The sequence below is a fragment of the Streptomyces sp. NPDC001450 genome, assembly GCF_053597295.1.
Genome location: NZ_JBSFHY010000031.1, coordinates 1 through 113,432 on the forward strand (window position 1 = coordinate 1; position 113,432 = coordinate 113,432).

Annotated in this window: 108 protein-coding genes and 3 pseudogenes (1 of these 111 running past the window's edge); 77 read left to right on the plus strand and 34 right to left on the minus strand. The window is 71.4% G+C overall.

Translation table 11 applies throughout. The features are described from left to right. Positions 1-205, minus strand: a pseudogene (locus tag ACWC5O_RS29460) (hypothetical protein); the annotation flags it as partial. Between the two features lie 46 nt (positions 206-251). Between ACWC5O_RS29460 and ACWC5O_RS29465 the strand changes: the two are divergent. Next, entirely contained in the window at positions 252-833 is a 582-nt protein-coding gene (locus tag ACWC5O_RS29465; RefSeq protein ID WP_450584370.1) for a hypothetical protein, read from the plus strand. Position 834: 1 nt separating this feature from the next. Here the strand turns inward: ACWC5O_RS29465 and ACWC5O_RS29470 are convergent, their stop codons facing one another. Beyond that, complete coding sequence (locus ACWC5O_RS29470; RefSeq protein WP_450584368.1) at positions 835-1,137, minus strand: ferredoxin; 303 nt, start codon at positions 1,135-1,137, stop codon at positions 835-837. 518 nt (positions 1,138-1,655) lie between these two features. Between ACWC5O_RS29470 and arc the strand changes: the two genes are divergently transcribed. The 6 genes from arc (at position 1,656) to prcA (ending at position 7,845) form a co-directional block, all read left to right on the plus strand. Beyond that, entirely contained in the window at positions 1,656-3,422 is a 1,767-nt protein-coding gene (gene arc, locus ACWC5O_RS29475; RefSeq protein ID WP_450584366.1) for a proteasome ATPase, read from the plus strand. A 232-nt stretch (positions 3,423-3,654) separates the two neighbouring features. Further along, positions 3,655-5,166 carry a depupylase/deamidase Dop gene (dop, locus tag ACWC5O_RS29480; RefSeq protein WP_450584364.1) on the plus strand — a complete coding sequence of 504 codons (1,512 nt, stop codon included), beginning with the start codon at positions 3,655-3,657 and terminating at the stop codon, positions 5,164-5,166. A 198-nt stretch (positions 5,167-5,364) separates the two neighbouring features. Beyond that, positions 5,365-5,583, plus strand: a complete 219-nt coding sequence (locus ACWC5O_RS29485; RefSeq protein ID WP_030608326.1) for a ubiquitin-like protein Pup — start codon at positions 5,365-5,367, stop codon at positions 5,581-5,583. A gap of 45 nt (positions 5,584-5,628) precedes the next feature. Beyond that, on the plus strand, positions 5,629-6,222 hold the full coding sequence (locus ACWC5O_RS29490; protein WP_450584362.1) for an endonuclease VII domain-containing protein: 594 nt from the start codon (positions 5,629-5,631) through the stop codon (positions 6,220-6,222). Next, entirely contained in the window at positions 6,174-7,019 is an 846-nt protein-coding gene (gene prcB / locus ACWC5O_RS29495; RefSeq protein WP_450584360.1) for a proteasome subunit beta, read from the plus strand. The genes ACWC5O_RS29490 and prcB overlap by 49 nt, the downstream gene beginning before the upstream one ends. A gap of 61 nt (positions 7,020-7,080) precedes the next feature. Continuing rightward, positions 7,081-7,845 carry a proteasome subunit alpha gene (prcA, locus tag ACWC5O_RS29500; protein ID WP_450584358.1) on the plus strand — a complete coding sequence of 255 codons (765 nt, stop codon included), beginning with the start codon at positions 7,081-7,083 and terminating at the stop codon, positions 7,843-7,845. 59 nt (positions 7,846-7,904) lie between these two features. On the opposite strand, the gene ACWC5O_RS29505 is transcribed toward prcA, so the two are convergent. Continuing rightward, complete coding sequence (locus ACWC5O_RS29505; protein ID WP_450584356.1) at positions 7,905-8,921, minus strand: LacI family DNA-binding transcriptional regulator; 1,017 nt, start codon at positions 8,919-8,921, stop codon at positions 7,905-7,907. 90 nt (positions 8,922-9,011) lie between these two features. On the opposite strand from ACWC5O_RS29505, the gene ACWC5O_RS29510 reads away from it, so the two are divergent. The 11 genes from ACWC5O_RS29510 to ACWC5O_RS29560 all read left to right on the plus strand — a co-directional run bounded on the left by ACWC5O_RS29510 (position 9,012) and on the right by ACWC5O_RS29560 (position 20,479). Further along, positions 9,012-10,271, plus strand: coding sequence for an MFS transporter (locus tag ACWC5O_RS29510; protein WP_450584354.1), 1,260 nt, complete (start codon positions 9,012-9,014; stop codon positions 10,269-10,271). A 9-nt stretch (positions 10,272-10,280) separates the two neighbouring features. Next, positions 10,281-11,642: a Pup--protein ligase gene (gene pafA / locus ACWC5O_RS29515; RefSeq protein WP_450584352.1), complete on the plus strand. Its 1,362-nt coding sequence runs from the start codon at positions 10,281-10,283 to the stop codon at positions 11,640-11,642. Positions 11,643-11,785: 143 nt separating this feature from the next. Continuing rightward, positions 11,786-12,787 (plus strand): FKBP-type peptidyl-prolyl cis-trans isomerase, encoded by a 1,002-nt coding sequence (locus tag ACWC5O_RS29520; protein ID WP_450584350.1) that lies wholly within the window; start codon positions 11,786-11,788, stop codon positions 12,785-12,787. Between the two features lie 95 nt (positions 12,788-12,882). Next, positions 12,883-13,254 (plus strand): FKBP-type peptidyl-prolyl cis-trans isomerase, encoded by a 372-nt coding sequence (locus tag ACWC5O_RS29525; protein WP_403951367.1) that lies wholly within the window; start codon positions 12,883-12,885, stop codon positions 13,252-13,254. 146 nt (positions 13,255-13,400) lie between these two features. Continuing rightward, positions 13,401-14,450: a helix-turn-helix transcriptional regulator gene (locus ACWC5O_RS29530; RefSeq protein ID WP_450584347.1), complete on the plus strand. Its 1,050-nt coding sequence runs from the start codon at positions 13,401-13,403 to the stop codon at positions 14,448-14,450. Positions 14,451-14,469: 19 nt separating this feature from the next. Then, positions 14,470-15,522, plus strand: a complete 1,053-nt coding sequence (locus ACWC5O_RS29535; RefSeq protein ID WP_450584345.1) for a helix-turn-helix transcriptional regulator — start codon at positions 14,470-14,472, stop codon at positions 15,520-15,522. A gap of 29 nt (positions 15,523-15,551) precedes the next feature. Then, positions 15,552-15,812 (plus strand): hypothetical protein, encoded by a 261-nt coding sequence (locus ACWC5O_RS29540; RefSeq protein WP_450584343.1) that lies wholly within the window; start codon positions 15,552-15,554, stop codon positions 15,810-15,812. Between the two features lie 20 nt (positions 15,813-15,832). Further along, positions 15,833-16,027, plus strand: coding sequence for a hypothetical protein (locus tag ACWC5O_RS29545; protein WP_094216835.1), 195 nt, complete (start codon positions 15,833-15,835; stop codon positions 16,025-16,027). Positions 16,028-16,264: 237 nt separating this feature from the next. Then, a complete protein-coding gene (gene tatA, locus ACWC5O_RS29550; protein ID WP_450584341.1) occupies positions 16,265-16,549 on the plus strand; it encodes a Sec-independent protein translocase subunit TatA in 285 nt (94 codons plus the stop codon). Between the two features lie 48 nt (positions 16,550-16,597). After that, complete coding sequence (gene tatC, locus ACWC5O_RS29555; RefSeq protein ID WP_450584339.1) at positions 16,598-17,542, plus strand: twin-arginine translocase subunit TatC; 945 nt, start codon at positions 16,598-16,600, stop codon at positions 17,540-17,542. Between the two features lie 84 nt (positions 17,543-17,626). Continuing rightward, positions 17,627-20,479, plus strand: a complete 2,853-nt coding sequence (locus ACWC5O_RS29560) for a DEAD/DEAH box helicase (protein WP_450584337.1) — start codon at positions 17,627-17,629, stop codon at positions 20,477-20,479. Positions 20,480-20,499: 20 nt separating this feature from the next. On the opposite strand, the pseudogene atzF reads toward ACWC5O_RS29560, so the two are convergent. Next, positions 20,500-21,768, minus strand: a pseudogene (gene atzF / locus ACWC5O_RS29565) (allophanate hydrolase); the annotation flags it as partial. 374 nt (positions 21,769-22,142) lie between these two features. Here atzF and ACWC5O_RS29570 point away from each other — a divergent pair. From ACWC5O_RS29570 to ACWC5O_RS29590, 5 genes are read left to right on the plus strand one after another with little or no spacing between them, the layout of a single operon-like run. Then, entirely contained in the window at positions 22,143-23,807 is a 1,665-nt protein-coding gene (locus ACWC5O_RS29570) for a sensor histidine kinase (protein WP_450584335.1), read from the plus strand. Then, complete coding sequence (locus ACWC5O_RS29575; protein WP_145882813.1) at positions 23,804-24,208, plus strand: roadblock/LC7 domain-containing protein; 405 nt, start codon at positions 23,804-23,806, stop codon at positions 24,206-24,208. The genes ACWC5O_RS29570 and ACWC5O_RS29575 overlap by 4 nt, the downstream gene beginning before the upstream one ends. After that, a complete protein-coding gene (locus ACWC5O_RS29580) occupies positions 24,205-24,618 on the plus strand; it encodes a DUF742 domain-containing protein (protein WP_450584332.1) in 414 nt (137 codons plus the stop codon). Before ACWC5O_RS29575 ends, ACWC5O_RS29580 begins: the two co-directional genes overlap by 4 nt. Continuing rightward, entirely contained in the window at positions 24,599-25,219 is a 621-nt protein-coding gene (locus ACWC5O_RS29585) for a GTP-binding protein (RefSeq protein WP_450584330.1), read from the plus strand. Before ACWC5O_RS29580 ends, ACWC5O_RS29585 begins: the two co-directional genes overlap by 20 nt. A 40-nt stretch (positions 25,220-25,259) precedes the next feature. After that, positions 25,260-26,744: a cytochrome P450 gene (locus tag ACWC5O_RS29590; RefSeq protein WP_450584328.1), complete on the plus strand. Its 1,485-nt coding sequence runs from the start codon at positions 25,260-25,262 to the stop codon at positions 26,742-26,744. A gap of 15 nt (positions 26,745-26,759) precedes the next feature. On the opposite strand, the gene ACWC5O_RS29595 is transcribed toward ACWC5O_RS29590, so the two are convergent. The 3 genes from ACWC5O_RS29595 to ACWC5O_RS29605 all read right to left on the minus strand — a co-directional run bounded on the left by ACWC5O_RS29595 (position 26,760) and on the right by ACWC5O_RS29605 (position 29,673). After that, complete coding sequence (locus ACWC5O_RS29595; RefSeq protein WP_450584326.1) at positions 26,760-27,713, minus strand: pseudouridine synthase; 954 nt, start codon at positions 27,711-27,713, stop codon at positions 26,760-26,762. Between the two features lie 78 nt (positions 27,714-27,791). Then, on the minus strand, positions 27,792-28,640 hold the full coding sequence (locus ACWC5O_RS29600) for a siderophore-interacting protein (RefSeq protein WP_450584324.1): 849 nt from the start codon (positions 28,638-28,640) through the stop codon (positions 27,792-27,794). A gap of 112 nt (positions 28,641-28,752) precedes the next feature. Beyond that, positions 28,753-29,673 carry a 5'-3' exonuclease gene (locus tag ACWC5O_RS29605; protein WP_450584322.1) on the minus strand — a complete coding sequence of 307 codons (921 nt, stop codon included), beginning with the start codon at positions 29,671-29,673 and terminating at the stop codon, positions 28,753-28,755. Between the two features lie 373 nt (positions 29,674-30,046). Here ACWC5O_RS29605 and ACWC5O_RS29610 point away from each other — a divergent pair, with 373 nt between their 5' ends. Both ACWC5O_RS29610 and ACWC5O_RS29615 read left to right on the plus strand, forming a co-directional pair. Further along, positions 30,047-30,619 carry a helix-turn-helix domain-containing protein gene (locus ACWC5O_RS29610; protein WP_450584320.1) on the plus strand — a complete coding sequence of 191 codons (573 nt, stop codon included), beginning with the start codon at positions 30,047-30,049 and terminating at the stop codon, positions 30,617-30,619. Further along, positions 30,619-31,335, plus strand: a complete 717-nt coding sequence (locus tag ACWC5O_RS29615) for a helical backbone metal receptor (protein ID WP_450584318.1) — start codon at positions 30,619-30,621, stop codon at positions 31,333-31,335. Before ACWC5O_RS29610 ends, ACWC5O_RS29615 begins: the two co-directional genes overlap by 1 nt. On the opposite strand, the gene ACWC5O_RS29620 is transcribed toward ACWC5O_RS29615, so the two are convergent. Further along, positions 31,247-32,395 carry a TDT family transporter gene (locus ACWC5O_RS29620; protein WP_450584644.1) on the minus strand — a complete coding sequence of 383 codons (1,149 nt, stop codon included), beginning with the start codon at positions 32,393-32,395 and terminating at the stop codon, positions 31,247-31,249. The genes ACWC5O_RS29615 and ACWC5O_RS29620 overlap by 89 nt on opposite strands. Positions 32,396-32,465: 70 nt before the next feature. On the opposite strand from ACWC5O_RS29620, the gene ACWC5O_RS29625 reads away from it, so the two are divergent. Further along, positions 32,466-33,395 carry a LysR family transcriptional regulator gene (locus ACWC5O_RS29625; RefSeq protein WP_450584316.1) on the plus strand — a complete coding sequence of 310 codons (930 nt, stop codon included), beginning with the start codon at positions 32,466-32,468 and terminating at the stop codon, positions 33,393-33,395. A 2-nt stretch (positions 33,396-33,397) separates the two neighbouring features. On the opposite strand, the gene ACWC5O_RS29630 is transcribed toward ACWC5O_RS29625, so the two are convergent. Both ACWC5O_RS29630 and ACWC5O_RS29635 read right to left on the minus strand, forming a co-directional pair. Further along, positions 33,398-34,084 (minus strand): gamma-glutamyl-gamma-aminobutyrate hydrolase family protein, encoded by a 687-nt coding sequence (locus ACWC5O_RS29630; RefSeq protein ID WP_450584314.1) that lies wholly within the window; start codon positions 34,082-34,084, stop codon positions 33,398-33,400. A gap of 53 nt (positions 34,085-34,137) precedes the next feature. After that, on the minus strand, positions 34,138-34,890 hold the full coding sequence (locus ACWC5O_RS29635; RefSeq protein ID WP_450584313.1) for a FadR/GntR family transcriptional regulator: 753 nt from the start codon (positions 34,888-34,890) through the stop codon (positions 34,138-34,140). A gap of 95 nt (positions 34,891-34,985) precedes the next feature. On the opposite strand from ACWC5O_RS29635, the gene ACWC5O_RS29640 reads away from it, so the two are divergent. From ACWC5O_RS29640 to ACWC5O_RS29655, 4 genes are read left to right on the plus strand one after another with little or no spacing between them, the layout of a single operon-like run. After that, a complete protein-coding gene (locus ACWC5O_RS29640; protein ID WP_450584311.1) occupies positions 34,986-36,350 on the plus strand; it encodes a glutamine synthetase family protein in 1,365 nt (454 codons plus the stop codon). 11 nt (positions 36,351-36,361) lie between these two features. Next, positions 36,362-37,735, plus strand: coding sequence for an aldehyde dehydrogenase family protein (locus ACWC5O_RS29645; RefSeq protein ID WP_450584309.1), 1,374 nt, complete (start codon positions 36,362-36,364; stop codon positions 37,733-37,735). Further along, positions 37,732-38,514, plus strand: a complete 783-nt coding sequence (locus ACWC5O_RS29650; RefSeq protein WP_450584308.1) for a 3-oxoacyl-ACP reductase — start codon at positions 37,732-37,734, stop codon at positions 38,512-38,514. The genes ACWC5O_RS29645 and ACWC5O_RS29650 overlap by 4 nt, the downstream gene beginning before the upstream one ends. A 25-nt stretch (positions 38,515-38,539) precedes the next feature. After that, positions 38,540-39,772 carry a haloacid dehalogenase-like hydrolase gene (locus tag ACWC5O_RS29655; protein WP_450584306.1) on the plus strand — a complete coding sequence of 411 codons (1,233 nt, stop codon included), beginning with the start codon at positions 38,540-38,542 and terminating at the stop codon, positions 39,770-39,772. Positions 39,773-39,779: 7 nt separating this feature from the next. Here ACWC5O_RS29655 and ACWC5O_RS29660 read toward each other — a convergent pair whose 3' ends face one another. Continuing rightward, positions 39,780-40,982 carry an amino acid deaminase/aldolase gene (locus ACWC5O_RS29660; protein ID WP_450584304.1) on the minus strand — a complete coding sequence of 401 codons (1,203 nt, stop codon included), beginning with the start codon at positions 40,980-40,982 and terminating at the stop codon, positions 39,780-39,782. 1,536 nt (positions 40,983-42,518) lie between these two features. Here ACWC5O_RS29660 and ACWC5O_RS29665 point away from each other — a divergent pair. Next, entirely contained in the window at positions 42,519-43,331 is an 813-nt protein-coding gene (locus ACWC5O_RS29665; RefSeq protein WP_450584303.1) for a hypothetical protein, read from the plus strand. Next, positions 43,328-44,515 (plus strand): type VII secretion-associated serine protease mycosin, encoded by a 1,188-nt coding sequence (gene mycP / locus ACWC5O_RS29670; protein ID WP_450584301.1) that lies wholly within the window; start codon positions 43,328-43,330, stop codon positions 44,513-44,515. The genes ACWC5O_RS29665 and mycP overlap by 4 nt, the downstream gene beginning before the upstream one ends. On the opposite strand, the gene ACWC5O_RS29675 is transcribed toward mycP, so the two are convergent. Next, a complete protein-coding gene (locus ACWC5O_RS29675; protein WP_450584299.1) occupies positions 44,512-45,468 on the minus strand; it encodes a serine hydrolase in 957 nt (318 codons plus the stop codon). The two genes, mycP and ACWC5O_RS29675, sit on opposite strands and share 4 nt — an antisense overlap. A 150-nt stretch (positions 45,469-45,618) precedes the next feature. Between ACWC5O_RS29675 and ACWC5O_RS29680 the strand changes: the two genes are divergently transcribed. Continuing rightward, positions 45,619-46,350: an SseB family protein gene (locus ACWC5O_RS29680; protein ID WP_450584297.1), complete on the plus strand. Its 732-nt coding sequence runs from the start codon at positions 45,619-45,621 to the stop codon at positions 46,348-46,350. A 52-nt stretch (positions 46,351-46,402) separates the two neighbouring features. Here ACWC5O_RS29680 and ACWC5O_RS29685 read toward each other — a convergent pair whose 3' ends face one another. Next, on the minus strand, positions 46,403-46,759 hold the full coding sequence (locus tag ACWC5O_RS29685; RefSeq protein WP_116152135.1) for a DUF1844 domain-containing protein: 357 nt from the start codon (positions 46,757-46,759) through the stop codon (positions 46,403-46,405). Positions 46,760-47,119: 360 nt separating this feature from the next. Here ACWC5O_RS29685 and infC point away from each other — a divergent pair, with 360 nt between their 5' ends. The 10 genes from infC (at position 47,120) to ACWC5O_RS29735 (ending at position 57,931) form a co-directional block, all read left to right on the plus strand. Next, positions 47,120-47,791 (plus strand): translation initiation factor IF-3, encoded by a 672-nt coding sequence (infC, locus tag ACWC5O_RS29690; RefSeq protein ID WP_450584295.1) that lies wholly within the window; start codon positions 47,120-47,122, stop codon positions 47,789-47,791. A gap of 111 nt (positions 47,792-47,902) precedes the next feature. Next, positions 47,903-48,097 (plus strand): 50S ribosomal protein L35, encoded by a 195-nt coding sequence (rpmI, locus tag ACWC5O_RS29695; protein WP_004933563.1) that lies wholly within the window; start codon positions 47,903-47,905, stop codon positions 48,095-48,097. Positions 48,098-48,195: 98 nt separating this feature from the next. Further along, complete coding sequence (gene rplT, locus ACWC5O_RS29700; protein WP_055492778.1) at positions 48,196-48,579, plus strand: 50S ribosomal protein L20; 384 nt, start codon at positions 48,196-48,198, stop codon at positions 48,577-48,579. Positions 48,580-48,672: 93 nt separating this feature from the next. Next, the gene (locus ACWC5O_RS29705; protein ID WP_450584293.1) at positions 48,673-49,533 is read left to right on the plus strand and encodes a TrmH family RNA methyltransferase; all 861 of its coding nucleotides are present in this window, start codon (positions 48,673-48,675) and stop codon (positions 49,531-49,533) included. 50 nt (positions 49,534-49,583) lie between these two features. Next, positions 49,584-50,723, plus strand: a complete 1,140-nt coding sequence (locus tag ACWC5O_RS29710) for an ATP-binding protein (protein ID WP_450584291.1) — start codon at positions 49,584-49,586, stop codon at positions 50,721-50,723. Between the two features lie 128 nt (positions 50,724-50,851). Continuing rightward, positions 50,852-51,973, plus strand: a complete 1,122-nt coding sequence (gene pheS / locus ACWC5O_RS29715) for a phenylalanine--tRNA ligase subunit alpha (protein WP_450584289.1) — start codon at positions 50,852-50,854, stop codon at positions 51,971-51,973. Beyond that, a complete protein-coding gene (gene pheT, locus ACWC5O_RS29720) occupies positions 51,973-54,486 on the plus strand; it encodes a phenylalanine--tRNA ligase subunit beta (protein WP_450584288.1) in 2,514 nt (837 codons plus the stop codon). The genes pheS and pheT overlap by 1 nt, the downstream gene beginning before the upstream one ends. Before the next feature lie 277 nt (positions 54,487-54,763). Then, positions 54,764-55,807 carry a PP2C family protein-serine/threonine phosphatase gene (locus ACWC5O_RS29725; RefSeq protein ID WP_450584286.1) on the plus strand — a complete coding sequence of 348 codons (1,044 nt, stop codon included), beginning with the start codon at positions 54,764-54,766 and terminating at the stop codon, positions 55,805-55,807. A gap of 166 nt (positions 55,808-55,973) precedes the next feature. Continuing rightward, the gene (locus ACWC5O_RS29730; protein WP_450584285.1) at positions 55,974-57,314 is read left to right on the plus strand and encodes a transcriptional regulator; all 1,341 of its coding nucleotides are present in this window, start codon (positions 55,974-55,976) and stop codon (positions 57,312-57,314) included. A gap of 80 nt (positions 57,315-57,394) precedes the next feature. Continuing rightward, positions 57,395-57,931, plus strand: a complete 537-nt coding sequence (locus ACWC5O_RS29735; RefSeq protein WP_450584283.1) for an NUDIX hydrolase — start codon at positions 57,395-57,397, stop codon at positions 57,929-57,931. Here the strand turns inward: ACWC5O_RS29735 and ACWC5O_RS29740 are convergent. Beyond that, positions 57,928-58,185, minus strand: coding sequence for a hypothetical protein (locus tag ACWC5O_RS29740; protein WP_450584281.1), 258 nt, complete (start codon positions 58,183-58,185; stop codon positions 57,928-57,930). The two genes, ACWC5O_RS29735 and ACWC5O_RS29740, sit on opposite strands and share 4 nt — an antisense overlap. Positions 58,186-58,378: 193 nt before the next feature. Beyond that, positions 58,379-59,254 carry a 3-hydroxybutyryl-CoA dehydrogenase gene (locus tag ACWC5O_RS29745; protein ID WP_450584280.1) on the minus strand — a complete coding sequence of 292 codons (876 nt, stop codon included), beginning with the start codon at positions 59,252-59,254 and terminating at the stop codon, positions 58,379-58,381. Between the two features lie 165 nt (positions 59,255-59,419). Here ACWC5O_RS29745 and ACWC5O_RS29750 point away from each other — a divergent pair, with 165 nt between their 5' ends. Then, positions 59,420-60,664 carry a glycoside hydrolase family 10 protein gene (locus tag ACWC5O_RS29750; RefSeq protein WP_450584278.1) on the plus strand — a complete coding sequence of 415 codons (1,245 nt, stop codon included), beginning with the start codon at positions 59,420-59,422 and terminating at the stop codon, positions 60,662-60,664. Position 60,665: 1 nt separating this feature from the next. Here the strand turns inward: ACWC5O_RS29750 and ACWC5O_RS29755 are convergent, their stop codons facing one another. Both ACWC5O_RS29755 and ACWC5O_RS29760 read right to left on the minus strand, forming a co-directional pair. Further along, positions 60,666-60,863, minus strand: a complete 198-nt coding sequence (locus tag ACWC5O_RS29755; protein ID WP_386574758.1) for a DUF1918 domain-containing protein — start codon at positions 60,861-60,863, stop codon at positions 60,666-60,668. Between the two features lie 16 nt (positions 60,864-60,879). Further along, positions 60,880-61,791, minus strand: coding sequence for a DMT family transporter (locus ACWC5O_RS29760; RefSeq protein ID WP_450584276.1), 912 nt, complete (start codon positions 61,789-61,791; stop codon positions 60,880-60,882). Between ACWC5O_RS29760 and ACWC5O_RS29765 the strand changes: the two genes are divergently transcribed. From ACWC5O_RS29765 to ACWC5O_RS29775, 3 genes are all read left to right on the plus strand, one after another. Continuing rightward, positions 61,790-63,253, plus strand: coding sequence for an aminotransferase-like domain-containing protein (locus ACWC5O_RS29765; RefSeq protein ID WP_450584275.1), 1,464 nt, complete (start codon positions 61,790-61,792; stop codon positions 63,251-63,253). The two genes, ACWC5O_RS29760 and ACWC5O_RS29765, sit on opposite strands and share 2 nt — an antisense overlap. Positions 63,254-63,334: 81 nt before the next feature. After that, the gene (locus ACWC5O_RS29770; RefSeq protein ID WP_450584273.1) at positions 63,335-63,583 is read left to right on the plus strand and encodes a GNAT family N-acetyltransferase; all 249 of its coding nucleotides are present in this window, start codon (positions 63,335-63,337) and stop codon (positions 63,581-63,583) included. A 73-nt stretch (positions 63,584-63,656) separates the two neighbouring features. Beyond that, a complete protein-coding gene (locus ACWC5O_RS29775; protein ID WP_450584271.1) occupies positions 63,657-64,250 on the plus strand; it encodes a histidine phosphatase family protein in 594 nt (197 codons plus the stop codon). Here the strand turns inward: ACWC5O_RS29775 and ACWC5O_RS29780 are convergent. Further along, positions 64,232-64,675: a DUF6314 family protein gene (locus ACWC5O_RS29780; protein WP_450584643.1), complete on the minus strand. Its 444-nt coding sequence runs from the start codon at positions 64,673-64,675 to the stop codon at positions 64,232-64,234. The two genes, ACWC5O_RS29775 and ACWC5O_RS29780, sit on opposite strands and share 19 nt — an antisense overlap. Positions 64,676-64,789: 114 nt before the next feature. On the opposite strand from ACWC5O_RS29780, the gene ACWC5O_RS29785 reads away from it, so the two are divergent. Further along, the gene (locus tag ACWC5O_RS29785; protein WP_450584269.1) at positions 64,790-67,276 is read left to right on the plus strand and encodes an alpha-L-arabinofuranosidase C-terminal domain-containing protein; all 2,487 of its coding nucleotides are present in this window, start codon (positions 64,790-64,792) and stop codon (positions 67,274-67,276) included. On the opposite strand, the gene ACWC5O_RS29790 is transcribed toward ACWC5O_RS29785, so the two are convergent. After that, entirely contained in the window at positions 67,263-67,703 is a 441-nt protein-coding gene (locus tag ACWC5O_RS29790; protein ID WP_450584267.1) for a carboxymuconolactone decarboxylase family protein, read from the minus strand. The genes ACWC5O_RS29785 and ACWC5O_RS29790 overlap by 14 nt on opposite strands. Next, positions 67,700-68,125, minus strand: a complete 426-nt coding sequence (locus ACWC5O_RS29795; protein ID WP_450584266.1) for a MerR family transcriptional regulator — start codon at positions 68,123-68,125, stop codon at positions 67,700-67,702. The genes ACWC5O_RS29790 and ACWC5O_RS29795 overlap by 4 nt, the downstream gene beginning before the upstream one ends. 281 nt (positions 68,126-68,406) lie before the next feature. Between ACWC5O_RS29795 and ACWC5O_RS29800 the strand changes: the two genes are divergently transcribed. The 10 genes from ACWC5O_RS29800 (at position 68,407) to ACWC5O_RS29845 (ending at position 78,670) form a co-directional block, all read left to right on the plus strand. Then, the gene (locus tag ACWC5O_RS29800) at positions 68,407-70,968 is read left to right on the plus strand and encodes a YfhO family protein (protein WP_450584264.1); all 2,562 of its coding nucleotides are present in this window, start codon (positions 68,407-68,409) and stop codon (positions 70,966-70,968) included. Positions 70,969-70,989: 21 nt separating this feature from the next. Continuing rightward, the gene (locus tag ACWC5O_RS29805; RefSeq protein WP_450584263.1) at positions 70,990-71,940 is read left to right on the plus strand and encodes a glycosyltransferase family 2 protein; all 951 of its coding nucleotides are present in this window, start codon (positions 70,990-70,992) and stop codon (positions 71,938-71,940) included. Continuing rightward, the gene (locus tag ACWC5O_RS29810) at positions 71,937-72,308 is read left to right on the plus strand and encodes a GtrA family protein (RefSeq protein WP_450584261.1); all 372 of its coding nucleotides are present in this window, start codon (positions 71,937-71,939) and stop codon (positions 72,306-72,308) included. The genes ACWC5O_RS29805 and ACWC5O_RS29810 overlap by 4 nt, the downstream gene beginning before the upstream one ends. Positions 72,309-72,353: 45 nt before the next feature. Further along, entirely contained in the window at positions 72,354-73,382 is a 1,029-nt protein-coding gene (gene argC / locus ACWC5O_RS29815; RefSeq protein WP_450584260.1) for an N-acetyl-gamma-glutamyl-phosphate reductase, read from the plus strand. After that, the gene (gene argJ, locus ACWC5O_RS29820; RefSeq protein ID WP_450584258.1) at positions 73,379-74,530 is read left to right on the plus strand and encodes a bifunctional glutamate N-acetyltransferase/amino-acid acetyltransferase ArgJ; all 1,152 of its coding nucleotides are present in this window, start codon (positions 73,379-73,381) and stop codon (positions 74,528-74,530) included. Before argC ends, argJ begins: the two co-directional genes overlap by 4 nt. After that, positions 74,527-75,441, plus strand: a complete 915-nt coding sequence (gene argB / locus ACWC5O_RS29825) for an acetylglutamate kinase (protein WP_450584256.1) — start codon at positions 74,527-74,529, stop codon at positions 75,439-75,441. Before argJ ends, argB begins: the two co-directional genes overlap by 4 nt. Then, positions 75,438-76,667 (plus strand): acetylornithine transaminase, encoded by a 1,230-nt coding sequence (locus ACWC5O_RS29830; protein WP_450584254.1) that lies wholly within the window; start codon positions 75,438-75,440, stop codon positions 76,665-76,667. The genes argB and ACWC5O_RS29830 overlap by 4 nt, the downstream gene beginning before the upstream one ends. A gap of 7 nt (positions 76,668-76,674) precedes the next feature. Next, entirely contained in the window at positions 76,675-77,220 is a 546-nt protein-coding gene (locus ACWC5O_RS29835; RefSeq protein WP_393475942.1) for an arginine repressor, read from the plus strand. A gap of 96 nt (positions 77,221-77,316) precedes the next feature. Next, positions 77,317-77,904: an RNA polymerase sigma factor gene (locus tag ACWC5O_RS29840; protein WP_094216895.1), complete on the plus strand. Its 588-nt coding sequence runs from the start codon at positions 77,317-77,319 to the stop codon at positions 77,902-77,904. Further along, positions 77,894-78,670: a hypothetical protein gene (locus ACWC5O_RS29845; RefSeq protein WP_450584252.1), complete on the plus strand. Its 777-nt coding sequence runs from the start codon at positions 77,894-77,896 to the stop codon at positions 78,668-78,670. Before ACWC5O_RS29840 ends, ACWC5O_RS29845 begins: the two co-directional genes overlap by 11 nt. Before the next feature lie 22 nt (positions 78,671-78,692). Here the strand turns inward: ACWC5O_RS29845 and ACWC5O_RS29850 are convergent, their stop codons facing one another. The 8 genes from ACWC5O_RS29850 to ACWC5O_RS29885 all read right to left on the minus strand — a co-directional run bounded on the left by ACWC5O_RS29850 (position 78,693) and on the right by ACWC5O_RS29885 (position 86,656). Then, positions 78,693-79,562 carry a serine/threonine-protein kinase gene (locus ACWC5O_RS29850; protein WP_450584251.1) on the minus strand — a complete coding sequence of 290 codons (870 nt, stop codon included), beginning with the start codon at positions 79,560-79,562 and terminating at the stop codon, positions 78,693-78,695. Next, a complete protein-coding gene (locus ACWC5O_RS29855; protein ID WP_450584249.1) occupies positions 79,559-81,379 on the minus strand; it encodes an ABC transporter ATP-binding protein in 1,821 nt (606 codons plus the stop codon). Before ACWC5O_RS29855 ends, ACWC5O_RS29850 begins: the two co-directional genes overlap by 4 nt. Before the next feature lie 74 nt (positions 81,380-81,453). Continuing rightward, a complete protein-coding gene (locus ACWC5O_RS29860; RefSeq protein ID WP_450584248.1) occupies positions 81,454-81,624 on the minus strand; it encodes a hypothetical protein in 171 nt (56 codons plus the stop codon). Between the two features lie 115 nt (positions 81,625-81,739). Beyond that, a complete protein-coding gene (locus ACWC5O_RS29865) occupies positions 81,740-82,480 on the minus strand; it encodes an FAD:protein FMN transferase (RefSeq protein ID WP_450584246.1) in 741 nt (246 codons plus the stop codon). Between the two features lie 55 nt (positions 82,481-82,535). Further along, positions 82,536-83,369 carry an FMN-binding protein gene (locus tag ACWC5O_RS29870; protein WP_450781105.1) on the minus strand — a complete coding sequence of 278 codons (834 nt, stop codon included), beginning with the start codon at positions 83,367-83,369 and terminating at the stop codon, positions 82,536-82,538. A 17-nt stretch (positions 83,370-83,386) separates the two neighbouring features. Next, positions 83,387-84,769, minus strand: a complete 1,383-nt coding sequence (locus tag ACWC5O_RS29875) for a ferredoxin reductase family protein (protein ID WP_450584241.1) — start codon at positions 84,767-84,769, stop codon at positions 83,387-83,389. 59 nt (positions 84,770-84,828) lie between these two features. After that, complete coding sequence (locus ACWC5O_RS29880) at positions 84,829-85,287, minus strand: FMN-binding protein (protein WP_450584239.1); 459 nt, start codon at positions 85,285-85,287, stop codon at positions 84,829-84,831. 16 nt (positions 85,288-85,303) lie between these two features. Beyond that, positions 85,304-86,656, minus strand: coding sequence for a ferredoxin reductase family protein (locus ACWC5O_RS29885; protein ID WP_450584237.1), 1,353 nt, complete (start codon positions 86,654-86,656; stop codon positions 85,304-85,306). Positions 86,657-86,811: 155 nt separating this feature from the next. Here ACWC5O_RS29885 and ACWC5O_RS29890 point away from each other — a divergent pair, with 155 nt between their 5' ends. After that, complete coding sequence (locus ACWC5O_RS29890) at positions 86,812-87,552, plus strand: response regulator transcription factor (RefSeq protein WP_450584235.1); 741 nt, start codon at positions 86,812-86,814, stop codon at positions 87,550-87,552. Then, complete coding sequence (locus ACWC5O_RS29895) at positions 87,549-89,030, plus strand: sensor histidine kinase (RefSeq protein ID WP_450584233.1); 1,482 nt, start codon at positions 87,549-87,551, stop codon at positions 89,028-89,030. The genes ACWC5O_RS29890 and ACWC5O_RS29895 overlap by 4 nt, the downstream gene beginning before the upstream one ends. Here ACWC5O_RS29895 and ACWC5O_RS29900 read toward each other — a convergent pair. The 3 genes from ACWC5O_RS29900 to ACWC5O_RS29910 form a co-directional block, all read right to left on the minus strand. After that, positions 89,017-89,715, minus strand: coding sequence for a L,D-transpeptidase family protein (locus tag ACWC5O_RS29900; protein WP_450584232.1), 699 nt, complete (start codon positions 89,713-89,715; stop codon positions 89,017-89,019). The two genes, ACWC5O_RS29895 and ACWC5O_RS29900, sit on opposite strands and share 14 nt — an antisense overlap. Positions 89,716-89,718: 3 nt before the next feature. After that, entirely contained in the window at positions 89,719-90,306 is a 588-nt protein-coding gene (locus ACWC5O_RS29905; RefSeq protein ID WP_450584230.1) for a pyridoxamine 5'-phosphate oxidase family protein, read from the minus strand. Between the two features lie 137 nt (positions 90,307-90,443). Beyond that, a complete protein-coding gene (locus ACWC5O_RS29910) occupies positions 90,444-91,304 on the minus strand; it encodes a hypothetical protein (RefSeq protein WP_450584228.1) in 861 nt (286 codons plus the stop codon). Positions 91,305-91,472: 168 nt separating this feature from the next. Here ACWC5O_RS29910 and ACWC5O_RS29915 point away from each other — a divergent pair, with 168 nt between their 5' ends. The 6 genes from ACWC5O_RS29915 (at position 91,473) to ACWC5O_RS29940 (ending at position 98,396) form a co-directional block, all read left to right on the plus strand. Then, the gene (locus tag ACWC5O_RS29915; RefSeq protein WP_450584226.1) at positions 91,473-92,675 is read left to right on the plus strand and encodes an argininosuccinate synthase; all 1,203 of its coding nucleotides are present in this window, start codon (positions 91,473-91,475) and stop codon (positions 92,673-92,675) included. A gap of 57 nt (positions 92,676-92,732) precedes the next feature. Beyond that, the gene (argH, locus tag ACWC5O_RS29920; RefSeq protein ID WP_450584224.1) at positions 92,733-94,163 is read left to right on the plus strand and encodes an argininosuccinate lyase; all 1,431 of its coding nucleotides are present in this window, start codon (positions 92,733-92,735) and stop codon (positions 94,161-94,163) included. 195 nt (positions 94,164-94,358) lie between these two features. Next, the gene (locus ACWC5O_RS29925; RefSeq protein WP_450584222.1) at positions 94,359-95,177 is read left to right on the plus strand and encodes an alpha/beta fold hydrolase; all 819 of its coding nucleotides are present in this window, start codon (positions 94,359-94,361) and stop codon (positions 95,175-95,177) included. Between the two features lie 91 nt (positions 95,178-95,268). Then, entirely contained in the window at positions 95,269-96,240 is a 972-nt protein-coding gene (locus ACWC5O_RS29930) for an aldo/keto reductase (RefSeq protein ID WP_450584220.1), read from the plus strand. A gap of 84 nt (positions 96,241-96,324) precedes the next feature. Further along, positions 96,325-96,876 carry a TetR/AcrR family transcriptional regulator gene (locus ACWC5O_RS29935; RefSeq protein WP_450584218.1) on the plus strand — a complete coding sequence of 184 codons (552 nt, stop codon included), beginning with the start codon at positions 96,325-96,327 and terminating at the stop codon, positions 96,874-96,876. Further along, positions 96,873-98,396 (plus strand): MFS transporter, encoded by a 1,524-nt coding sequence (locus ACWC5O_RS29940; RefSeq protein ID WP_450584216.1) that lies wholly within the window; start codon positions 96,873-96,875, stop codon positions 98,394-98,396. The genes ACWC5O_RS29935 and ACWC5O_RS29940 overlap by 4 nt, the downstream gene beginning before the upstream one ends. Positions 98,397-98,504: 108 nt before the next feature. On the opposite strand, the gene ACWC5O_RS29945 is transcribed toward ACWC5O_RS29940, so the two are convergent. Further along, positions 98,505-99,176: a lysophospholipid acyltransferase family protein gene (locus tag ACWC5O_RS29945; RefSeq protein ID WP_450584215.1), complete on the minus strand. Its 672-nt coding sequence runs from the start codon at positions 99,174-99,176 to the stop codon at positions 98,505-98,507. Positions 99,177-99,521: 345 nt separating this feature from the next. Here ACWC5O_RS29945 and ACWC5O_RS29950 point away from each other — a divergent pair, with 345 nt between their 5' ends. From ACWC5O_RS29950 to ACWC5O_RS29960, 3 genes are all read left to right on the plus strand, one after another. After that, entirely contained in the window at positions 99,522-100,697 is a 1,176-nt protein-coding gene (locus ACWC5O_RS29950) for a glycerophosphodiester phosphodiesterase (protein ID WP_450584213.1), read from the plus strand. Between the two features lie 102 nt (positions 100,698-100,799). Next, positions 100,800-101,306, plus strand: a complete 507-nt coding sequence (locus ACWC5O_RS29955) for an RNA polymerase sigma factor (RefSeq protein WP_450584212.1) — start codon at positions 100,800-100,802, stop codon at positions 101,304-101,306. Between the two features lie 45 nt (positions 101,307-101,351). Then, complete coding sequence (locus ACWC5O_RS29960; protein ID WP_450584210.1) at positions 101,352-101,849, plus strand: GNAT family N-acetyltransferase; 498 nt, start codon at positions 101,352-101,354, stop codon at positions 101,847-101,849. Positions 101,850-101,940: 91 nt separating this feature from the next. Here ACWC5O_RS29960 and ACWC5O_RS29965 read toward each other — a convergent pair whose 3' ends face one another. After that, positions 101,941-102,366 carry a hypothetical protein gene (locus ACWC5O_RS29965; RefSeq protein WP_450584208.1) on the minus strand — a complete coding sequence of 142 codons (426 nt, stop codon included), beginning with the start codon at positions 102,364-102,366 and terminating at the stop codon, positions 101,941-101,943. 1 nt (position 102,367) lies between these two features. Further along, positions 102,368-102,727, minus strand: a complete 360-nt coding sequence (locus tag ACWC5O_RS29970; RefSeq protein ID WP_450584206.1) for a hypothetical protein — start codon at positions 102,725-102,727, stop codon at positions 102,368-102,370. Positions 102,728-102,783: 56 nt separating this feature from the next. On the opposite strand from ACWC5O_RS29970, the pseudogene ACWC5O_RS29975 reads away from it, so the two are divergent. The 8 genes and pseudogenes from ACWC5O_RS29975 to cobA all read left to right on the plus strand — a co-directional run. Continuing rightward, a pseudogene (locus tag ACWC5O_RS29975) lies at positions 102,784-103,296 on the plus strand (HAD-IA family hydrolase); the annotation flags it as partial. A 329-nt stretch (positions 103,297-103,625) separates the two neighbouring features. Next, complete coding sequence (locus ACWC5O_RS29980; protein ID WP_450584203.1) at positions 103,626-104,726, plus strand: methionine ABC transporter ATP-binding protein; 1,101 nt, start codon at positions 103,626-103,628, stop codon at positions 104,724-104,726. Between the two features lie 20 nt (positions 104,727-104,746). Further along, entirely contained in the window at positions 104,747-105,469 is a 723-nt protein-coding gene (locus tag ACWC5O_RS29985; protein ID WP_450584641.1) for a methionine ABC transporter permease, read from the plus strand. A 66-nt stretch (positions 105,470-105,535) separates the two neighbouring features. Continuing rightward, entirely contained in the window at positions 105,536-106,369 is an 834-nt protein-coding gene (locus ACWC5O_RS29990; RefSeq protein WP_450584201.1) for a MetQ/NlpA family ABC transporter substrate-binding protein, read from the plus strand. A gap of 180 nt (positions 106,370-106,549) precedes the next feature. After that, positions 106,550-107,188, plus strand: coding sequence for a GNAT family N-acetyltransferase (locus ACWC5O_RS29995; protein WP_450584200.1), 639 nt, complete (start codon positions 106,550-106,552; stop codon positions 107,186-107,188). A 137-nt stretch (positions 107,189-107,325) separates the two neighbouring features. Continuing rightward, on the plus strand, positions 107,326-108,552 hold the full coding sequence (gene cbiE / locus ACWC5O_RS30000; protein WP_450584198.1) for a precorrin-6y C5,15-methyltransferase (decarboxylating) subunit CbiE: 1,227 nt from the start codon (positions 107,326-107,328) through the stop codon (positions 108,550-108,552). 393 nt (positions 108,553-108,945) lie between these two features. Then, entirely contained in the window at positions 108,946-112,863 is a 3,918-nt protein-coding gene (cobT, locus tag ACWC5O_RS30005) for a nicotinate-nucleotide--dimethylbenzimidazole phosphoribosyltransferase (protein ID WP_450584196.1), read from the plus strand. Between the two features lie 262 nt (positions 112,864-113,125). Then, positions 113,126-113,432: the beginning of a uroporphyrinogen-III C-methyltransferase gene (cobA, locus tag ACWC5O_RS30010; protein ID WP_450584195.1), read on the plus strand. The gene runs 926 nt beyond the window's last position; only the first 307 of its 1,233 coding nucleotides appear in the window; the start codon lies at positions 113,126-113,128; the stop codon falls past the right edge of the window.

The following is a 113,432-nucleotide window of genomic DNA, read 5'->3' on the forward strand; positions in this document are numbered from 1 at the left end:
AGGCGACGAAGGAGACGCCCCGCACGGCGTGCACCTTGCGCACACCTCGCTCCTCGCCTCCCGCCGATCCGGGGAACTCGGGCACGGCGCCCGTCCGTTGACACGGCACCAGGATGTGTACGGCCCCGCGCGCGCGTGTGCTCTTCGCCAGCGGAAATCCCGTACCGACCCCGCCGTTCCCCCGCACTGTGACGTGTGGCACCATGCAGGCCACCCCCCCACCGGCACAGCCCTCACAGGAGACACTCCTAGTGCAGCAATCCGCCGTTCCGGAGCTCGCCCACACGCACGCCCAGCCCATCCACTGGGTCGCCACGGCCACCGCGGTCGCCGGAGTGATCGCCCTGTCCTCCGTCGTGCAGCCCGGTTCGGCCACGGCCGCCCAGCCGGCCCCCGGCACCGAGGCCAAGTCCGCCCCCGCCGCCGTCGCGCCGCCCAGCACGACGGGCGTGGACTTCCCCCTCGAGTGCGGACCGGTGAAGGCGGTGGTGGTGAAACAGGCCTCCGGCGACCTGGACGGGGACGGGAGGCCGGAAACCGTCGCGGTCGTGCACTGCGACGCCCCCATGGGCACCCCGCCCGACGGCGTCTACGTCCTCACCCGGGGCACGGACGGCGGCAAGGCCCGCGTGGTCGCCACGCTCGTCGACCCCAAGGACCGCCTCACCGTCACCGACTTCGCCCTGCGCGCGCGTGCCGTCAACGCCACCCTGCTCGGCTACTCCTCGTCCGACGTGCCCAGTTGCTGCCCCGACACGAGGACCCCGGCCAAGTGGCGGTGGAACGGCACCGCGTTCCTCCGCTCCACCCCGGCCGCGGCCCACAGCGTCTGACTCACTCCGCGTCGGGCCCGTACACCTCGACCTTGTCCGAAACCCGGCGTACGTGGATGCACTCGCCGGGGCACTCCTTCGCCGAGTCCACCACGTCCGTGAGCAGCGGCAGCGGCACCGGGGCCGTGGCCCCCTCGTGCAGGAGCAGCTCGTCGTCCGCGCCCTTCACATAGGCCAGCCCGTCGATGTCCAGCTCGAACACCTCGGGGGCGTACTGGGCGCAGATCCCGTCGCCGGTACACAGGTCCTGGTCGATCCAGACCTCCAGCGCCTCGCCGCCCGGGGCCTCCTGCTGCACGGTCATCTCTCCTGCCGTCGGTTCGCCGGACGGTGCCCGAGGCGCGAAGGCCAGCCGGGTCCGCTCCAGCGGCTGTTGAACACCTCGACCCTACCTCCGCGCGCTTTCCGGCCGTCTTCGACGGGGTCCGGGGTTTCCTCCAGGGCCCCCTCGGGTACGACCGCCCGACCGGGGAAGGAAGCCCCGGCAGCCCGGGGAGCACTTCAGGCCACCCCGGCGGTGACACCGACCGTCCGAACCGTCGCTCTGTGTGATGATCGCAGGAGCGTCCGCAGACCTGCCCGCGTACCGGACGACCGGCCCGGAACGGACAACTCCAGCCACTCCTGAAGGGTTTTGACCGTCCCCGACAAGGAACAACCCGCTTCTGAATCACGTTGAGTGGGTATTCCCTCCGTGCGAGAGGGAGCGCACCGGGTGACCGACGACACACCTTGACAGTCATTGTGATCTAGGGGTTTCAATCGACACCCACCCAGGTAGGGTCTGGAAGCGTCCAGCTCCCCTTGGAGGAGGTGAGGACCGTGGCAGCCCACGACGACGACATGAACCGCGGCATCCGCCCGGGACGAGGGTCCGACGACCCGGCCGGGCAGATCGCCTACCTTGAGCAGGAGATCGCCGTCCTGCGACGCAAGCTCGCCGACTCTCCGCGACACACGAGGATTCTCGAAGAGCGGATCGTCGAGCTGCAGACGAACCTGGCCGGCGTGTCCGCCCAGAACGAGCGACTCGCCAACACGCTCCGCGAGGCCCGAGACCAGATCGTGGCCCTCAAGGAAGAGGTCGACAGGCTCGCGCAGCCGCCGGCCGGCTTCGGCGTCTTCCTGCAGGCGAACGAGGACGGCACGGCCGACATCTTCACCGGGGGCCGCAAGCTCCGGGTGAACGTCAGCCCGAGCGTCGACCTCGACGACCTCAGGCGCGGCCAGGAAGTCATGCTCAACGAGGCGCTCAACGTGGTCGAGGCCATGGAGTACGAGCGCGTCGGGGACATCGTCACCCTCAAGGAGATCCTTGAGGACGGCGAGCGCGCCCTGGTGCTCGGGCACACCGACGAGGAACGGGTGGTACGGCTCGCCGAGCCGCTGCTGGACGTCACCATCCGTCCCGGCGACGCCCTCCTGCTCGAACCCCGCTCCGGCTACGTCTACGAGGTCGTGCCCAAGAGCGAGGTCGAGGAACTCGTCCTCGAAGAGGTCCCCGACATCGGCTACGAGCAGATCGGCGGCCTGGGCAACCAGATCGAGGCGATCCGCGACGCGGTCGAGCTGCCGTACCTCTACCCGGACCTGTTCAAGGAGCACGAGCTGCGGCCGCCGAAGGGAGTCCTGCTCTACGGGCCTCCCGGCTGCGGCAAGACGCTGATCGCCAAGGCCGTGGCCAACTCGCTGGCCAAGAAGGTCGCCGAGGTGACCGGCCAGGCCGCCGGCAAGAGCTTCTTCCTCAACATCAAGGGCCCCGAACTGCTCAACAAGTACGTCGGCGAGACCGAGCGGCAGATCCGCCTGGTCTTCCAGCGTGCGCGTGAGAAGGCCAGCGAGGGCACCCCCGTGATCGTCTTCTTCGACGAGATGGAGTCCCTCTTCCGCACCCGTGGCTCCGGTGTCAGCTCGGACGTGGAGAACACCATCGTCCCCCAGCTGCTCGCCGAGATCGACGGCGTGGAGGGCCTGCAGAACGTGGTCGTGATCGGCGCCTCCAACCGTGAGGACATGATCGACCCCGCCATCCTGCGCCCCGGCCGGCTCGACGTGAAGATCAAGATCGAGCGTCCGGACGCCGAGGCGGCGAAGGACATCTTCGGCAAGTACCTCACCGAGCGGCTCCCGCTGCACGCCGACGACCTCGGCGAGCACGGCGGCAGCAAGGAGACGACCGTCCAGAGCATGATCCAGACGGCGGTCGAGCACATGTATGCCGAATCCGAGGAGAACCGCTTCCTGGAGGTCACCTACGCCAATGGCGACAAGGAAGTCCTCTACTTCAAGGACTTCAATTCCGGCGCCATGATCGAGAACATCGTGGGCCGCGCCAAGAAGATGGCGATCAAGGACTTCCTGGAGAAGAACCAGAAGGGTCTTCGCGTCTCCCACCTGCTCCAGGCCTGTGTGGACGAGTTCAAGGAGAACGAGGACCTGCCCAACACCACCAACCCGGACGACTGGGCCCGGATCTCCGGAAAGAAGGGCGAGCGGATCGTATACATCCGTACGCTCATCACCGGAAAGCAAGGTGCGGACACCGGCCGCTCCATCGACACGGTGGCGAATACCGGTCAGTACCTGTAAAGACAGGGCGGCTGCGGGTGCCCTCGCCGGGTACCCGCAGCCGACTGTTTTTCAGGCCACGACCGGAGCAGGCAATGACGCAAATGATCTCCCCACCAGCGCAAAGGCGTTCTAGGCTCTTTCCTACCGCCGAGTCGCGCAGTGCGGGGACGGGCACCGCACACGCACCGGAGCTCCAGCGGTACTTGAGCGGCGCCCACGACCGAGGGTGCCGCCGGGCAAGGAGGGCCGCATGACCGTACGGCGAGTAATGGGCATCGAGACGGAGTACGGGATCTCCGTCCCCGGCCACCCGAACGCCAATGCCATGCTCACCTCGTCCCAGATCGTCAACGCCTACGCGGCGGCGATGCACCGGGCCCGCCGGGCCCGGTGGGACTTCGAGGAGGAGAATCCGCTGCGGGACGCGCGAGGCTTCGACCTCGCCCGGGAGGCCGCCGACGCCAGCCAGCTCACCGACGAGGACATCGGCCTCGCCAACGTGATCCTCACCAACGGTGCGCGCCTGTACGTGGACCATGCCCACCCCGAGTACAGCGCCCCCGAGGTGACCAACCCCCGTGACGCCGTCCTCTGGGACAAGGCCGGCGAGCGGATCATGGCCGAGGCCGCCGAGCGTGCCGCCCAGCTCCCCGGCGCCCAGCCCATCCACCTCTACAAGAACAACACCGACAACAAGGGCGCCTCCTACGGCACGCACGAGAACTACCTGATGAAGCGGGAGACACCCTTCTCCGACATCGTCCGCCACCTCACACCCTTCTTCGTCTCCCGCCAGGTCTTCGCCGGAGCGGGCCGCGTCGGCATCGGTCAGGACGGGCACGAGCACGGTTTCCAGCTCAGTCAGCGTGCGGACTACTTCGAGGTCGAGGTGGGTCTCGAGACCACCCTCAAGCGGCCGATCATCAACACCCGCGACGAGCCCCACGCGGACGCGGAGAAGTACCGCCGCCTGCACGTGATCATCGGCGACGCCAACCTCTCCGAGATCTCCACCTACCTCAAGCTGGGCACGACCGCCCTGGTCCTGTCCATGATCGAGGACGGTTTCATCGCGGTCGACCTCGCCGTGGACCAGCCCGTCCGCACGCTCCACCAGATCTCCCACGACCCCTCCCTCAAGCGCCTGGTCACGCTCCGCAGCGGCCGGACACTCACCGCGGTCCAGTTGCAGATGGAGTACTTCGAGCTGTCCCGCAAGTACGTGGAGGAGCGCTTCGGGGCGGACGCCGACGAGCAGACCAAGGACGTGCTCTCCCGCTGGGAGGACACGCTCAACCGGCTGGAGAACGATCCGATGAGCCTGGCCGGCGAGCTGGACTGGGTCGCCAAGCGGGAGCTGATGGAGGGCTACCGCCGCCGTGACGGCCTCGACTGGGACGCCGCCCGGCTGCACCTGGTCGACCTGCAGTACGCCGACGTACGCGCCGAGAAGGGCCTCTACAACCGTCTGGTGGCCCGCGGGCGCATGAAGCGACTGCTGGACGAGTCCGAGGTCGACAGGGCTCGCACCAAGCCGCCGGAGGACACGCGCGCGTACTTCCGCGGCCGCTGCCTGGAGCAGTACGCGGACGACGTGGCCGCGGCGAGCTGGGACTCGGTGATTTTCGACCTCCCCGGCCGGGACTCGTTGCAGCGCGTTCCAACCCTGGAACCGCTACGCGGAACGCGAAATCACGTCAAGGAACTGCTGGACCGCTGCCGCACGGCGGAAGACCTGGTCAGGGTCCTGTCAGGCAGCTGAGCGCGCTCAGCGGGCGCTCGTACCGGCCCGGGCGGACAGGGTGGAAATCCCACCGCCAGGGAATCATCGAGATGGTCCCCGTACGTTGTCGAAACTGCGGGGCCGATGTCGGACCCGGCTTGTAGGGTCTGATCATCACCGATCGGCAGGAATGCCGACCCGTCGACCATGTCGGGCGAACTGAGCGGGGTGAGGGTTATGGCAACCAAGGACACCGGCGGCGGCCAGCAGAAGGCAACGCGCTCCACCGAAGAGGTCGAGGAGCAGGCGCAGGACGCGCAGGCTTCCGAGGACCTCAAGGAGCGGCACGAGAAGCTGAGCGATGACGTGGACTCCGTCCTGGACGAGATCGACGATGTCCTCGAGGAGAATGCAGAGGATTTCGTACGCTCATTCGTTCAGAAGGGTGGCCAGTAGGCCACTTTACCTTCGAATCTAAGGTTCGGGGCCTCGGGGGTGTGAGTGAGCGAGGAGCAAGGGGTGAAGCGTTGCTCGCGGTGCAAGGAGGTCAGGCCGCGAGCAGCCTTCGCTAGTAACAAGGCGGCCCGCGACGGACTGCAGGCCTACTGCCGGGAGTGCTGGGCGTCGTACCACCAGGCCCGGCAACTGGCCAAGGGGAAGAACGTCCGTCCACGAGTGGAGACACCGGAAGGGCACAAGTTCTGCCGCAGCTGTGGTGAGACCAAGCCGCACGACGAGTGGCATCGCAATGCGACAGCTTCCGACGGTCTCTCCACGAGCTGTAAGGCGTGCCGGGCGACCAAGGGGCGAGCGGGCCACCTGAAGCGCCAGTACGGCATCACCGAAGCCGAGCGCGACGAGTTGATCGCCTCCCAAGGAGGCGTCTGCTGCATATGTCTTGCGGCCCCGGCCGCACATGTGGATCACTGCCATGAGACGGGTAGGGTCCGTGGCGTACTGTGCTTCAGCTGCAACGCTGCGCTGGGGCAGTTCAAGGATCAGCCCGAGGCCATAAGGCGGGCTGCTGCATACGTGGAAGGAAACGCGTGGAAGCCAACACTCGTAGCACCGGGCGTCTGCCAGCTGCCTTCCTGACGCCTGGGTCCTCTTCGTTCATGGACTTCCTGTCGGAGCACCAGCCGGAGATGCTGCCCGGCAAGCGGCAGCTGCCGCCCACCCAGGGGGTGATCGAGGCGCCGCACGGCACGACCATCGTGGCCGCCACGTTCCCCGGCGGTGTGGTGCTGGCCGGTGACCGCCGCGCCACCATGGGCAACGTCATCGCCCAGCGGGACATCGAGAAGGTGTTCCCGGCGGACGAGTACTCGGCCGTCGGTATCGCCGGCACCGCCGGTCTCGCCGTCGAGATGGTCAAGCTCTTCCAGCTCGAGCTGGAGCACTTCGAGAAGGTCGAGGGCGCCCAGCTGTCGCTGGAGGGCAAGGCGAACCGGCTGTCGACCATGATCCGTTCCAACCTCGGCATGGCCATGCAGGGCCTGGCCGTGGTGCCCCTGTTCGCCGGGTTCGACCTGGACCGGGAGAGGGGGCGCATCTTCTCCTACGACGTCACGGGCGGCCGCTCCGAGGAGCACAACTTCGCCGCGACGGGCTCCGGCTCGATCTTCGCGCGGGGTGCCATGAAGAAGCTGTTCCGGGACGACCTGACCGAGGAACAGGCCACGACCCTGGTGGTCCAGGCCCTGTACGACGCGGCAGACGACGACTCGGCGACCGGTGGTCCCGATGTCGCCCGCCGGATCTACCCGATCATCACCGTGATCACCGAGGACGGCTTCCGCCGGCTCTCCGCGGACGAGTCCTCCGAGCTCTCCCGCGCGGTGCTCCAGCGCCGCCTGGAGGAGCCCGACGGCCCCAAGGCCGCCCTGCTCTGAGCGCGGGCCCGGTTCTTATCAAGGTGATCCAGTGACCATGACAGAAAGGGACGGATAACCGGTGTCGACGCCGTTCTATGTCTCACCCCAGCAGGCCATGGCCGACCGGGCGGAGTACGCCCGCAAGGGCATCGCCCGCGGTCGCAGCCTGGTCGTGCTGCAGTACGCCGACGGCATCGTCTTCGTCGGCGAGAACCCGTCCCGCGCGCTGCACAAGTTCAGCGAGATCTACGACCGGATCGGCTTCGCGGCCGCCGGCAAGTACAACGAGTACGAGAACCTCCGCATCGGTGGCGTCCGCTACGCCGACCTGCGCGGTTACACCTACGACCGGGATGACGTGACCGCCCGCGGTCTCGCCAACGTCTACGCCCAGACCCTGGGCACGATCTTCTCCAGCGCCGCCGAGAAGCCGTACGAGGTGGAACTGGTCGTCGCCGAGGTCGGGGCCACCCCCGAGGGCGACCAGATCTACCGGCTGCCGCACGACGGCTCGATCGTCGACGAGCACGGCTCGGTCGCGGTCGGCGGCAACGCGGAGCTGATCAGCAACTACCTGGACCAGCGCCACCAGGACGGCATGAGCCTGGCCGAGGCGCTGAAGCTGGCCGTGCAGGCCCTGTCCCGCGAGTCGAACGGCACCCAGCGGGAGATCCCCGCCGAGCGCCTGGAGGTCGCGGTGCTGGACCGCACCCGCCCGCAGACCCGCAAGTTCAAGCGCATCGTCGGCCGCCAGCTCGCCCGCCTCCTGGAGGAGAACGGCGCGGCCACCGAGGCGGAGAGCTCCGAGGAGGAGAGCTCCGAGGGGGAGAGCTCCGAGGAGTAGTCCCGTCCGTACCCCGCCCCGTGTGCCCCGACCGGTTCTCCGGCCGGGGCACACGGCGCTCAGGAGGCGCGAGGCGGTGCCGTGGACCCCCGTACGACCAGTTCCACCGGAATGTCCCCACGCTCGGGCTCCCGGCCCTCCAGGACCGCCAGCAGGGCCTCCATGCCGCGTTCCCCGAACAGCTCGGCGTCCAGCCGTACCGTCGTCAGCTCGGGGTCGAGGGCCGTGGCCAGGGCCAGGTCGTCCAGGCCGGTCACCGAGACGTCGTCCGGCACGCGCAGGCCCAGGCGGCGCAGGGCCTTGTAGGCGCCGGCGGCCAGCTTGTCGTCGTCGCAGACCACCGCCGTCGGCCGGGGGCCGGGCGCGCTGAACGCGGCCTCGGTGGCGGCCAGGGCGCCCTCGATGGAGATCGGTGCGGGGGCCGTGCGGATCTCCGTCCCCGGTACCGCGGCCAGGCGCGCCGCCAGCTCCCGCGCGCGCATCTCGAACGTCCAGGAGGGCACGTCGGCGGCCAGGTGCAGGACGCGGCGGTGGCCGAGGCGCAGCAGGTGCCCGGCGACCTGCCGGACGCCGTCGGCGATGTCCAGGTTCACCGTCGCCGCGCCCAGGCTGCCCTCGGGGTCGCTGTCGAGCATGACCAGCGGCAGCTGGTCGCCGCGGATCGCGGTGAGGGCGTCGGCGGCCATCGAGGAGGCGATGACGCCGTCCAGGGCGGCCTGCGCGGAGGCGAAGGGGTCGCGGGCCGGGCCGATGCCCTCGGGGGAGGGGTACAGCACGACGCCGAAGCCGTGCCGGGCGGCCACCCGCGCCGCGCCCGTGTAGACACCGGCGAAGAACTCGGTGGTCAGGGCCGGCACCACCAGCAGGACCGTGCGGGTACGGCCGAGGCGCAGGTTGCGGGCGGCCAGGTTGGGCCGGTAGCCCAGCTCGCGCGCGGCCTCCCGGACCCGCTCGGCGGTGGCCTCCGAGACCCGGCCGCGCCACTTGTCGCCCAGCACGAGCGAGACGGCCGCCTGGGAGACCCCGGCCGCCTGTGCGACGTCACGGCTGGTCGGGCGCGTACTGCTGCGTGCCACGGCGGGGGCCTGCTCCTTCATGTGGACGTGTGAACAGCGCACATGGTACGTATGAGTGGGGACGTTATACGTAACACTTGGAGGCGGGACATGGCCGCGGGATACCTGGAGATCCTCAGGGCGAGACACGCGGCCCGTCTGCTGACCGGCACCCTGGTGGGCCGGCTGCCCAACGCGACCGCCGCGATCGCCCTGGTGCTGTTCGTCCGCGCCGAGGGCGGCACGTACAGCCTGGCGGGCGCCCTCGCGGCCGTGTACGGCGTCGCCAACGCGGTGGGCCAGCCGGTGCTGGGCCGCCTCGTGGACCTGTACGGCCAGCCGCGCGTCCAGCTGCCCGCCGCAGTCCTCTCCGCCCTCGCCATGACGGCCTTCGCCTTCTCGGGTACCGACCCGCTGCCTTTCGCCTACGCCGCCGTCGCGGCCGCAGGCCTCTTCACCCCGCCCCTGGAGGGCGGCCTGCGCGCCCTGTGGCCCTCCGTGCTGCCCCGCGAGGAGCAGGTGCACACCGCGTACGCCATGGACGCCGTCGCGCAGGAAGTCATGTTCACCGTCGGCCCGTTGCTGGTGACGCTGTGCGCGGCGCTGTGGTCGGAGCGTGCGGCCCTGCTGGTGCTCAACGCCGTCGGCGTCCTCGGCGCCCTCTCGGTGGTCGTCTCGCCGCCCTCGCGCGCGTGGCGGTCGGCCCCGCGCGAGGCGCACTGGCTCGGCGCCCTGCGCTCGCCCGGCCTGCTCGTGCTGCTCGGCGCCTTGCTGTTCGTCGGCATCGCGCTCGGCTCCATCACCGTGGCCTCGGTGCCGTACGCCGACGACCACGGCGGCGACGCCGTCTACGGCTGGCTGATGGCCGCGCTCGGCCTCGGGGCCCTCGTCGGCGGCACGGTCTACGGCGCGCGCCGGTGGAGCGGCCCGCCCGAGCGGCGACTGCGGATCCTGGTGGCGCTTCTGGCGGTGTGTTACCTGCCGCTGCTGCTGATGCCGGGCGCGGTCGCCATGGTGCTGCTCACCGTGGTCTCCGGAGTGTTCCTCGCCCCCTGTATCGCCTGTGCGTTCATCATCGTCGACCGGCACGCGCCGAGCGGAACCGTCACCGAGGCGTTCTCCTGGCTTGTGACGACGTTCACCGTGGGTGCCTCGGTGGGAACGGGGCTGGCGGGCCCGGTGGTCCAGGCCGGTGGCGCGCTGTGGGGATTCGCGCTCCCGGGCGTCGCGGGGGCCGCGTCCCTGCTGGTCCTGCTCGCCACCGGACGGGTCCTCGCAGCTCCCGCGCGGAGCGGGGTTGTTGCGGCTTCATCGGAAAATGATCCAAATCGTGCTGCCGAACCCCGTTTCAGCTCAGGGGATCGGGCGTAATGTTCAGTCATGGACCGCCGCATTTTCGGGCTGGAGAACGAGTACGGCGTCACGTGCACGTTCAGGGGACAGCGGCGCCTGTCTCCTGACGAGGTGGCGCGGTACCTCTTCCGCCGTGTCGTGTCATGGGGCCGCAGCAGCAATGTCTTTCTGCGAAACGGCGCCCGGCTCTATCTCGACGTGGGGTCACATCCGGAATACGCGACACCCGAATGTGACAACGTGATCGAACTGGTCACCCACGACAAGGCCGGCGAGCGCATTCTCGAAGGACTCCTGGTGGACGCGGAACGACGCCTGCACGAGGAGGGAATCGCGGGCGACGTCTACCTCTTCAAGAACAACACCGATTCGGCGGGCAACTCCTACGGCTGCCACGAGAACTATCTGGTGGCACGGCACGGGGAGTTCTCCCGGCTCGCGGACATCCTCATCCCCTTCCTGGTGACCAGGCAGCTGCTGTGCGGTGCGGGCAAGGTCCTGCAGACCCCGCGTGGCGCCGTCTACTGCGTCAGCCAGCGCGCTGAGCACATCTGGGAGGGCGTCTCCTCGGCGACGACCCGCTCCCGGCCCATCATCAACACCCGCGACGAACCGCACGCGGACGCCGAGCGCTACCGCCGCCTGCACGTCATCGTGGGCGACTCGAACATGTCCGAGACGACCATGCTGCTCAAGGTCGGCGCCACCGACCTGGTGCTGCGCATGATCGAGGCGGGCACCGTGATGCGCGACCTCACCCTGGAGAACCCGATCCGGGCGATCCGCGAGGTCAGCCACGACATCACCGGCCGGCGCAAGGTGCGCCTGGCCAGCGGCCGGGAGGCCTCCGCGCTGGAGGTGCAGCGCGAGTACTTCGACAAGGCCGTGGACTTCTGCGACCGCCGCGGCATCCGCACCGGCACCGTGGCGCAGGTCCTGGAGCTGTGGGGCCGCACGCTCGACGCGATCGAGAGCGAGGAACTCGACCGCATCGGCACCGAGATCGACTGGGTCATGAAGTACAAGCTCATCGAGCGGTACCGGGCCAAGCACAACATGACCATGTCGCACCCGCGGGTCGCGCAGATAGACCTCGCCTACCACGACATCCACCGCCGTCGTGGTCTGTACTACCTGCTGGAGAAGAGGGGCCAAGCCGCCAGGATCTGCAACGACTTGAAGATCTTCGAGGGCAAGTCGGTTCCCCCGCAGACCACTCGGGCGCGGCTGCGCGGCGACTTCATCCGCAGGGCACAGGAGCAGCGCCGGGACTTCACGGTCGACTGGGTGCACCTGAAGCTCAACGACCAGGCACAGCGCACCGTGTTGTGCAAGGACCCGTTCCGTTCGGTGGACGACCGGGTGGAGAAGCTCATCGCCGGAATGTGACAAAGGTAAGCGAGTCAAGCGTTTCCGCACCGAGTTGCCGGAACGCCACACGGGCGTCGTACGTTTCCCGTACGGCGCCCGTCTCGCGTCGTAGAGTTGCGCGCACGCCAATCCACAAGATCGACCGATTACGAGGCATCTCCGTGCGCCGACGCTCCCTCCTCCTCGCCGCTGTACCCGCAGGACTGGTCACGCTCGCCGCGTGCGGCGACGACAGCTCCGACTCCAGCAAGGCCAGTGCGTCACCGTCGCCCTCGGCGTCCACGCCCCCGCCCAAGATCGTGGAGGGGCCGCTGCCGGGGATCACGGCGGGCACGAAGTTCGGCGAGAAGCCCACCGTCGCCAAGGGGCAGGGCGAGCCCTCGAAGGACCTCGCGGTCAAGACGGTCATCGCGGGCAACGGCCGCACGGTCGCGGAGAACGACTTCATCCAGGCGAACTACCTGGGCCAGATCTGGAGCACTGCCAAGGTCTTCGACAACTCCTACGACCGCAACCGCCCGCTGGTCATCCAGCTCGCCAAGGGCAGCATCATCGACGGCTGGCGGTACGCGATCGCGGGCAAGAAGGCGGGCAGCCGGATCGAGCTCGCCGTCCCGCCGGAGCTGGGCTACGGCAAGTCGGGCAACCCGCAGGCGGGCATCAAGGGCACCGACACCCTGGTCTTCGTCATCGACCTGATCGACTCCTTCAACTCCAAGAGCTCCGCCAAGGGCAAGCCGGTCCCGCAGACCGACGCGGCCCTGCCCAAGGTCGGCACCAACACCGACGGCAAGGCGCCCGAGATCACCGTCCCGAAGTCCGAGCCGCCGAAGAAGCTGGTGTCGGCCTACGTCCTGGAGGGCGACGGCGAAGAGCTCAAGGCGAACCAGGCGATCGTGTGCCAGTTCAAGGCCGTGGTCTGGGACAGCGGCAAGACGTTCCAGCAGACGTACGGCTCCGGGCGGCTCGCCCAGTTCTCGCTGGAGCAGATGCAGCAGGCCGTCAAGGGCCTGGCCCAGGGCCTGACCGGCAAGAAGGTGGGCAGCAGGGTCCTCGTCGTCGTTCCGCCGGAGCTGGGCTACGGCGACAACCCGCCGAGCGGCGGTGCCGTCAAGAAGGGCTCCACGCTGGTGTTCTCGGTGGACATCCTGGCCGCGTTGTAACCGGTGCCGCGCCGTGGTGGCGATGGCGGGCGACAGACCAGCGGAGATGAAAGACTGTCCGTGTTTCGTGTCGTACACAAGCAGGAGCTTTTGACGTGAGCATCGACAAGCCCGAGATCGACTTCCCGGGCGGCGAGCCCCCGGCGGACCTCGAGATCAAGGACATCTGGGAGGGTGACGGCGCCGTTGCGGAGGCGGGCCAGACCGTCACCGTCCACTACGTGGGTGTTGCCTTCAGCACGGGCGAGGAGTTCGACGCCAGCTGGAACCGCGGCACGCCGTTCCGCTTCCCGCTGGGTGGCGGCCGGGTCATCAAGGGCTGGGACCTCGGCGTGCAGGGCATGAAGGTCGGCGGCCGCCGTCAGCTGACCATCCCGGCGCACCTCGCCTACGGCAACCAGAGTCCGACCCCGGCGATCAAGCCCGGCGAGACGCTGATCTTCGTGGTGGACCTGATCGCGGTCTGATCGTCGTACGGCCTGTTTTCGGGGTCCGACCGGACCCGATCGGCTGGGGTCCATGCCTGTCCGGGCATGGGCCCTCGGCTTTGCCAGGCCACTGGGGAGCGGTACGGTCAACGTCCGTAAGCACCACAGGAAGGCGAAAGGCGTCGATGGCCATTGCCAAGGCGGAGCGGCTGATGAACCTCGCGCTGTGTCTGCTCGGGACACGGCGGCCGCTCAGCAAGCGAGAGCTTCGCGATTCCATCGAGGCGTACGTGGAGGCCGCCAGGCCGGAGAAGAGCGCGGCCGCCAGGCCGGAGAAGAGCGCGGCCGCCAGGCCGGAGAAGAGCGCGGCCGTCAGGCCGGAAAAGGGCGCAGCCGGCTCGGACGACTCCTTCAACCGGATGTTCGAGCGGGACAAGGACGACCTGCGCGAGCTGGGCCTGGTCATCGAGACCGTCGAGAACCTCGACGGAGAGGTCGGTTACCTCGCCCGCCGTGACAGCAACCGCCTGCCCCCGATCACCCTGGACGCCGAGGAGGCCGCCGCCCTCGGCCTCGCCGCCAAGGTCTGGCAGCAGGCCCGTCTGGCCGGAGCGGCCAGCGGCGCCCTGCAGAAGCTGCGTGCGGCGGGGTTGCCCGAGGACGTCGACCCGTACGAGGTCCATGGCGCCCTGGAGCCGCGCATCCCGGTGCACGAGGCCGCGTTCGAGCCGCTGATGCTGGCCTGCCGCGACCGCCGCCCGGTCGTCTTCGACTACCGCAAGGCCTCCGCCGCCCACCCCGAGCCCCGCAATGTCGAGCCGTGGGCGCTGGAGTGCTGGCGCGGCCACTGGTACCTGGCCGGCTGGGACCGTGACCGGGGCGCCGAGCGCGTCTTCCGGCTCTCCCGGATCACCGGCCGGGTGCGCTCGCGCGGCACCGGCTTCACCGCGCCGGTTCCGGATGTGGTCACCGTGCGCGAGACCGTCGCGGGCTGGGCGGGCGAGATCGCCGACCGTTCGGCGCTGATCAGGTTGCGTTCCGGGGCCGGTTACCCCCTTCGGGCGAAAGCCACCGAGGTCAGGGAACTCGGCGAGGGCTGGGACGAGTTGGAGATTCCGTACGGGCACGGCCTGGACGCCTGGCTGGTGGAGTTCGGGCCGGACGTGGTCGTCGTGGAGCCGGCCGAGTTGCGGGCCGACGTGGTGGACCGGCTGCGTGCCGTGGCCAAGGGCTGAGGGGGAGCGGAGCAGAACCATGGCAGGCAAACCGGTCAGGCCCGTGAACGCCATCGACCAGACCCGGCGGATGCTGTCCCTGGTCACCTACCTCAGGGAGCGCCCCGGCGCCCGGATCGCGGACGTCGCGCGCGCCTTCGGCATCACCGAGGACGAGCTGGTCTCCGACCTCGATCTGCTGCCCATGTGCGGCACCAGCTTCCGCGGCGGCGACCTGCTGGACATCGACACCGACGGCGAGCGCATCTGGTGGCACAACCCGGCCGCGCTCGGCGAGGAGGCGGCCGAGCCGCTGCGGCTCGCCGCCGACGAGGCCACGGCCCTGCTGGTGGCCGCCCGCGCGGTGTCGACCCTGCCCGGCCTGCGAGAGGGCGACCGTCAGGCCCTGCTGCGGGCGACGGCCAAGGTGGAGGCGGCGGCCGGTGAGGTCGCCGGCGCCAGCTCCCGTCTGTCGGTGACCTTCGAGTCCGAGGGCGGTGTCTTCGCCGACGTCGACCGGGCGATCTCGGAGCGCCGCAGGCTGTGGATCCGCTACTACTCACCCGCCCGTGACGAGGTCACCGAACGCGAGATCGATCCCATCCGCCTGGTCAGCGTCGGCCACACCTATGTGGAGGCCTGGTGCCGCCGCTCCGAGGCCCGGCGCACCTTCCGGCTCGACCGGGTCGCCGAGATCAGGGTCCTGGACGAGCCCTCCGCGCCGCCGGAGATCGAGTTGCGGGACCTCTCCGAGGCCCTGGTGCAGCCGGCCGCCGAGGACCCGGAGGTCGTGATCGAGGTCGGCCCCGGCGGCCGCTGGGTGGCCGAGTACTACCCGCACGACAGCGCCGATGAGCTTCCCGACGGCGGGCTGCGTATCACTCTGCGCACCCCCGATCCGGCCTCCCTGCGCAGGCTGGCCCTGCGCCTGGGCCGCGACGGCAGGATCGTCTCGCCGCCCGAGCTGGCCGACAGCGCCCGCAGGGCGGCCCGCGAGGCCCTGGCGGCGTACGACACACCGCCGACGGCGGCGCACGGTGTTCACGACGGTGGGATCGACGGGCAGGACGACAGGCAGGAGCGAGGGCTTTGAACGAGTCTCCGGGGTCCGGTGCTGGGGAAATGACGGTGGCGGCCGCTTTCGCCGGGATGAAGAGAGTGGTCCCCGTGGTGTTCAAGGCCGGCTGCCCGGACTGCCGGGGCCGCTTCGAGCTCGCCGCGAGCTCCCTGCGCCTGGCCATCGGCGCCACGAGCCGGACGACGTTCTACTCCTTCACCTGCCCCGACTGCGGCTCCTCGGTGCGCAAGCCGGCCGGGGAACGCATCGTCGAGCTGCTCACCGGCGGCGGCGTCAGGACCCTGCGGCTGCACTCCACGGTGTAGGACCGTCTAGGCTCGACGTCATGTTCTGGCCGATGTTCGCGGTTGCCGTGGGTTTCCTGGGTCTCGCCGTCCTGGGGGTGCTCGCCGTCCGGGTCTTCCTGGAGGCACGGCGCCTCGGGGAGCAGGTCTCGGCCTCCGCGCGCCGTATCAACAGGGCGGCCGAGGACCTGGAGCGGGCGGCGGTCAGCGCGGCCCGCGCCGTGGACACGCTGTGAGACTCGTCGGTGGCGCGCTTTGGGCCACTTCGCCCTGTCGCCTCGCCGGTCGGGCCAGGTACGCTGCTGATCGCGGCCCGGAGAACGAGGCGCGGTCCGCAGAGAGCGGGAGTACGCACGGGGATTGTTCTACGTTCACCCCCGGGCGTTACGATCGCTGCCAGCACGCTGGTCGGACACTTGTCCGACCGGTCGGAAATGCCCTGCCGCCCCGCCTCAGTGAGAAGGTGAAGAGTCATGTTCCGCAACGCACTTGAGCCGTGGCACCTGGTGCTCCTGATTCTGGTGATCGTCCTTGTGTTCGGCTCCAAGAAACTTCCGGACATGGCGCGCTCGCTCGGCAAGTCCGCGCGCATCCTGAAGAGCGAGGCCAAGGCGATGAAGGACGAAGGCAAGCAGCCCGCCCCCTCCGCCCAGCCCGCCGAGGAGCAGACCCCCGCTCAGCGCACGATCCAGGCCGCGCCCGGCGACGTGACCAGCTCCCGCCCGGTCAACGAGCCGACCGACACGACCCAGCGCTGACGCGAGGACCGGGGGCATCCGGTCCACTGCACGAGATGAGGATGTGGGTTGCTCAAGTCTGCCCGCAAGAAGGAGACGGATCCCGAGGGGCGGATGCCGCTCGCGGATCACTTGCGTGAGCTGCGCAACCGGCTCGCGAAGGGTGTCCTGGCGATCCTTGTCGTCACAGTGGTGGCGGCATTCTTCTACAAGGACATCATCAACTTCGTCACCAAGCCGGTGCTGGACTCGATCGGGTGCTCGCAGACCTTCGGCGAGCTGGCCAAGTCCAAGGACGCCCACTGTGCGCACATCACGGTCAGCGGTCTGCTGGCGCCGTTCACACTGGCCCTGAAGGTCGCGCTGACGGCGGGCATCGTACTGGCGGCGCCGATCTGGCTCTACCAGCTGTGGGCGTTCGTCGCGCCCGGCCTGCACCGGCACGAGAAGAAGTACGCCTACGCGTTCGTCGGATTCGGCTTCCCGCTCTTCCTCGGCGGCGGCTACCTCGCCTACCACGTGCTGCCCATGACGGCGAAGGTGATGATCGACCTGACGCCCAGCGGTGCCGAGAACCTGCTGCCGCTGGACGACCTGCTCGATCTGGTCACCCGCATGATCGTCGTCTTCGGTATCGCCTTCGAGATGCCGTTGCTGCTGGTCATGCTCAACCTCACCGGCGTCCTGTCCGGCCGGCGGATGCTCGGCTGGTGGCGCGGCATGATCGTCGGTATCGCCGCCTTCGCGGCCGTCGCCACGCCCAGCCCCGACCCGGGGACGATGCTGGCGCTGGCGGCGCCGATCTGGGCGCTGTTCTTCATCGCCGTGTCCATCTCGCTGCTCAACGACCGGCGCAGGGCGCGGCGCGAGGCCGCGGGACCCGCCGATGACGAGGCCTCCGAGCTGGACCTCACGCCCGAGGACATCGGCGACGTCGAGCCCGTCCCGGCCGCCCGGGCCCTGCCCGAGCAGACGAGCACGGACCGGGTCAACGGCTACGACGACGTGACCTGAGCCTCCGCACCGAGCCGCAACGCGATGCCCCCGTCCCCGAGGACGGGGGCATCCGTCGTTGTTGAACAACCCAAGATCCGGATAATGATCGTCCTGTTGTCAGTGCCGCCCGGTACGCTCGAAAGCACGATGACAGAGGATCTCTCACCGGCCGAGCGGTACGCGGCAGCCCGGAGGCGGGCAGTCGAGCAGGCCACCGCGCTCGCGTCCTTCCGCGAGATGTACGACTTCGGCCTCGACCCCTTCCAGATCGAGGCCTGCCAGGCCCTCGAAGAGGGGAAGGGTGTGCTGGTGGCCGCCCCCACCGGCTCGGGCAAGACGATCGTGGGCGAGTTCGCCGTCCACCTCGCCCTCCAGCAGGGCAAGAAGTGCTTCTACACGACACCCATCAAGGCGCTGTCGAACCAGAAGTACGCCGACCTGTGCCGTCGTTACGGAGACGGCATGGTCGGCCTGCTCACCGGCGACAACAGCATCAACTCCGACGCCCCGGTGGTCGTGATGACCACCGAGGTGCTGCGGAACATGCTGTACGCCGGCTCGCAGACCCTCCTCGGCCTCGGCTATGTGGTCATGGACGAGGTGCACTACCTCTCGGACCGCTTCCGCGGCGCCGTCTGGGAGGAAGTGATCATCCACCTGCCCGAGTCGGTGACCCTGGTGTCGCTGTCGGCGACCGTGTCCAACGCCGAGGAGTTCGGTGACTGGCTGGACACCGTCCGTGGTGACACCGAGGTGATCGTCTCCGAGCACCGGCCCGTGCCCCTGTTCCAGCACGTGCTCGCCGGGCGCCGGATGTACGACCTGTTCGAGGAGGGCGAGGGCCACAGGAAGGCCGTCAACCCCGACCTCGCCCGCCTCGCCCGCATGGAGGCCACCCGGCCCTCGTACCAGGACCGCCGCAGGGGCCGCGCGATGCGCGAGGCCGACCGCGAGCGGGAGCGCAGACAGCGCTCGCGCGTGTGGACGCCGGGCCGGCCCGAGGTCATCGAGCGCCTCGACTCCGAGGGCCTGCTGCCCGCGATCACCTTCATCTTCAGCCGCGCCGCCTGCGAGGCCGCCGTCCAGCAGTGCCTGTACGCGGGCCTGAGGCTCAACGACGAGGAGGCGCGGGAGAAGGTCCGCGCGCTGGTCGAGGAGCGCACCGCCGCGATCCCGTCCGAGGACCTGCACGTCCTCGGCTACTACGAATGGCTGGAGGGCCTGGAGCGGGGCATCGCCGCCCATCACGCGGGCATGCTGCCGGCCTTCAAGGAGGTCGTCGAGGAGCTGTTCGTGCGCGGACTGGTCAAGGCCGTGTTCGCGACCGAGACCCTCGCCCTCGGCATCAACATGCCCGCCCGCTCGGTGGTCCTGGAGAAGCTCGTCAAGTGGAACGGCGAGCAGCACGCCGACATCACGCCCGGTGAGTACACCCAGTTGACGGGGCGCGCGGGCCGGCGTGGCATCGACGTCGAGGGCCATGCCGTGGTGCTGTGGCAGCGCGGGATGAGCCCCGAGCACCTCGCCGGTCTCGCGGGCACCCGCACGTACCCGCTGCGCTCCAGCTTCAAGCCGTCGTACAACATGGCGGTCAACCTGGTCGAGCAGTTCGGCCGGCACCGCTCGCGCGAGCTGCTGGAGACCTCCTTCGCGCAGTTCCAGGCCGACAAGTCGGTCGTCGGGATCTCCCGGCAGGTGCAGCGCAACGAGGAGGGCCTGGAGGGCTACAAGGCCTCCATGACCTGCCACCTCGGCGACTTCGAGGAGTACGCGCGACTGCGCCGCGAACTGAAGGACCGCGAGACCGAGCTGGCCCGGCAGGGGGCCAGCCAACGGCGTGCCGAGGCCGCCGTCGCCCTGGAGCGGCTCAAGCCGGGCGACGTCATCCACGTGCCCACGGGCAAGTACGCGGGGCTGGCACTGGTGTTGGACCCGGGGCTCCCGGCCGGCCGCTCCAACGGCCACCGCGGCTTCGACCACCACGACGGTCCGCGCCCGCTGGTGCTGACCGCCGAACGGCAGGTCAAGCGGCTGGCGGCGATGGACTTCCCGGTGCCGGTCGAGCCGCTGGACCGGATGCGGATCCCGAAGAGCTTCAACCCGCGCTCGCCGCAGTCCCGTCGGGACCTCGCCTCGGCGCTGCGCACCAAGGCCGGGCACATCCCGCCGGAGCGGGCCCGCAAGAAACGGTCCCAGGCCGCCGACGACCGCGAGATCGCCCAGCTGCGCACGGCGATCCGGGCCCATCCGTGCCACGGGTGCAACGACCGGGAGGACCACGCCCGTTGGGCCGAGCGGTACCACCGGCTGCTGCGGGACACCTCACAGCTGGAGCGCCGCATCGAGGGCCGCACGAACACCATCGCGCGGACCTTCGACCGGATCGTCGCGCTGCTGACCGAGCTGGACTACCTGCGCGGTGACGAGGTCACCGAGCACGGCAAGCGGCTCGCCCGGCTCTACGGCGAACTCGACCTGCTGGCCAGTGAGTGCCTGCGCGAGGGCGTCTGGGAGGGCCTCGGCCCGGCCGAACTCGCCGCATGTGTCTCGGCGTTGGTGTACGAGGCCCGGGTCGGCGACGACGCCATGGCGCCCAAGCTGCCCTCGGGCAAGGCGAAGGCCGCGCTCAGCGAGATGGTGCGGATCTGGGGTCGGCTGGACGGTCTGGAGGAGGAGTTCCGGATCACCCAGACCGAGGGCGTCGGCCAGCGCGAGCCGGACCTCGGCTTCGCCTGGGCCGCGTACATGTGGGCCTCGGGGACGGCGCTCGATGAGGTGCTGCGGGAGGCTGAGATGCCTGCGGGTGACTTCGTGCGGTGGTGCAAGCAGGTCATCGATGTCCTTGGGCAGATCTCGGCGGCTTCTCCTGCGGAGGGCTCGACTGTGGCCAAGGCTGCGCGTAAGGCTGTTGATCAGTTGCTGCGGGGAGTCGTCGCCTACTCGTCGGTGGGGTGATGGTCCGTTGGCAGGTGCGTCAGGTAGGTGGCGAGTTCGGCCAGGTGGGTGTCGGTGAATGCCGGGCCCGTCAGTGTCACGCCGAAGGGGAGGCCGCCCGCCTCGCCCGCGGGTACGGCGACCGACGCCAGGTCGAAGAGGTTCGTGGAGCTGGTGAAGCGGCCCAGGCGGGCGTTGATGCCCAGGGGATCGGCGGCCACCTCGGTGAGCGTGGGGTGGCCCGGTGCGGTCGGGAGCAGGAGGGCGTCGGCGTCGGCCAGTTCGGTGAGGGCCCTTGAGCGCAGGTCGGCGAGGCGGGCCTGGTCGCCGAAGAGCTGGTGGGCCGGGATGCCACGGGCGCGGGTGATGATGCCGGCGACCGTGGGGTCCAGGCCTTCCCCGCCCTGGGCGATCAACTTGTCGACAAAGGCGCCCACCGCCGTGTAGCGCTCGGCCACGAACGCGCCCTCGTAGAGCATCGCGCCTGCTTCCGTGAAGGGTGCGAGGTCGATCTGCCGTACTGATGCGCCCGCCTCACGCAGTCGCTCCACGGCGTGCTCGTAGGCCTCGGCCCAGCCCTCGTCCAGATCGCCGAGCCCCTCGCGGGACGGGACCGCGATGCGCCAGGGGCCGGGGGTCCGCCGGGGGAGGGGTGGCACGGTGCGGGCGGGTGGGGACGCCATGAGGGACAGGGCCTGCTCGGCCTCCGGGAGCGTGCGGGCGAGCACCGTCACGCAGTCGATCGAGGCGCAGGCCGGGACCACGCCCTGCGTCGGGACGAGGCCGCGGGTGGGCTTGATGCCGACGATGCCGTTGAAGGCGGCCGGCACCCGGCCCGAGCCCGCGGTGTCGGTGCCGAGCGCGAAGTCGACGATGCCGAGGGCCACCGCGACCGCCGAGCCGGCGCTGGAGCCGCCGCTGACCCTCGCCGGGTCGTGGGCGTTGCGTACCGGGCCGTAGGGGGACCGGGTGCCGGTCAGGCCCGTCGCGAACTGGTCGAGGTTGGTCGTCCCGAGGGCGATCGCGCCCGCCGCGCGCAGACGCGCGACGACCGGGGCGTCGGCCGGGGGGTCGTAGGCGTACGCCGGGCAGCCGGCCGTCGTGGGCAGCCCGTGGACGTCGATGTTGCCCTTCGCGGCGAACAGGCGGCCGGCGAGGGGGAGGGGCTCCCCGGCGGCCACGCGCGCGTCGAGCGCCCGCGCCTCCGCCACGGCTTCCTCGGGCGGACGCAGGTCGATCCAGACGTCGGGGCGGTCGACGGCCTCGATCCGGGCGTACGCGGCGCGCACCCGGGACACGGTAGGGGGCATGCGTGCTCCTCGACGTCCAGTGTGCGCTCTTCGATCCGGCGTCGAGAGCGTCATCCGGATCGCCGGAGTCCGAGCCGTCTTTTCACTCATCACGGTGAGTAGTTTTCGTACGCCCGTACGCCGTCACGTGGTGTGTTCGAATGATCGCCAAGCGTGTAAATGGGACCGAGCGTACTCCTGTTGCGTGGGCGATTTCAGGTGCTTGCCGAATATGACACGGCGATGATCCGGTCGGACTAAGCTCGCCCGCGGCGCACCGAGTTGAGGTGAATTCGTGCGCCTGTTCCCAAACTTCCCGATGATCCCTTCGGTTCCATGACTCTTCCCCCCGCAAGCTCCCCTGACACCCAGCCGACTCGTCTCAGAAGGCATCCATGGTGAGTGTTCAAAAGCCTCCCGGCGGCCGTGAACGTCCTTATGCGCGCGTGCTGTTGCTGCCGGCCATAGTGATGGCCGCGGCGACCGCGGCGGCGGTCGCCCTGGCGCCGGCCTCGGCCCGGATCGCCGTCGGCGGGTGCGGGGCCGTGGCCCTGCTGCTGGTCCTCGCCACCGCCGCCGAAGCCGTCCGCCGCGGACGCAGACTCCGCGAGGCCCAGGCCGAGCACGCCCGTCACACCGCGTATCTGGAGCGCCGCCTCGCCGCCCACGACGCGGAGATCGTCCGTCTCGGCGGCGACGTCCTGCCCACCGCGCTCCTCCGGCTGCGCCACGGCGAACCGCTCAGGGAGGTGATGCGCAAGGTCGTCGACAACGACCCCGAACTGCGCCACATGCCCGAGTCGCAGCGCACCCTGCTGCGCACGGCGCTGAAGGGCGCCGACTTCGAGATCTCGATGCGCGACGCCACCGAGCGCTCCTACGTCAGCATCGCCCGCCGGATCCAGGCCATCGTCCACCAGCAGGCCAACGAACTGCGGGAGATGGAGGAGGACCACGGCCGCAACCCCGAGGTCTTCGACGACCTGCTGCGCATCGACCACGGCACCGCACTGATCGGCCGCCTCGCCGACACCATCTCCGTGCTCGGCGGCGGCCGCCCCGGCCGTCAGTGGCCGCTGCCCGTCTCGCTGTACAGCGTGCTGCGCGGTGCCATGTCCCGGATCCTGGAGTACCGGCGCATCGAGCTGAACTCCATCGTCAACATCAACATCAAGGGCACGTCCGTCGAGCCGCTCCTCCACGCGGCCGCCGAACTCCTCGACAACGCCACCCGCTACTCGCCGCCGTCGACCAAGGTGCACGTCACCGCCGCCGAGGTGCAGACCGGCCTCGTCATCGAGATCGAGGACGCCGGCGTCAGCCTCAGCGAGGAAGGCCGCGCCCGCATCGAGAAGGCGATCTACGACGCCATGGCGGGCGACGACGCGGAGAACCTGGGCTCGAACCCGCGGCTCGGCCTCGCCGTCGTCGGCCGGCTGTGCAAGGCGTTCGACATGCAGGTCTCGCTGCGCGCCTCCGCCTACGGCGGCGTCCGCGCGATCCTCGTCGTACCGCGCGTCATGACCACCACCGAGCCCGGCGTCGGCGCCGCCCACGGCATCGGTGCCACCGGCGTGCCCAAGCCCGAACTCGGCGCTGTGGAGGGCCCGAAGCGCAGGCCCAAGAAGCGCCGCCCCACCAGCCCCCGCATCCCCGCCGGGATCTCGATGGAGGACGACGTCCCCGAGGTCACCGAGTGGACGGCCGGCGGTCTGCCGCAGCGCCGCAGCCGGGTGAAGACCCCGCTCAGCCAGCGGTACGCCGAACAGGCCGCCATCGAGCGCGCCGAGCGCGAGGGCAGGCCGACCATCTGGTCCCAGCACAAGCCCGAACCCGAGCCCGAGCCCGAGATCGACCCCGAGATCCAGAAGCTCCGGGACCGGCCGCCGGGCATGTGGGTCGACGACTTCTGGAACGGCCTGAGGAAGGGCATGCCCGAGGACGCCACCGCGCCCGAACTGACCGACTTCACGCGGAACCCCACCAAGTACCTGCACCTGCTCAACGATTCGGACACCGCCATCGAGGGCGCCACCGACGACGAGGGGAACCTCAAGTGATCCAGCAACGAGGCAACTTCGACTGGATGCTCAAGCAGCTCAACGACGGCGTACCGGGCGTCCAGATGATCGTGGTCCTCTCCGCCGACGGACTGCGCATCGCCCGCTACGGCGGCGACCCCGACGCCGCGGACCGGGTGGCCGCCGCCTGCGCGGGTGTTCAGAGCCTCGCCGGCGCCATCATTCAGGAGATCGAGGGAGCCGGCGACATGAAGCTCGTCGTCATCGAGATCGAGGGCGGCTACTTCTACCTCATGGACGCCGGCGCCAACGCCTACCTCGCCGTGCTCGCCGACGTGACCTGCGAGCCGGGTCGGATGGCCGGCATGATGCGCGACCTCGTCGTCCGGATCGGAGCCCATCTCACCAGTCCGCCCCGGCGCAACGGGCAGACCGTATGACTCCTCCGCAACGCAAACGGCGCCTGCCGCACCAACTGCCGCCTCCGCCGCCGCCCCCCGCACCGGCGGACGGCGAGGAGAAGCCCGGGAACCCCGAACGGCTGTACGCCATCGCCGACACCGCGGATGGCAGCCGGGCCGAACTCGACCTGGTCACCTTAATCGTGGCGCGTTCCGCGCCACCGCCGTCAGCCTCACCGGAGGAGGCGGCAGTGATCCAGCTCTGTACCGCCCCCCTGTCCGTGGCCGAGCTCTCGGCCTACCTCAACCTGCCGTTCAGCGCGATGACCGTCCTGATCACCGAGCTGATCACGAACGAACTGGTGCAGGCCCGCGCCCCGATCGTCCGCAAGGCGCTCCCGGACCGTTCACTCCTCGAAGCGGTGATGCATGGACTTCAACGGCTCTGACACCATCCCCGGCCCACGCACCGAGGATCACCTCCCGCACACGGCCCAGGCCGCGGTGAAGATCGTGATCGTGGGCGGGTTCGGCGTCGGCAAGACCACCATGGTCGGTTCGGTCAGCGAGATCAGACCGCTGACCACCGAGGAGACCATGACCCAGGCCGGTATCGGGGTCGACGACAACTACGGCTCCGAGTCCAAGACCGCCACCACCGTGGCCATGGACTTCGGCCGCATCAGCATCACCGACAAGCTGGTGCTCTACCTCTTCGGGACCCCCGGCCAGGAGCGCTTCTGGTTCCTGTGGAACGGCCTGTTCGAGGGCGCGCTCGGTGCGGTCGTCCTGGTCGACACCCGCCGCCTGGAAGTCAGCTTCGACGTCATGGGACGCCTGGAGGAACGCGGCGTTCCGTTCGTCGTCGCCATCAACTCCTTCCCCGACGCGCCTCGTTACCCCATCGAGGAGCTGCGCACCGCGCTGGACCTGGCCCCGGAGATCCCGATCATCGACTGCGACGTGCGCCGCCGGGCCTCCAGCAAGGACGTGCTGATGACCCTGATGCGCTTCCTGCACTCGCTCGCCATGTCCGGCGCCCTCACCTGACCCGCATCCGACCCCCCGCCTTCCGCTCCGGAGCGACACTGTGACGCCTGAACCCCAATCCCTCACCGGCACCGAGCCCACCGCCGGCCCGCCCCCCGGCTGCCCGGCGCACGGCCTCGGTCCCGGAGGACTGCACCGGCTCTACGGCCCCGACGCGGCGGACCTGGACGACCTCTACGAGCGGCTGCGGGAGGAGCACGGCACCGTCGCGCCCGTGCTGCTCCACGAGGACGTACCGATGTGGGTGGTCCTCGGGCACGCCGAGAACCTGCACCTGGTCCGCAGCCCCTCCCAGTACGCCCGCGACAGCCGGATCTGGACCCCGCTGCAGGAGGGCATGGTCAAACCCGACCACCCGCTCATGCCGCACATCGCCTGGCAGCCCATCTGCTCGCACGCCGAGGGCGACGAGCACCAGCGGCTGCGCGCGGCGGTCACCGGCGCCATGTCGACCATCGACCACCGCAGCATGCGCCGCCACATCGGCCGCTACACCCAGGAGCTGGTCAACGACTTCTGCGAACGTGGCCAAGCCGACCTGGTCTCCCAGTTCGCCGAGCACCTGCCGATGGCCATCATGTGCGAGATCCTCGGCATGCCCGAGGAGTACAACGACCGGATGGTGCAGGCCGCCCGCGACGCGCTCAAGGGCACCGAGACCGCCATCCAGAGCCATGCGTACGTCATGGACGCGCTGAGCCGGCTCACCACCCGCCGCCGCGCCCGGCCGGACGACGACTTCACCAGTCACCTCATCACCCACCCCGCGGGACTGACCGACGAGGAGGTCCGCGAACACCTGCGCCTCGTCCTCTTCGCGGCCTACGAGGCCACCGCCAACCTGCTCGCCAACGCGCTGCGCATGGTCCTCACCGAGCCGGGCTTCCGCGCCCAGCTCAACGGCGGCCAGATGACCGTGCCGGAGGCGATCGAGCAGTCCCTGTGGGACGAGCCGCCGTTCAGCACCGTCCTCGGCTACTTCGCCAAGCAGGACACCGAGCTGGGCGGCCAGCGCATCCGCAAGGGCGACGGGCTGCTCTTCGCGCCCGCCCCGGGCAACGTGGACCCTCGGGTGCGGCCCGACCTGTCCGCCAACATGCAGGGCAACCGCTCCCACCTCGCCTTCGGCGGCGGCCCCCACGAGTGTCCCGGCCAGGACATCGGCCGTGCCATCGCCGACGTCGGCGTGGACGCCCTGCTGACACGGCTCTCGGACATCCAGCTGGACTGCGCCGAGGAGGACCTGCGCTGGCGGTCGTCCATCGCCTCCCGGCACCTGGTGGCCCTGCCGGTGCGCTTCGAACCGAAGCCCCAGCAGGACGTCGGCCTCCCGCCCAGCCCTTCCCACATCCCGGCCCAGCGCGCCACCTGGCAGGTGGGCTTCGTCCGCACGGAACCGGCCCCCACGTCGGAGCCCGCCCCGGCGATCCCCCGCCCCGCCCCCGAGCCGGCACCCGTGGCACCGGTGCAGCCTCGCCGCCAGAACGTGTGGCAGCGGATGCTGCGCTGGTGGCGGGGGGAATGAGCGCGGGGAGCGCGGTCACGGCTCCTGGCCGGCCCACCGCTCGGGCGAGTGCCAGGCCTCCAGCGTCCGCCCGCTGACGAACGTGTGCTCCGCCCCCGTCACCGGATCGGTGAACTCCAGCCTCCGTGCGAGCAGTTGCAGCGGACGCCGGAAGTCGCCGGGCGGTACGGGGGCGGTCACCTCCGGGTACAGCGGGTCGCCGAGGATGGGGACGCCCAGCGCGCTCAGGTGCACCCGCAGCTGGTGGGTCTGCCCCGTCTCCGGGACGAGCCGGTACCGGCCCAGCGCGGCCCGGTGCTCGGCCAGCTCCACCCGGGTCACGGCGTTCGGCTCGCCCTCGACCTCCCGCGCTGCCGGGATGCCGCGCTCCTTCAGGATCCGGCTGCGCACGGTCCGGGGCAGGGCGAGCGAGGCGTCGTACGGCGCGATCGCCTCGTACTCCTTGCGGACCAGCCGGTCCGCGAACAGCGTCTGGTACGCGCCGCGCTCCTCGGGCCGCACCGTGAACAGCACGAGACCGGCGGTGAGCCGGTCCAGCCGGTGCGCGGCGGACAGCGACGGGATGTCCAGCTCGGTCCGCAGCCGGGCCAGCACGGTCTGGGTGACATGCGTGCCGCGCGGGGTCGTCGCGAGGAAGTGCGGCTTGTCGGCCACGACGATGTGCGCGTCCCGGTGGACCACCTCCACCGGGAACGGCACCGGCACCTCGGCGGGCAGCTCGCGGTGGAACCACACGAACATCCCCGGCTCGTACGGCGCGTCCGGTGCCACCGCCCGCCCGTCGGCGCCCACGACGAGCCCCGCGTCGAACATCTCCTCGACCACCCCGGGCCCGGCCCCCGTCAGCCGCTCCACGAGATGCTCCCGGACGGTCGCCCACACCCCGCCGAACGGCAGACGCACCCGCACCGGGTCGACACCGTCACGCTGAGGGAGCGGGGCGGGCGGGGGCGGGGTACGGCGTCTCATCGGTCAAGGGTACGAGGCCGCTCGGACGGCAGACGAGAGCGGCGGCACCCCGTCAGGGTGCCGCCGCTCCCGCAGTGTTCAGGCCGCCGCCGCGCCGTCGCTCTCCTGCTCGGCCTCGATGCGGGCGTTCCACTCCCGCTTGGAGGCCTGCCAGCCGTCCTCGTTGTGGCCGAGGCGCCAGTAGCCGGAGATCGACAGGTCCTCGCGCGGGATCTGCAGCTCGACCCGGAGCAGCCGGCGCAGCTCCTTCACGAAGCTCGCCTCGCCGTGCACGAACGCGTGCATCCGGCCCCCGGGGAATTCCAGCGCGTGCACGGCCGCCACCAGGGCCTCGCCCACCGGCCGGTCCCCGCGGTGCACCCAGACGACCTCCACCTCGGAGTCGATCTTCTGCTCCTCCTCGGGACCGGACACCTCCACGAAGGCGTGCGCACGGGCGCCGGAGGGCAGCGTCTCCAGGGCTCGGGCGATCGCGGGCAGCGCGCTCTCGTCACCGACGAGCAGATGCCAGTCGGCGCTCGGGTCGGGCGCGTAGGCACCGCCGGGACCCATGAAGCGCACGCTCTCACCGGGCTGTACGCGGGTCGCCCACGGCCCGGCCAGACCCTCGTCGCCGTGGATCACGAAGTCCAGGGTCAGCTCGCGGTGCTCGGGATCCCAGGCACGCACGGTGTAGGTCCGCGTCACCGGCCACTGCCCACGGGGGAACTCCGCGCGGATCCGCTCCAGGTCGAAGGGCTCCGGGTAGGTCACGCCAGGAGGGCCGAACAGCAGCTTCACATAGTGGTCGGTGCAGGTGTCCGCGGCGAAACCGGCGAGGCCCTCGCCGCCGAGCACCACACGCTGCATGTGCGGGGTCAGCCGCTCGGTGCGTACCACCTGGGCGGTGTGCGGCTTGCGTGGCTTTCGTCCCGGACGCTCTGCCATCACGGCCTCCTGCTGCATTGGTTAGGTTTACCTAAGTTAGCATCTCTCTCCGGTGAACACGGCTTCCAGGAGGGCTTGGTGAACGCGTTTTGCCGGAATATTCCGGTCGGAATCACTCCCCCAGCGTCGTCAGCAGCCGCTGCAGGGAGCCCCCCAGCCCCCAGCGTGCCGCCAGCGCCTCCAGGCCCGCCGGATCCCGTGGGCTGCGCGGCAGCGCGGTGTCGACGTCCGGCAGCGGGACGTCGTCGGCCACCCGCACCACCTTCGGCGCGACCGCGACATACGGCCGGGCCTCGGTCAGCCGCTTGCGCTGCGACGGCGTGAGCTTCGCCTTCGGGTCGTCGACCGCCGCCATGATCCCGGCCAGGTCGCCGAACTCGGCGAGCAGCTTGGCGGCCGTCTTCTCGCCGATCCCGGACACACCCGGCAGGCCGTCGCTCGGGTCGCCGCGCAGCAACGCCAGATCCGCGTACCCCCGCCCGTCGACCCCGTACTTCTCGCGCAGCACCGCCTCGTCGGTCAGCTGCAGCGTGCCGACACCCTTCAGTGGGTACAGCACGCGGATGCCGCGCTCGTCGTCGACGAGCTGATACAGGTCGCGGTCGCCGGTGACGATGTCCACCGGTCCGTCGGCGCGCGCGGTAAATGTGCCGATCACGTCGTCGGCCTCGTAGTCCGCGACCCCGACCCGGGCGATGCCGACCGCGTCCAGCACGGCCTCGATCACCGGCACCTGAGGGGTGAGCGTGTCCGGCACCTCCTCCTCGTCCGGCGCGCCCTCGTGCTCCTCGGCGACCCGGTGCGCCTTGTAGGTGGGGATCAGGTCCACCCGCCACTGCGGCCGCCAGTCGGCGTCCATGCAGGCCACCAGTTTCTCCGGCCGGTGGTCCTGGACCAGCCGGTCGATGAAGTCCAGCAGCCCGCGCACGGCGTTCACCGGTGTGCCGTCGGGCGCCCGCACGGAGTCCGGCACGCCGAAGTAGGCGCGGAAGTAGAGCGATGCGGTGTCGAGAAGCATGAGTCGTCCGGTCACGGTCGCATCATGCCGTACGGCACTGACGGTCACCTGCCGCCCACGGATCCACCCCTCGTGGCGTATCCGAGCGCCGACTCCCGGGAGAATCCTCTACGGGAAGGATCCGGCCAACCACGGAGCGCTATGGACCCTGCCCCGGCGGGAACACCGAGGCCCGCTCCGGCCTTGAACCAGGGGAGACCCGTCCCGCACGGCGAGCGGCCGCACTGGCGCGAACCATGGGGGTGCGGGCCCACCGGCGTGTCAGGGATGTGACGGCCGCATGAAACGGTTTGCCGAACATGCGTAGGGTGCAGACAACTCATCAGAGGTGTGTCCGGCGGTGGACACCCTGTCGGCGGCACGACGAGTGAAGGAGGGAGCCGGAGCGATGGGCGACCACAAAGAGCAACAGCCTGTGCGGGTGGGCGCGGCCGTCCGGCGGCGTCGCCGTGCGCTGGAACTCACCCTCGCCGTCGTGGCCGAGCGCAGTGGCCTCTCGGTGCCCTTCCTCAGCCAGGTCGAGAACGACCGGGCCCGTCCGAGCCGCACGTCCCTGGAGAAGCTGGCCGACGCCCTGCGCACCACGGCCGTGGAACTCCTCGCCGCCGCCGACCCGGCCTGCAGCGTGGACGTCGTCCGCGCCGAGCCCGTCGCCGAGGGCGACTTCGACCCCCGCACCCGCTCCCTGGTGCGCGGTCACCACCAGTTGCACGCCTCCGAGTTCACCGGCGACCACGAGGCCGGCCGCGAGTTCCAGCACCGCAACGACGAGCTGATGTACGTCGCCGACGGCGCGGTCGAGATCGAGGCCGAGGGCCGGGCGTATCGGCTCGGCCGCGGCGACACCCTTTACCTCACTGGCGGAGTCCGGCATCGCTGGCGGGCGACTGTCCCTGACACGCGGGTCATCGTGGTGGCGGTCGCCGAGCACATCGAGGCCGTGCAGGACCGGCCCCGTTAGTGCGGGTCGTCTCCCTGGTCCCGTCCCTCACCGAGGCCGTCGCCGTGACGCTGCCCGGAGTCCTCGTCGGTGCCACTGACTGGTGCGACCGTCCGGCGGACCTGGACGTCACCCGCATCGGCGGCACGAAGAACCCGGACCCGGACCGGATTCTCGCGCTCGCGCCCGATCTGGTGATCGCCAACGAGGAGGAGAACCGCGCCCCCGACCTGGACGCCCTGCGTGCGGCGGGCCTGGAGGTGCTGGTCACCGAGGTGCGGACCGTACCGCAGGCCTTCCGGGAGCTGGAGCGGGTGCTGACCGCGTGCGGCGCGGCCCGGCCGTCCTGGCTGGACGAGGCGGAGGCCGCCTGGACCGGGCTGCCCGAGCCCGGGAGCCGTACGACGGCGGTCGTGCCGATCTGGCGCCGCCCCTGGATGGTCCTGGGCAGGGACACCTTCGCGGGTGACGTGCTGGCCCGTCTCGGCGTGCACCACCTGTACGCCACGCACCCCGAACGCTATCCCCGCGTGCCACTGGAGGAGCTGCGGGCGGTGGCCCCGGAGGTCGTGGTGCTGCCGGACGAGCCCTACCGCTTCACCGCGGACGACGGCCCCGAGGCCTTCCCGGGCCTGCCCTGCGCCCTGGTCAGCGGACGGCACCTGACCTGGTACGGACCGTCGCTGGCAGAGGCGCCACGGGTGCTGGCCGAGGCCCTGCGAGCAGCTCACCGCTGAGCAGCCCCCGCACCGTCCCCGACGCGGCCGCGAGCCATGCGGCGACCAGGATGCCGTACAGGGCGACGGTGAGGGCCTCGTACCCGGCGAGCCCGGTGTGCCGGGCGAGTGCGGCGGCGCCGGTGACACAGGTGCCCACGGGGAAGGTGAACGCCCACCAGGTCATGGCGAAGCCCATGCCCTGCCGTCGGGCCCGCACCACATGCGCGGCCGCGAGCGCCAGCCACAGCAGCGCGAACCCCATGACCGGCACGCCGTAGAGCAGCGCGAACACGGCGAATCCGCGGTCGTACGGGGCCGGTACGACCCGGGGAGCCGCGTCCGCGATCAGGCCGACGGCGGTGGTGGACTGCCCGAGCGGGCCGAGGACCAGGAACAGGGTCGGGGTGAGGGCGAGCGGCAGCGGGCCCGAGGTGATCAGCCGGGCGAAGACCAGCGGCAGCATCAGCAGCGTGGCCAGCAGGCTCAGCCCGAACAGCGCGAAGCACGCCAGCAGCAGTGTCTCCCGGGGCTGCCCCGGCGGCAGATGCGGCACCAGCAGCGGACCGAGCGCGGCGGAGACCATCGGCGCGACGAGCGGCAGCAGCCAGACCGGGGTGGCCTGGGCGGCCTGGACGCGGTGGTGCACGGCCATCAGGTACGGCACGGCCACGGCGGCCGCGAGCCCGACCGCCGTACCGACGGTGAACAGGACCGCGTCGAGCGCGACGGCAGGACCGGTGCCGATCCAGTCCCGGCCGACCGTCAGGGCGCCGCCGCCCACCGCAAGCAGGGCCATGGACAGACAGCCGTAGAAGGGGGCCATGGCCGGGTCGAGGAGGTGGGCACGGGCCTGGTCGCGGTGGTGGGTCCAGTGCCGGGCGCGGGCGGTCAGCAGGGTCAGCAGCAGGAGGAGGGCCAGCGCCCAGACGGCCGTGCACACCTCGCGCAGCCCAGGAATGTGCAGGGGGAGTGCGGCACCGGCCGTGCCGACGACGGAGGTCCCCATGACGGAGGCGTACCAGTTGGGACCGAGGTGCCGGACGCGGCTGGCGGGCAGGGAATGGGCTGCGGTGACCATGACCTCACCGTCCCGCCCCCGGGCGCCGCTGACCAGGGAGTTCATGTCTATGAGGGCATAAACTGGCCTTATGAGCGAGGAGTACGCGACGGACGACGGCCGCCCCGCCGGCTCACTGGCGCACCGGGTGCCGGATCTCGGCGCGCTGGAACTGCTGCTGGCCGTGGCGCGCCTGGGCAGTCTCGGGGCGGCGGCGCGGGAGGTCGGCATCACCCAGCCGGCCGCCAGCAGCCGCATCCGCTCCATGGAACGGCAACTGGGCGTCGCCCTGGTCGACCGCTCCCCGCGCGGCTCCAGGCTCACGGACGCGGGCGCCCTGGTGACGGACTGGGCCCGCCGGGTGGTGGAGGCGGCGGCCGCCTTCGACGCGGGTGCGCGGGCGCTGCGCGACCGGCGGGACTCACGGCTGCGGGTGGCGGCGAGCATGACCATCGCGGAGTACCTGCTCCCGGGCTGGCTCCTCGCCCTGCACGCCGAGCGCCCCGACACCGCCGTCTCGCTGCTCGCGGGCAACTCGGCGAAGGTCGCGGAACTCCTGCTGGCAGACGAGGCGGACCTGGGTTTCGTGGAGGGCCTCACGGTCCCGGCGGGCCTGGACTCCGCGGTGATCGCCCGTGACCGCCTGATCGTCGTCACGGCCCCCGGCCACCCCTGGGCCCGCCGCCGGCGCCCCCTCACCCCCGAGGAGCTGGCCGCCACGCCCCTGATCCTGCGCGAACGCGGCTCCGGCACCCGCCAGGTCCTGGACACGGCCCTCGGCGGCCTGGCCCGCCCCCTGATGGAACTCTCCTCCACCACGGCCGTGAAGTCGTCGGCGGTCAGCGGCGCGGGCCCCTCGGTCCTCAGCGAACTGGCCGTGGGGGAGGAGCTGGCGATGCGACGGCTGGTGAGCATCCCGGTGGAGGGGGTGTCACTGCGCCGGGACCTGCGCGCGGTGTGGCCGACGGGGCATCGGCCCACGGGGCCGGCGCGGGAGCTGCTGTCGCTGACCAGGGGGTGACCTCAGGACGCGGCCAGCACCAGAGCCCGCATCACCCGCAGATCCTCGCCCATCTCCGGATGCCACTGCACCCCCAGCACCCATCCCTCGCCCGGCGGCAGTTCGACCGCCTCCACGGTTCCGTCCGCCGCGTGGGCCGAGGGCACCAGCCCCGTACCGAGCCGCTCCACCGCCTGATGGTGATACGTCGGCACGGTCGTCTCCTCGGGCGCGATCTCCGCGTACAGCGTGCCCGGCACCGGCTTCACGGCATGCCCCCCGAACGCCCCGACCACCTCCGCGTGCCCGTCCAGGTGCTGCACCAGCGTTCCGCCGAGCGCCACGTTCAGCAGCTGCATCCCCCGGCAGATCCCCAGCACCGGCACCCGCGCCGCCAGCGCCGCCTCGATCAGCGCGAGTTCCCACGCGTCCCGCTCCGGCGCGGGCGGCCCCGTACGCGGTGACCGCTCGGCCCCGTACCGCGACGGATCGACGTCCGGCCCGCCCGCGATCACCAGCCCGTCCAGCCGCTCCACCGCCTCCGCGGCCCGCTCGGGCGCGTCCGGCGGCAGCATGGCGGCCAGCCCCCCGGCCCGCTGCACCAGCCGCGGATAGCCGGCCGGCAGCAGCGCGGCGTCCAGCTCCCACACACCCCAGCGCGCACCGGCCTCCAGGTACGTGCTCACACCGATCAGTGGTCGTACGGTCATGCCACCCTCCCCGGGAATCCAAAGGTCCACACGCATACCTTTGCAGAGCGGGCTCACGCCAGGAAGCCCCGCAGCAGCGCCGCCGTACCCGCGCAGTGCTCCCGCATCATCTCCCGCGCCCCGTCCGCGTCCCCGTCCAGCACCGCCTCCACCAGCGCGATGTGCTGCCGCTGCGAGTGCTCCAGGTTGCGCACCAGCAGCGGGATGCAGTCCAGCAGGTCGTTGACGGTCGCCCGCACCGCCGCGTACTGCGCGGTCAGCGACGGTGAACCGCACAGTTCGGCCAGCGTCAGGTGCAGCAGCGTGTCCAGCCGCCGGTAGTCCGCGAGCGGCGCCTCGTGCGTGCGGTCCAGCGCCTCCCGCAGCCGGCCGGCCTGCTCGTCGGTCAGCCCGTGCGCCGCGCACAGCCCCGCCGCTCCCACCTCAAGGACCTCGCGGAACCGGAGTACATCTTCGATGTCGACCTCGGCGATCCGCCGCCGCAGCTCGTCCTCGCCGCCCGCGTCCGTGCGCGGCAGCACGAACGTTCCGCCGTACCGCCCGCGCCGCGCCTCCACCAGCCCCTGGTCCTGCAGCACCTTCAGCACCTCTCGCAGGGTCACCCGGCTGATCCCGAGCCGCTCCGCCAGCTCCCGCTCGGCGGGCAGCCGCTCGCCGCCCGCCACCAGGCCGAGCCGTACGACCTGCAGGATCTGCTCCAGCGCCTCCTCGAAGCCGTTGCCTGCCCGCACCGGCCGCAGCACCGGAGCGAGCCGGTCGTCGACTCCCTGTGCAGGCACGCCCTGCGCTCCCGTCTCCTGCGACATCCGGCCGTACCCCCTTCCCAAGCAATGGTTCTCGGCAATACCTTATGGCTCCCGGCCCCGCCGTAAAACGCGAAGCAGCCTAAGGAGGCTCTCCCGTGGCAGACCGCACACCCCCGCTGAGCGTCGAGGAACTGCACACCCTCGTCGCCGGTGGTGAGATCGACACTGTCGTCCTGGCCTTCCCCGACATGCAAGGGCGTCTCCAGGGCAAGCGGTTCGCCGCCCGATTCTTCCTCGACGAGGTGTTGCAGCACGGCACCGAGGGCTGCAACTACCTGCTCGCCGTCGACACCGAGATGAACACCGTCGACGGCTACGCGATGTCCTCCTGGGACCGCGGCTACGGCGACTTCGCCATGCACCCCGACCTCGCCACCCTGCGCCGCATCCCCTGGCACCCCGGCACCGCCCTGCTCGTCGCCGACCTCGCCTGGAACGACGGCTCCCCGGTCGTCGCCGCCCCGCGCCAGATCCTGCGCCGCCAGCTCGACCGCCTCGCCGAACTCGGCTACACCGCCCAGGTCGGCACCGAGCTGGAGTTCATCGTCTTCAAGGACAGCTATGAGCAGGCCTGGGACGCGAACTACCGCGACCTGACCCCGGCCAACCAGTACAACATCGACTACTCCATCCTCGGCACCGGCCGCATCGAGCCCCTGCTGCGCCGCCTGCGCAACGACATGGCCGGCGCCGGCCTCACCGTCGAGTCCGCCAAGGGCGAGTGCAACCCCGGCCAGCACGAGATCGCCTTCCGTTACGACGAGGCCCTGCGCACCTGCGACCAGCACGCCCTGTACAAGACGGGCGCCAAGGAGATCGCCGCCCAGGAGGGCGTCTCGATCACCTTCATGGCCAAGTACAACGAGCGCGAGGGCAACTCCTGCCACATCCACCTCTCGCTCGCGGACGCCGACGGCGACAACGCGATGGCGGGGGGCGGCGACGGCGGGATGTCCGACGTCATGCGGCACTTCCTCGCCGGACAGCTCGCCGCACTGCGCGACTTCTCCCTCCTCTACGCCCCCAACATCAACTCCTACAAGCGGTTCCAGCCCGGCTCCTTCGCGCCCACCGCCGTCGCCTGGGGCCACGACAACCGCACCTGCGCCCTGCGCGTGGTCGGCCACGGCCGCTCCCTGCGCTTCGAGAACCGCCTGCCCGGCGGCGACGTCAACCCGTACCTCGCCGTCGCCGGACTGGTCGCCGCCGGCCTGTACGGCATCGAGCAGCAGCTGGAACTCCCCGAGCCCTGCCCCGGCAACGCCTACACCGCCGACTTCGAGCACGTACCGACCACCCTGCGCGAGGCCGCCGAACTCTGGGAGAACAGCCCGATCGCCAAGGCCGCCTTCGGCGACGAGGTCGTCGCGCACTACCGCAACATGGCACGCGTCGAACTGGAGGCCTTCGACGCCGCGGTCACCGACTGGGAGCTGCGCCGCTCCTTCGAACGCCTGTGAAAGGTCATCACGTGTCCGACCCGCACGAGCTGAAGGTCCTCAACCCCGCCACCGAGGAGGTCGTCGCCACCGTCCCCGCCGCCGACGCGGCCGAGGTGGACGCCGCCGTCGTACGGGCCTCGCGCGCCCAGGAGAAATGGGCCGCCCTCCCGCCCGCCGACCGCGCCCGCCAGCTGCGCCGTTTCGCCGACGTCGTCGACGCCCACATCGACGAACTGGCCCGGCTGGAGGTCCGCGAGGCCGGCCACACCCTCGGCAACGCCCGCTGGGAGGCCGGCAACGCCCGCGACCTGCTGCTCTACGCGGCCGGCGGCGCCGAACGCCTCCTCGGCAGGCAGATCCCCGCACCCGGCGGCTGGGACGTCACCTTCCACGAACCCCTGGGCGTCGTCGGCGTGATCGCCCCGTGGAACTTCCCCATGCCGATCGCCGCCTGGGGCTCCTTCCCGGCCCTCGCCGCGGGCAACGCCGTCCTCCTCAAGCCCGCCGAGACCACCCCGCTGACGGCTCTGCGCCTGGCCGGACTCGCACTGGAGGCGGGCCTGCCCGAGGGGGTGTTCCAGGTCCTCCCCGGCTACGGCCACACCGCGGGCCGCGCCCTGGTCGACCATCCCGACGTCGCCAAGATCGTGTTCACCGGCTCCACCCGCACCGGCCGTGAGGTCATGGAGCACTGCGCGAAGCTCGTCAAGCCGGTCACCCTGGAACTCGGCGGCAAGAGCCCCAACGTCGTCTTCGCCGACGCCGACCTCAGGTCCGCCCTCGACCCCTTCTCCTTCCTGGACAACTCGGGGCAGGACTGCTGCGCCCGCACCCGCATCCTCGTCCAGGAGTCGGTGTACGAGGAGGCCCGCGACTTCCTCGCCGACGCGTTGGCGGCCGTCGTGGTGGGCGACCCGGCCGACGAGAAGACCCAGATGGGTCCGCTGATCTCCCGTCAGCAGCTGGAGCGCGTACGGTCGTACGTACCCGAGGACGCCCCGGCCCTGCGCGGCAGCGCCCCCGACGGACCCGGCTTCTGGTTCCCGCCGACCGTCCTCACGGGGGAGCGGCCGGGCAGCGCGGCGGCCCGCGAGGAGATCTTCGGCCCCGTCGCCGTCCTCCTCCCCTTCACCGACGAACAGGACGCGATCCGCCTCGCCAACGACACCCCCTACGGCCTCTCCGGCTCCATCTGGACCCGGGACGTCGGCCGCGCCCTGCGCGTCTCCCAGGCCGTCCGCGCGGGCAACCTGTCCGTCAACTCCCACTCCAGCGTCCGCTACTGGACCCCGTTCGGCGGCTTCAAGCAGTCCGGCCTCGGCCGTGAGCTGGGCCCGGACGCCCTGACCGCCTTCACCGAAACCAAGAACGTCTTCATCAGCACGGAGGGCCCCGCACTGTGACCGACAACATCGTTTGCCGCCGCCTGGTCGGCCGTACCGCCGTCGTCACCGGAGCCGGCAGCGGCATCGGCCTCGCCGCCGCCCGCCGCCTCGCCTCCGAGGGCGCGCACGTGGTCTGCGGCGACGTCGACGAGGTCCGCGGCAAGGCCGCCGCCGACGAGGTCGGCGGGATCTTCGTCAAGGTCGACGTCACCGACCCCGAGCAGGTCGAGGCGCTGTTCAAGACCGCCTACGACACCTACGGCAGCGTCGACGTCGCCTTCAACAACGCCGGCATCTCCCCGCCCGACGACGACTCCATCCTGGAGACCGGCCTGGAGGCCTGGAAGCGGGTCCAGGAGGTCAACCTCACCTCCGTCTACCTGTGCTGCAAGGCCGCCATCCCGTACATGCGCCGCCAGGGCAAGGGCTCCATCATCAACACGGCGTCCTTCGTGGCCCGGATGGGCGCGGCCACCTCGCAGATCTCGTACACGGCCTCCAAGGGCGGCGTACTCGCCATGTCCCGCGAACTGGGCGTGCAGTTCGCCCGCGAGGGCATCCGGGTCAACGCCCTCTGCCCGGGCCCGGTGAACACCCCGCTCCTGCAGGAGCTGTTCGCCAAGGACCCGGAGCGGGCCGCCCGCCGCCTCGTCCACATCCCCGTCGGCCGGTTCGCCGAGGCCGAGGAGATCGCCGCCGCCGTCGCCTTCCTGGCCAGCGACGACTCCTCCTTCGTCAACGCCACCGACTTCCTGGTGGACGGCGGAATCTCGGGCGCGTACGTCACGCCCCTGTAGGGGCAAAGGTGTACGGTCCGCGCGTATGCGACACCATCTCGCGTGGACCCTGGCAGCGGCCGCCGTCCTGGCGGCCGCGCCCACCGCATCGCCGGCAGCCGCTCACAACTGCCCCCGGCTGACCGGTACCTGGTACGGCGCCAACCGCGCCCACCTCCAGCAGGTCATCGACGCCTACGGCACCTGCTCCGGGTACCGGGGCGCGGTGGCCACGTTCGACTGGGACAACACGGTCACCAAGAACGACGTCACCGACGCCACCCTCTCCTGGGCCCTGCGCCACGACCGGCTTCTGCGCCCTGCCCGCTGGAAGGGCACCAGCGTCTGGCTGACCGACGCCGCCGACCACGCCCTCACGGCCGCCTGCGGCACCGGCGCCGGCACGCCCCTGCGCACCTCGACCCGCCCGCGCTGCACGGACGAGATCGTGCGGATCCGCGAGACCGGCACCACGACGAGCGGCGCCCCCGCCTTCGCCGGCCACTGGAACCACCGGCGCACGGTCCCGCAGTACGCCTGGGTCCCCCAGCTCTTCGCCGGCCGCACCCCCGCCGACCTGGCCTCCTACGCCAGGTCAGCCCGCCGCGAGGCCCTCGCCGCCCCCGTCGGCGCGACCCGCACCCTGGGCACCCGCACGGTCCCCGCCTACGTCCGCTACTACGACCAGCAGCGTGACCTGATCCGCACCCTGCGGCGAGCCGGATTCGAGGTGTACGTCGTCTCGGCGGGCGCCGAACCCGTCACCGAGGTCTGGTCCCGGGCGGTCGGCGTCGACGCGGCCCACACCATCGCCATCCGCCCGGTCCTGGACCGCCGGGGCCGGATCACCGTGTGGAACGAGGGCTGCGGCGGCGTCCCCGCGACCCGGGGTGCGGTGATCCCCTACATCGACGGCAAGCGCTGCTGGATCAACCAGGAGGTCTACGGCGTCCAGGGCGCCGCGGCCTGGCAGCGGCAGCCCCGGAGGCGGCGGCCCGCGCTCGCGGCCGGCGACGCCGACACCGACGTCACCTTCGTCGGGGACGCCACCGGCGCCCACCTCGTGATCAACCGCAACAAGCCGGAACTCATGTGCCGGGCGTACGACGACGCCGACGGCCACTGGCTGGTGAACCCCATGTTCATCGCCCCGCTGCCGCGCCGGCCGGAGCCGTACCCGTGCGCGACCACCGCCCGCACCCACCCCGACGGCACGCTCGGACCGCTCCGGCGCGCCGACGGCTCGGTGGTGCCGGACCGGGCCGACACGGTCTACTGAACGGCACTCAGAGGAAGGTCTGCCCCTCACCCCGATAGGTGGGCACGGTCGCCGTCACCGCGTCCCCCTCGACCAGCTGCAGCACCTCGAACCGCTCGCACAGTTCGCCCGCCTTGGCGTGCCGGAACCACACCTTGTCGCCGATCAGCAGATCGTCGGCGGGCGAGCCCAGCAGCGGGGTCTGCACCTCGCCGGGGCCTTCCTGCGGGTCGTACCTGAGCCCCTCCGGCAGGTACGGCACCGGCAGCCGGTCGGGACCGGCCGCGCCGGAGGCCGGATAGCCGCCGCCGAGCACGGTCACGACACCCACGCCCGGCCGCCGTACGACCGGCTGGGCGAACAGGGCGGCCGGACGGCCGCTGAAGGACGTGTAGTTGTCGAAGAGCCGCGGCACGTACAGGCCGGAGCCCGCCGCGATCTCCGTGACCGCGTCCTCGGCGGCGGTGTGCTGCACACTGCCCGTGCCACCGCCGTTGACGAACTCCAGGTCGGGCGCCACGGCCCGCACCGCCCGCACCACGGCGGCGCGCCGCTCGACCAGCTCACGCTTCGCGGTGGCCTGCATCAGCCGGATCGCCCGCGACCGCAGCGGCCGCCCCGCCACGGAGTCCCCGACCCCGGCGACGTGCCCCTCGTACGCCATGATGCCCACCAGCCTGAAGCCCGGCCGCCGGGCCACGGCCCGGGCCAGCTCGGCGAGTTGGGCGGGCGAGTGCAGCGGCGAACGCAGCGCGCCCACCCGGAACCGGCCGCCCAGCAGCTTCAGTGAGGTGTCCAACTCCAGGCAGACCCGCACCACTTCACGCCCGCCGTCGCGGGCCGCGTCGATGAGGTCGAGGTGGGCGACGTCGTCGATCATCACCGTGACGGCGCTCGCGAGCTTGGGGTCGGCGGCCAGCTCGGCGAAACCGGACCGGTCGGCGGACGGATAGGCCAGCAGGATGTCGTCGAACCCCGAACGCGCGAGCCACAGCGACTCGGCGAGGGTGAACGACATGATGCCCTGGAAGCCGTCCCTGGCCAGGACGCGTTCCAGCAGGGCCCGGCAGCGGACCGACTTGCTCGCGACCCGGACCGGCTTTCCGGCGGCACGGCGGACCAGATCGTCCGCGTTGGCGTCGAAGGCGTCCAGGTCCACGATCGCCAGCGGGGCGTCGAGATGGGCGGTGGCCCGGTCGTAACGGGCCCGATCAGCGGCACGCGCAGTCATGACGGAAGCCTGCCAGACAGGATTACCGCAGGGTAGGGGGACGTTCCGGGCAGATGCCCCGGGCTCGTGGACTGGTTCTCGTTCTCTCCCGGACAACCCGTAGAGTGACGCGCACGTACGACGGAACGTGCCCGGCCACTTCATCTGAACCGGGATGCCGGTCCAGCCGTACGGGTATGCGTGCCCGGACGGAGTCTTCGCCCCGGGCGCGGCCGAGGAGCACGACGGCCCGCGTACGAGGAAACGGCCCGGGCACGAGGAAACGGGGGGTGCATGAGCACGGAAGCGCGCCGCGCCCCCGTACCGCCACGCCCGACGAATCCGCCTCCCGGCCACACCCCCGGCCACACCCCCGAACCCCCGTCACCGGCCCCGCCCGCGGGAGCACCGACGGCCGGACCGTCGGCACCGACGGGCGCCCGCGTACCGGCCGGGTACCGGACGGTTTCCGCGGGGTCGGCGCCGGTCCCGGCCGCACCGGGCTCCGAGGACCTCGACGAAGAGCCCTCCGTGTTCGCACCCCGCGCCACGCGGAACGCGACCACGCAGGCGCCGCCCGAGCGCCCCGCGCAGGCGCCCGGCGCGGGCTCCGCCCGCTTCGCCCCCTTCCGGCCCTCCGCCGTACCCGAGGCTCCCGACCCGGTGAGCCCGCCGCCACCCCCTGCCTCGGCCCGCTTCCCCGACACCCCGCCGAGCGCGGCCCGCCTCCCCGACACGGCACCGAGCACGGGCCGCAAGGCACGCGCCGAGCGGGCCGGCACGAAGGTACCGCCGCGACCGGGAGCACCTGCGGAGTCCCTGACGGAGACGACGACCCGGCTCCGCCCGATCCGATCGGCGACCGAGCCGCAGCGCCCTGGCCCCGCGTCCACGCCGGCCGCGGGTGGTCGGGGGGAGTCCGCTCCCGGCGGTGCGGGTTCTGCGTCCACGTCGGCCGCGGGTCGTCCGGGTGAGTTCGCTCCCGGCGGCGCGGGTTCTGCAGCCACACCGTTCGCCGGCCGTCAGGGGGAGTCCGCTCCGGGCCGTGCGGGTTCTGCGGCCACGTCGGCCGCGGGTCGTCCGGGGGAGACCGCTCCTGGCCGTCAGGATTCCGCGGCCACGCCGTCTGCCGGCCGTCCGGCGGAGTCCGCTCCCGGCCGTGCGGATGCCGCGGCAACGCCGTACACGGGCACACCGCCCCGCCGCCCCGCAGCGCCCGCGGAGTCCCTCTCGGAGACGACCGCCCCGCTGCGGCCGATCCGGTCGGCGGCCGAGCCGCAGCGCCCTGGCCCCGCGTCCACGCCGGCCGCGGGTCGTGCGGGGGAGTCGGCTCCGGGTCGTGCGGGTTCTGCGTCCACGTCGGCCGCCGGCCGTCCTGCCTCCGCGCAGGCCCCTGCCGGCACCCGCCCGGCCTCCCCGCTGCCACCCCCCAGGCCCCCGGCGCGTGGCCTCCGGAACGCCTGGAGCCCGAGCGACCCCGCGCACCCGGTGAGTCCTCCGCCGGCTTCGCCGGACCCGGCGCTCTCCTGGAGTGCCGGGGCGGCCGCTCGGCCCGTCGTGTCGTTCGGGGAGCCCGAGGGGTACGACGAGCGGATGCGGGCGCGGCCGCTGGGGGTGCGAGTAGGTCCCCGGACCGCCGCTGCCGCCGCCTGCCTGGTCCTCGGGCTCGGCCTCATCGGCGGTGCCGTGACCGGGAGTTGGCTCACCGGGGACGGCGGCGACGGCCCGGCCGGGAACGGGTTCACCGCGGCCGCGACACTGTGGCACAACGTGCCCGTCGACCGGCTCTTCCCGCCCACCCTCCAGGGCACCGGCGCCGGACCCGGTGGCGCCGACCGGAGCTGGACGCGGATCGCCGTCGCCCCGGACGGCAGGTGCGCCGACGCCTTCGACCCGCTGCTGCACAAGGCCCTCGCCCCCGTCGGCTGCCAGCGGCTCCTGCGCGCCACCTACACCGACGCCACCCAGACCTACGTCACCACCGTCGGCCTGCTGTTCACGAAGGCCGACTCCGCCGCCATGTCGTCGCTCGCCGCCCGCTTCCGCGACGAGCACCTGGACCGCCGCAGCGACCTGATGCCCCGGCCGTACGCCGCCAAGGGCACCGCCGCTGCCGCCTTCGGCTACAAGCAGCGCGCCACCTGGACCCTCTCCGTCCTCACCGACGCCCCCGTCGTCGCCTACGCCGTCTCCGGCTGGGCCGACGGCCGCACCGTCGACTCGCCCCAGCCCGCCGCGGACGCCCTCCGCTCCGGCGCCACCTCGGCACCCGCCCAGGCCGGTCTCGGCAACGAGGCGCAGGGCCTGGCCGACCGCGTCGAACGGCGGCTGCGTCAGACCGTCAGCTCGGCCACGGAGAAACCGTCATGAGGCGATCGACGCGCGGCCACCGCCGCGTGCGGGTGACCGGGCCGGCGGTGAGCCTCCTGCTCGCCGGCTCCCTCGTCCTGCTGCCCTCCGCCGCGGCCCACGCCGACGGCATCCGCGCCCAGCAGTGGGGCCTGTCCGCCCTCCACCTCGACGAGGCCTGGCGCACCACCAAGGGCCAGGGCGTCACCGTCGCCGTGCTGGACACCGGAGTCGAGGCCGACCACCCGGACCTGGCCGGAAACGTCCTGTCCACCAAGGACATGATCGGCTTCGGCGCCGGGCCCGGCGACCGCACCTGGGCCCGGCACGGCACCGCCATGGCCGGCATCATCGCCGGGCACGGCCACGGCCCCGGCAACAGCGAGGGCGTCATGGGCGTCGCGCCCCAGGCGAAGATCCTGCCCGTGCGGGTCATCCTCGAGGACGGCGACCCCGCCCGCGCCAAGGCCCGCACCACCCGCGGCAACGCCCTCGCCGACGGCATCCGCTGGGCCGCCGACCACGGCGCCGACGTCATCAACCTCTCCCTCGGCGACGACTCCAACTCCGCCCACCCGGAGCCCAGCGAGGACGAGGCAGTGCAGTACGCCCTGAAGAAGGGCGTGGTCGTCGTCGCCTCCGCGGGCAACGGCGGCGACAAGGGCGACCACGTCTCCTACCCGGCTGCCTACCCGGGCGTCATCGCGGCCACCGCCGTGGACAAGTTCGGCACGCGCGCGTCCTTCTCCACCCGCCGCTGGTACGCCGCGGTCAGCGCACCCGGCGTGAACGTCGTGATCGCCGACCCCGACCACAAGTACTACGAAGGCTGGGGCACCTCGGCCGCCTCCGCCTTCGTCTCGGGCGCCGCCGCCCTGATCAAGGCGGCCCACCCCGCCCTGACCCCGGCCCAGATCAAGAAGCTCCTGGAGGACACGGCCCGCGACGCCCCCGTGGGCGGCCGCGACGACTCCCGCGGCTTCGGCATGATCGACCCCGCAGCGGCCCTCAAGGCAGCGGCCGGGCTCAAGCCACAGCACCTGCACACGGCGCCGTACGGCAAGAAGTACTTCGGCCCCGGCCCGGACACCCCCAAGTCCACCACGTCCACCTCCGACTGGGCGGGCCCCCTGGCAGGCAGCGTCGGCGGAGTTCTGCTGGTAGCGGCGGTGGTCCTCTGGAGAAGCCGCAGGACAACTTCCTAAGCCGAGGCGAACGAGGACACCGCCGCCTTCGCGGCAGCCTCCACCAACGTGATCCCCTTCGCCTGGCTCACCGTCCCCTTGGACAACACGGCCACCAGGTAGTCGGAGCCGTCCACCGTCACCCGCCCGATGCTGTTGACGTCCCACAGCCCGGTCGTACTACGCGCCAGCCACCCGTTCTTCACAGCCCACGAAGACCCCACGGCCGCAGCCGAGACCCCCCACTGCTGATCGGCCTCCACACCCTTCATCAGCCCCTGCACATACGTCCGCGAGGCCGCACTCAGCACCGACTCCTCGCCGAACACCTGCTGAAGCAACGCCAGTTGATCCGCCGCCGTGGTCTGAGTCAGCCCCCACAGCTCACCGTCACCACCCGAGGTCGCCGAAAGGCCGAACCGCTCGTTCGCCGCGTCCAACCCCTCGGCCCGCCCGATCGTGTGCCACAGCGCCGTCGCGGACGCGTTGTCGCTGTTCTCGATCATCTTCGTGGCGTACGCCTTCTCGGAAGCCGTCAGGTGCCGCCCGGCATCCTGCGCCTGCAGCAGCAGCGTGGCCAGGATGTCGACCTTGACGATGCTCGCCGTGTCGAAGGCGGCCTCGCCGTACCCGGCACTCTCCCCGGAGTCCATTTCCAGCACCGCCGCCGACACCTTCGCGCCGGACGGCACGCTCACCGCGGCCATGGCCTTGGACAGCAGCGCCTTCCGGTCGACGGCCGAAGGCGAAGTCGCGGGTTCCACCGATGCCTCCTCGCCCGCCGTGACCGAGGAGGAGGCCGACGGCGACCCCGCCGACGATACGGCTCCGGCACCGGCGTGCGCCCGCGCCTTCACATAGACCGTGCCGCCCGCCGTGACCCCGCTGACGGCGACCACGGTGAGCGCGGTGAAGAGCAGCGGGCGGCGGGAGCGGCGCGCACGGCGGCGACGGCCGGCTCTGGAGGACTCCATGCCCGCGATGCTCGGGGCGGGGACTGTGCGCCCCGTTAGACGGACGTTAGATCTGCGTCAGGGAATGCTGAGATTCCTGTGAGGCCGGTGACGGCCCGGTTTCCGGCCCCGCACAAGCCCAGCAGCTTCCCCCCTATAGGGTCGGTGACCGTGGCGAACAAGAACATTCCCGACCCCGGCTTCTCCGACGACGACGGCTCCGCCGACCCCCGGCTGAGCGCCGCGCTCGCCGCCTGGGCCGAGGACCGCACCGCCGTCGGCCCCGTCCTGGAGGCGCTCAAGGGCACCCGGTTGCTCGTGCCCGTGGTGGCCGTGCTGGGCGAGGTCGAGGAGGACGAGAACGGGCTGCGCCGTGAGAAGACCAGCGACATGGCCGTACCCACGCTGAAGGCAGGACACCGCACCGCCCTGCCCGCCTTCACCTCCACCGACTCCCTGGCCCGCTGGGACCCGGCCGCCCGCCCCGTCGCCGTACCCCTGCACCAGGCGCTGCAGGCCGCCGCGCACGAGAAGGCGGACACGGTCGTCCTGGACCTGGCCGGACCGGTGCCCTTCGAACTGACCGGCCCCGTACTGCTCGCCCTCGCCGAGGGCCGTACCAGCACCGACCCGCTCGCCGACCCGGCCGTCGTCGAGGCCGTCCGCACCGCCGTGGCCGCCGAGCCCGCCGTCCTGCGCGCGCACCTGGGGCCCGGACAGGCCGACGGCACCCTCGCCCTCGTCCTCGACCCGGCCGCCGCGCCCGCCGAGGCCGCCCGTGCGGTCGCCGAGCGGCTGGCCGCGGACGAAACACTGCGGGCCCGCCTGGTGCGCGGCCTCGACCTGGCACTGCTGCCGGCCGGGACCACGCCTCCGGGCGAGCCCTTGTTCGTACGGGATTGAGTCGGCGTCCGGGGACGAGCCGGCGTACCGGGACCGGTCGGCCGTGGCCGGTCTAGCCGTAGACCGGCCCGGTGTACTTCTCGCCCGGACCCTGGCCCGGCTCGTCCGGGACGATCGACGCCTCGCGGAACGCCAGCTGCAGCGACTTCAGGCCGTCGCGCAGCGGGGCCGCGTGGAAGGAGCTGATCTCGGTCGCGCTCGCGTCCAGCAGACCGGCGAGCGCGGTGATCAGCTTGCGGGCCTCGTCCAGGTCCTTGTACTTGTCGCCCTCCTCGCTCAGCCCGAGCTTCACGGCGGCGGCGCTCATCAGGTTGACGGCGACCGTCACGATCACCTCGACGGCGGGGACCTCGGCGATGTCCCGGGTCATCGCGTCGAAGTCGGTGTTCTCAGGAGGGGTCTCACTCATGCCCCACACGATAGGCGAGGGCGGGAGGGTGTCTTCATCAGGCCCGCCCGGCCTCAATTAGCCCTTGTCAAGCGATCCTGCTAATCTGGTGGGCGACCGGCTGGACATGACTGTGTCCGGCCCACAAGTGGAGGCTCCGATCTCCCACCTGACCGTCCTCCGGGACGGCGGGTCATCCGGTCAGGCGGCCACCATCGTTCCGTACGGACGATGGAGTCGCCCGATGTGCGCCCCGCGATCATCGCGATGGTGCTCCGGTTGCCGTTGGAGCCCCGCCTGTGATCGTCCGGGGCATTTTTTGTGCTTCGGCGCGGTTAGGTCTAACGAAAAGAGACATACGCGGCTGTCCGCCAGACCGCCGTGTGGTGCTACCGAGGAGGATCCATCAGCGCCGAGCCCCGCATCAACGACCGGATTCGCGTTCCCGAGGTGCGACTTGTCGGTCCCAGTGGCGAGCAGGTGGGCATCGTCCCGCTGGCGAAGGCACTGGAGCTTGCGCAGGAGTACGACCTGGACCTGGTCGAGGTCGCGGCGAACGCCCGTCCGCCCGTGTGCAAGCTCATGGACTACGGGAAGTTCAAGTACGAGTCGGCCATGAAGGCCCGTGAGGCGCGCAAGAACCAGGCGCACACGGTCATCAAGGAGATGAAGCTCCGGCCGAAGATCGACCCGCACGACTATGACACCAAGAAGGGTCACGTCGTCCGGTTCCTCAAGCAGGGCGACAAGGTCAAGATCACGATCATGTTCCGTGGTCGCGAGCAGTCCCGGCCGGAGCTCGGCTACCGACTGCTGCAGCGGCTGGCGGAGGACGTCCAGGAGCTCGGTTTCGTCGAGTCGAACCCGAAGCAGGACGGCCGCAACATGATCATGGTTCTCGGTCCGCACAAGAAGAAGACCGAGGCGATGGCCGAGGCGCGTCAGGCGCAGGAGGCCCGCAAGGCCGAAGCGAAGGCGAACCCCGGTCGTTCGCAGAACGCCGCCGACGCTCAGCCTGAAGAGGCTCCGGCCGAGGCTTCCGCCGAGGCGTGATCCCGGGGGACGCGAGTCCCCGAGGATGTAACCGATACAAGAGCGACGTTCCACCGTGCCCGGTTTCGCGACCGGGCACCGGAACGCCACCGACGAGGAGAGAACGGCGCTATGCCGAAGAACAAGTCGCACAGCGGTGCCAGCAAGCGCTTCAAGGTCACCGGCTCCGGCAAGGTGCTCCGTGAGCGCGCCGGCAAGCGCCACCTGCTCGAGCACAAGTCGTCCCGCGTGACGCGTCGCCTCACCGGCAACGCCGAGATGGCCCCGGGCGACGCCGCGAAGATCAAGAAGCTTCTCGGCAAGTGACGTCGCGGCGCCGTCTGAGCGCCCTACGTCTGGACCGGGACCCAATCGTTTCCGGGTCGTGTGAGTACCCCCACGACCCCGCTACAAGGAGTTAACAAGTGGCACGCGTCAAGCGGGCAGTCAACGCCCACAAGAAGCGCCGGGCGATCCTCGAGCAGGCCTCCGGCTACCGCGGTCAGCGTTCGCGCCTGTACCGCAAGGCCAAGGAGCAGGTCACCCACTCGCTGGTCTACAACTACAACGACCGCAAGAAGCGCAAGGGTGACTTCCGTCAGCTGTGGATCCAGCGCATCAACGCCGCTGCCCGCGCCAACGGCATCACGTACAACCGCTTCATCCAGGGTCTGAAGGCCGCGAACGTCGAGGTCGACCGCAAGATCCTGGCCGAGCTGGCCGTCAACGACGCGGGTGCCTTCGCCGCCCTCGTCGAGGTCGCCCAGAAGGCGCTGCCGGCGGACGTGAACGCCCCCAAGGCTGCGTGACGCCGCGCTGGCCCTAGGCCGACGTGACTGAAGGGACCCGCAGGCTGCGGAAGCCTGCGGGTCCGCTTGTGTTTCGAAGCAGAGGTGACTTTCATGCCCCCCGTCAGCCCCGAGCTGATCTCCCCCCGCTCCGCCCGTGTGAGCGCCGCGCGGCGGCTCGCCAAGCGGAACTTCCGGGGCAAGGACCGGCTGTTCCTCGCCGAGGGACCGCAGGCCGTGCGGGAGGCCGCCGGGCATCGGGCCGATGGGCAGGCGACCCTCGTCGAGCTGTTCGCCACCGTGGAGGCCGCGGAGCGGTACGCCGACATCATCGGGGAGGCCCGCGGCGCCGGCGCCCGGGTGCACCTCGCCTCCGAGGACGTCATCGCCGACATCTCCACCACCGTCACCCCGCAGGGGCTGGTCGGTGTCTGCCGGTTCCTGGACACCCCCTTCGAGGAGATCCTCGCCGCCCGGCCCAAGCTCGTCGCCGTGCTCGCCCATGTCCGTGACCCGGGCAACGCCGGTACCGTGCTGCGCTGTGCCGACGCCGCCGGCGCCGAGGCGGTCCTCCTCACCGACGCCTCCGTCGACCTGTACAACCCCAAGGCCGTACGCGCCTCCGTGGGCTCCCTGTTCCATCTGCCGGTCGCCGTCGGTGTACCCGTCGAGCAGGCCGTGGCGGGGCTGAAGGGCGCCGGTGTGCGGATCCTCGCCGCCGACGGGGCCGGTGACCGCGACCTGGACGAGGAGCTGGACAAGGGCACGATGGGCGGACCCACCGCCTGGGTGTTCGGCAACGAGGCCTGGGGGCTCCCCGAGGAGACCCGTGCCCTCGCCGACGCCGTCGTGCGCGTCCCCATCCACGGGAAGGCCGAGAGCCTGAACCTCGCCACGGCCGCCGCCGTATGTCTCTATGCGTCGGCCCGTGCACAGCGCGCCTCCGGTGGGTGCCGCTCCGTCACCGAGAGCTAGTAGGGTGGCCAGCTCGGGGCCCTGCGCCGTCTGAGAGGTGGGGTACGGGGATGAGTGTGGTCGGCACCAGCACTGCGCCGGACGGGCGGGACGTGCGCCGCACACCCGCGCCCCGGCACGGCGACTGCGCCGAGACCGGCCTCGACCCCGACCAGCTCCCCGACGGCCTCGTCGTCGCCGACGACCACGGCCGGGTGATCTGCTTCAACGCCGCCGCCGAACGCATCACCGCCGTCCGTGCCGCCGACGCCCTCGGACAGCAGCTGGACAAGGCCCTGCCCCTGGAGGACCTGGAGGGCAGGCGCTGGTGGCAGCTCACCGACCCCTACGGCGGTCTCGCCATCCGGGTACGGCAGCCCGAGCGCAACCTGCTGCTGCCCGGTGGGCGGGAGGTGCTGGTCTCGGCCCGGTACGTGCGCGCCGAACCGCTCGGGGCCGTGCAGCGTGTCGTCGTCTCGCTGCGGGACACCGAGGCCCGCCGGCGCACCGAGCGCAGCCACGCCGAGCTGATCGCCACCGTCGCCCACGAGCTGCGCTCCCCGCTGACCTCCGTGAAGGGCTTCACCGCCACGCTCCTCGCCAAGTGGGAACGCTTCACCGACGACCAGAAACGGCTGATGCTGGAGACCGTCGACGCCGATGCCGACCGCGTCACCCGGCTCATCGCCGAGCTGCTGGACATCTCCCGGATCGACAGCGGGCGACTGGAGGTCAGGCGCCAGCCCGTCGACATAGGCGCGGCCGTAGGCCGGCACATCCAGGCCTACGTCGCCGCCGGGCAGCCCGCCGACCGCTTCCTGCTGCGCATCGAGCAGCCGCTGCCCGCTCTGTGGGCCGACCCCGACAAGGTCGACCAGGTGCTCAGCAACCTGCTGGAAAATGCCGTGCGGCACGGCGAGGGAACCGTCACCATTGATGTCACGCCCTCGGCATCCCCGCGCGAAGGCGAGGAAACCGGCACGTCGGTCACGGTGAGCGACGAGGGGCCCGGCATCCCGGAGGAATCCATGAACCGCGTCTTCACCCGCTTCTGGCGGGGCAGCAAGCGCGGCGGCACGGGTCTGGGGCTGTACATCGTCAAGGGCATCGTCGAGGCCCACGGCGGCACCATCACGGTCGGCCGCGCCACCGGCGGCGGCGCCGAGTTCCGATTTACGTTGCCCGTGGCCGCCCCGGCGTATCTCGCCTAGCGGCCCACGGGCCATTCGTCCACCCCCACCCCGTTAGACTCGGCCTTTGGCACCTTTGTGTCCTGCACGCGGCCCTCGCGAGTCGGTGACGGGGACCATCCGCCAGCCAATCGGAAGCACGGGAAGAGATGTCGGCACCCAATAAGTCGTACGACCCTGTCGAGGTCGAGACGTTGAAACCGGAAGAGATCGAGCGCATGCGGGACGAGGCGCTCGCCGCCTTCGGCGCCGCGGACTCCCTCGACGCGCTCCACGAGGCCAAGGTCGCCCACACCGGCCCCGCCTCCCCGCTGGCCCTCGCCAACCGCGAGATCGGCGCCCTGCCCCCGCACGCCAAGGCCGAGGCCGGCAAGCGTGTCGGCATGGCCCGCGGCGCCGTGAACAAGGCCCTCGCCGCCCGCCAGGGCGAGCTGGAGGCCGAGCGTGACGCCCGCGTGCTGGTGGAGGAGGACGTCGACGTCACGCTGCCCCACGACCGCGTCCCGGCCGGTGCCCGGCACCCGCTGACCACGCTGTCCGAGCGCATCGAGGACGTCTTCGTGGCCATGGGCTACGAGGTCGCCGAAGGCCCGCAGGTCGAGGCCGAGTGGTTCAACTTCGACGCGCTCAACATCGGCCCGGACCACCCGGCCCGCGGCGAGGCCGACACCTTCTTCGTCCAGGGCCCGGACGGCACCGCCGAGTCCGGTGTCGTGCTGCGCACCCACACCTCGCCCGTCCAGATCCGCTCCCTGCTCGACCGTGAGCTGCCGGTCTACGTGATCTGCCCCGGGCGCGTGTACCGCACCGACGAGCTGGACGCCACGCACACCCCGGTCTTCCACCAGGTCGAGCTGCTCGCCGTGGACGAGGGCCTGACCATGGCCGACCTCAAGGGCACCCTGGACCACATGGTCCAGTCGCTGTTCGGCGAAGGCATGAAGACCCGGCTGCGGCCGAACTTCTTCCCGTTCACCGAGCCGTCCGCCGAGATGGACATGGTCTGCTACGTCTGCCGTGGCGAGTCCGTCGGCAACCCCGACCGGCCCTGCCGCACCTGCTCCAGCGAGGGCTGGATCGAGCTGGGCGGCTGCGGCATGGTCAACCCCAAGGTGCTGGCCGCCTGCGGCGTCGACCCGGAGAAGTACAGCGGCTTCGCCTTCGGGTTCGGCATCGAGCGGATGCTGATGTTCCGCCACAACGTCGAAGACATGCGAGACATGGTCGAGGGTGACGTCCGGTTCACCCGGCCGTTCGGGATGGAGATCTGATGCGGGTCCCGCTTTCTTGGCTGCGGGAGTACGTCGACCTGCCGGCGACGGAGACCGGCCGCGACGTCCAGGCCAAGCTCATTTCCGCAGGTCTTGAGGTCGAGACCGTCGAGCACCTCGGCGCCGACCTCAAGGGCCCGCTGGTCGTGGGCCAGGTGCTGACCATCGAGGAGCTGGAGGGCTTCAAGAAGCCGATCCGCTTCTGCACCGTCGACGTCGGGCAGGCCAACGGCACCGGCGAGCCCCAGGAGATCGTCTGCGGCGCCCGTAACTTCGCCGTCGGTGACAAGGTCGTCGTGGTCCTCCCCGGCGCCACGCTGCCGGGCGGCTTCTCGATCTCCGCCCGCAAGACCTACGGCAAGACGTCCCACGGCATGATCTGCTCCACCGAGGAGCTGGGCATGGGCGACGACGGCAACCACGGCATCATCGTGCTGCCGCCGGAGACCGAGGTCGGCAAGGACGCCATCGAGCTGCTGGAGCTGGTCGACGAGGTCCTGGACATCGCCGTCACCGCCAACCGCGGCGACTGCCTGTCCATCCGCGGCGTCGCCCGCGAGACCGCCATCGCCTACGGCCTGCCGCTGCGCGACCCGGCTCTGCTCGACGTACCCGGCCCGAACGCGTTCGGCTACCCGGTGCAGGTCTCCGACCCGGCCGGCTGCGACCGCTTCACCGCCCGCACCGTCACCGGTCTGAGCCCCGAGGCGCGCTCCCCGATCTGGCTGCAGCGCCGGCTGCAGAAAGTCGGCATGCGCCCGATCTCGCTCGCCGTCGACGTCACGAACTACGTGATGATGGAGCTGGGCCAGCCGCTGCACGCCTACGACCGGAGGCTGGTCCAGGGCACGATCGGCGTGCGCCGGGCCGAGGAGGGCGAGAAGCTCGTCACCCTCGACGGTGTCGAGCGCAAGCTGCACGCCGAGGACCTCGTCATCACCGACGAGCGCGGCCCGATCGGCCTGGCCGGCGTCATGGGCGGCGCCAACACGGAGATCGCCGACCACGACGACCTCGAGAACGCCACGTCCGACGTGGTCATCGAGGCGGCCCACTTCGACGAGGTGTCGATCGCGCGGACGGCCCGTCGGCACAAGCTGCAGTCCGAGGCGTCCCGCCGCTTCGAGCGCGGCGTCGACCCCGAGGCCGCGGCTGCCGCCGCCCAGCGCACGGTGGACCTGCTGGTGCTGCTCGCGGGCGGGACCGCGGAGGCCGGCGTCACCGAGGTCATCGCGCCGTCCGCGCCGCACACCATCAGCATCCCGGCCAACCACCCGGACAAGGTCGCGGGCGTCGACTACGGCCGTGAGACGGTCGTGCGCCGTCTCCAGGAGGTCGGCTGCGACGTGTACGGGCAGGACGAGCTGATCGTCACCGTCCCGTCCTGGCGGCCCGACCTCCTCGAGCCGAACGACCTGGCCGAAGAGGTCATCCGCCTGGAGGGCTACGAAGACCTCCCCTCCACGCTGCCCAAGCTCCCCTCGGGCCGCGGGCTGACCCACCGCCAGCGGCTGCACCGCCGGGTCGGCCGCGCGCTGGCCGGCGCGGGCTACGTCGAGGCGCCGAACTACCCGTTCGTCGGCGAGCAGGTCTTCGACCAGCTCGGCCTCGAGGCGGACGACCCGGCCCGCCGCGTCGTGAAGCTGGTCAACCCGCTCAACGACGAGGAGCCCGCGCTCCGTACGACCCTGCTGCCGGGCCTGCTGGGTGCCCTGCGGCGCAACGACGGCCGGGGCTCGCACAGCCTGGCGCTCTTCGAGACGGGCCTGGTCTTCCAGCCCCGCGAGGAGCGGCGCGTCGCCGGGCATCTGCCCGTGGACCGGCGTCCCACGGACGAGGAGATCGCGGAGCTGAACGCCACGCTGCCCGAGCAGCCGCGGCACGTGGCCGTCGTCCTCGCGGGCGCTCGTGAGCAGGCCGGCTGGTGGGGCGGTGGCCGTCCGGCCGGCTGGGCCGACGCGGTCGAGGCGGCGCGCGCCGTCGCGCGTGAGGCCGGTGCGGACCTGGTCGTGCGCAAGGGACAGTACGGTCCCTGGCACCCCGGCCGCTGCGCCGAGCTGGTGGTCGTCGCCGACGGCACGGAGCAGGTCGTGGGCCACGCGGGAGAGCTGCACCCGCGTGTCACCAAGGCGCTGAGCCTGCCCGAGCGCACCTGCGCGATGGAACTGAACCTGGACGCCCTGGAGGCGGTGGGCGACGGTGTCCCGCAGGCGCCGTCCATCTCGTCCTTCCCGGTCGCCACGCAGGATGTCGCCCTCGTGGTCGACAGGCCCGTGCCGGCTGCGGAGGTCGAGGCGGCGCTGCGTTCCGGTGCGGGTGAGCTGCTCGAGTCCATTCGGCTGTTCGATGTGTACGAGAACGCGGAGCAGCTGGGTGAGGGGAAGAAGTCCCTTGCCTATGCGCTGCGGTTCCGTGCGGAGGATCGGACGCTGACCGTGGATGAGGCGTCTGCTGCTCGGGATGCTGCCGTTGCCCTCGCGGGCGAGCGTACGGGTGCGGTTCTCAGGGGCTGAACGCCGTAGGGGGTTCTGCTGTCGGCCGGCTGCGGGTCATCCGTGGCCGGCCGCGCCCACGCGGGGGGAGCCGCATGGTGAACACAGCCCCGCGCCCCCGAGGCAGTTGACCCCGCTGTCAGCTGCATAAATGCGGGTTGGCCTGGGGGTTCTCACTCATTCGGGTGGGAATCGGGAGGGAACTGGTCCTTCCGAGCCGTGCCTCTCGACAGAATCGGACCGGCCTTTCGGGGTCGGTCCGTCTGCTCTGTCAGGGCCCACATGGGGGACCAGAGGCATGATCCGCATCAAGGCACGGGCACCCACCGCGCGGGGAGCCGTACTGCCCACGGTCTGGGGAGCCGTGGCGGTCACGTACAAGTTCGGCTGCCCCCTCGCCCAGCAGGGCGGGCTCGGCGCGCGCATCGTCACCAGCGCCGTGTTCTTCGCCGTCGGCACCGGACTGATATTCCATGTCCGCCATGCCCTGCTGCGCGAACTGAGGCAGGCCCACCGGGTCGCCGGCGCCGCCCAGAGCGTGCTGCTACGGCCCCTGCCGCCGCGCCTCGACGGGCTGAACGTGGCGGCCGCCCAGCTGTCCGCCGACCGCGGCGCGGCCATCGGCGGTGATCTGTACGAGGCCGTCGCCACCGAGTACGGCGTCCGTGTGGTCATGGGCGACGTACGCGGTCATGGACTCGCCGCCCTCGGGACCGTCGCCGCCGTCCTCGGCAGCTTCCGTGAGGCCGCCCATGACGAGGCCGAACTCAGTCATGTGCTCAGGCGGTTGGAGCGGGCACACGCCCGTCATCTGCGTGAGCGGTCCTGTGCCGATCACCCGGCGAACGGGCAGGACCCGGGTCCGCCGGTCGCCGAGGAGTTCGTCACCGTCCTGCTCCTGGAGATCGCCCGGGACGGCGAGGTGCGCGCCCTCAACTGCGGTCACCCGTGGCCGTACCTGCTCAGCGGCACCCGGGTGGAGCCCCTCACGGGCGCCGACCCACTCCCGCCCCTGGGCCCCTTTCCGCTCCCCGCGGAGTTGGCGGCGGCCTCGTGCGGCCATCTGCTCCCGGGCGAGTCGCTGGTCCTCTTCACGGACGGAGCGGAGGACGCCAGAGACGCCCGTGGCCGGTTCTTCTCGCTGCCGACAGTGCTGCGAGAGGTCGTACGCGATCAGCCGGTGACGCCCCAGACGGTCCTGCGCACGGTCTTCAGGGCCCTCCTGCATCACACAGCCGGCAGACCTACGGACGACGTGGCGGTACTGGTCCTACGGAACGACCGAAGGACGTTCGAGCTGTCCCGACAAGGCACCGCGAGAGGCCAAGCCGCCGCTTTCTGAGGGGGGAGCCGGCGGCTTGGCCAGCCTCTTGCGAGGACTCTCAGTCAACCGACAGAACACACTCCGCGACAGCGTGCACACACTGCGGATGCGCGCACTCCGTTCACACCCCGTGTGAAAGCGGACGCACTACGCTGACGGCACCAGGCCACTCGGGGGGCAACCCATGCAGCCCAACACTCTGCTCGACGCGATCCTGGACGAGGCGGGGATCTCGCACGCCGGTCTCGCCGCCCACGTCAACCAGGCGGGCCGGCGTCGGGGCCTTGCGCTCCGTTACGAACACACCGCCGTGGCGCGGTGGTTGAAGGGCCAGCGGCCACGCGGCCAGGTGCCCGACCTCATCTGCGAGGTACTCGCCGGACGGCTGCACCGGCCGGTCACCCTGGACGACATCGGCCTCGGGGTCCCCGGTGAGCCGAGCACCCCGCACACCGGTTCGCTCTCCGGCTTCGTGGAGCGCGCCACCGCCCTGTGGCGCTCCGACGAACAGCAGCGCCCGCATCTGCTCGGCGCTCCCGCGGTCACCGGCACCCCGGCCGTCATGCCGGTGTGGGAGTGGGAGAACCCGCCCGAGGACGTGGACGTCTCCCGGGGTGGCCGGCACCGGGTCACCGCGGCCGACATCGAGATGCTGCGTGCCGCCCGCACCCACTACGAGCAGATGTACCGCAAGGCCGGCGGCATAGCGACCCGCACCCGCATCGTCGGGTTCCTCAACGCGGAGGCGGCTCCGCTGCTGCGCGGCAGCTACACCGACGCCACCGGCCGCCAACTGCACCGGGCCACCGGCGGGTTGGTGGCGATCGCGGGCATCTGCGCGTACGACTCCGACGCGCACGGTCTCGCCCAGCGCTACTTCCACCAGGCGCTCAGGCTGGCAAAGGCCAGCGGGGACCGGGGACTTGGCGCGTACGTGATCGCGCTGCTCGTCAACCAGGCCCTGTTCATGAAGGAGTACCGGCAGGCCGTCGCCTTCGCCGAGGCCGCGCTGCGCGCCGCCGGCAGGCACATCACCCCGGCGCTCGCCTCCGACCTGTACGCGATGCAGGCCAAGGCGTACGCCCACCTCGGCGACAGCAGCAGCGCGCTGTCCTGCATCCGCCGGGCCGAGACGGCCGCCGACCGCATCCGGCGCGGGTACGAGCCGGACGAGACCGGCTATGTCCAGCCCGGCCTGGTCAACGTCCAGGTGGCCGAGGCGCTGCTCAGCCTCGGTGAACTCGCCGCCGCGCGCGAGCATGCCGCGGCCGCGGTCGACAACCCCGCCCACGACAGGGGCCGGGTGCACCGGCTCGCCATGCTCAGCACGATCGAGCTGCGCCAGGGCAACGCCGACAAGGCGGTGGTGACCGCCGTGCAGATGGCCGAGCAGGCCCGTGGGATGGAGTCCCAGCGGCTGCGCGACAGACTCCGCGCGGTACGCGAGCACCTGGTGGACTGCGGCTCGGCCGGAACCGCCGAGGCCGCCGAACTCATCGACGGCGCGCTGCGCGTACCGCTGTAACCCCGGGCCGGGGTCTGCGCTGTGGGCCTGGTGAGTCCCTGCTGCGATATTGCCACTTACCGTCGGAAGGTGGCAGAACCGTGCAGTGGACGAAACAGAACGAACAAACTGTGTATGAAAACCGCTGGTTCAGCGTCAACCTCGCAGATGTCGAGCTGCCGGACGGCCGGCACCTCGACCACTTCCTGATCCGGCTGCGGCCGGTCGCCGTCGCCACGGTGGTCAACGAGGCCAACGAAGTCCTGCTCCTGTGGCGCCACCGGTTCATCACCGACAGCTGGGGCTGGGAACTGGCCGCGGGTGTGGTGGAGGACGGCGAGGACATCGCGAGCGCGGCCGCCAGGGAACTGGAGGAGGAGACCGGCTGGCGGCCGGGGCCCCTGTACCACCTGATGAGCGTGGAGCCGTCCAACGGTCTCACCGACGCCCGGCACCACATCTACTGGTCCGACCGGGGCGAGTACGTCGGACACCCCGTGGACGACTTCGAGTCGGACCGCCGGGAGTGGGTCCCTCTCAAGGTCGTCCCCGACCTGATCGCCCGAGGGGAGGTCCCGGCCGCCAACATGGCGGCCGCGTTACTCCTGCTGCACCACATGAGGCTCGCGGATGGCTAGTGGGCCAGCACCTGCCAGACCGTCACGACCAGCGCTCCCAAAGCCGTGAGCGCGGCGACCGAGGGCAGCGGCCAGCGTGCGTGTTCCAGCGAACTCATGCGGGTGTGCAGCTCGTCCAGTTCCTTGGCGGTCTCCGCGGTGCGATGACTGAGCAGGGCGAGTCCTCCCTCGACTCGGGCGTACGCCACGTCGAGGCGGCGCCGTAACTCTGCGAGTTCTCCATGGACCACGGGATGCTCCGGATCGGCGGTCACGGGTCCACTCCTTTCCGTAGTCGAATCTGGTTGTTCCGCATCCCTTGCATGCGCATGAGGAGTCAACTCGGCTGGTGGGCGCGTGGGGAGCGTGTGCGCAGGGCATATGCGTGCCCGGAGTACACACGGTGTGTGAAACAGATGGGCCCGGCACCGAAATTGGTGCCGGGCCCACAGGCGTAGCGGACGGTAATCAGCCGTAGGTGTAGAAGCCCGAGCCGGTCTTCCGGCCGAGCCGGCCCGCCTCGACCATGCGCTGGAGCAGCGGGGGAGCGGCGTACAGCGGCTCCTTGTACTCGGCGTACATCGAGTTGGCGATGGAGACGATGGTGTCCAGGCCGATCAGGTCGGACAGCTTCAGCGGGCCCATCGGGTGGGCGCAGCCCATCTCCATGCCGTTGTCGATGTCCTCGCGGCTCGCGATGCCGGACTCGAACATCCGGATCGCGGAGAGCAGGTAGGGCACCAGCAGCGCGTTGACGACGAACCCGGAGCGGTCCTGGGCGCGGATGGCGTGCTTGCCGAGCACCTTCTCGGCGAAGACCTGGGCGCGGCTGAGGGTGCCCTCGGAGGTGGTGAGTGCCGGGATCAGCTCGACCAGCTGCTGCACCGGGGCCGGGTTGAAGAAGTGGATGCCGACCACGTGGTCGGGGCGAGAGGTGGCGACCGCCAGCTTCACCAGCGGGATGGAGGAGGTGTTGGAGGCCAGGATCGCGTCCGCGCGGGTCATCACCTGGTCGAGCACCTGGAAGATCTCCGTCTTCACCTGCTCGTTCTCGACGACGGCCTCGATCACCAGATCGCGGTCCGCGAACTCACCGAGGTCGGTGGTGAAGCTGAGGCGCGCCAGCGTGGCGTCCCGCTCCTCCTCGGTGATCTTGCCGCGCTCGGCGGCCTTGGCCAGGGAGTTGTACAGCCGGGTACGGCCGATCTCCAGGGCCTCGCCGGTGGTCTCGGCGACCTTCACGTCCAGTCCCGCGCGGGCGCACACCTCGGCGATGCCCGCGCCCATCTGTCCGCAGCCCACGACTCCGACGCGCGCAATATCTCCCGATGGGAAGCCTGTCACATCGTCCCCTTCGCTGGTTTCCGGCTGGCAGACCTCCGGGTTCGGCGCCTGCTCCGATCGTGCACGTTACCGCCAAGTATCGATGATCGATCGTCCGGGTGGAGGCATCCTGGGGCGCGGAACGATCCGTGACGGCGCGGATCCGGAGCGTATGGGGGTGTGCAGATGGGGCGACTGACACGGCGCGCGTTCGCGTGGGCGGCGCTGTCGGCGCTGGCGACGGCCCAGGGCTCGGCGGCGGCGCCGGGGCGGCCGGACCCGCGCCGGCCGTGGCCGCGAGCGGCCACCGAGATGCGGGGTGTGTGGCTGGCGACGGTGTCCAACCGCGACTGGCCCTCGAAGGCCGGCCTGACGGCCGACGCCCAGCGCACGGAGCTGATCGCCCACCTGGACCGGGCGGTCCGCGACCGGCTCAACACGGTGATCCTCCAGGTGCGGCCCACGGCGGACGCCCTGTGGCCCTCGCCGTACGAGCCCTGGTCCGAGTACCTCACCGGCACCCAGGGCCGGAACCCGGGCTGGGACCCGCTGGGCACGGCCGTGCGTGAGGCGCACGCCCGCGGCCTGGAACTGCACGCCTGGTTCAACCCGTACCGTGTCGCCAACCACCCCGACCCGACCCGGCTGGCCGCCTCGCACCCGGCTCGCAGGCACCCGGACTGGGTGGTGCCCTACGGCGGGAAGCTCTACTACAACCCGGGCCTGCCCGAGGTCCGTGCCTTCGTGGAGCAGGCCATGCTCGACGCGGTCGTCAGGTACCCGGTGGACGCCGTCCACTTCGACGACTACTTCTACCCGTACCCGGTCGCCGGGCAGACCTTCGACGACGACGCCGCGTACGACGAGTACGGCGGCGACTTCGACACCCGGGCCGCCTGGCGCCGCGACAACATCGACAAGCTGGTGCAGGAGACGGCCGTGGCCATCAAGCAGGTACGGCCCGGCACCCGGTTCGGGATCAGCCCCTTCGGGGTGTGGCGCAACGCCACGACCGACTCGCGGGGCTCGGACACCCGGGCGGGCGTCCAGACGTACGACGACCTGCACGCGGACACCCGCACATGGGTGCGCAACCACTGGATCGACTACATCGTCCCGCAGCTCTACTGGCACATCGGCTTCGCCGCCGCCGACTACGCGACGCTGGTCGACTGGTGGGCGAAGACGGCCGAGGGCACCAGGACGCAGCTGTACATCGGCGAGGCGCTGTACAAGGCGGGGGTCGCAGGGCAGCCCTCGCAGTGGCAGGACCCGGTCGAGCTGTCCCGGCACCTCACGCTCGCCGCCGGACACCCGCAGGTGCGCGGGCATGTGTTCTTCGCCGCCAAGGACGTGACGGCGGACCCGATCGGGGCGATGGCGCGGGTGGTCGCCGACCACTACGGGCAGCCGGCGAAGCCACCGCGCTGAGCTACGACGGCCGGATTTCCTTGTGCCGGATCTCGGTGTCGGGGCCGGGGGAGCAGATGCCCACGTGCCCGTCCTGGAAGCGGACGCGGTACGGCGGCTCGCCCTTCTGACCCATCACTTCGACAATCTCGCCGATCTTGTCGTGTTCGCCGACCACCCTGCCGTGCTGGACAAGCTGGTCGCCGACGGTTGCGTGCATCAGGCCCTCCTCACGGTCACGACCGTTGGGTGACGGCGATGCAGACGAGCACGGCGACGGCGGTCAGCGGAGCGGCCACCGTAAGGCGCTCGCCCAGCAGCAGCGCCGACCACACCAGTGTGAGCAGCGGCTGAGCCAACTGCAACTGGCTCGCCTTCGGGATCCCGATGGCCGCCATTCCGCGGTACCAGACGACCAGTCCGAGGAACTGCGAGACCACCGACACCCACAGCAGACCCGTCACCCCGTGCCAGGTGAGATGCACCGGCTCGTACGACAGCGCCGGCGCGGCGGCCGGCAGGCTCAGCGGCAGGCACAGCACCAGCGCCCAGCCGATGACCTGCCAGCCGGGCATGACCCGGGCCAGCCGTCCGCCCTCGGTGTACCCGACCGCGCACACCAGCAGCGCGCCGAACAGGTAGCCGTCGGCGGCGGTGAGCGCGCCGCCGCTCTGGCCGACGGTGAAGGCGAGCACGGCCGCCGCGCCCGCCAGCGCCGCCAGCCAGAACCGCCGCGAGGGCCGGTGGCCCATGCGCAGGGCCGAGCAGGCGGCGGTGGTCAGCGGCAGCAGGCCCACCACGACGGCGGCGTGCGAGGTGGTCGAGGTCTGCAGCGCGAGCGTGGTCAGCAGCGGGAAGCCGACCACCACTCCGGCGGCGACGACCGCGAGGCCCGGCAGATGCCGGCGGTCGGGCAGTGGCACCCTCAGCACGAGCAGACACCCACCCGCGACCAGCGCCGCGAGGACGCTGCGCACCGCCGCCAGGGACCAGGGACCGAAGCTCTCCAGGCCCCAGGCGGTGGACGGGAAGGTGAGGGAGAAGGCGGTCACGCCGAGGGCGGCCAGCCCGATGCCGGAGGACCGGTGCTCGCGGGGAGTGGGGACCGCTATCTCCGTCGCGGTAGTAGCGCTACTCTGTGCTCTCATGCATGAGCGTAGCAGTGTGGACGAACTGGCAGAACGGCTGCGACAAGAACTGGACCGCTACTCGCCAGGTGGAAAGCTCCCATCGAGCAGGGCCCTGGTCGAGCGGTTCCGGGTGAGCCCGGTGACCGTTTCCCGGGCCTTGGGTCAGCTGGCCGCCGAGGGACTGGTGGTCACCCGGCCCGGTGCCGGCGCCTTCCGCGCGCGGCCGCACACTGTCGCCGAGCCCGCCGGGGACACCTCCTGGCAGGAGGTCGCGCTGAGCGCCGACGGCGCCGCCGAGCTCGTTCCGCGCACGGTGGACGCCTCCGGGGTCACGGTCTCGCTCACCACCCCGCCTCCGGGCGTGCTGGAGTTCAACGGCGGCTATCTCCACCCCTCCCTGCAGCCCGAGCGGGCCATGGCCGCGGCCCTCGCCCGGGCCGGGCGGCGGCCCGGCGCCTGGGGGAGGCCACCGCTGGAGGGGCTGCCCGAGCTGCGCGAGTGGTTCGCGCGCGGCATCGGCGGGGCGGTCACCGCGGCCGAGGTGCTGATCGCCGCGGGCGGCCAGGCCGCGCTGGCCACGGCCCTCAGGGCGCTGGCCCCGCCCGGCGCCCCGGTCCTCGTGGAGTCGCCCACCTACCCGGGCATGCTGGCCCTCGCCCGCGCGGCCGGACTGCGCCCGGTCCCGGTGCCGGTCGACCCCGACGGCGTACGCCCGGACCTCCTCGCCGACGCCTTCCGGGCCACCGGCGCCCGGGTCTTCGTCTGCCAGCCCCTGTTCCAGAACCCGACCGGCGCGGTCCTGGCCCCCGACCGCCGCACCGAGGTGCTGCGCATCGCCCGGGCCGCGGGCGCGTTCGTCATCGAGGACGACTTCGTACGACGCCTCGTCCACGCGGACTCCGGCCCGCTGCCCCGCACGCTGGCCGCCGACGACCCGGACGGCGTGGTCGTCCACGTCGGCTCGCTGACCAAGGCGACCTCGCCCAGCTTCCGGGTGGCCGCGCTGGCCGCGCGCGGGCCCGTGCTGGAACGCCTGCGCGCGATCCAGGTCGTGGACAGCTTCTTCGTCCCCCGGCCGCTCCAGGAGGCCGCCCTGGAACTCGTCGGATCCCCGGCCTGGCCCCGTCATCTGCGGGCCCTCTCGGCAGAGCTGAAGACCCGCCGCGACACCATGACGGCCGAGCTGGCCCTGCACCTCCCCGAACTCGCCCTGCCCCACATCCCCTCCGGCGGCTACCACCTCTGGGTCCGCCTCCCCGACGGCGCTGGGTCCGCCTCCCAGGCTTTCGGCTCCGGGGGAGAGCCCGCCCTGACCGCGGCCGCCCTCCGCGCGGGCGTCGCCCTCACCCCCGGCCGCCCCTACTTCAGCGCCGAACCCCCCGCAGCCCACCTCCGGCTGAGCTTCGCGGCGGTGGCGGGAGTGGGGGAGATCGCCGAGGGGATACGGCGACTCCGGGCCGCGTGCGACGAGGTGCTCTAGGGCAGGACGACGGTCGAGGACGACGGTCGCTCCACCGGAAATCGATTCGACGCAGGCTGTCCGCCCTGCGAGGATCCCCGCATGAGCGACGCACCCGATCTTCCCGACGGTTGCGAGTTCTCCGCCGACACCGCCCGTGTGGACGTCGACCCCTCGGTGCGCGGCAAGGGAGTCGGCACGGCGTTCGTCGGCCGGATCCGGGACCACCTGCGGCCCTTCGGCCTGCGGCGCATCCTGCTGGCCACGGAGGACGCCCAGGGGGTGTACGAGAAGGTGGGCTTCCGGCCGCTCGACCGCCCCGGCCAGTGGATGATCCACCCCTTCGAGTAAACGCGCGCACACCCCGGGTAACTCACAGGTAACGGCCCTTGACCTGCGCACACCCGAGGCTCACCATCACCGCATGCCACTTCGGGTCACGTTTGTCGCCGCCGCGCGCAGTTCCCCGCTGCTCGCGGAGCGCTTCGAGGACGACCGGCCGCTGGACCAGGCCGGCTGGGACGAGGTGCAGCGCATGGCCTGGGACCTGCTGCCGCTGGCGGCCGCCGACCTGCGCTACTGCTCCCCGACCCCGCGCAGCCGTGCCACCGGCGACGCCCTGGGGTACGCCCCCCTGGTCCAGCTCGCGCTGCGCGACTGCGACATGGGCCGCTGGCGCGGGCTGACGCTGGGCGAGGCGATGGCCCGTGAACCGGACGCCGTGGACGCCTGGCTCGCCGATCCGCGCTCCACCCCGCACGGCGGGGAGTCGCTGCTGGCCTTCATCTCCCGGGTCGCCGCCTGGCTCGACACGCGCCCGGTGGGCGACGGCGGCCGGATCGTCGCCGTCGCCGAGCCCTCGGTCATCCGCGCCGCCCTGGTCTACGCCCTGAAGGCGCCGCCCGCGACGTACTGGAACATCGACGTGCGCCCGCTGTCCACGTCCACGGTGACGGGCCACTCGGGCCGCTGGAACCTCCGCCTGGACGGCGGGTCCACTCAGCCCTCGCGTACGTAGTCGGTGGTCAGCAACAGGTCCTTCGCCGGTCCGCCGACCCGCCACACCGAGCGCCAGTGGTCGGCGTCCCTGACCGTGAACTCGCCCCGGTAGAGGTCGGCCGCACAGGGGTGGCCGGCGACGTACCGTCCCGAGGTCAGGTCCAGGTCGTGGAAGGGCCGGCCGTCCGCGAAACGGACGTCGGCCGTGCCGGGCGAGGCCCCGGGCAGGAAGCGCAGGGTGCGGGTCGCGGGCCGTGCCACACCCTGCCAGGTGAAGGTCCCCGACTCCTCGTGCAGCAGCCCGCCGCCGTCGAGCGGGCTGAAGACGGTGACTCCCTCGAAGCGCCCTTCGTCCCCGCTCGCCAGATCGCGCACGGTCCGCTCCACCCGCCAGCGTCCGGCCAGGTGGGCCAGGACGTCGGCCACGGGCCAGAACCCGCCCATCATCACCCCTGTCTGTCCGCCCCATTGACGTGCTCATACCCCTTCCCTATCTTGCCGTTCGAAGTGCTGACCATTGTCTGATATTTCGAACGAATCAAGAGCCGCGGAGTATCCATGTCACGCACCATCCGCACCAGGCTGAGACTCGGCCTCACGGCAAGCGCTTTCCTGCTGGCCGCCACCGCCGTCCCGGCCCCCGCCCGCGCCGCCGACGTCACCGACTACTCGATCACCGTCGACCCCGCCGCGCAGGGCGCCGAGATCGACAGGACGATGTACGGCGTGTTCTTCGAGGACATCAACCGCGCCGCCGACGGCGGCCTGTACGCCGAACTCGTGCAGAACCGGTCCTTCGAGTACTCCACCGACGACAACAGGTCGTACACGCCCCTGACCGCCTGGACGGTCTCCGGCACCGCGCAGGTCGTGAACGACGCCGGCCGCCTCAACGACCGCAACCGCGACTACCTGTCCCTGGGCGCCGCTTCGTCGGTCACCAACGCCGGCTACAACACCGGCGTCGCGCTGGAGGACGGCAAGAAGTACGACTTCTCGGTGTGGGCCCGCGCGAAGGCCGGCAGCACACTGACCGTGACCCTGCAGGACGCGGGCGGCGCCCTCGCGACCGCGCGGCAGATCGCCGTCCGCAAGAGCGGCTGGGCCCGGTACCGGGCCACCTTCACCGCGACCCGCACCAGCAGCACCGGCCGCCTGACCGTCGCCTCCTCGGCCGCCGCCGCGCTGGACATGGTCTCCCTCTTCCCGCGCGACACCTACAGACACGAGCCGAACGGTCTGCGCAAGGACCTCGCCGAGAAGGTCGCCGCCCTGCACCCGGGCTTCGTCCGCTTCCCCGGCGGCTGCCTGGTCAACACCGGCTCCATGCAGGACTACAGCGAGGCCTCCGGCTGGCAGCGCAAGCGCTCCTACCAGTGGAAGGACACCGTCGGCCCGGTCGAGCAGCGGGCGACCAACGCCAACTTCTGGGGCTACAACCAGTCGTACGGCCTCGGCTACTACGAGTACTTCCGCTTCGCCGAGGACATCGGCGCGATGCCCCTGCCCGTCGTCCCGGCACTGGTGACCGGCTGCGGCCAGAACGAGGCCGTCGACGACGACGCGCTGCTCAAGCGGCACATCCAGGACACCCTCGACCTCATCGAGTTCGCCAACGGCCCGGCGACCTCGAAGTGGGGCAAGGTGCGCGCCGGCATGGGCCACCCGAAGCCCTTCCACCTCACCCGCATCGAGGTCGGCAACGAGGAGAACCTGCCGAACGAGTTCTTCGCCCGCTTCCAGCAGTTCCGCGCGGCCATCGAGGCCGAGTACCCGTACATGCAGGTGATCTCCAACGCGGGCCCCGACGACTCCGGTGCGACCTTCGACACGGCCTGGAAGCTCAACCGGGACGCCCAGGTCGACATGGTCGACGAGCACTACTACAACAGCCCGCAGTGGTTCCTGCAGAACAACGACCGCTACGACTCCTACGACCGCGGCGGCCCGAAGGTCTTCCTCGGCGAGTACGCGTCCCAGGGCAACGCCTTCAAGAACGGCCTCGCCGAGGCGGCCTACATGACCGGCCTGGAGCGCAACGCGGACGTCGTCAAGCTCGCCTCCTACGCCCCGCTGTTCGCAGGCGAGGACTACGTCCAGTGGCGGCCGGACCTGGTGTGGTTCAACAACCACGCCTCCTGGGGCTCGGCCAACTACGAGGTCCAGAAGCTGTTCATGAACAACGTGGGCAGCCGGGTGGTGCCGTCCACCGCCACCACCACCCCGGCCGTCAGCGGCCCCATCACCGGCGCCGTCGGCCTGTCCACCTGGAACACCAGCGCCGCCTACGACGACGTGTCGGTCACCGCCGCCGACGGGAGCACCCTGCTCGGCGACGACTTCTCCGGTGACGCCTCGAAGTGGACCCACACCGGCACCGGCAGCTGGAGCGTCCAGGACGGCGCCTACGTCCAGACGAACGACTCGGCCGAGAACACCATGGTCCAGGCGGGCGACCCGTCCTGGCACGACTACGACCTGCATGTGAAGGCCACCAAGAAGTCCGGCAAGGAGGGCTTCCTCGTCGCCTTCGGCGTCAAGGACACCATCAGCTACTACTGGTGGAACCTGGGCGGCTGGAACAACACCCAGAGCGCGGTCGAGCAGGCCGTGGACGGCGGCAAGTCCACGCTGATCTCCAAGGCGGGCTCGGTCGAGACCGGCCGGGCCTACGACATCGACATCAAGGTGCGCGGCCGTCAGGTCGCGCTGTACCTCGACGGGCAGCAGTGGGGCAGCTTCACCGACGACAGGCCGGCCGAGCCGTTCCGCCAGGTCGTCACCCGGGACGCGCGGACCGGCGACCTGATCGTCAAGGTCGTCAACGCCCAGGCCTCCGCGGCCCGTACGGAGATCGACCTGGGCGGCGCGAAGGTCGCCTCCAGGGCCGTCGTCACCACGCTCGCCGCCGCCCCCGACGCGGTGAACACCGAGACGTCCACGGCGGTCGCCCCCGAGACCTCCACGTTCACCGGAGCGGCGGCGAAGTTCACGTACACCTTCCCGGCGAACTCCGTCACCTTCCTGCGGATCAGGCAGAGGTAGCCACGGTGTCGTCCGCGGGCTGCTGTCCGAGGGGCAGCAGCCCGCGCTCGGCGAAGACCTTCTTCGCGGCGAAGGTGGCGTTCAGCGCCTTCGGCATGCCGCAGTAGACGGCGGAGTGCAGCAGCGCCTCCGTGATCTGCTCGGGCGTGAGGCCCACGTTGAGCGCCGCGTTCACATGCACGTCCAGCTGGGCCTCGCAGCCGCCGAGCGCGGTGAGCATGCCCAGGGTGACCAGCTGACGATCGCGCGGGGCGAGACCGGGCCGGTCGTAGATCTCCCCGAAGGCCCACGCGACGACCTGGTGCCCCAGCTCCGGGCTGATGTCGGCGAGCGAGTCGACGACCCGCTGCCCGGCCTCGCCGTCGACCTTCTTCAGAACCTCCAGGCCGTGCGCGAAACGCTCGTCACGGGTGGTGCTCTCGCTCATGTGAGGCCGTCCGTTCCCGGCTTCCGCTCGTGCAGCAGCCGTTGGTAGTGATCGATCTTGTCGTCCAGCGTGACCGCGTTGCGCCTGAGCGCCCGGATGCGGTCGGCCAGCTCGGCGCGGTGCTCGCGGAGCATCTCCAGCCGGTCCGCGACCGTCGCGTCCCCCTGTGCCCGCAGCCGGGCGAAGCGCTGCATGTCGGCGATCGACATGCCGGTCTCGCGCAGCCGCAGCAGGAACTCCAGCCAGGCCAGGTCGGCCGCCTGATAGCGCCGCTGGTTGCCGGTGGTACGGCCGACCCGCTCGATCAGGCCGGCCTTCTCGTAATAGCGCAGCGTGTCGTGCGAGAGGCCGGTGCGTTCGACCACCTGGGCGATGGTCAACGAGGGCTCCCGCTCGTGCGGGAGAGGCTGTCCGCTGGTCATGACCACAACCGTAGAACCTGGAGTGCGCTCCAGGTCAAGCGTTGCCCGGTTCACCCTGAAAACACCGGCCGGAAAGCATTTGTTTTCCTGGCCGTCATGAAATTCACACGGTGTTTCCCGTATTCGGAAGAAGTGACCTCACTTTTCGGTGAGCGCACAACCAACAGGAAACGTGTCCCGTCTAAGACGGCGAATCGACGAGGCATACATTCCGTGGGAGGAGCGCCGAAATTGCATGGCAGCGCGCGGCGGCACCCGGACAGGAACAGGGTGTGAAAGAGATGTCCCGACCGAGGCGGGCCGCCGCCCTGCTCGCCGCGGCCGTCACGATCACGGCGTTCTGCGCCGCCGACGCCCTGGCCCGCAGCTACCCGTTCGGCCCCCGCACCCGCAGCGTCAACGACCTGGGCAACCAGTACGTGCCCTTCCACGCCCACCTGTGGGACCTGCTGCACGGCAGGGCCGACGGCGGCCTCCTCGTCAACTGGCAGTCCGGCTACGGCTCCAGCTTCCTGCCCGACCTCGGCACCTACCTCGGCAGCCCGTTCGCGCCGCTCGTGGCCCTCTTCCCGCGGGACGAGATCGACCTCGCGGTGTATGTCGTCACCGGGCTGAAGACCGCGGCCGCCGCGGCCGTCATGGCCTGCCTGCTGCTCACCCTGCGACCCCCTGGCCGCTGGTGGGCGGCCGGCCTGCTCGGCGCCTCCTACGCCCTGTGCGGCTGGAGCGTCGCCGACGCCTCCTACAACCCGATGTGGCTGGACGGCCTCATCGCCCTGCCGCTGCTCTGCCTGGTCGGCGAGTGGGCCCTCGCCGGGCGCCGCCGGCACCTCGGCGTCCTCGTCGTCGCCCTCGCCTGGACCGCCAACTTCTACACCGCCTACATGGCCACCCTCGGCGCCGCCCTGGTCCTGCTGCTCCGGCTGCTGCTGGCGGACCTGCCCCGCCGGCGGGCCCTCGCCGCGGCCGGCCGCGGCGCGCTCACCGTCGTCCTCGGCGTGGGCCTCGCCGCCCCGCTGGTGACGGTCATCTACTTCGGCACCAAGCACGCCTACCCGGGCCGTGTCCGCCAGTTCGCCCCGGTGGCGAGCGAGCACCTGCTGGCCCGGCTGCTGCCGGCGACGTACGGCTTCGGCTCCCCGGCCGTCTACGTGGGCGTCACGGCCCTGCTGCTCGCCCTCGCCCTGCCGTTCCACCGCGCGGTCCCCGTCCGGGTGCGCACGGGCTGGACGCTCCTCGTCCTCGTGGTGACCCTGTCGCTGCAGTGGGCGCCGACCCATCTGGTCTGGCACGCCTTCGCCACCCCGCAGGGCAGCCCCTACCGCCAGGCCTTCGTGCTGTGCGGGCTGCTGGTGATCGCCGCCTGGCACGCGCTGTCGTACGGCCCGCCCGACCGGCGCGCGCTCACGGCGGCGGCCGGGCTCCTCGCCCTGATCACCCTCGTGGCGAGCCGCAGCGACCTGGTACGGCCCTTCGCCTGGCCGGTGCTGCTCCTGGCCACCGCCGGCGCCCTCGGTGGACTGACCCTGCTCGGCCGCGCCGACGCCGGGCAGCGCACCCGGCTGGCCGGCCTGGCCGTCGTCCTCCTGCTCGGTGCGCAGCTCGGCGAGACGGCCGCCACCGCCGCCGTCGCCACCCGGCTGCGCCTCGCGCACCTGGACGACTACGCGCCCTGGGGGCAGCGGCAGCAGCGGCAGGCGGACGCGCTCGCGGAGGCCGACGGCTGGCCCCGGTACCGGACCGACCCCGGACGCGAGCAGACCGTCGGCAACGACCCGATGCTGGTGGGCGGCCAGGGCGCCCAGTACTACAGCAGCCTGACCTCCGACGTCCTCAGCCGTACGCTCACCGCGCTCGGCGACGGCTGGACCTCGCGCGGCCGCAGCGTGCAGAGCCTGGACAACGCCGTCACCGACGTGATCTTCTCGGTCGGCGCCCGGGTCCACTCGCCGCCGGACCCGCACCAGAAGCACCTGCCGCGGGACGGCGACCGGGTGACCGTGACCCGGCGGGACGTGCCGCCGCTGGTGACCGTACGGACCGCCCCCGACCGGGCCGCCTTCGGGCCGTCGCCGTACCGCAACCAGGAGCTGCTGCTCGGCAGCCGCGTCTACACCGTGCCCCGCCTCGCCGTGCACGGCGACACCGGAAGGCCGGCCCGGGGAGGCCGGGTCGGCTCCGGGAACGCCGTGACGAGCCCGACGGTCACGGCCCACTGCCCGGCCGGGACCCAGGTCTACCTGTGGGCCCCGCACTACTCGGGCACGGCACGGCAGTACGGCGCCGGCACCGACGCCCGCTTCCGCTTCGAATTCCCGCGGGGCCGCGCCGCCATGGAGCCGCTCGGCCCCGCCCCGGCGTCCGGCCGGCTGCGCATCGAGCTGGCCCCGGACCGGCCCGGCCGCATCCCGGGCGGTGCGATCGGGTGCCTGGACACCGCACGCCTGCGCACCGCGGCCGCCCGCCTGAAGGCCACCGGCGCCACCGAGGTGACCGTCTCCGACGGCACCGTCCGGGCCCGGCTGCCCGCGGGCAGCAAGGGGATCGCGGTCGTCGCCGCGCCCCGGACCGCCGGCTGGCGGTGCGCCACCGGCGACGGCCCGGCCCGGCCGGCGGGGGAGTACCACGGGCTGATCGCCGTACCCCTGGACGGCACCGCCGGGACCTCGACCTCGCTGACCTGCACCTTCCACCCGCCCGGCCTGCGACTGGGCACGGCCGTCGGGGGCGCTTCGCTGCTCACGCTCGCCCTGCTCGGCGCCCTCACCGCCGTGCGCCGCAGACGCGCCCCGGCACCGTCCACGACCACACCACCGCGCGAGCGCGTGACCACCGCCCTCTGACCGCGCCCCTGGGGGACCGCCATGCTGATATCGATCGTCGCGCCCTGCTACAACGAGGAAGACGTCCTCGGACGCTTCCACGAGGAGGTCCAGAAGGTCGCGGACGAGCTGCTGCCGCTCGGCCACGACATGGAGTTCGTGTACGTCGACGACGGCAGCCGCGACCGCACGCTCGCCGTGCTGGGGCACCTCGCCGACTGCGACTCGCGGGTGCGGTACGTCTCCTTCAGCCGCAACTTCGGCAAGGAGGCGGCCCTGCTCGCGGGCCTCAGGCACGCCTCGGGTGACTCGGTCGTCGTCATGGACGCCGATCTCCAGCACCCGCCCGAGCTGATCAAGCGGATGGTTCAGCTGCGCGGCCAGGGCTACGACCAGGTCATCGCCAGGCGCAGCCGCACCGGCGACCGCCTCAGCCGCACCGTCACCGCCCGCCTGTACTACCGGCTCATCAACCGCCTGGTCGACGTCGAACTCGTCGACGGCGTGGGCGACTTCCGCCTGCTGTCGCGCCGCGTGGTGGACGCGGTCCTGAACCTCACCGAGTACAACCGCTTCTCCAAGGGCCTGTTCGCCTGGGTCGGCTTCCCGGGTACCACCTTCGAGTACGAGAACGCCACACGCGAGGCCGGCAGCAGCTCCTGGTCCTTCCGCAGCCTGCTCAACTACGGCCTCGACGGCCTGCTCTCCTTCAACAACCGGCCGCTGCGCGCCGCCCTCTGGCTCGGCATGGGCCTGCTGCTGTGCGCCGGGCTGTACACCGCCTGGATCGTGGGCGCCGCGCTCGTCAACGGGGTCCAGACGCCCGGCTATGTGACCATCATCACCGCCGTCACCGCCCTCGCCGGCGTACAGATGGTCATGCTGGGAGTCATCGGGGAGTACACCGGCCGCATCTACTACGAGGTGAAGGGGCGCCCGCACTTCCTGGTGAAGGCGACCAACGTGGAACGGACGAAAGACCTCATTCCTTGAAGCGACAGATCGTCACCTTTGCGGTGGTCGGCGTGATCAACACCGCTGCCTATTACTGTCTCTACCTGTTGTTCCTCATGCGGCTCCCCTATCTGGCCGCGCATATTCTGGCCTTTCTGCTCAGCATGATCGGATCCTTTTTCCTCAACGCGCGCTTCACCTACCGGACGCGGCCCACCTGGCGGAAATTCCTGCTGTTCCCGCTGACCAACGCCACCAATTTCCTGATCACGACGGCCGGGGTGTACGTGATCGTCGACGTCCTGCACGCCGGCAGCCGCTTCGCCCCGCTGCTCGCCTCGGCTGCCGCCATCCCGGTCACGTTCGTCGTGTCCCGCTGGGTCATGCTGCCCAGGTCGATTGCATAAACGTGCATCGAAACGTATAGTCATGCCATCCAGAGGAGGGTGGACATGGCGGTACGTGCGGCGGTGGCCGGAGCGAGCGGATACGCGGGCGGAGAGGTCCTGCGCCTGCTCCTCGCGCACCCCGAGGTCGAGATCGGTGCCCTGACCGGCAACTCCAACGCCGGCCAGCGGCTCGGCGCGCTCCAGCCGCATCTGCTGCCGCTGGCCGACCGTGTGCTGACCGAGACCACGGCCGAGGCACTCGCCGGGCACGATGTCGTCTTCCTGGCGCTGCCGCACGGGCAGTCCGCCGCCGTCGCCGAGCAGCTCGGCCCGGACGTGCTCGTCGTCGACATGGGCGCAGACTTCCGACTCGCGGACCCGGCCGACTGGGAGAAGTTCTACGGCTCCCCGCACGCCGGTACCTGGCCCTACGGCCTTCCCGAACTTCCGGGTGCCCGCGCCGCGCTGGAGGGGTCCAAGCGCATCGCGGTGCCCGGTTGCTACCCGACCGCCGTCACGCTCGCCCTGTTCCCGTGCTACGCCGCCGGACTCGCCGAGCCCGAGGCGGTGATCGTCGCCGCGTCCGGCACCTCCGGCGCGGGCAAGGCGCCGAGGCCCCACCTGCTCGGCAGCGAGGTCATGGGCTCCATGTCGCCGTACGGCGTCGGCGGCGGCCACCGGCACACCCCCGAGATGATCCAGAACCTCAGCGGGGTGGCCGGCGAGCGGATCTCCGTCTCCTTCACGCCGACCCTCGCGCCGATGCCCCGCGGCATCCTCGCCACGTGCAGCGCGTCCGCCCGGGACGGGGTCACCGGCGAGTCCGTGCGCGCCGCCTACGAGAAGGCCTACGCCGACGAGCCGTTCGTCCACCTGCTCCCCGAGGGACAGTGGCCCGCCACGGCGTCCGTCTACGGTTCCAACGCCGTTCAGGTGCAGGTCGCGTACGACGAGTCGGCGGGCCGCATCATCGCGATCAGCACCATCGACAACCTGGCCAAGGGCACCGCGGGCGGTGCCGTACAGAGCATGAACATCGCCCTGGGTCTCGACGAGACCACCGGGCTTTCCACGATCGGAGTCGCACCGTGAGTGTCACGGCAGCCAAGGGATTCCAGGCGGCGGGCATCGCCGCCGGGATCAAGGAGAACGGCAACCCGGACCTGGCCCTCGTGGTCAACAACGGGCCGCGCCGTGCCGCCGCGGGCGTCTTCACCTCCAACCGTGTGAAGGCCGCGCCGGTGCTCTGGTCCGAGCAGGTCCTCAAGAGCGGCCAGGTGTCGGCCGTGGTCCTCAACTCCGGCGGCGCCAACGCCTGCACGGGCCCCAAGGGCTTCCAGGACACGCACGCCACCGCCGAGAAGGCGGCCGAGGTGCTCGGCCGGGGCGCCATCGAGGTCGCCGTCTGTTCCACCGGCCTCATCGGCGTCCTGCTGCCCATGGACAAGCTGCTCCCGGGCGTCGAGACGGCCGCGGCCCAGCTCTCCGAGCACGGCGGCGAGAAGGCCGCCATCGCCATCAAGACCACCGACACCGTCCACAAGACCTCCGTGGCGACCAGGGACGGCTGGACCGTCGGCGGCATGGCCAAGGGCGCGGGCATGCTCGCGCCGGGCCTGGCCACCATGCTGGTCGTCCTCACCACCGACGCCGACCTCGACGACGCGGTGCTGGACCGGGCGCTCCGCGCGGCCACGAAGGTCACCTTCGACCGCGTCGACTCCGACGGCTGCATGTCCACCAACGACACGGTGCTGCTGCTCGCCTCCGGCTCCTCCGGCATCAGCCCGGACTACGACGAGTTCGCCGAAGCCGTACGCCAGGTCTGCGACGACCTCGGCCAGCAGTTGATCCGGGACGCCGAGGGCGCCAGCAAGGACATCAAGGTCGAGGTGATCAACGCCGCTTCCGAGGAGGACGCCGTCGAGGTGGGCCGCTCCATCGCGCGCAACAACCTCCTCAAGTGCGCGATCCACGGCGAGGACCCCAACTGGGGCCGCGTCCTGTCCGCGATCGGCACGACGAAGGCCGCCTTCGAGCCGGACCAGCTGAACGTCGCCATCAACGGCGTCTGGGTGTGCAAGAACGGCGGCGTCGGCGAGGACCGCGAGCTGGTCGACATGCGCTACCGCGAGGTCCACATCGTGGCGGACCTCGCGGCAGGCTCCGAGACCGCCACCATCTGGACCAACGACCTCACCGCCGACTACGTCCACGAGAACAGCGCCTACAGCTCATGAGCACCGGAACGACGCGTAAGCACACCGCCCTGCCCAAGGCCCAGACCCTCATCGAGGCGCTGCCCTGGCTGACCCGGCACCACGGCAAGATCGTCGTCATCAAGTTCGGCGGCAACGCCATGGTGAACGAGGAACTGAAGGCGGCCTTCGCCCAGGACGTCGTCTTCCTGCGGCACGCCGGCCTCAAGCCGGTCGTGGTGCACGGCGGCGGCCCCCAGATCAGCGCCGCCCTCGACCGGCACGGCATCGTCAGCGAGTTCAAGGCGGGCCTCAGGGTCACCACCGAGGACGCCATGGACGTCGTACGGATGGTGCTGGCCGGGCAGGTGCAGCGCGAGCTGGTCGGGCTGCTCAACCAGCACGGTCCGCTCGCCGTGGGCCTGACGGGCGAGGACGCCCACACCATCACCGCCACCAAGCACCAGCCCGAGATCGACGGCGAACTGGTCGACATCGGGCGGGTGGGCGAGATCACCGAGACCGACACGGGCGCGATCGAGGCACTGCTCGCCGACGGCCGGATCCCGGTCGTCTCGTCGATCGCTCGCAGCCAGGACGACGGACATGTCTACAACGTCAATGCTGATACGGCGGCTGCGGCACTCGCTGCGGCACTGGGGGCCGAGACCCTCATGGTCCTCACCGACGTCGAGGGCCTCTACGAGGACTGGCCGAACTCCGACGAGGTGATCAGCCGCCTCACCGCGTCCGAGCTGGAGAAACTGCTGCCGGAGCTGTCCTTGGGCATGGTGCCGAAGATGGAGGGCTGCCTGCACGCCGTGCGCAACGGCGTCACCACCGCCCGCGTCATCGACGGCCGGGTGCAGCACTCGATCCTGCTGGAGATCTTCACCGACGAGGGCATCGGCACGATGGTCGTGCCCGACGAAGCCGAGGAGGAACAGTCGTGACGGGTACCGCGACCAACGCAGAACTGACCGCGCGCTGGCAGGGCGCGCTCATGAACAACTACGGCACCCCCCGACTGCCCCTCGTGCGCGGCGAGGGCACCAGGCTGTGGGACGCCGACGGCAAGCAGTACCTGGACTTCGTCGGCGGTATCGCGGTCAACGCGCTCGGCCACGCCCACCCGGCCGTCGTGGAGGCGGTCAGCCGCCAGATCGCCTCCCTCGGGCACGTCTCCAACCTGTTCATCGCCGAGCCGCCCGTCGCCCTCGCCGAACGCCTCCTCCAGCACTTCGGCCGGGACGGCAAGGTCTTCTTCTGCAACTCGGGCGCCGAGGCCAACGAGGGCGCCTTCAAGATCGGCCGGCTGACCGGGCGCACCCACATGGTGGCGACCACCGGCGGCTTCCACGGCCGCACCATGGGCGCTCTCTCGCTCACCGGCCAGCCCGGCAAGCAGGCGCCGTTCCTGCCGCTCCCCGGCGACGTCACCCACGTGCCCTACGGCGACGCCCAGGCGCTGGCCGCGGCGGTCACCGAGGACACGGCGCTCGTCATCATCGAGCCGATCCAGGGCGAGAACGGGGTCGTGGTGCCTCCGTCCGAGTATCTGAAGGCGGCCCGGGCGATCACCGCGGCCACCGGGGCGCTGCTCGTCCTGGACGAGGTGCAGACCGGCATCGGCCGTACCGGCAACTGGTTCGAGTACCAGGCGCACGAGGGCGTCCTGCCCGACGTCGTCACGCTCGCCAAGGGGCTCGGCGGCGGGCTGCCGCTCGGCGCCACCGTGGCCTTCGGGCGCGCTGCCGACCTGCTGCAGCCCGGCCAGCACGGTACGACCTTCGGCGGCAACCCGGTCGCCTGTGCCGCGGGGCTCGCCGTCCTCGACGCCATCGCGGACGAGGGGCTGCTGGAGAACGTGAAGCGGCAGAGCGGCGCGCTGCGTGAGGGAATCGAGAGTGCCTGCGACGGGTCACGCCACCCGTTGATCGATTATGTCCGGGGCGCGGGCCTCCTGCTGGGTATCGTGCTCACCGGGCCGCTCGCACCGCAGGTGCAGCAGGCGGCCCAGGAGGCCGGGTTCCTGGTGAACGCGCCCGCTCCCGACGTCGTGCGGCTCATGCCGCCGCTGAACCTGAGCGACGACGAGACAGGCGCCTTCCTCCGGGCGCTGCCCGGCATCCTCGACGCAGCGAGCCCGGCGAACGGGGACGGACGATCCGGAGAATGAGACGACGATGAGCCAGGCGCAGGACCACGAGCACGCGGCGGGCGCCGGGCCCGCCGTGCCGCAGACCCGCACCGCACGGCACCGCCGGATCGTGGACATCCTCAACCGGCAGCCGGTGCGGTCGCAGAGCCAGCTGGCGAAGCTCCTCGCCGACGACGGGCTGAGCGTGACCCAGGCGACGCTGTCGCGGGACCTCGACGAGCTGAACGCGGTCAAGATCCGCAACAACGACGGCGACCTGATCTACGCGGTGCCGAGCGAGGGCGGCTTCCGCACGCCCCGGGCGCCGCTCGGGGAGTCGGCGAAGGAGGAGCGGATGCGGCGCCTGTCCCAGGAGCTGCTGATCTCCGCCGAGGCCTCCGCCAACCTCGTGGTCCTGCGGACCCCTCCGGGGGCCGCCCAGTTCCTCGCCTCCGCCATCGACCAGGCCGAGCTGCACGACATCCTCGGCACCATCGCGGGCGACGACACGCTGCTCCTGATCAGCCGGGATCCCAGCGGCGGGCAGGCGCTGGCGGACCACCTCCTGCGGCTGGCCCAGAACGGCCACTGACGGGCGCCGCCGGGGCTACGGGCGGAGAATAGGAATGTGATCTTCCGTCGCGCAGGCCGGGCAATCTCCTGGCGGGGGCGGACCGTATATGGAGGTATGCAAGGGATTCGGTTCCCGGTGGGCCGGCTCCCGGACGAGGCTCTGCTGTCCGGGCTGGCCACCGGTGATCCGGAACTCGCCGCCACCTTTGTACGGAGGTTCCAGCACACGGTCTTCGGTGTCGCCATCGCCGTCACCGGGGACCCGCAGCTCGCCGAGGACATCGCCCAGCAGACGTTCGAGCGCGCGTGGCGTCATGCCCAGATCTACGACCCGCGCCGTGGCTCGGTGGCGACCTGGCTGACGACCATCGCGCACAACCTCGCCGTGGACGCACTCCGGTCCCGGCGGAGCGAGCCGATGGCGCCGGAGGACCTCGACGTGCTCCTCGACGTCGTCAGCGAGACGCCCGAGCAGTGGGCGCTGGCCGACGAGGCCTCGGCCCGGCTGCGGGCCGCCGTGGCGGAACTGCCGCGGGAACAGGGTCGTGCCCTGGTGATGGCGGGCATCTACGGAATGACGGCCCAGCAGATCGCCGACTGGGAGAAGATCCCGCTGGGGACCGCCAAGACGCGGATCAGAACCGCGATGGCAAAGCTGCGGAACACGCTCACGTCTCCGAAGCGAGGCGACCATGGCCAGTGACGTGACCTGCGAGAAGCTCCGGGAGAGCGGCGCCGAGCTGGCACTCGGCGTGCTGCCCGGGCGTCAGCGGGCCGAAGCGGTCGAGCACCTGGAGCGGTGCGCGGCCTGCCGGGAGTACGTCGAGCACATGACGCTCGTCGGCGACAGGCTGCTCGGCCTGCTGCCGCCGGCCGAGCCGCCGAACGGGTTCGAGACCCGGATGGCGCGCGGACTGACCCGCGCCGCTTCCGCGCCCGAGGGTCGCGCGCACGCGCACGTGTCGGCAGGCGAGCGCAAGGGTTTCCGCGGCCGCGCCCGCCGGGCCCGGCTGCGGCTGGCCTCCGCCGTGGCCGCGCTCGCCATCGCCTGCGGATTCGCGGGTTGGGGGATCGGCACCGCCGTCGAGGCGATCACGGCCTCGCCGGCCCCCGCCGTCGAGACCGAGCCCGTCCTGATCGGGGACCTGACCTCGTCCCACGGGGTCGACGGGTCGGCCGGTGAGGTCTACGCCCACCCCGGGCCCCCCGGCTGGGTCTTCATGTCCGTCGATCTCACCGGCACCCACGCCTCGTACACCGGCAAGGTCACCTGTCTCCTGGAGCATCCGGACGGCACCACCACCCATGTCGGTGACTTCGCCCTGCGTGACGGCGAGGGCCACTGGGGCGCGGCGACCCGGGTCGACCCCGCGGCGGTCACGGGCGCCCGCCTGACCTCCTCCGACGGCACCGTCCTCGCCACGGCCGACCTGCAAGTCGGCCAGGTCCAGACCCCCCAGGAGGCGTGAACCCGGCCCACCCCGGACGGCCTCAGGCGCGCGTGGTGTGGCGCCGGGGACCGGGCGCCGTCGCGTCGAGGACGGCGGCCAGTTCGGCGACGGTGGGCCGGGACGTCGGGTCTGGCCGCAGACAGCCGTCGACGGCGGCGGCGAGAGCGGCCGGCAGACGCCGCCGGGCCGTGACGGCCGGCGCGCTCCGCTCCAGCTGTGGACAGCGGTCCGCCCGCTGTCCCTCGCAGGACTGGTCCACAGCCCCGCCGCAGTCGAACGGCACGTCACCGCAGGCGACCTCGTACAGCGTGATGCCGATGCCCCACACGTCGGCCGCGGCCGTGAGCAGCCCGCCGCGGGCCTGTTCCGGAGCGAGGTAGCAGAGCGTGCCCAGGCCCGCCGGCGCGTTGCCGGGCGGCCGCGCGAGGCTCAGGTCCAGCACCTTCGCATGGCCGCAGTCCACCACCACGTTCGACGGCTTGAGGTCCAGGTGCAGCAGGCCCTGCCCGTGCAGGTAGTGCACCGCGGAACACAGCTGCACCCCGAGGACTGCCACGTCGGCGGCGGCCGGCCGCCGCGGCAACCGGCCGATCAGGTGGGACAGGGTCTCACCGGTCAGCGTCTCCAGGACGACGAGCGGCTCTGGCGACTCGAAGATCTCGTAGCCGCGCACCAGGTGGGGATGGGTGAACTCGCGCAGCCACCGGCCTTCCCGCAGCAGCCGCGCGCGCAGCCGGTCGTCGCCCAGCCGGTCGGGACGCACCGCCTTGATCACGCAACGGCAGGCCCGCTCCTCGCTCCAGGCGTCGTAGACGTCGAGCCAGCCGGTGCGGGTCAGATGCGCCAGGACCTCGTAGCCCGGGGCCGGTCTCGCGCCCGGTGCGAGGGGAGGCGGGGCGGGGTCGCTCACGACAGGACGCTCCCCTCCGGCGCGTGCAGCCGGTGGAGCCGGGCGTACGTCCCGCCGCGCCGCAGCAGGTCGTCGTGGGTGCCGTGCTCGACCACCCGGCCGCCGTCCAGCACCACGATGTGCGTGGCGTCGCGCACGGTCAGCAGGTTGTGGGAGATGACGACGGTCGTCCGCCCGGCCATGAGCCGGCGCAGCGGGTCCATGATCCGTCGGCCCGACCGGACGTCGAGTCCGGTGGTCGGCTCGTCCAGCAGCAGCACGGGCGCGTCCCTGATCATCGCGCGGGCGATGGCCAGGCGCTGGCGCTGTCCGCCGGAGAGCGTCCGGCCGCGCTGGCCGACCAGCGTGTCGTAGCCGTCCGGGAGCGCCTCGACGAACTCGTGGGCGTCAGCGGCGCGCGCCGCCGCCAGGATGTCCGCCTCCGTCGCCTCCGGCCGGCCGTACGCGATGTTCTCCCGCACGGTGCCGTGGAAGACGAGCGTCTCCTGCAGCACCACCGCGACGTTCTCCCGTACGTCGGCCAGGCGCAGGGTGCGCAGATCGGCCCCGTCGAGGCGGACCGCTCCCCGGTCGGGGTCGTAGAAGCGCAACTGCAGTTTCGCGACGGTGGACTTGCCGGCCCCGCTGGCCCCGACCAGTGCCAGCGTCTCCCCGGGTGCCACGTGGAAGGACACGTCCGACAGCGCCCAGGACGGGATGCCCGGATAGCGGAACCAGACGCCGTCGAACTCCACGTCACCGCGGGCCCGGCCGGTCCGCCGGGCGCCCGCGGCCTCGGTCACCTGCGGCTGCTGGTCCAGCAGCTCGATGATCCGTTCCGCCGAGGCGGACGCCGCGTAGAAGGTGGTGCCGAGGCGGGACAGGCTGCGGACCGGGCTGTAGAGCTTGCTGATCAGCGCCAGGAAGACCAGCAGCCCGCCCAGCGTGAGCTGGCCCTGGGCCAGCTTCCAGGTGCCCAGACCCATGACCGCGAGCCCGCCGGCGACCTCGATGACGTCGACGATGGGTCCGTAGACGCCACGGATCCGCGCCGAGGCCATCGCCGCCCGGAACCTGCCGATGTTCTCGCGCTCGAACCGCTGCTCCTCCCAGCCCTGCCGGTTGTACGCCTGCACCAGCGCGACGTTGCCCAGCGACTCCTCGGCGATCGCGCTGATCGAGCCGCTACGGCGCCTGCGCTCCCGGGAGGCCGCCTTGATCAGCTTGGAGAAGTGCCGGGCCGTGCCCCAGAACAGCGGCACGATGACGAGGGCGAGGAGGGTGAGATCCCACTGCAGGTAGAACAGCAGGCCGAGGAAGACGCCCAGGCTGATCACGTAGTAGAGGCCGTCCGCGACCCCGGAGAGCAGGAACGTCTCGACCGCGTCGACGTCGCCCGTGACACGCGAGAGCACGTCCCCGAGCCGCCGTCGCTCGAAGAATCCGAGCGACAGCCCTTGGACGTGCCGGAACACATCGGAGCGAAGAGTGAGCAGGAAGCGTTCGCTGACCCAGGTGGACGTCACGTCGTCGGCGTAGGCCAGCACGCCGGAACCGACGATGAGTCCCAGATAGGTGGGTGCGATCCACAGGAGCGGCCGCAGATCACGGGGGACGAGGACATCGTCCACGACGATCTTGAAGAGCCAGATCTCCCCGGCGTCGACGACGGGGCCGACCAGGCTGAAGAGCACGATGGGCACGAGCCAGCGCCGGCCACCGCGGGTGTACGGCCAGAACCGCCGGAACACCTCGCGCGGGGGCACCGGGGGCGCGGCCGCCACCACGGCGTCGGACGTCTCGCCCACCGACAGCAGCCGCCGAAGGACATGCGCCATGGCATGCGTTCCTCGGGGATCGGCGAAACGGACCGGGTCCTCTCGAATCCGGTCCGCTCAGCCTCCGTGTGCGATCAGTGGCCGTTGTGGCCGTGGCCGTGGCCGTTACGGTCGCCGTGGCCGTGACGGTCGCCGTGGCCACTGCCGTGGTCGTGGCGGTTGCCGTGCCGCGAAGAGTCGTGGCCCGACGAGTCATTGCCGTGGTCGCGGCGCTTCGCCGGCATCAGACTGCTGAAGATGGCCATATGTGTTCCTCCTGAAACTTGCCCCACAGGGGATACGTCCCAACGCGGAAGTTGGATGGCGTAATAGGGGCAACTTGGTAGAAACGTCAAAAATTCCCCGTTCCCGGGCCCGAGTTCAGCCGAGCCGCGCCGCCAGGCCGCCGGTGCATCGCACCTCGTCACCCGCTGTGATGAGCAGCGCCTCCACGTCCGGCAGCGACTCCAGCCACGCCAGCCCCGCCCGCGACCCCATGGCGAACGCCGCCGTGGCCCAGCAGTCCACCCATGTCAGCCGGGGCCCCACCACGGTCACCGCCACCAGGTCCGTCACCGCGGACCTGCCGGTACGCGGATCCACGATGTGGTCCCCGCGCTCCGCCGTGCCGGACGTCGCCACCGACAGCTCGTCCACTCCGGCCGCCGAGATCACCGCCGCCAGCCCGCCGGGGCGGAGCGGATCCGACACCCCGACCCGCCACGGCCGCTGCGGCTCCGGCGCGCCCAGCATCTGGACGTCACCGCCCCCGTTCACGCTGACGCCGCACACCCCGTCCACCGCCGCCAGCAGCCGCGCCGCCCGCTCCGCCGACCAGCCCTTCACGATCCCGGTCGGATCCAGCGACCCGCGGTACCGGGTGCTGAACCAGCCCTCGCTCACCCGCTCCGCCTCGGCCGCCAGCTCCAGCACCTCGGCCACCTCGGGAGCGCACTGCGCCACGGTCAGCTCACCCCGGGCCAGCCGCGACACCTCGCTGTCCTCGCGGTAGGTGGAGAAGAGCTCGTCGACCCGGTGCAGGCCCGCGACCGCCTCGTCCAGGGCCTGCCGTACCGCACGGGGTTCCCCGCCGCGGACGTCGAAGGAGAAGACGGTCCCCATGACCTCCTCCGCATGACGCACCGCGGCGGGAGCTTCAGCCGGCTCGGTCACCGTGTCAGCCACCGGCCTGGTCCAGCGCCGACTGCAGCGACTGCTTGTAGCCGGTGCTGGTGTAGGTGGCCCCGGAGACGGCGTCGATGTTCGCGGTCCCGGCCGCCACGGCCTCCTGGTTGAGCTTGGGCACGGCGAGCTGGGTCTTCTGGTCGCTGAGTCCGCCCTTGGGCGCCTGGACCGCGTCCGCCTTGGTGATCTTCCTGTCGCTGACCGTGATCCGGACCTGGACCGTGCCGTACGGGGTCTGGACGGCCTTGCCCGTGACGGTACGGGCCTGCGCCGCGCCCGACCCGGACGACGAGCCGGACGACGAGCCGGACGACGAGCCGGACGACGAGCCGGACGACGAGCCGGACGACGAGCCGGACGACGACCCCGAGGACGTCTTCATCTTGTCCAGCGCCGACTGCAGCGACTTCTTGTACCCCGTGCTCGTGTACGTCGCCCCGGACACCGCGTCGATCTGCGCACTCTGCGCCGCCACGGCCTCCTGGTTGAGCTTGGGCACGGCGAGCTGGGTCTTCTGGTCGCTGAGCCCGCCCTTGGGCGCCTGGACCGCCTCCGCCTTCGTGATCTTGCCGCCCGCGACGGTCAGCCGTACCTGTACGGCTCCGTACTGGGTCTGCGCCGCGTCTCCGGTCACCGTGCCGGTCCCGGCGGCCTGCGCCCCGCCCTGCGGTGACTCCTGCGCCGCCGCCGTCTGCTGCGGTGCCGCGCCCGCCGCCGAAGCGGCCGCCGGATCCGAGGCGGGCTTCAGCGACAGCAGCAGCACGACACCGGACACGGTGGCGGCCGTGGCCAGCACGACCCGCCGAATGGGGTGGCTCTTCCTCATCGCTTCGCAGCTCCCGCTCACATCTCGAACGACTCGTGGTGGATACGGCGCGCGGGGACTCCCGCGCCGCGCAGTGCCTCGTACACCGACTGCGCGAACCCGGGCGGGCCGCACATGAAGACATCGTGGTGATCGATGTCCGGGATCTTCCGCTGGAGGTTCTCCGCCGAGATGTCCGGCCGCTCGCCCTCGGGGCTGTTGACCGCGTACATCAGCCGGGCGCCGCGCTCGTCGGCGATCGCGGCCAGCTCGTCCCACAGGGCCAGGTCCTGGGTGGTGTTGGCCCGGTAGAGCAGGGTGATGTCACCGGCCGCGCCGGGCAGCGTCTCGAACAGCGCCCGCATCGGCGTGATGCCGACCCCGCCCGCGACCAGCAGCACCTTGCCCTTGCTGCGCCGCTGGGCGGTGAGCGCGCCGTACGGGCCCTCCGCCCACACCGGGGTGCCGGGCGTGAGTTCGCGCAGCCGGGCGCTGTGGTCACCGATCGCCTTCACCGTGATCCGCAGCATGTCGGGGCGGGGCGCCGCCGACAGCGAATACGGGTGCGAGCTGAACCGCATCCCGGGCGCGAGGAACCGCCAGCGGAAGAACTGGCCCGCCTCCGCGCCCATCCGGTGCAGCTTCCGGCCGCCGATCAGCACGGACACGATGCCCGGCGTCTCCTCGATCACCGCTTCCACCCGCATGCGGTGACGGAGGTTCAGCCGGATCGGGGTGAGGATCCGGTACCAGATCACCAGCGCGGTGACGGTGCCGTAGAGCCCGTACCAGAAGGTCTTGGCGGACGGCTCGACCGCGAAGTCGTTGCCGGTGGTGATCTGGTGCCAGAACGTCAGGAACACGGCCGCGTACGTCAGCAGGTGGACGTGGTACCAGGCGTCGTACGGCAGCCGGCGCCGGATCGGGCCGACCGACGTCAGGCCGATGACCACGAACAGGCCCGTGCCGATGCCGGCCTTGCCCATGTCCGGCAGCTGGTTGATGGAGTCGATGGTCTGCTGGACGATGTCGCCGAGCGACTTGCCGGCCTGGAGCGCGTACCCCCACATGGTGAGGAAGACGTGCGCGACGATCAGGCAGAGCGTGTAGCGGCCGCTCATCGCGTGCCAGCGGGCCACCCGGTCGGAGCCGACGCGCCGTTCGAGCGCCGGTACGCGCGCCATCTGCAGCACGACCAGCGCCATCAGGTAGCCGGCCAGCAGGCCGGTGATGCGGCCCGCGTTCAGGATCCTGCTGTTGTCGTCGGCGATGGACGGTGTGTTGTGCCACCAGAGCCACAGCACGGCCGCCGCACCGGCCCAGACCGCGAGCAGCAGCGGTACGGCCGGTGAGCGGCGCGGGCGGATGCGGCGCATCGTCTGGCGGCGGGCGGCACGTCCGCCTGCGAGCGTGGTGGTCACGGTTCCTCCGTGGGGACTTGACCCTTGGCCCACAGATACGTGTCGCATGCGCTGAGTGTTCAGAGGCCCGCGGAGTCGAGGGCGGACTGGAGTGACTGGCGGTAACCCTCGCTGGTGTACGTGGCTCCCGAGACCGTGTCGATCTGCGCGCTCTGGGCGGCCAGCGCCTCGCGCCGCAGCTGCGGCAGGGCGTAGCCGTTGATCTCCTGGTCGCGCGGGTTGTCCTTCGGGTAGCTGACGGCCGTCACGTTCGTGAGCTTGCCACTCTTGATCGTCACCCGCACCCGGACCGGGCCCCACCGGGTCTGGACGGTGTCGCCGGTGACCGTCTTCTTCCCCGAGGTGGAACCGGACCTCTGGCTCGAACTGCTCGACGTCGTGGGTGACTTGGTGCTCGCCGTCGCCAGCGTGGGGCTCGTGTGCGGCTTCATCGAGAGCAGCAGCACCATCCCGGAGACAGTGGCGGCACTCGCCAGCACGATGCGGCGGAGCGGGCGGTTCTTGTTCAACGCGTGCACGCGGGCCTCACAGCTCTCACAGTTCGAAGGACTCGTGGTGGATACGACGGTCCGGGACCCCGGCCGTCCGCAGGGCGCCGTACACGTCCTGGGCGAAGCCGTGCGGGCCGCAGATGTACACGTCGTGGCCCGCCAGCCCGGGGAAGGCCGCGCGCAGCGACTGAGCCGTGATGTTCGGCCGCTCCCCGCGCGGCCCGTTGAGCGCGTACAGCACCTGCGCGCCCCGCCAGCGGGCGATCGCCTCCAGCTCGCTGCGGAGCGCCAGGTCCTCGGCGCCGCGCGCCCGGTAGAGCAGGGTGACCTCGCCGGGCAGCGTCTCGAACAGCGCCCGCAGCGGGGTGATGCCGACACCGGCCGCGATCAGCAGGGACCGCTGCCGGGTGGCGCGGTCGGCGGTCAGGGAGCCGTACGGGCCCTCCGCCCACACCCGGGTGCCCGGCCGCAGCAGCGGGACGGCCGCGCTGTGGTCGCCGAGCGCCTTGACCGTGATCCGCAACTGGTCCGGGCGCGGCGGCGCCGACAGGGAGTACGGCGTCGACGTCCAGCCCATGCCCTCGCCGAGGAACCGCCAGCGGAAGAACTGCCCCGGCCGCGCGCCCAGCTCGTCCAGGTGCCGCCCGCGTACGATCACCGAGTACACGCCCGGCGCCTCCTTGTGCACTGCCTCCACACGCAGCTGGTGCCGCCGGTTGAGGCGGACCGGGGCGAGGACGCGGAACCACAGCACCAGGGCCGCCACCCCGAGGTACAGCGCGTACCAGAAGGCGGTGGCCACCGGCTTGCCGTTGAATTCCTCGCCCAGCGCCAGCTGGTGCCCGAAGGAGAGGAAGACGGCCGCGTAGGTGAGGAGGTGGACGTAGTACCAGAATTCGTAGCTGGTGCGGCGGCGCACGGCGCGCGCCGAGGTGACGCCGACCGCGAAGAGGATCACCGTGCCGGCGGTGGCCTTGAGCATCTCCGGGTAGTCCAGTACCACGGTGACCGCCTCGTGCCACAGGGAGGCCCGGTCCTGGGCGGCGTACCCGGCCAGGATCAGCACGACGTGCGCGACGAGCAGACAGACGGTGTACCGGCCGGCCATCGCGTGCCAGCGGGCCACCCGGTCGGAGCCGATCCGCACCTCCAGCAGCGGCACCCGCGCCATCAGGCCGACCAGCACCGCGCAGGCGTACCCGCACAGAAGTCCGGCGATCCGCCCTGCCCCGGTCAGCCAACCCGCCGCACCGACCACGGCGCCCGTGTCCGCCCACCAGAGCGCGACCACGGCTGCCGCTCCCGCCCACAGCACGGCCAGCACGGGCCCCGCGGGGGAGCGCCGTGCGGTCAGGGGCCGGGGCGGGGCCGCCCGCCCCGCATCCACGGTGGTCATGAATACGTCGTCCCTTCGTCCGTCCTGCCAGGCCACTGTGCGGTCCGAAGCTCTGAGGGACCTCTGAGCGGGCGCCGCACCCCACTGACTCAGAGGAAACTCAGAGCCGCCCGGGCAGACGGGTTCCCCGCGCACGAGCGATGCTGGTAAACGCGATGAACACCACCCGGTCCGGCCGCCCGGCCCTCACCCGACCCGACGGCACCCCGCTGCGCGTCCTCGTCGTCGACGACGACCCCGACCTCGCGGAGGTGCTCACCGGCGCCCTGCGCTACGAGGGCTGGGAGGTGCGCGCGGCCGGTGACGGCGCCTCCGCGGTCACCGCCGCGCGCGAGCTGCTGCCCGACGCCGTCGTCCTGGACGTGATGCTCCCGGACACCGACGGCTTCGCGGTGCTGCGCCGCCTGCACGAGGTGAAACCGGACGTCTGTGTGCTCTTTCTCACCGCCCGGGACGCGGTCGAGGACCGCATCGCCGGCATCACGGCGGGCGGCGACGACTACGTCACCAAGCCCTTCAGCCTGGAGGAGGTCGTCGCCCGGCTGCGCGGACTGCTGCGCCGCGCAGGCATGGCCCGCCAGCTGGAGGAGGGGCCGCGGCTGACCGTGGGCGACCTGGTCATGGACGAGGAGGCCCGCGAGGTGACCCGGAACGGCGAGCTGATCGAACTCTCGCCGACCGAGTTCGAACTCCTCCGCTTCCTGATGCGCAACCCGCGCCGGGTGCTGAGCAAGACCCAGATCCTCGACCGGGTGTGGTCCTACGACTTCGGCGGCCGGGCCCATGTGGTCGAGCTGTACATCTCCTACCTGCGCAAGAAGGTGGACGCGGGCCGCGAACCCATGATCCACACGGTCCGCGGCGCGGGCTACGTCCTGAAGCCGGTGTCCCAGTGAGGTCCGTACGAGACCTGCCCCGCCCGCGCACCCTGCGCGCCCGGCTCACCTTCGCTCTGGTGGTCCTGCTCGCGGTGAGCTGCGCGGCCGTGGGACTCGCCGCGGTCGTCGAGCTGAACGGCTTCCTCACCCAGCGCCTCGACGAACAGCTCACCCAGGTCGGCACCCGGTTCCCGGAGAGCCTGGAGCACCCCGGCCGCGTGCCCGACGACCACGACGGCGACGAGCACGGCGACACCCGCCGCCTGGCCACCGGCACCTTCGGCGCCCGCCTGCTGAACGGCCAGGTCACCAACCAGGGCCTCATCCGCTCCGGCGACCCGTCCACGGAACTGAACGTGGACCTCACCGCCGGGGACCGGAGGCGGCTGGCGGCCGTACCGGTCGACGGCAGACCCCACACCGTCGACCTCTCCGTCCTGGAGGACTACCGGGTCGTCGCCGTTTCGGGACGGGACGGAGACGTCCTGATGGTCGGCCTGCCGCTGGAGCCGGTCGAGGCCGCCGTCCACCGCCTGGAACTGGTGGCCGGCATCGTCTTCGGCCTCGCCCTGGTGGCGACCGGCGTGGCCGGGGCCTTCTGGGTCCGCTGGTCGCTGCGCCCGCTGAGCAGGGTCGCGGCGACCGCCACCCGGGTCAGCGAACTGCCGCTCGCCAGCGGCGAGGTGGCCCTGCCGCCGCGGGCCCCGGAACCCGACTCCCGCAGCGAGGTCGGCCGGGTGGCGGCCGCCTTCAACCGCATGCTGGGCCACGTCGAGGGCGCCCTGACCAAACGCCACGCCAGCGAGGAGCGGCTGCGCCGCTTCGCCGCCGACGCCAGCCACGAGCTGCGCACCCCGGTCGCCTCGGTCCGCGGCCACGCCGAGCTGGCCCTCCTGCACCCGGGGCCGGTCCCGCCGGAGGTGACCCGCGCCCTGGAGCGCATCGCCGCCGAGTCCTCCCGCATGGGAGAGATGGTCGACGACCTGCTCCTGCTGGCCCGCCTCGACGCGGGCCGCCCGCTGGAGCGTCGCCCCGTCGACCTGACCCACCTGGTCCTGGACGCGGTGACGGACGCCCGGGCCGCCGGCCCCGACCACCGCTGGACCCTGGACCTGCCGGAGGAGCCGGTCACGGTCACGGGCGACACCCACCGCCTGCAACAGGTGTTGGCCAACCTGTTGGCCAACGCGCGTGTGCACACACCCGTTGGCACGAAGGTGACGGTGACCCTGGAAACCGAGGACGGCTCGGCCCACCTCTCGGTGCACGACGACGGCCCCGGCGTCCCCAAGGAAGTTCAGCCAGGTGTCTTCGAGCGCTTCACCCGCGCGGAGCACCGCCGCCGCCAGGACGCCCCCGGCGGCGGCGCGGGCCTGGGCCTGTCGATCGTGGCGGCGGTGGTGGAGGCGCACGGGGGAAGCGTCGGGCTGGAGAGCAGGCCGGGGGCGACGACGTTCACCGTAAGGCTGCCCCTGGGCGAGGTCAGTAACGGGTGATGGCCGTGGCGCCGTCCGTGGTGCCGATCGCGACATGCGGTTGCCTGCCGGGGTCCGCCCACTTCAGGATCCGCTGCATCGCATCCTCGGGTACGGACACGCAACCGGCGGTGGCCGCCTTCCCGTTGACGTGCAGAAAGATCCCGGCCCCCCGCCCTCGCACCGGCCCGTCGTAGTTGAACCCGATGACAAGCCCGTACGCGTACTGCGACCCGTAGGAGCTGAGCTGCTCCGACTCCGAGGCGCGGCAGTCGGCCGGAAGCGGATCCACCCAGCGGTTGTAGGAGGTGGAGTCGGCGTCCTGGCACCACCAGGAACTCTCCTTCACCGCCCGGTACTCGACCCGCGTCCCGCTCGGCGCCGCCTTGATGCCGAAGGCGAACGGAAGGCGGTACAGCCCGGTCGGCGTGGTGTTCGTCCCCTGCTTCCGCGACTGTCCCTCCACCAGCCCCTTCGCCCCGAACCGCGCAGGCGCGGACCCGGCCTGGACCCACTGCCCGTCCCGCAGGTCCCACCACGTGACCGTACCGGACGTCGCGTCGGTGTCCGGCGCCTGAGCGGTGATCAGCTGGGTGCCGCCCCCGCTGTCCGCCATCTGCGAGGGCAACGGCACCGGCCCCGGCCCGGGCACGAAGCCGAGCACGCAGACGGACGCGGACACGAGGGCGACGACACTGGGGCGCATGACTCAGACGGTAGACGGCGGGAGCGGCAACGGCAGCCCGGGTAGTCCGTCCAGGCTCGTCGCGATGTGCTCCTTCTTGGTGAAGTAGGCGCTCAGCGAGTCGTCGTCCTCGCGGGCGAAGCGCTTGGCGTGCAGGTCGCGGTCCTCCTCGTAGGTCATGTGGGGGACGGCGTATCCGCAGCTGTCCCGCACCAGTTCGGCGTGGACGACGATGACCGCGCGCAGCCCGTGCAGGCTCGGGTCGATGTCCGGGAAGTGGGTGACCAGTTCCTTGAAGCGCGGGTCGTCCCGGAAGACCGCCTCGCCCCGGCCGTGCACCCGCACGATGTTCGGCGGGCCCTGGAAGGCGCACCACATGAGGGTGATCCGGCCGTTCTCCCGCAGGTGCGCGACGGTCTCGGCGTTGGACCCGGCGAAGTCGAGATACGCCACGGTGAGTTCGTCCAGCACCACGAACGAGCCCTTGAGGCCCTTGGGGGAGAGGTTGACCGTGCCGTCGCCGGAGAGCGGCGCGGTCGCCGTGAAAAAGAGGGGCTGCTCCTCGATGAACGTCCGGAGCCGTCCGTCTATGCGCTCATAGATCTTTCCCATGTCTAACGATTATCTACGGAAGTCGTTCGTTCGTCTAAGGAATTGCCGGATCGGCTCGGCCGGGTCCGCTCGGCCGGCTCCGCCGCGGCCGCCCCGGCCGGCGCTGTCCAACGGGGCGGCCGCGGCGGCCTGTCACCTCACTTGGTGAGCGTGCAGGCGGCCAGCGCGTCCAGGCCGGCCGGCTTGGTCCCCTTGCGGCCGATGGCGATGGCGATGCGGTCGATGGTGGAGACCCGCTTGTCCTTGAGGGGGCCGAGGATCGCGTTGTTGACGAAGTTCGGCCCGCCCTGGCCCACGGTGTTCTTCAGTCGCGTGTCGGCCTCCTGGATCTGGGTCTGCAGCAGGGCCAGGTTGCGGTCGACCTCGGCCTTCGCGGAAGCCGGGACGGCCGGCAGCTTGGAGGCCACGTCCGGGCAGGTGATCGTGCCCGCCGCAGTGCTCCCGCCCGCCGCGGCCCCGCCGCCCGACTGCTGGTTCGCCGCGGTGTTCGGGGCCGCGGCGGCGGACGCCTGGCCGCCGCCCGCGTTCGCACCACCGCTCTGGGCCCCGCCCGCGTTCAGGGCGCAGGGCGCCAGCGCGTCCAGGCCGGCCGGCTTGGTCCCCTTGCGGCCGATGGCGATGGCGATGCGGTCGATGGTGGAGACCCGCTTGTCCTTGAGGGGGCCGAGGATCGCGTTGTTGACGAAGTTCGGCCCGCCCTGGCCCACGGTGTTCTTCAGTCGCGTGTCGGCCTCCTGGATCTGGGTCTGGAGGAGGGCGAGGTTGCGGTCGACCTCGGCCTGGGCGGAGGCCGGAATCGCGGGCAGCTTCGACTTCACGTCGGGGCAGGTGATGGTGCCCGGGTCCGCCAGGGTGCGCGCGCTCTGGGTGGTGCCGTGCTTGGACGACTCCCCGGCGAGGGCCGAACCTGCGATGACCGCGCCGGAGAGCACCACGGCGGCAGCGCCGCCGATGATCGCCACGCGACGCTTGTTGTACTTCGGAAGTGCCCTGGACATGCGACTGCCTCACTTGGGTCAGGAGTGGGTTGTGATCAACGCGGCGCCAGCGTTCGGTGGGAAGTACGAGAAAGCGGTTGCTGTTGTTCAGTCGACCCGAGAATTGACGAATCATGCAGAGCTCTGCATAATCATGCATGTCAGCAAGTGCAGTGTGAGGAGAAACCCGTGACCGAGCGCGTCGTACTCGCCTATTCGGGCGGTCTGGACACCTCCGTCGCGATCGGCTGGATCGCCGAGGAGACGGGCGCCGAGGTCATCGCCGTCGCGGTGGACGTCGGCCAGGGCGGCGAGGACCTGGACGTCATCCGCAAGCGCGCCCTCGCCTGCGGTGCTGTCGAGGCCGAGGTCGCGGACGCCAAGGACGAGTTCGCCGAGGAGTACTGCCTCCCGGCGATCAAGGCCAACGCCCTCTACATGGACCGCTACCCGCTGGTCTCGGCCCTCTCCCGGCCGACGATCGTCAAGCACCTCGTCGCCGCCGCCAAGAAGCACGGCGCCACCACGGTCGCCCACGGCTGCACCGGCAAGGGCAACGACCAGGTCCGCTTCGAAGCCGGCATCGTCGCCCTCGCCCCCGACCTGAAGTGCATCGCCCCCGTCCGCGACTACGCGATGACCCGCGACAAGGCGATCGCCTTCTGCGAGGAGAAGCGGCTCCCGATCGCCACCACCAAGAAGTCCCCGTACTCCATCGACCAGAACGTCTTCGGGCGCGCGGTCGAGACGGGCTTCCTGGAGGACATCTGGAACGCGCCGATCGAGGACATCTACGAGTACACGCAGAACCCGGCCGTGGCCCGCGAGGCCGACGAGGTGATCATCACCTTCAAGGAGGGCGTCCCGGTCGCCGTCGACGGCAAGCCCGTCACCGTCCTGCAGGCCGTCCAGCAGCTCAACGAGCGCGCCGGTGCCCAGGGCATCGGCCGGATCGACATGGTCGAGGACCGGCTCGTGGGCATCAAGTCCCGCGAGGTGTACGAGGCTCCCGGCGCGATCGCCCTGATCACCGCCCACCAGGAGCTGGAGAGCGTCACCGTCGAGCGTGAGCTGGCCCGCTACAAGCGGCAGGTCGAGCAGCGCTGGGGCGAACTGGTCTACGACGGCCAGTGGTTCTCCCCGCTCAAGCGCGCCCTGGAAGGCTTCATCAACGAGGCCAACCAGCACGTCTCCGGCGACATCCGGATGACCCTGCACGGCGGTCGCGCGGTCGTCACGGGCCGGCGCTCGGACTCGTCGCTGTACGACTTCAACCTCGCCACCTACGACACCGGCGACACCTTCGACCAGGCGGCGGCCAAGGGCTTCATCGACATCTACAGCCTGTCGTCGAAGATCGCGGCACGGCGTGATCTCGCAGGCGGAGCCTGACGCCGGCCTGGCCCGAGTACGGTTCGGACATCCACACCTTCTCTAGGAGCAGCGCAAGTGAGCAGCAACAGCGGTGACGTACGGCTCTGGGGCGCCCGTTTCGCCGACGGTCCCGCCGAAGCCCTGGCCAAGCTGTCCGCGTCCGTCCACTTCGACTGGCGGCTCGCGCCCTACGACATCGCCGGTTCACGCGCCCACGCGCGCGTGCTGCACAAGGCGGGGCTGCTCTCCGAGGACGAGGTGACCCGCATGATCGCCGGGCTCGACCAGCTGGAGGCGGACGTCGCGAACGGCTCCTTCGTGGGCACGATCGCCGACGAGGACGTCCACACCGCCCTGGAGCGGGGCCTGCTGGAGCGGCTCGGCCCCGACCTCGGCGGCAAGCTGCGCGCCGGCCGTTCCCGCAACGACCAGATCGCCACCCTCTTCCGCATGTACCTGCGGGACCACGCCCGGATCATCGGCGGCCTGATCGCCGAACTCCAGGACGCGCTGATCGGCCTCGCCGAGGCCCACCCGGACGTGGCCATGCCGGGCCGTACCCACCTCCAGCACGCCCAGCCGGTGCTCTTCGCCCACCACGTCCTGGCCCACGTCCAGTCCCTCTCCCGGGACGCCGAGCGGCTGCGCCAGTGGGACGAGCGGACGGCCGTGTCGCCGTACGGCTCCGGCGCCCTCGCGGGCTCCTCGCTCGGCCTGGACCCGGAGGCGGTCGCCGAGGACCTCGGCTTCGAGCACGGCAGTGTCGGCAACTCCATCGACGGCACGGCCTCCCGTGACTTCGTCGCCGAGTTCGCCTTCATCACCGCGATGATCGGCGTGAACCTCTCCCGGATCTCCGAGGAGATCATCATCTGGAACACGAAGGAGTTCTCCTTCGTGACCCTGCACGACGCGTTCTCCACGGGCTCGTCGATCATGCCGCAGAAGAAGAACCCGGACATCGCGGAGCTGGCGCGTGGCAAGTCGGGCCGCCTGATCGGCAACCTGACCGGTCTCATGGCCACGCTCAAGGCCCTGCCGCTCGCCTACAACCGCGACCTCCAGGAGGACAAGGAGCCGGTCTTCGACTCCTGCGACCAGCTGGAGGTCCTGCTGCCCGCCTTCACCGGCATGATCGCCACGCTCACGGTCAACCGCGAGCGCATGGAGGAGCTGGCCCCGGCCGGCTTCTCGCTCGCCACCGACATCGCCGAGTGGCTGGTCAAGCAGGGCGTGCCGTTCCGCGTGGCCCACGAGGTCGCGGGGGAGTGCGTGAAGGTCGCGGAGGCCGAGGGCAAGGAACTGGACGAGCTGTCCGACGAGCAGTTCGCGAAGATCTCCGCCCACCTGACCCCCGAGGTCCGCACGGTCCTCAACGTCCCCGGCGCCCTCGCCTCCCGCAACGGCCGCGGCGGTACGGCACCCAGCGCGGTCGCCGTCCAGCTCACCGAGGTCAAGGCGGACGTGGCGGCACAGCACGGGTGGGCGACGGCCAAGCAGGCCTGACGGCCGGACCGCAGCAGACAGCAGGGCCCGGACATCGCGTCCGGGCCCTGCCTGCAGTCCGGACCGCTCGGTAACGGATGGAATTCGGCCACTGGCCGAAACCTTGACTTGCCCTTACTTGGAGGTAAGCATTCCGGTTACCCGGTCGGCAATGCCGAACGCCGGTCGATCGCAGCCGAGCATGAAAGGGACGTCATGCGCGCACGACGTACAAAACGAACGGCCCGCCTTCTCGCCGTCACCGCCGTAGCGGCGCTGTGCGCCCTCGGCCTCACGGCCCCCGCGAGCGCCGCCGACACCCCGCCGCCCGGCGCCAACGACTGGTCCTGCAAGCCGGACTCCGCCCACCCGCAGCCCGTGGTCCTGGTGAACGGCACCTTCAAGACCTCGTACGAGAACTGGCTGACCCTGTCGCCCGCGCTGGCGAACGCCGGTTACTGCGTCTTCTCCTTCGAGTACGGCGACCTGGAGACCGCCCCGATCCCGGACTCGGCGGCCGAACTGCGGGACTTCGTGAACGCCGTGCTCGGTGCGACCGGCGCGAAGAAGGTCGACATCGTCGGCCACAGTCAGGGCGGCATGATGCCCCGCTACTACGTCAAGTACCTCGGCGGCGCGACCAAGGTCGACGACCTCGTGGGCATCGTGCCCTCCAACCACGGCACCACCAACCCGCTCGCCCTCGCGGCCGGCGCCACCGTCTGCCCCTCCTGCGTCGACCAGACCGCCGGTTCGGACTTCCTGCAGCAGCTCAACTCCGACCCGGAGACCCCGGTGGGCCCCGACTACACGGCGATCGCCACCAAGTACGACGAGGTCGTGGTGCCGTACACCAGCGCCTTCCTCAAAGGCCCGGACTCGTACGTGACCAACGTCCTCCTTCAGGACCGCTGTCCGCTCGACACCACCGAACACGACCAGGCGCCCAAGTCGCCGCTGGTCGAGCAGTGGGTGTTCAATGCCCTGGAGCACGACGGACCGGCCGACCCCACCTTCGTGCCGCGCTGCGTCTAGGGCGGGCTGAACCCCACGGGGCTGGGTAGATTGGTGCGAGATCCCCCCTCCTGGTGCGGGATCTCCTCCGCCGATCGTGCAGGGAGTCGCCATGCCCTTCAGTCGCCTGGCCCACGCGACCACGCCCACCGCACACATCGGCCTCGGCCTTGCCGCCGTCGGCCGCCCTGGCTACATCAACCTGGGCCGCGAGGAGGACCTCCCGCAGGTCCGCAGCGTCGACGCCCTGCGCGACCGCACCCATGACCTGCTCGACGCCGCCTACGCCCAGGGCGTGCGCTACTTCGACGTCGCCCGCTCCTACGGCCGCTCCGAGGAGTTCCTCGCCGACTGGCTGAACGCCCGCCCGGACATCGACGACGTGGTCGTCGGCAGCAAGTGGGGCTACACCTACACCGCCGGCTGGTCCACCGACGCCGAGCAGCACGAAGTGAAGGACCACAGCCTGGCGACGTACGAGCGCCAGCGCGCCGAGACCGACGCGCTGCTCGGCGACCGGCTCGACCTCTACCAGATCCACTCGGTGACCCCGGACAGCCCGGCCCTCACCGACAAGGAACTCCACGCCGAACTCGCCGAGGCCGCGGCCGGGGGCCTGACCATCGGCTTCTCCACCAGCGGCCCCGCCCAGGCCGACGCGATCCGCGCCGCCCTCGCCGTGCGGGTCGAGGGCGAGCCCCTCTTCCGTACCGTCCAGTCGACGTACAACGCCCTCGAGACCTCGGCCGGACCCGCGCTCGCCGAGGCGCACGACGCGGGACTCACCGTGATCGTCAAGGAGGGCATGGCCAACGGCCGCCTCGCCGCACAGAGCGCCCCGGACGCGCTGAAGGCCGTGGCCGAGGAGACCGACCTCGGCTGCGACGCCGTCGCCCTCGCCCTGATCCTGCGCCAGCCCTGGGCGGGTGTCGTCCTCTCCGGTGCCGCGACCGTCACCCAGCTCGCCTCCAACCTCCACGCGCCCGTCGTGGACCTGGACGTGGACCAGTTGACCCGCCTCGCCACGCTGGTGGAGGCCCCGGGCACCTACTGGGAGCGGCGCGGACAACTGCCCTGGCACTGACCGATCACCTCTGCTGACCAGCGGCTACGAGTCAGGCATACCTATGATGAGACAAAGATGTCTCACTTGGGTTATGGTTGTCTCATGGCCCTGGATCGTGACCACGTGCTGCGCAGCGCAGCCGCCCTGCTGACCCGTAAGTCCACGGCGACCATGGACGAGGTCGCCAAGGCCGCCGGGATCAGCCGGGCCACGCTGCACCGCCACTTCGCCGGGCGCGACGCACTCGTACGGGCGCTGGAGGCGCTCGGCATCGCGGAGTGCGAGGCGGCCCTGGACACGGCCCGCCTGGACGAGGATTCCGCGGGTGAGGCCGTGCACCGCCTGGTCCGGGCGTTCGAACCCTCGGCCGCTCTGCTCGCCTTCCTCTACACCGAGAACCAGCTGTTCGAGGGCGAGGAGCAGAACCAGGGCTGGGCCCGCATCGACGAACGCGTCACGGCTCTGTTCCGGCGCGGCCAGGAGAGCGGCGAGTTCCGTATCGACCTCACCCCGGCCTGGCTCACCGAGGCGCTGTACGGCCTGCTGGCCTCCGGTGCCTGGGCGGTCGCGGAAGGCCGCGTCGCCCCCAGGGACTTCACCCACATGATCGTCGAGCTGCTGCTCGGCGGCGCACTGAGAAGAGAGGAATCATGACCAGCACCGTGCAGCCGGCGCGCGCGGCGGAGGTGGAGAAGCGCCCGGGCCGCTGGCTCGCGCTCTGCGTCCTCGTCCTGGCCGTGCTGCTGGTGGCCGTCGACGCCACCGTCCTCGGCCTCGCGACCCCCTACATCAGCGAAGACCTCAACCCCTCCGGCACCCAGCTCCTGTGGATCGGTGACGTCTACTCCTTCGTCATCGCCGGTCTACTGGTCTCCATGGGCAGCCTCGGCGACCGCATCGGCCGCAAGCGGATCCTGCTGGTCGGCGCAACGGCGTTCGGCGCGATATCCGTCCTGAACGCGTACGCGACCACGCCCGGACTCCTGATCCTTGCGCGGGCCCTGCTCGGTGTCGCCGGCGCGACCCTGATGCCCGCCACCCTCGCCCTGATCCGCAACCTCTTCCACGACCCGCGCGAGCGCAGCCTCGCCGTCGGTATCTGGGGCGCCACCGCCTCCGCCGGTACGGCTGTGGGCCCCATCGTGGGCGGCTTCCTCCTCGAGCACTTCTGGTGGGGCTCGGTCTTCCTGATCAACCTGCCGGTGATGGCGGTCCTGGTACTCGTCGGCATCCGCTCGCTGCCCGAGTCCCGCAACCCGAACCCCGGCCCCTGGGACCTGATCAGCGTCGTCCTGTCGCTGGTCGGCATGATCGGCCTGGTGTACGCGGTCAAGGAGGCGGCCACCCACGGCCTCACCGGGCCCACGCTCGCCGCGGCCCTGCTGGGCGCGTCGGCCCTCTACGGCTTCGTGCACCGCCAGCTCACCATGCCGACCCCGCTGCTGGACATGCGTCTGTTCCGGCGCCGCGGCTTCAGCGGAGCCGTCCTTGCCGACCTGCTGACCGTACTGGGCATGTCCGGCCTGGTGTTCTTCCTCTCCCAGTTCCTGCAACTGGTCCAGGGCAGGAGCCCCTTCGAGGCGGGCCTGGCCGAACTGCCCGCCGCCGTAGGCGCGGTGGCGGCCGGCCTGATCGCGGGCCGCGCGGCCCGCCGCTTCTCGGTCCGGGCCGTGGTCTCGGGCGGACTCGCCGCCGTGGGCGTCGCCCTCGCCGTCCTCACGACCGTGGGCCGGTCGACGGGCTACCCGGTCCTCGGTGCCGCGCTCCTGGTCGTCGGTATCGGCGCCGGCTTCTCCTTCACGGTGACGGCCGACGTGATCCTCTCCAGCGTGCCCAAGGACCAGGCGGGCGCCGCCTCCGCGGTCTCCGAGACGGCGTACGAACTGGGCGCGGCCCTCGGCATCGCCCTGCTCGGCTCGATCGTGACCGGCGTCTACCGCGGCTTCGCGGGCCCGGCCGGAACCCCGGCTGCGGCCCACGAGTCACTGGGAGCGGCGGTGGAGGCATCGACGACGATGCCTCCGCACACGGCGGAGTCTCTCCTGGACGCGGCAAGCAGCTCTTTCGTCCAGGGACTGCAGATCGCCTCCGCCGCAGGAGCGGCAGTCCTGCTGGCAACGGCGGCGGCGGCATGGTTCCTGCTGAGGGGGCAGAAACTGGAAAGCGCAGGGTAGGCGGAACTCCCTTGGGGCGCGGGGCTGTATCGATGTGCGGCTCCGCCGCGTGGGCGCGACCGGCCCCCACGCACCCGCACTTGAAAACCGGCCGAACCGCCAGTGGCCCTACGCGGCCTTGGCCTTCGTGGCGTACATGTCCACGTACTCCTGCCCGGACAGTCGCATGACCTCAGCCATCACGGAATCGGTCACAGCCCGCAGCACATACCGGTCCCGGTCCATCCCCTCGTACCGCGAGAACTCCATCGCCTCGCCGAAGCGAACGGTGACCTTACCGGGCCGCGGCATCCCCGCTCCACCCGGCTGCAACTTGTCCGTGCCGATCATCGCGAACGGAACCACCGGCGCACCGGTCATCAGCGTCAGTCGCGCGATACCGGTGCGCCCCCGGTACAGCCGGCCGTCGGGCGACCGCGTCCCCTCGGGGTAGATCCCGAAGACCTTCCCCTCCTCCAGGATCCGCCGACCGGTCATGAGCGCGGCGACGCCACCGTTGGCTCCGTCCCGGTCGACCGGGATCATGCCGACACCGGTGAAGAACCACGCCATCAGCCGGCCCTTGAGGCTCCTGCCGGTGACGTACTCGTCCTTGCCGATGATGTACACCTGTCGCTTGGTGACCAGCGGCAGCACCAGCGAGTCGATGAAGGTCAGGTGGTTGCCGGCCAGGATGACCGGCCCGTCTCCGGGGATGTGCTCCGCGCCCTCCACCTGTGGGCGGAACATCAGGCGCATGATCGGTCCGAGCACTGCCTTGATGAACGCGAAGCGGGACAACGGGTCCTCCGATGCCGAGGGAAGCGATATGTGTCTGTGCAGGTGAGGACATTACTCGCGGCCCCGGGGGATGCGCACATCGGGTGCGGCCGGTTCACCGAGGTCTTACGCACTGTTGACACTGGTTTACCTGCGGTGACGTCCTGGTGTCCGTCAGTGACGTACGACGACAGTGTGACGCAGGTCGCGCGGAACGCGCGCAGCCGGGTCCGACGGACCGTCATGTCTCGTCTCGCACACGACAGACGGCGTCACCCGTGTGTTCGAACCGAGGTCTCCCGTCGGTCATGTGTACGCCCCTACGATCGGCGCGCATCGAAGCGGCAGGACGGCGGGAGGGCGCTCATGGACAGCGACCGGACGAACGAGCAGACGCAAGGCACGGGACGGCGGGCGCTCCTCGGCGCAGCGGTGTTCGGCGCGGGTGGAGCGGTCCTCGGGCTGCCAGGAACCGCCCGAGCGGCCGACGCCCGGACGGCCGGGTACGGCGGGCGCGGGCTGAAGAGCCTGCCGGTGCCGACGATCATCGGCCACCGGGGCGCCGCCGGCTACCGTCCCGAGCACACCTTCGGCTCGTACAACCTGGCCCTCGACCTCGGCGCCGACGTCGTCGAGGCGGGCGACCTGGTGCCCACCAAGGACGGACATCTCGTCTGCCGCCACGAGCCGGAGATCGGCGGCACCACGAATGTCGCCTCGCACCCCGAGTTCGCCGACCGCAAGACCACCAAGGTCCTGGACGGCGTCCCCACCACCGGCTGGTTCACCGAGGACTTCACCCTCGCCGAGCTGAAGACGCTGCGCGCGGTCGAGCGCATCCCGGCCAACCGTCCGCACAACACCCTCTACAACGGGCGCTGGGAGATCCCCACGTTCGAAGAGGTCCTGAAGTGGCAGGACGAGCAGACCCGCAAGCGCGGCAGGCAGGTCTGGATCTACCCCGAGACCAAGCACCCCACCTACTTCCGCAAGCTGGGCCTGGCCCTGGAGGAACGGGTGGCGAAGCTGCTGCGCAAGTACGGCAAGGACAGCCGGAACTCGCCGGTCATCCTGCAGTCCTTCGAGCCGAGCAGCATCCAGAAGCTGAACCAGCTGGTGGACAACCCGCTCGTCGTGCTGCTCTCCTCGGCCACCAGCCGCCCCTACGACTTCGTCGAGGCGGGCGACCCGCGCACGGTCGCCGACCTGATCACGCCCAAGGGCCTTAGGGAGATCGCCGGCTACGCGCAGGGCATCGGCCCGACCCTGGACCTGATCATCCCGAAGAACGCCGACGGCACCCTGGGCCAGCCGACCACGCTGGTCGCCGACGCGCACAAGGTGGGCTTGGTCCTGCACCCCTACACCATGCGCAACGAGAACCCCTTCCTCCCGGCCGAGTACCGCAAGGGCAGCGCCGCGGACGCCTACGGCGACGTCTTCGGTGTCTTCAGGACGTACTTCGCCACCGGCATCGACGGCGTCTTCACCGACAACGCCGACACCGGCGTGCTGGCCCGCGCCGACTTCCTGGCCGGCTGAGCCGCGCCGCCCTCGTCAACACCAGGGTCGTATCGCACCCCTTTAGGGGTGACTCCGCGCCGCCCCGGAAACCTGCCGCCGGGGCGGCGCGTCGTTCCGCATATGACGCACGACTTGCTGGTCACCCTGCGCCCGCTGCTCGCCGCCGAGGCCTCCGCCGAGGCATATGCGTCCGGAGGCGAGCCGGGTGACCTGGAGCAGGCCGTCTGGCTCCGCCTCCTGGAGCGCCTGGAGACCACCGGGCCGCCGCCCGACCCGCAGGGCTGGCTGCGCAAGGCCGTCCGCGCCGAGGCCCGCCGCAGCCGTCGCACCACCCGCCTCGAACGCCCGTACGGCATCGAGCCGGCCGACGACACCCGCCCCGACCCCGAACAGCTGGCGCTCGCGGCCGCCCGGTACCGCGCCCTGCGCGACGCGGTCCGCCGGCTGCCCGGCCGCTGCCCCCGGCTCATCGAGGCGCTGCTCTCCCCGAAGGACCCGACATACCGGGAGATCGCGGGGGAGTTGGGTATCTCACAGGGCAGTCTCGGACCGGAACGTTCCAGATGTCTGGGATGTCTGCGTCGATTGCTCACCCCGGAGGTTGCGGCCCGCGAAGTGCGGGGATAGGAGTGAGGGACGACAGGCGATCAGGTGAGCGGGAGGCATGCGCACATGGGCATGAGCGTGACCATCTCGGTGGCGACCGAACAGGACACGGAGCAGATCTTCAAGCTCCAGTACCTGTGCTTCCAGAGCGAAGCAGCGCTGTACGGCAACTACCGCATCGACCCGCTCGTCCAGAGTCTCGACTCGGTCCGTCAGGAGGTCGCCGCCGACTGCGTCTTCGTGGCCCGCCTCGGCGACGAAGTGGTCGGCGCGGTGCGCGGCAAGGTGACCGAGGGCGGCGCCGCCGCGATCGGCAAGCTCTGCGTCCATCCGCGCCTCCAGGGTCACGGCATCGGCGCGCGTCTGCTGCGCGCGGCGGAGACGGCCCTGTCCGAGCAGCGCGGCGCCACGATGTTCCGCCTCCACACCGGCCACCGCAGCGAGGGCAACCTGCGCCTCTACCGCCGGGTCGGCTACCAGGCGGTGGGCAGGTCCAAGGGCGCCGACGGCGTGGAGATGATCGTCCTGGAGAAGTCGGCCGGTACTTACGCGACCACGGCGTGACAAGTGCCTGAAGGGGCGCGGGCTGTATCGGCATGCGGCTCCGCCGCGTCAGCGCGGCCAGCCACGCCCGGCCCGCGGACGCCGGCGCCCCTCAGGCCGCAGCCCTCTGCTGCGCCTCCACTTTCCGCAGCCAATACAGCGCGGACAAGGGCAGCAGCACAGGAATGAAGATGTAGTCCATCCCGTAGTCGGACCATACGGTCGCGTCGGGAAACGCCGAGGGCTCCACGAGCGTCCAGGTGCCGACGACCAGCACGCCCACCAGCTCAGCTGCGCAGCAGACTCGCGCCGCCCTGCGGGCCGTCTCGCCGCCACGGACCAGCGTGTACGTGATGAACCCGTACACGACACCGGCCACCGCCGACAACGAGTAGGCGAGCGGCGCCCGCTGAAAGTCCGTCGCGATCTGGTACGCCGAGCGCGACAACGCCCCGACCACCATCACGCCGTAGAACCAGACGAGCAGCATCCCCGGCCCGCTGGTCAACCGGGTCGGCTTCTCCTCGAGCGCCGTCATCTCAGCCTCCCCAGATGTCGTAGAGCCGTACCTCGAGCACGGCCAGCACGACGCCGCCGGCCGCCACCGTCACCGAGCCCCAGCGCGTCCGCTCGGCCAGGGACATGAAGCCCGCCGCCGGCACGCACGCGAACGCGCCCAGCAGATACGCCACGAAGATGGTCGTGCCCTGATCCGGCTTCTCGCCCCGGGCCAGCTGCACGATCCCGACCACCAGCTGGATCACGGCCAGCAGTGACACCACGGCCATGCCGATGAAGTGCCAGTCCTTGGTGGGCTGGTCCCGGTAGGCGGCCCAGCCGCACCAGGCGGCGAGCAGCAGCGCGGCGACTCCGGTCACCAGCGTCAGGGCGTTGAGCATGCGGTGACCTTATTACGGCCGAAATGGTCCGACGCCGCCGACCCCGTCGTAGACCGTACGGGCGGCCCGCGGCCGAGATGGTCGCCGGCCTGCTGCCCGCCCGCCTCGTGCCCGAGGCCGTCGCGCGGGTCGAAGAGCTGGAGGTGGAGGACGTACCCGACGCAGGTGTGCAGCTCCTGCCGGGTACCCGGGACTTCCTCGACTCGGTCCCCGCGGACCGCTGGGCCGTCGTCACCTCCGCCACCCGGCGGCTCGCCGAGGCCCGCCTCGACGCCGTCGGCATCCTGCCCAAGACGCTCGTCGCCGCCGACGACATCACCCGCGGCAAGCCCGACCCCGAGCCCTACCTGCTCGCCGCCCGGCAGCTCGGCGTGGACCCGGCCCCCCGCGTCGTCTTCGAGGACGCCCCCGCCGGACTCCAGGCGGGCCGCGCGGCCGGCATGACCACCGTGGCGTTGGCCACAACCCACCGGGCCGAGCACCTGGACGCCGACCTGGTGGTGAGGGACCTGTCGGCCTTGTCCGCACTGGTCACCGATGCCGGAGTGGAGATCTCCGTTCGCGACTGAGAACTGTCCGCCGCCGTCCAGCATGCGGACAGTGGCGGCCGGTCAGCACCGTAGGTCTGGTTTACTGATCGCATGACCACGACGAGCAGCCGCACCCTTGCGACCGAGGCGACCCTGACGCCCGGTGCTCGTTGTATGTGTTCGCGCCGAATGTGTGCTTTCTAGAGGGCCCCTGCACCACCTGAGCCTCGCGCCCCGAAGCGAGAGCCGTGGCCTGTCCCACGCCGGACCCCCGGCCTGCGTGACTGACGCCGCCCCGCGCACACGACGTTCTCCCCGGTTCACCGCCTCAGCGAGAACCGTGCCGCGTCCCTGAACGAATGCAACGCATGCACCCGTGCCCGGGCACACCCACGCCCGCGCACTCGACAGTGACGGAAACCCCTGTGATCACCACATCGGGCCTGACGAAGATTTACCGGGCTCACCGCTCCCACGGCCGCGAGGTCACCGCCCTCGACGGCGTCGATCTCCATGTCCGCGAAGGCGAGGTCTACGGCGTCATCGGTCAGTCCGGCGCCGGAAAGTCCTCGCTCATCCGCTGCGTCAACCTGCTGGAGCGTCCGACATCCGGGACGGTGAGCGTCGCCGGACAGGACCTCACCGCGCTCGCCGGCCGGGGTCCCCGCGCCGGCAAGGAGCTGCGCCGGGCGCGCAGCCGCATCGGCATGGTCTTCCAGCACTTCAACCTGCTCTCCTCGCGGACCGTGCAGGACAACATCGAGCTGCCGCTGGAGATCCTCGGCAAGTCGGGCAGGGAACGCTCCCGCAAGGCGCTCGAACTCCTCGACCTGGTCGGCCTGGCCGACAAGGCCAGGGCCTACCCCGCCCAGCTATCCGGCGGCCAGAAGCAGCGTGTCGGCATCGCCCGCGCCCTGGCCGGCGACCCCAAGGTGCTGCTCTCCGACGAGGCCACCAGCGCCCTCGACCCGGAGACCACCCGGTCCATCCTCCAGCTGCTGCGCGACCTGAACCGGCAGCTGGGGCTGACCGTCCTGCTCATCACGCACGAGATGGACGTCGTGAAGTCCGTCTGCGACTCCGCAGCCCTGATGGAGAAGGGCAGGATCGTGGAGTCCGGCACGGTCAGCGAGTTGCTGGCCACCCCCGGCTCGGAGCTGGCCTCCGCCCTGTTCCCGGTGGGCGGCGAGGCCACGGGCGCCGACCGGACCGTCCTCGACGTCACCTTCCACGGCGAGGCCGCCACCCAGCCGGTCATCTCCCAGCTCTCGCGCACCTACAACATCGACATCTCGATCCTCGGCGCCGCCATCGACACCGTCGGCGGTCTCCAGATCGGCCGCATGCGCATCGAACTGCCCGGCCGCTACGAGGACAACGTGGTGCCCATCGGCTTCCTGCGCGAGCAGGGCCTGCAGATCGACGTCGTCGGCCAGGAGCCCGTGCTGGTGAAGGAAGGCGCCAAGTGACCTGGACTGATTGGTCCGCGATGCAGCCGCTGCTGTCCCAGGCGTGTAGCGAGACGTTCACCATGGTGGCCTGGTCCACCCTGATCGCCGTCGCCGTCGGCCTTCCGCTCGGCGTCCTCCTCGTCCTCACCGACCGGGGCGGCCTGCTGCAGAACGTCCTCGCCAACAAGGTGATCGGCCAGGTCGTGAACGTCGGCCGGTCGATGCCGTTCATCATCCTGATGGTCGCGCTGATGAGCTTCACCCGCTGGGTCACCGGAACGACGATCGGCACCACCGCCGCCATCGTGCCGCTCGCCATCGGCGGTATCCCGTTCTTCGCCCGCCTGGTCGAGACGGCCGTCCGCGAAGTGGACAACGGTCTCGTCGAGGCCGTCCAGGCCATGGGCGGCAACTCCTGGACGATCGTCCGCAAGGTCCTCGTCCCCGAGGCCCTGCCCTCGCTGATCGCCAGCACCACCACCACGATCATCGCCCTGATCGGCTACTCCGCCATGGCCGGCACGGTCGGCGGCGGCGGCCTCGGCGACCTCGCCGTCCGCTACGGCTACCAGCGCTTCGAGACCGAGCTGATGTGGATCACCGTCGCGATCCTCGCCGTCGTCATCTCCCTCATCCAGTTCGCCGGCGACTACGCGGCCCGCTCCCTGCACCACCGCGGCGCCCGCTCCGGCCCCGCTCCGAAGCTGCGCCTGCTGAAGACCGAGGAGCCCGAGGCCGCCGACATCGCCAAGGTCGCCTGAGCACCCCCAAAGACTCCCCGTCCACCCATCACGGGGTCGCACCACCCTTAAGGAAAGGCACTTTTCGTGCGTAACACCGCCAAGCTCACCACCGCCGTCCTCGCCGTCGGAGCCCTCACCTTCGGGCTCACCGCCTGCGGCTCCGGCGACGACTCCGCCGGCTCCTCCGACTACAGCGGCCCGCTGGTCGTCGCCGCGAGCCCGACCCCGCACGCCGAGATCCTGAACTTCGTCAAGGAGAACCTGGCGAAGAAGGCGGGCCTCGACCTCGAGGTCAAGGAGTTCACCGACTACATCACGCCGAACACGGCGACCGACGACGGCTCGGTCGGGGCCAACTACTTCCAGAACCAGCCGTACCTGGACGACTTCAACAAGAAGCGCGGCACCCACATCGTGCCCGTCGTCACGGTGCACCTGGAGCCGCTCGGCCTCTACTCCCACAAGGTGAAGCGCGCCGACGCCCTCAAGAGCGGTGCGACCATCGCCGTCCCGAACGACTCCGTCAACGAGGCCCGCGCGCTGAAGCTGCTCGCCGCGGGCGGGCTCATCACGCTCAAGGACGGCGTCGGCACCGAGGCCACCCCGCAGGACATCGCCAAGAACCCCAGGAACCTCAAGTTCAAGGAGGTCGAGGCGGCCCAGACCCCGCGCTCCCTGGACGACGTGGACGCGGCAGTGGTCAACGGCAACTACGCGATCTCCTCGGGCCTCAAGCCCGCGAAGGAGGCCCTCGTCCTGGAGTCCGCGAAGGACAACCCGTACGGCAACTTCCTCGCGGTCAAGAAGGGCAACGAGAAGGACCCGCGGGTGAAGAAGCTCGCGAAGCTCCTCACCTCGCCCGAGGTCAAGAAGTTCATCGAGGACAAGTACCAGGGCTCGGTCATCCCGTCCTTCTGAACCTGACGGCTCGTCCGACGGCACGTATACGGCGTATCGCCACGCACGGGGTCCACTCCCTCACCCGGGGTGGGCCCCCTCGTGTCGTTCAGTGGTTTCATGCTGCATGCTGGGCAGTTCAGCGGGGCCCTGACGGTCCTGATGCTCTCTCAAGGATTTTCGAAGGTTACGGAGCGGCGCATGACTAGCACCTTCCCCAACATCTCCATCAGCACGGAGCGGTTGGTGCTGCGTCCCCTCGACGAGGACGACGTGCCCGCCCTGGCCGAGATGATGAACGACGAACACATCGGCGCCTGGACCGACGTCCCCCAGCCGTTCACCGAGGACGACGCCCGGCACTGGATCACCGAGTACGCGCCCACCGAGCGCACCGCCGGCCGCGGCCTGGACCTCGCCGTCACCGAGTTCCTCACCCAGCGCCTCGTCGGCATCGTCCAACTGGGCAAGACCAACTGGCACATCCGCTCCACCGAGCTGTCGTACATCATCGCCCCCTGGGCGCGCGGCGAGGGCTACGCCTCCGAGGCCGCCCTCGCCACCGCCCAGTGGCTCTTCGGCGACCAGAAGTTCGAGCGCATCGAGATCCGCACCGCCGCCGACAACACGGCCTCCCAGCAGGTCGCCCAGAAGATCGGCTGCATCAGCGAGGGCGTACTGCGCAACGCCTGCATAGCCCACGTCCGCGCCGAGGACGGCACCTGGACCGACCTGCGCACGGACTTCATCGTGTGGAGCCTCCTACCGGAGGACCTCGAAGGCGCCGACGGGCAGCTCGCCGACACCGGCGGCTTCACCTCGTACGCCGACTGGAACTGAACCCGGCGAGGTACGCCCGGATCCGCGCACGGCCCCGCCGCACCGCGCGTCCGCTGCCTTCACCAGGTACTCTCACGGAGCCCGCCCGAAGGGCCCCGTACCCCTGACGAGCTGCGAAAATCTGGAGACTGACGACGATGGCCGACCGGGTCACGGTGATCGGCTGGGACGGCTCGCCGCTGACCGCCACGGCACGAGCCGCCCTCGGCGCCGCCACGCTCGTGGCAGGCGCGGCCCACCACCTGGCACTCCCCGAGGTCCCGCCCACCGCCGAGCGCATCCGCCTCGGCAGTCTCGCGCTGGCCGCCCGCCGCATCGCCGCCCACCGCGGCACCGCGGTCGTGCTCGCCGACGGCGACCCCGGCTTCTTCGGCGTCGTACGGACCCTGCGCGCACCGGAGTTCGGCCTGGAGGTCGAGGTCGTCCCGGCCGTCTCCTCCGTGGCCGCCGCCTTCGCCCGCGCCGGCATGCCCTGGGACGACGCCCAGGTGGTCGTCGCCCACCCGCGCACCCTGCGCCGCGCAGTGAACGTGTGCCGCGCCCACACCAAGGTCGCCGTCCTCACCTCACCGGGCGCCGGCCCCGCCGAACTGGGTCTGCTCATGGACGGGATCCACCGGACCTTCGTCATCTGCGAGGAGCTGGGCACCGAACACGAACAGGTCTCCGTCGTCACCTCCGACAAGGCCCCCGACCACACCTGGCGCGACCCGAACGTCGTCATCGTCATCGGCGGCCCGGCCGGGGCCGCCGAGGGCGGCGGCTGGATCGCCGGGCGCGACCCGGGCACCGGACCGCGCGGCTGGGTGCAGCCGGACGAGGAGTACGGGGTGTACGGCGGCGGCCTCGGCGAAGGGGAGACCCAGCTGCTCCGGGCCGCCCAACTCGCCCGTCTCGGCCCCCGGGTCGGCGACCTCGTCTGGGACATCGGCTGCGGCAGCGGCGCCTTCGCCACCGAGGCCGCGCGCGCCGGAGCCGCCGTCATCGCCGTCGACCGGCTGGCCGACGCCTGTGCCCGGACCGAGGCGGCGGCCCGCCGCTTCGGCGTCCAGCTCCAGGTGGTGCAGGGCACCGCCCCCCATGTCCTCGAAAACCTGCCCGAGCCGGACGTCGTACGGGTCGGTGGCGGGGGAGCGGCCGTGGTCTCCGCGGTCGCCGACCGCCGCCCGCAGCGCATCGTGACCCACGCCGCGACCCGCGACGAGGCCGAACTCGTCGGCCGTGGCCTGACCGAACACGGATACCGGGTCGAGTGCGCCCTGCTGCAGTCCGTCGAACTCGACACCAGGGCCTGGACGGAGACCGAGCGGAACGTTGCGTTCCTGCTCACCGGGGAATTGCTGCGGCGCGAAGCGCCTCGTTGAGGGGTGGTGGCCGGGCGACGGGCGGGCCTGCCGGATCGCGCCCCGTGATCCTGTTGTCGTACTGCGCGCGGTAGGCTGGCCGATCGTTGTACCGCATCGGTGGCCCGGAACTTCGTTCGCCAATGTCCGGAAAACGTGCCCCTTTTGGGGTGGGTGTGGTACGGCAGAACCCGAGGACGCGCAACGTGGCGCAGTCCACAGCGGGCTGTCGCGGATCATGCTGTCGCGACGGCTGAACGGCCGGGACAATGCCACTGAATGGCTTTGTCGCCTTTTTTGGGCGGGTCGTTCGTGCCGCTGGGCACGCACGCTCGTTCTTCACTACGGGGCGGTCGGTGCGCCGTTCCGGGTGAGCTGGTCGTAGAAGCACTAACCGATGGGCGAGGGGTACGCATGACCGACACCGGCCAGGTCCCGGGCGAGGGACAGCCGGAGAGCGCAGGCATGGTGGAACAGCCGGGCGTCCCCGCGCACGGCGCGTACACCTACCTCTCCGAGGCACCCGCCGAGGACGAAGACCTGCTGCTGCCGGGAGCCCAGGGCGCGTGGGGCAACGAAGTGCAGCCACCCGCCCCGGAACCGGTCGTCGAGGCCGTCCACCAGCCGGGCCCGCACGAGACGGCCGGCCGGGACAGCGGTTCCGTCGACCTCAGCGGCGTCCGCCTGCCGAATCCGACGCCGGCGTCCGCGCCGCCGTCGCCCATCCTCTCGGCCCAGCACGACGCGGCGGCCGCGCAGCAGCAGGCACGCCGGCCGCTGCATCTGGGTCCGCCGATCCCCAACGCCTCCGCAAGCCCGGTCCGCTCCCTCGCCGACCGCGGGCCCGCCGGAGCGCCGGTACGGCAGCCGGGACCGGCCGCGACCGGGCCCGAGTACCTCGACGCTCAGCCGCTGAGCGACATGGCCCCGCAGAACGCGGCCCCCTGGGGTACCGCGCCGGGCGCCGTGGCCCAGGCCGGCACGGAGGCCCCGGCGGCCGAAGGGGTTGATCCGGCCGCGGCCCCCGAGGCCGTCGCCGACGTGCCCGACGCCGCCCAGGCCACGATGACCCGCCTTGCCACGCAGGCAGCCGTGCAGGTGCCCGGCGAGGCGGTCCAGGCACAGGCCGTGCACGGTCATGACGGGGTGCAGCCGGTGCACGGTCACGATGGTGTGTACGTCCCCCAGGGGGATCTGGACCTGGGCCAGGGGCCCGAGACCGCCGTCGCTGCCGACGCCGCCGCCGGCGGAGCCGCTGAGGGCGGGGTCGTAGCCGCGCCCGAGGTGGCTGAGGCGGTCCAGGCTGCGCAGACCCCCGAGGTGGCTTCCGCGGCGGACGTGGTGGAGCAGGGTGCTCCGGTCCAGCCGACGCAGGGCGAGGCCGCACCGGTCCAGGCACCGGAGGCCGCGCCGGTAGCGGAGGTCGCGGAGGCCGTCCAGGTGTCCGAGGCCGTTCAGCAAGCAGAGACCGTTCAGCCGGTCGAGCCCGTTCAGCAGGCGGAGGTCGTTCAGCCGGTCGAGGCCGTTCAGCACGCAGAGCCCGTCCAGCAGCCCGAGGTCGTTCAGCCCGTCGAGGTCGCACCCGTCACCGACGCCGTGCAGGCGGAGGTCCCGTCGGCCGTGGATGCGCCGACCGAGGCTGTCGTCGTCGCTCCGGCGCAGGGCGTGGCCGAGGAGGCCGACGCGGCCGTCGCCCAGATCGTCACCGAAGCCGCCGCGGGCGTTCCGGCCCAGCCCGACCCGCACGTCTCCGGCCCCGTCGAGACCCAGCCTGCCGCTGTCCCCGACCCTGCCGCCCACGCCGCTGCCCAGGTCCCGCCCGTCGCCGAGCCGGCGCAGGCGCCCGAGCCCGTGGCCCCCGCCGAGCCGACGCCGACGCCGGAGCCGGCGCACGCAGCCGAACCGGCAGAGTCCCCGGAGCCCGTCGCCCCGGCGCAGGACGCCGTGCAGTCCCCGCTTCCGGAGGGCGCCCCTGAAGCGCCCGCCCTCCTGCAGGCCCAGGGCCCGCAGCTCGCGAGTCCCGTCCCGCAGAACGGCGAGGCCGTGACCGCTCTGCCGCAGCCGCAGCCGCACCCCCAGGCGCCGGACGCCGCCGAGCAGTCCGCGGTGACGCCGACCCCGGACACCGGCTTTGCCGCACCCGCCGGCCCGCAGGTCCAGCCCGCCGAGGCCGTTCCGGCAGCCCCCGCGCCCGAGGCCGAGGCCGTGACGCCGCCCGCGTCGGCCGCCGAGCCGGCCCCGGCCACGGAGGCCGCGCAGCCGGCCCCCGCCGGTACCACCGAACCGCAGCCCTCCAGCGTCCCGCTGCAGCCGCACCCCGAGCAGCCGCTCGGGCAGTTCGTGCCCGTCGAGGGCCAGGTGCCGACCACCCCGCACCTGGCGCCGACCCCGCCGCAGCCCCTCGTCCTGCCCGCCCAGGAGCAGCAGGAGCCCGTCGCCACGGTCCCCGCGCCGCGCGAGGCCGAGTCCGCTGCCGGACCGGCGGCATCGGTCGACGAGCACGCCCCCGACGTCGTACAGCACGCGGAGGACCTGGAGACCAGGGCCGCCGACCAGGAAGAGGGCACGGCCGCAGTGGAAGAGGCAGGACAGTCCACCGGACCGGCCGCTCCGGCCTACGACGACGCCGAGCGCGAGGCCGTCCTGAAGGTGATGCGCGAGCGGCGCGACATCCGCAACGGCTTCCGCAGCGACCCGATCCCGCACGAGGTGCTGCTGCGCGTCCTGGAGGCCGCCCACACGGCGCCCTCCGTGGGCCACTCGCAGCCCTGGGACTTCGTCGTCATCCGGTCCGCCGACACCCGCCGCACCATGCACGAACTGGCCATGCGCCAGCGTGAGGCGTACGCCAAGTCGCTGCCCAAGGGCCGGGCCAAGCAGTTCAAGGAACTCAAGATCGAGGCCATCCTCGACACCCCGGTGAACATCGTCGTCACCGCGGACCCGACCCGCGGCGGCCGCCACACCCTCGGCCGGCACACCCAGCCCCAGATGGCGCCGTACTCCTCCGCGCTCGCGGTCGAGAACCTCTGGCTCGCCGCGCGCGCCGAAGGCCTCGGCGTCGGCTGGGTCAGCTTCTTCGACGAGCGGGAGATGGTCCGCGCGCTCGGCCTGCCCGAGCACCTCGAAGTCGTCGCCTACCTGTGTGTCGGGTACGTCGACGAGTTCCCGGACGAGCCCGAGTTGATGCAGGCCGGCTGGTCCAAGCGGCGCCCGCTGTCCTGGGTGGTGCACGAGGAGACGTACGGCCGCCGCGCCCTGCCCGGAGAGGAACCCCACGACCTGCTTGCCGAGACCGTCGCACAGATCCGCCCGCTGGACGCCAAGGCGCTCGGCGAGGCCTGGGAGCGCCAGAAGCGCATGACCAAGCCGGCCGGCGCGCTCGGCATGCTGGAGATCATCTCCGCGCAGCTGTCGGGCCTGTCCCGGCAGTGCCCGCCGCCGATCCCGGAGCCCGCAGCCGTCGCCATCTTCGCCGGCGACCACGGGGTCCACGCCCAGGGCGTCACCCCCTGGCCGCAGGAGGTCACCGCGCAGATGGTGGCCAACTTCCTGGGCGGGGGAGCGGTCTGCAACGCCTTCGCCAACCAGGTCGGCGCCGAGGTGTGCGTCGTGGACGTCGGTGTCGCCGCGGACCTGCCGGCCACGCCGGGTCTGCTGCCCCGCAAGATCCGCGGCGGCACCTCCGACATGACCACCGGCCCCGCGATGACCCGCGAGGAGGCCAAGGCCGCCATCGAGGTGGGCATCGAGACCGCCCGCGACCTGGTGGCCGCGGGGAACAAGGCGCTGCTCACCGGTGAGATGGGCATCGCCAACACGACGGCGTCCGCCGCGCTCATCTCCGTCTTCACGGGCGCCGACCCGGCGGAGGTGACCGGCCGGGGCACCGGTATCAACGACGAGACCCTGGCCCGCAAGACCGAGGTAGTCCGCCGCGCGCTCGAAGTCCACCAGCCGGACCCGGCCGACCCGATCGGCGTCCTCGCGGCGATCGGCGGCTTCGAACACGCGGCTATGGTCGGCCTGCTGCTGGGCGGAGCCTCCCTCCGCACCCCGGTGATCCTGGACGGCGTCAGTGCCGGCGCCGCGGCTCTCGTGGCCCGCGCGATCGCCCCCGAGGTCCTCGCGGCCTGCATCGCCGGCCACCGCAGCGCCGAGCCCGGCCATGTCGCCGCCCTCAACAAGCTGGGCCTGCGTCCCCTGGTCGACCTCGACCTCCGCCTCGGCGAGGGCACGGGCGCCCTCCTGGCCCTGCCGCTGGTGCAGAGCACGGCCAGGGCCATGCACGAGGTGGCGACCTTCGATTCGGCGGGGGTCACCGAGAAGTAGGAGGCGGCAGCTCCGGGTTCCTTTTCGACGGGCCGGTGGTCGTGGGCAGTCGTTCCGCTGGGGCGATGGGGGTCCCCCCCGCTCCAGCGAAGCCGAGAGTGGTGGGTGGGCACAACCACCCACAGCCGCGCAGTCGGCGACGTTGCCCAGCCACCGGACACCCGACCCGCCCCTCCCCGCGCCAACGTAAAATCCGCACGTCAGGGCCACCGCAAAGCCGCAGAGGCCTCGCAGTGCACAGCCGCAAGAGGAGTCGCCCCTCATGGCCGAACACCCCGCCTACCCCGTAGGCCTCCGCCTCTCCGGCCGCCGAGTGGTCGTCCTCGGCGGCGGCCAGGTCGCCCAGCGCCGCCTCCCCGCACTGATCGCGGCAGGCGCGGACATCCTCCTCGTGTCACCCGAGGCGACCCCCTCCGTGGAGGCGATGGCGGACGCGGGCGAGATCACCTGGGAGCGGCGCCCCTACGCGGACGGCGACCTCGCAGCCGCCTGGTACGCCCTCATCGCCACCAGCGACCCCGAGACCAACGCCCAGGCCTCCGCCGAGGCGGAGCGCCACCGCGTCTGGT

Coding starts and splice junctions, on each gene's coding strand:
- ACWC5O_RS29470 (WP_450584368.1), bottom strand. CDS start 1,137: ATGACCGTGCAGCAGGAGGCCCCGGGCGGCGAGGCGCTGGAGGTCTGG.
- dop (WP_450584364.1), top strand. CDS start 3,655: ATGACCGTACGGCGAGTAATGGGCATCGAGACGGAGTACGGGATCTCC.
- ACWC5O_RS29485 (WP_030608326.1), top strand. CDS start 5,365: ATGGCAACCAAGGACACCGGCGGCGGCCAGCAGAAGGCAACGCGCTCC.
- ACWC5O_RS29510 (WP_450584354.1), top strand. CDS start 9,012: ATGGCCGCGGGATACCTGGAGATCCTCAGGGCGAGACACGCGGCCCGT.
- pafA (WP_450584352.1), top strand. CDS start 10,281: ATGGACCGCCGCATTTTCGGGCTGGAGAACGAGTACGGCGTCACGTGC.
- ACWC5O_RS29530 (WP_450584347.1), top strand. CDS start 13,401: ATGGCCATTGCCAAGGCGGAGCGGCTGATGAACCTCGCGCTGTGTCTG.
- ACWC5O_RS29535 (WP_450584345.1), top strand. CDS start 14,470: ATGGCAGGCAAACCGGTCAGGCCCGTGAACGCCATCGACCAGACCCGG.
- ACWC5O_RS29540 (WP_450584343.1), top strand. CDS start 15,552: ATGACGGTGGCGGCCGCTTTCGCCGGGATGAAGAGAGTGGTCCCCGTG.
- ACWC5O_RS29545 (WP_094216835.1), top strand. CDS start 15,833: ATGTTCTGGCCGATGTTCGCGGTTGCCGTGGGTTTCCTGGGTCTCGCC.
- tatA (WP_450584341.1), top strand. CDS start 16,265: ATGTTCCGCAACGCACTTGAGCCGTGGCACCTGGTGCTCCTGATTCTG.
- ACWC5O_RS29560 (WP_450584337.1), top strand. CDS start 17,627: ATGATCGTCCTGTTGTCAGTGCCGCCCGGTACGCTCGAAAGCACGATG.
- ACWC5O_RS29570 (WP_450584335.1), top strand. CDS start 22,143: ATGGTGAGTGTTCAAAAGCCTCCCGGCGGCCGTGAACGTCCTTATGCG.
- ACWC5O_RS29580 (WP_450584332.1), top strand. CDS start 24,205: ATGACTCCTCCGCAACGCAAACGGCGCCTGCCGCACCAACTGCCGCCT.
- ACWC5O_RS29585 (WP_450584330.1), top strand. CDS start 24,599: ATGGACTTCAACGGCTCTGACACCATCCCCGGCCCACGCACCGAGGAT.
- ACWC5O_RS29595 (WP_450584326.1), bottom strand. CDS start 27,713: ATGAGACGCCGTACCCCGCCCCCGCCCGCCCCGCTCCCTCAGCGTGAC.
- ACWC5O_RS29600 (WP_450584324.1), bottom strand. CDS start 28,640: ATGGCAGAGCGTCCGGGACGAAAGCCACGCAAGCCGCACACCGCCCAG.
- ACWC5O_RS29610 (WP_450584320.1), top strand. CDS start 30,047: ATGGGCGACCACAAAGAGCAACAGCCTGTGCGGGTGGGCGCGGCCGTC.
- ACWC5O_RS29620 (WP_450584644.1), bottom strand. CDS start 32,395: ATGGTCACCGCAGCCCATTCCCTGCCCGCCAGCCGCGTCCGGCACCTC.
- ACWC5O_RS29625 (WP_450584316.1), top strand. CDS start 32,466: ATGAGCGAGGAGTACGCGACGGACGACGGCCGCCCCGCCGGCTCACTG.
- ACWC5O_RS29630 (WP_450584314.1), bottom strand. CDS start 34,084: ATGACCGTACGACCACTGATCGGTGTGAGCACGTACCTGGAGGCCGGT.
- ACWC5O_RS29635 (WP_450584313.1), bottom strand. CDS start 34,890: ATGTCGCAGGAGACGGGAGCGCAGGGCGTGCCTGCACAGGGAGTCGAC.
- ACWC5O_RS29655 (WP_450584306.1), top strand. CDS start 38,540: ATGCGACACCATCTCGCGTGGACCCTGGCAGCGGCCGCCGTCCTGGCG.
- ACWC5O_RS29660 (WP_450584304.1), bottom strand. CDS start 40,982: ATGACTGCGCGTGCCGCTGATCGGGCCCGTTACGACCGGGCCACCGCC.
- mycP (WP_450584301.1), top strand. CDS start 43,328: ATGAGGCGATCGACGCGCGGCCACCGCCGCGTGCGGGTGACCGGGCCG.
- ACWC5O_RS29675 (WP_450584299.1), bottom strand. CDS start 45,468: ATGGAGTCCTCCAGAGCCGGCCGTCGCCGCCGTGCGCGCCGCTCCCGC.
- ACWC5O_RS29685 (WP_116152135.1), bottom strand. CDS start 46,759: ATGAGTGAGACCCCTCCTGAGAACACCGACTTCGACGCGATGACCCGG.
- rpmI (WP_004933563.1), top strand. CDS start 47,903: ATGCCGAAGAACAAGTCGCACAGCGGTGCCAGCAAGCGCTTCAAGGTC.
- ACWC5O_RS29705 (WP_450584293.1), top strand. CDS start 48,673: ATGCCCCCCGTCAGCCCCGAGCTGATCTCCCCCCGCTCCGCCCGTGTG.
- ACWC5O_RS29710 (WP_450584291.1), top strand. CDS start 49,584: ATGAGTGTGGTCGGCACCAGCACTGCGCCGGACGGGCGGGACGTGCGC.
- pheS (WP_450584289.1), top strand. CDS start 50,852: ATGTCGGCACCCAATAAGTCGTACGACCCTGTCGAGGTCGAGACGTTG.
- pheT (WP_450584288.1), top strand. CDS start 51,973: ATGCGGGTCCCGCTTTCTTGGCTGCGGGAGTACGTCGACCTGCCGGCG.
- ACWC5O_RS29725 (WP_450584286.1), top strand. CDS start 54,764: ATGATCCGCATCAAGGCACGGGCACCCACCGCGCGGGGAGCCGTACTG.
- ACWC5O_RS29730 (WP_450584285.1), top strand. CDS start 55,974: ATGCAGCCCAACACTCTGCTCGACGCGATCCTGGACGAGGCGGGGATC.
- ACWC5O_RS29750 (WP_450584278.1), top strand. CDS start 59,420: ATGGGGCGACTGACACGGCGCGCGTTCGCGTGGGCGGCGCTGTCGGCG.
- ACWC5O_RS29755 (WP_386574758.1), bottom strand. CDS start 60,863: ATGCACGCAACCGTCGGCGACCAGCTTGTCCAGCACGGCAGGGTGGTC.
- ACWC5O_RS29765 (WP_450584275.1), top strand. CDS start 61,790: ATGCATGAGCGTAGCAGTGTGGACGAACTGGCAGAACGGCTGCGACAA.
- ACWC5O_RS29760 (WP_450584276.1), bottom strand. CDS start 61,791: ATGAGAGCACAGAGTAGCGCTACTACCGCGACGGAGATAGCGGTCCCC.
- ACWC5O_RS29770 (WP_450584273.1), top strand. CDS start 63,335: ATGAGCGACGCACCCGATCTTCCCGACGGTTGCGAGTTCTCCGCCGAC.
- ACWC5O_RS29775 (WP_450584271.1), top strand. CDS start 63,657: ATGCCACTTCGGGTCACGTTTGTCGCCGCCGCGCGCAGTTCCCCGCTG.
- ACWC5O_RS29780 (WP_450584643.1), bottom strand. CDS start 64,675: ATGGGCGGGTTCTGGCCCGTGGCCGACGTCCTGGCCCACCTGGCCGGA.
- ACWC5O_RS29785 (WP_450584269.1), top strand. CDS start 64,790: ATGTCACGCACCATCCGCACCAGGCTGAGACTCGGCCTCACGGCAAGC.
- ACWC5O_RS29790 (WP_450584267.1), bottom strand. CDS start 67,703: ATGAGCGAGAGCACCACCCGTGACGAGCGTTTCGCGCACGGCCTGGAG.
- ACWC5O_RS29795 (WP_450584266.1), bottom strand. CDS start 68,125: ATGACCAGCGGACAGCCTCTCCCGCACGAGCGGGAGCCCTCGTTGACC.
- ACWC5O_RS29800 (WP_450584264.1), top strand. CDS start 68,407: ATGTCCCGACCGAGGCGGGCCGCCGCCCTGCTCGCCGCGGCCGTCACG.
- ACWC5O_RS29805 (WP_450584263.1), top strand. CDS start 70,990: ATGCTGATATCGATCGTCGCGCCCTGCTACAACGAGGAAGACGTCCTC.
- argC (WP_450584260.1), top strand. CDS start 72,354: ATGGCGGTACGTGCGGCGGTGGCCGGAGCGAGCGGATACGCGGGCGGA.
- argB (WP_450584256.1), top strand. CDS start 74,527: ATGAGCACCGGAACGACGCGTAAGCACACCGCCCTGCCCAAGGCCCAG.
- ACWC5O_RS29835 (WP_393475942.1), top strand. CDS start 76,675: ATGAGCCAGGCGCAGGACCACGAGCACGCGGCGGGCGCCGGGCCCGCC.
- ACWC5O_RS29840 (WP_094216895.1), top strand. CDS start 77,317: ATGCAAGGGATTCGGTTCCCGGTGGGCCGGCTCCCGGACGAGGCTCTG.
- ACWC5O_RS29845 (WP_450584252.1), top strand. CDS start 77,894: ATGGCCAGTGACGTGACCTGCGAGAAGCTCCGGGAGAGCGGCGCCGAG.
- ACWC5O_RS29855 (WP_450584249.1), bottom strand. CDS start 81,379: ATGGCGCATGTCCTTCGGCGGCTGCTGTCGGTGGGCGAGACGTCCGAC.
- ACWC5O_RS29860 (WP_450584248.1), bottom strand. CDS start 81,624: ATGGCCATCTTCAGCAGTCTGATGCCGGCGAAGCGCCGCGACCACGGC.
- ACWC5O_RS29865 (WP_450584246.1), bottom strand. CDS start 82,480: ATGGGGACCGTCTTCTCCTTCGACGTCCGCGGCGGGGAACCCCGTGCG.
- ACWC5O_RS29870 (WP_450781105.1), bottom strand. CDS start 83,369: ATGAGGAAGAGCCACCCCATTCGGCGGGTCGTGCTGGCCACGGCCGCC.
- ACWC5O_RS29885 (WP_450584237.1), bottom strand. CDS start 86,656: ATGACCACCGTGGATGCGGGGCGGGCGGCCCCGCCCCGGCCCCTGACC.
- ACWC5O_RS29890 (WP_450584235.1), top strand. CDS start 86,812: ATGAACACCACCCGGTCCGGCCGCCCGGCCCTCACCCGACCCGACGGC.
- ACWC5O_RS29900 (WP_450584232.1), bottom strand. CDS start 89,715: ATGCGCCCCAGTGTCGTCGCCCTCGTGTCCGCGTCCGTCTGCGTGCTC.
- ACWC5O_RS29905 (WP_450584230.1), bottom strand. CDS start 90,306: ATGGGAAAGATCTATGAGCGCATAGACGGACGGCTCCGGACGTTCATC.
- ACWC5O_RS29910 (WP_450584228.1), bottom strand. CDS start 91,304: ATGTCCAGGGCACTTCCGAAGTACAACAAGCGTCGCGTGGCGATCATC.
- ACWC5O_RS29925 (WP_450584222.1), top strand. CDS start 94,359: ATGCGCGCACGACGTACAAAACGAACGGCCCGCCTTCTCGCCGTCACC.
- ACWC5O_RS29930 (WP_450584220.1), top strand. CDS start 95,269: ATGCCCTTCAGTCGCCTGGCCCACGCGACCACGCCCACCGCACACATC.
- ACWC5O_RS29935 (WP_450584218.1), top strand. CDS start 96,325: ATGGCCCTGGATCGTGACCACGTGCTGCGCAGCGCAGCCGCCCTGCTG.
- ACWC5O_RS29940 (WP_450584216.1), top strand. CDS start 96,873: ATGACCAGCACCGTGCAGCCGGCGCGCGCGGCGGAGGTGGAGAAGCGC.
- ACWC5O_RS29950 (WP_450584213.1), top strand. CDS start 99,522: ATGGACAGCGACCGGACGAACGAGCAGACGCAAGGCACGGGACGGCGG.
- ACWC5O_RS29955 (WP_450584212.1), top strand. CDS start 100,800: ATGACGCACGACTTGCTGGTCACCCTGCGCCCGCTGCTCGCCGCCGAG.
- ACWC5O_RS29960 (WP_450584210.1), top strand. CDS start 101,352: ATGGGCATGAGCGTGACCATCTCGGTGGCGACCGAACAGGACACGGAG.
- ACWC5O_RS29965 (WP_450584208.1), bottom strand. CDS start 102,366: ATGACGGCGCTCGAGGAGAAGCCGACCCGGTTGACCAGCGGGCCGGGG.
- ACWC5O_RS29970 (WP_450584206.1), bottom strand. CDS start 102,727: ATGCTCAACGCCCTGACGCTGGTGACCGGAGTCGCCGCGCTGCTGCTC.
- ACWC5O_RS29980 (WP_450584203.1), top strand. CDS start 103,626: ATGCACCCGTGCCCGGGCACACCCACGCCCGCGCACTCGACAGTGACG.
- ACWC5O_RS29985 (WP_450584641.1), top strand. CDS start 104,747: ATGCAGCCGCTGCTGTCCCAGGCGTGTAGCGAGACGTTCACCATGGTG.
- ACWC5O_RS29995 (WP_450584200.1), top strand. CDS start 106,550: ATGACTAGCACCTTCCCCAACATCTCCATCAGCACGGAGCGGTTGGTG.
- cbiE (WP_450584198.1), top strand. CDS start 107,326: ATGGCCGACCGGGTCACGGTGATCGGCTGGGACGGCTCGCCGCTGACC.
- cobT (WP_450584196.1), top strand. CDS start 108,946: ATGACCGACACCGGCCAGGTCCCGGGCGAGGGACAGCCGGAGAGCGCA.